This is a genomic window from Sediminibacterium ginsengisoli, assembly GCF_900167075.1.
Taxonomy (GTDB): domain Bacteria; phylum Bacteroidota; class Bacteroidia; order Chitinophagales; family Chitinophagaceae; genus Sediminibacterium; species Sediminibacterium ginsengisoli.
Window position 1 is genome coordinate 70126 of sequence record NZ_FUWH01000011.1, and the last position, 85707, is coordinate 155832.

An 85707-nucleotide genomic window follows, 5' to 3' on the forward strand; every position below is an offset into this window, starting at 1 on the left:
ACGATGATAGCTGAACCCGATATTGGCTTTGTTCAGCTCGTTGATATGTACAGGTATGGCAGGAACAAAATGGCCCATGATTCCTTCTACTGCATGCATCGGGATGCTCCAGATACGGAAAAAGCCAAGGATGTGATCGATGCGGAATGCGTCGAAATAATGCCGCATCTGCCCGAAACGTTTTTTCCACCAGGCAAATCCATCGTTACGCATGGCAGCCCAGTTGTAGGTCGGGAATCCCCAGTTCTGCCCTTTCACGGCAAAATCATCGGGCGGCGCACCGGCCTGCATATCCATATTGAAAAGCGCCGGGTACTGCCAGGTATCTGCACCATAACGATAAACGCCGATAGCAATATCTCCCTTCAATACAACCTGCTTCGAGCGCACATGAGCAACCGTATCGCTGAGCTGCAGGTGAAGATGATATTGAACAAAACAATAAAATCCGAGTTCTTTTTCATGTGTCTTTAACAATGCCTCAACCGCTTTTTCATCATAAGCTGCATATTCGGGCCAGCTGGTATGATCCGGTGTTCCATACAGATCACGCAGATAACAGAATGCAGCGTAAGGATATAACCAGTGCGCGTGTTCTGCGGTGAATGCCCTGTATGCTTTTTGTTTGATGAATGCCTGGCCGTCTGCTTCATAGATCTGCCTCATAAGCCTGATCTTGAGCGCTATCACTTTCTCATAATCCACAGCTGCATATCCGTTCAGTTCTTTTCGTTCAGGTTCTGCAGCTCCCAGCAATGCCTTATGTTTCGGTCCGGCAAGCTTTGCAAGGTTCATATAAGCAGGATGCAATGCAAACGCCGAAATGGCTGCATAAGGATAAGAATCGCGCCTGTCGGAAAATGCTGTGGTGTCATTGACAGGAAGGATCTGGATGAGATTGAGTCCTGCTGTTGCAGCCCAGTCTGCAAGCAGTTTGAGGTCGGTAAATTCCCCGATACCGAATCCCTGTTCGCTTCTAAGACTGAATACAGGAAGGGAAACGCCCGCGCCGCGCCAGCCTGTTGCCGGGAAACGGGCAAAACAATCATTTACGATCACCTGTCTTCCCTTCGCTGCGGCATCGGACAGCAGTCTGTTATCGCCATCTTCAAAACGGATAAAATGATGGGTATCTATCGTACAAACTCCGTATTTATACGCAACAGGAAATTCCGCTTCCGACAGATCCAGTGCTGCTTCATACACACTCGACCGGGGATTGATATGCATGGGCACACATTGCGCTGTATCCCATGCACCGAGTTCGGGTGTACTGCCCAGCAGGCAGAGGGTTTCATTCTCTCCTGTCAGCGGTGCTTTTACATGAAACCGGTGTGTGGTGCGGCGCGGATCTTTCGGGGCTGTAACAGTATGTCTCTGTGAAAACAGCACATCGGTAAATGCCGCACTGTAAAACACGTTCTCCGTGAAGCCGGCATGATTCCAGGCATCCATGAAAACTGTTTCACGGGCTGTAAGTGCAGCCGCACTGAAGCGCCGGTCTGTGCCCCAGTCGAAGCTGGTGAGCCCGGCTGTATTTTTTAATACATAATTATATACGATCTCTTCGTGAGGTTGCACCAACTCGTCCAGTAAAAGCGTAGCACGCCAGAATTCATTGTTCACATATTCCAGGGGCAATGCCTTTGCAATGTTATTATTGCCCAGCTGCGGATGATTGCCTGTTACAAACAACTCCTCTCCGAATACGGTACTGAAACGCAGCTGGAAAATGATCTTTTTCCTTACCCGGCTTTTTTTCCCCTGTTCCTTTTTAACGGCTTCTTTTTTTTTCACTACTACCTGGCTGTTTAATATAGATGGTTTCGGTAAAGTTAACCGGAACAGGGGAATATTCCTGCCATCTCTTCTGTTTGAAAAACTTGCCGAACTTCACCCAAGTACCTTATCTTTGAAAACTAACAATCGTTCGTATATGAATCAGCAAGTACAAAGTTCAGCGGCATGGATGAAAGAAGCAGTAGACGAAATGAACCGCCATGCGGACAAGATCGCGGAAGGCGGCGGAGCAAAATCGGTGGCTAAACAAAAAGAACGCAATAAGCTCACTGCCCGGGAAAGGATCAGCTATCTCTGTGATGCGGATATGCCTTTTACGGAGATCGGCCGTTTTGCGGGTATGAACATGTATGAGGCTGAAGGTGGTTGTCCTGCCGGCGGCACTATAGCGGGCGTTGGTTATGTAAGCGGCAGGCAATGTGTGATCGTAGCGAACGACCAGACGGTAAAAGCCGGCGCCTGGTTCCCGATAACGGGTAAGAAAAACTTAAGGATGCAGGAGATCGCCATGGAGAATAACCTGCCGGTGATCTACCTGGTAGACAGTGCCGGTGTTTACCTGCCCATGCAGGATGAGATCTTTCCCGATAAAGAACACTTCGGCAGGATCTTCCGCAACAATGCACGCATGAGTGCCATGGGCATCACCCAGATCGCTGCGGTAATGGGTGCCTGCGTGGCGGGCGGTGCTTACCTGCCGATCATGAGCGATGAAACCCTGATGGTGGAAGGCAACGGCAGTATCTTTCTCGCCGGCTCTTACCTGGTGAAAGCCGCTATCGGAGAAAACATAGATAATGAAACCCTGGGTGGCGCTGTAACACATACCGAGATCAGCGGCATTGCAGATTATAAATTCAAAACGGAAGAAGAATGCCTGGACCAGATCAGAAAGATCATGGCAAAAACGGGCGCACAGCCCAGAGCCGGATTCGACCGTTCAACACCCGTCCTTCCCGCAAAAGATGCCAAAGAACTTTATGGCATCATCCCGGAAGGCAACCTCAAGCCCTACGATATGCTGGAGCTGATCGAGCGTATCGTTGACAACAGTGAGTTCGAGCAGTTTAAACAGGATTATGGTAAAACGATCCTCTGCGGTTATGCCCGCATCGACGGCTGGGCTGTAGGCATCGTAGCCAACCAGCGCCTGATCTGCAAAAACCGTAAGGGAGAAATGCAGCTGGGCGGAGTGATCTATAACGACAGTGCCGACAAAGCCGCGCGCTTCATCCTGAACTGCAACCAGAAAAAAATACCGCTGGTTTTCCTGCAGGATGTAACCGGTTTTATGGTAGGCAGCCGCAGCGAACACAGCGGCATCATCAAAGACGGCGCCAAGCTGGTGAATGCCGTAGCGAATTCGGTTGTACCTAAATTCACCATTATTGTGGGCAACAGTTATGGTGCGGGCAATTATGCCATGTGCGGCAAAGCCTATGATCCACGCTTCATCTACGCATGGCCTTCTGCAAAGATTGCGGTGATGGGTGGCGAACAGGCTGCGAAAACACTGCTGCAGATCCAGGTTGCCGGCATGAAAAGCCAGGGTAAACCTGTTACCGAAGCCGAAGAAAAAGCATTGCTGGATGAGATCAAGGGCCGTTATGAGAAACAAACTTCGCCTTATTATGCCGCTGCAAGGTTATGGGTGGATGATATCATCGACCCGCTTGAAACAAGACAGGTGATCTCCGAAGGTATCGCTGCAGCCAATCATAATACAGCACTTCCCGAACTGAAGACGGGTGTATTCCAGGTTTAATGGCCGCTGATTACTTCGAAACCACCGTAAACGAGGTTTCCGCATGCGTTACGCCGTTGGTGGTAACTCCCTGGGCAACGATGCGGAAACGGCCTGTGATATCACTTGTATAAAATGAGAGTTCCGTTTCCCCGGAGCTGTTTACAACCGTGGCATAATCCCAGAATAAGGTTGATAAGAACATAGGTTCCGACTTGCTGATCTTTGTATAATCCGGAACATAAAATTCTTTCCCTGTGTAAATACCTTTTACGAAAAGTGCGAATTTATTCTCAGGGAGGTCTTCGATACAACCGCTATACATCACATAAGTTACACCCTGCGTACCCATTTGCTTGGGATATCTTTTCCCGGCTTTGGGCGGAGTACCCCAGGTATGATTCATACAATTGAGCACACCATAAGGACAAACATAGTCTCCGCAATTATTACGGGCTGCTACAGTGTAAGGGTTGCCATCACTTAAGTTTGCAGAAACCGTAACAGTAGCAAGTGTAGGAGGTTTATCACCGGCTTTGAGCGCCATTGAATCGCTGTTGGGCGAAGTAAAATAACGCAGACCTGCCTCTTCATCAGGCAACCAGGAAAAGAACCGGCGGTTCATTGCAGCATAAGGATCTTCGACTTTGAGATTATAACCCACTTTATTTTTCTCACGCACAACAAAAACTACTTTTCTGTCCGGGGTGATCACCACATCCTGCTGGCGAATTTCAAAACTGCCATCGGCTGCGGCCCTGAGTTCCTTCATGTAAGTGTCGGCTGCCAATAATATAAATACAGGCTTTGATGGCCGGTCTTCAAATTTCGTAACAGTTCCTTTCAGTTTCAGGCTGGCAATACCTGTGTGAACTGTATCTGCAGCCGTTGCCTTCTGCAGGCCCGCCCAGTTATACTTTCTCCAGCCTTTAACAAGTAATATTTTGTTGAGGAAATCTTTATTCTCCTGCCCAGCTCCCATCGGATCTTTCCTGAGCGGCAGATCTGCAAGCTGGTGAGCGAGATAGGTATAACTCTCAATATCTGTATTGTTGCGTGTGTCGAGCCTGCTTTCCTGTACACAGGCAACGGAAAGCGTTCCGCCCGATGTATCGGTGCCCGAAGGATTCAGTTTCAGTTTCACCGTCACTTTCTGACGGGTATGATAAACAGCACTATCCGTAGTAACTGAGACTTTGTCTTTCTGATCATAATGCGCGAATACCATTCTTTCTGAAACAGGCGCACCGGCCGCATCCAGCAACGTAACCGTAAGCAAGCCGCGCGGAACATCTGCCAGCGGAATCTTAAAACCGCGCGCCGGTGCATTATCCAGCTCTACATCGAAGCCCGCATACAATTCTGTATAATCATGGATCATACAATACCATTTGCCGGATTGTTTTGATGAAACAGTAATGCGTAACGTATCTTCTGCAACAGCATCTGCTACATGCAGCAATGGTATGCCGGCTACCGGTTTCGGCAAAGCATACGATGTATCTTTTCCAGGCAGCCGGATCGTATAATCGTTTCCGGTTTCTGCGAAAAGCGAGAATCTGCCTATTCCTTCCACATTGGTCCGGAGCGTATCAATAACAATGCCATTCCTGTATAACAATGCCTGTGTATTCAACGGGGTTCCTTCCGGTGTTTTTACCTCCCAGCCTACCTGGTTGCTGAAGCCCGCTACCAGGTGCCCACTTTCAGGGTAAATGCCGATGCGGGCATTATCTGTCAGCGGCAGCCGGATCTGTAATTGTTTTTTCTCATTCTTATAGTTTACCTGTACTTTCAGCAGGTTTGATGCAGCTGTAAGATGTTTCACAGGCACAGTGATCGATGCCGAACCATAAGCATCCGTTTTGGTCTTACCGTTTATTTTCTGCCTGCCGGATCCGATGCTGTAAGTCACTACGGCATTGGCGATCAGGTTGAAGATATCTTTTGAATCCGCTTTCAGTAATACCGTTACAGAATCGGCGCTCTTCTTCGGTGCCAGTTTCAGCGAAGCAAGGAATGAAGGTGATACCATGGTTTTGATGGTAACCGGCTGCACAAACATGGCCCGCGGCTTACCGTCCTCCACCAGGTTGGTGTAAGCGACGAAGCTGTAAAAACCGGGCGGCAGCGAGTCAGGAAGGAACATATTGCCGAATGAAAATCCATCCGTCATTAAATATTTTTCTTCGGCAACCACAGCACTGTCTTCATTCCTGATAAGGGCAACGGCCATGGTATGGTTGGAATCTACGTGTACAGGCGGATGAAGGAGATAACCGGTAAACCAGGCCTGCTCGCTGTTGGTGTATATGTTCTTATCGAAATGAACGAACAGCAGGCCTTTATCGGCAGCAGCACCATACCAGCGCATTTTCTGTTCGAGCAAGGATGACCGGGCACTATTGTTTTGTGCCCATAGTCTGGTTAAGATCAACAGGAAGCAGAAAGTTATAAGCAGTTTTCGCATGGCCATGTCTGAAAGTTAGTAAGTAACATTGAAACGGATATTGGCAGCTGATTCCAAGGTACGTTATTATCATCACAAATCGTTCCTGACTTAAAAGACACCGCGATCCTTACCTCTGCTTTACAGTAAACGAAGCCTCGGCATGCGTTACGCCGTTTGAAGTAATACCCTGTGCCACTATCCGGAAACGGCCTGTAATATCACTCGTATAAAAAGAAAGTTCCGTTTCGCCGGCACTGTTCACAACCGTGGCATAATTCCAGTATAAGGTAGACAGGAACATCTGTTCCGACGGATCGATCTTTGTATAATCAGCCACATAAAATTCTTTGGCAGTATAAACGCCTTTTACAAACAACATGAATTTGTTTTCTTCCTTGGTTTCGATACAACCTTTATAAACGGTAGTATTGTTCATCCCCATACCATTAGGAGTCCGGTACGTTTTTCCTTCTACAGGCAAGGTTCCATAGGAATGATTCATACAATTGAGAATACCATAAGAACACACATAATCGCCGCAGGCATTACGTCCCTGTAGCGCTGATGTAGCGTAAAGCGATCCGTCGTTTTTATTGGCCGAGACCGTAACTGTGGCAAGTGTTGCAGCTTTCTCACCGGCTTTGAGTGTCATGGAATCAGTATGCGATGCTAAAAGATAACGCTGATCATTCTGTTCATCCGGCAACCACGCGAGGAGATTCCTGTTGATTCGGGCATAGGGATCTGTTACCTGTATGGCATAATTGTTTTTATTTTTCTCGTTCACAAAGAACATCAGTTTTTTACCCGGCGTGATCACAAGATCTTCTTTGCGGATATGGAAACTGCCGTCTGCCGCGGTAATGATCAGCTGCATGGCTGAATCTGTGATAAAGGAAAGGGATAAGGGCTTTCCCGCTTCTTTTTCAAACCTGGTTACATTTCCTTTCAGTTGGAGGCTTGCGATATTTGCCAGGAGCGTGTCTGCCGCACTAACTTTTTCAAGGCCCTGCCAGTTGTACCTTCTCCAGCCCTTTACAAGCAGAATATTGTTGAGGTAATCCTTATTATCCTCTCCCGGCCCTATCGGGTCTTTACGGAATGGCAGATCGGCCAGCTGGTGATTGAGATAGCTATAGCTTTCAATATCTGTGGTATTTCTCACATCCAGCCTGTTGTCCTGCACGCAGGCAACTGACAGCATTCCGCCGGATCTTCCGGTATCTGCTGCGTTCAGCTTCAGCTTCACTGTTACTTTTTGTCGTGTGTGGTAGGCTGCACTATCGGTAACAATCGATATTTTGTCTTTCTGATCATAATGCGCAAAAGCCATCCGTTCCGATACGGGTTTTCCGGATGCATCGAGTAATGTTACGGTAAGCAGCCCGCGCGGGATATCGGTCAGCGGCATTCTGAATCCACGTGCCGAGGCATTATCGAGCGTTACGTCAAAACCGGCATACAGTTCTGAATAATTATGGATCATACAATGCCATGTACCTGGTTGCTTTGCAGAGATTGAAATACGCAGGGTATCACCGGCAACAGCATCCGCGATATGCAGTAAAGGTACCCCGGTTACAGGATTGGGTAATGGGTATAAGGTGTCCGGCTGGTCTTTCCTGAGCACACGGATCGAATAGCTGTTGCCTGCTTCTGCAAAAAGAGAAAAAGTTCCCAGTCCTTCGCCATTGGTTTGTACCGTATCAACCGCCACCGCGTTCCTGTACAGTAATGCCAGTGTACTGAGCGGTGTTCCTTCCGCTGTTTTCACTTCCCATGCAACGCGGTTACTCAGACCGGCTACCAGGTGACCGCTTTCGGGATAGATCCCCACACGTAATTTATTATCGGGCAACGGCAGCCTGATCTGCAATTGCTTTTTTTCGTTCTTATGATTTACCTGCACTTTCAGCAGGCTGGCGGAGGATGTAAGATGCTTCACAGGAACCGTGATCGAAGCCGCGCCATACGGATCCGTTCTGGTTTTACCACTGATTTTCTGTTTACCGGTCCCAACGCTGTAGGTCACTTCCGCATTCGAGATCAGGTTAAAGATATCTTTGGAATCTGCTTTCAGTAATACGGTGGCAGAATCGGCACTTGTTTCCGGCGCCAGTTTCAGCGAAGCGAGGAATGAAGGCGTGACCACGCTCTTGATCGTTACCGGCTGCACAAACATGGCCCTGGGCTGGCCTGCTTCCACCAGGTTGGTATAAGCTACAAAACTGTAAAAACCGGGCTGCAGCGAATCCGGCAGGAACATATTACCGAACGATAATCCATCGGCCATTAAATATTTTTCTTCGGCAACAACGACGCTGTCTTCATTCCTGATGAGTGCAACGGCCATAATATAATTGGAATCTACATGTACCGGCGGATGAAGCAGGTAACCGGTAAACCATGCCTGTTCATTATTGGTGTATACATTCTTATCGAAATGAACGAACAGCAAGCCTTTATCGGCAGCGCCGTACCAGCGCATCTTCTGTTCAAACCGTGCAGAGCGGGTATTATTAGTATCCTGTGCCTGCAGCCCGAGCAAAGGCAACAGGAGGCAAAGTATGATAAGCAGTTTTCGCATAGCCATTTCAAAAGATCATGAATCAAACATCGGGCCCTTTATTTAACAAAGCGCTTCTAAAATACGGCTTATCAGTTAAATCAGCCTTCCGGAAATGTTTTTATGCTTTTATCACATATCACTGGCGCCGGCAGCATGAGGGTTGTATTTTGCACGCCGTTGCTGCCACATATATGCCTGGGAAACGCCGATCTATTCAGCATTCAATTCTTTTATTATGGCTACAGCAGGCAAGATCATTACCAACAGCAAAACCGGGCAAAGCATACGTTTTGTACAGACTTCATTAAGCACCGGCGGGCGTTTGCTCGAAATGGAATCCATTTACAAGCCAGGATCAGCCGAACCACCCATGCATTATCATCCGGCCCAGGAAGAAACTTTCATGGTCTTATCGGGGGAGATCAGCGTCCGTATCAACAAGAGCACAACTGTTTATTCTGCCGGGGAGTCTTTTCATATCCCTGCCGGCGTATCTCATTCCATGTGGAATCATTCAGACCGCAATGTGCTGCTCAACTGGAAAGTTCAGCCGGCCCTTCAGCTTGAATACCTGTTTGAAACCATTTCAGGTCTTTCCAACGATAATAAAACCAACAATTCAGGCAAACCGCCGCTGTTGCAGCTGGCGCTCACCGCCAGTCATTTTTCAAAGGAATTCCGGACAGCAAGGCCTCCTTACCGCGTTCAGCAATTTCTGTTCTGCATACTGAAACCTTTTGCTTTATTGCTGGGTTACAGGCCGGTGTATAAAAAATACCTCGACTGATCATCCCTGCAACTTGCACATGCGGTATATTCGCCGCCGGAGTTCTTAAATCCCTGAACCATGAACCGATCATTTCCGATATATATTGCGGATGCATTCACTAACCGCGTTTTCGGCGGCAATCCTGCTGCAGTATGTCCGCTGGAAAGCTGGCTGCCCGCAGAAACCATGCAGCAGCTGGCTGCAGAGAATAATCTTTCTGAGACCGCTTTTTTTGTGGCAAGGACCGATGGTGCTTTCGATATCAGGTGGTTTACGCCCGAGCTTGAGATCGACCTGGCTGGTCATCCTACATTAGCTACCGCGTTCATACTTTTTACAGAACTGGGCTATGCGTCCGATACCATCGTGTTTCATTCCAAAAGCGGCGAACTGCGTGTAACGCGCAAGGGTGAGCTGCTGGAAATGAACTTCCCGGCAAGAATGCCCGTAGTCTGCGATGTTCCCGCAGAACTGCTTAACGCATTCAGCATCGCTCCTTCCAGGGTTTTGCGCTCACGTGATTATTTCCTGATTTACGACACACAGGAACAGGTGGAAAATGCAAAAGTAGATTTTCAGCAGCTCAACCAGGTGGAAACACTCGGTGTGATCATTACCGCCAGGGGAAACGATGCAGATTTTGTGTCGCGCTTCTTTGTACCCAATTCTGTGATCGGCGAAGACCCGGTAACCGGTTCTGCTCACGCAACACTGATCCCTTACTGGGGTGAAGAACTGAAACTGGAGACCATGAAAGCCCTGCAGCTTTCGAAAAGAAAAGGCGAATTGTGGTGCGGCTATCACGGAGATCGTGTTACCATAGCCGGACAGGCAGCATTATATATGAAAGGAACTTATTATCTCCCATGAGCGAACAATCATCACACCAGCTGATCATTTATACAGACGGGGCTGCGAGAGGTAACCCCGGGCCGGGCGGCTACGGCGTTGTATTGTTATGGGGGCCGAAAAGAAAAGAATTATCTGGCGGTTACCGCCTTACTACCAACAACCGCATGGAATTGCTGGCAGTGATCAGGGCATTGGAATCGCTCACCAAAAAAAACATTCCGCTTACCATTTATACAGACAGCCAGTATGTAGTGAACAGCGTGGAAAAAAAATGGCTCGACAACTGGATCCGTACCGATTTCAAAGGCGGCAAAAAAAACAAGGATCTCTGGATGCAATACCACGCGCTTTCACGCCATTTCAAAATCCGTTTTGTATGGGTGAAGGGCCATGCTGACAATGCACTGAACAACCGCTGTGATGAACTGGCCACCGCTGCTGCGGATGGCAATCATTTGCTGATCGATGAAGGTTATGAAAACAGTCTCTGATAAAAAAATGCTCTGCAGCTGGAGTGGCGGCAAAGACAGTTGCTTTGCGCTGATGCAGGCTGTAAAAGAAGGTTATCAACCGGAAGTATTACTGAATGTACTGAATGAAACCGGCCTGCGTTCACGGAGCCATGGCATCCCACCTGGCTTACTGGAACAACAGGCAATGGCTGCAGACTTACCCATTCATACCATCAGCAGCAGCTGGCAGGCCTACGAGGCACAATTCATCACTGCATTGCAATCGCTGAAAAAACAATACGATCTTTCCTATGCTGTGTTCGGCGACATCGACCTGCAACCGCACCGCGACTGGGAAGAGAAAGTATGCGCACAAGCCGAACTCCGTGCGCTATTGCCACTCTGGCAGCAAAACCGGCGCAAACTGGTACTTGAAATGATCGGCAGTGGTATCGAAGCCATGATCGTGAGCTGCAATGAAGAAATGGGTGAATCCTATTTGGGCAGAATGCTTGGGCCTTCATTACTTACAGAACTGGAAACAATGGGAATAGATGCCTGCGGCGAAAACGGAGAGTTCCATACGTTTGTGATCAACTGCCCGCTTTTCAGTTATGCTGTTCCAGTTAAAGTAACAGGTAAACAACAGCATAACGGTTACTGGTTTGCGGATCTTGCTTTGTGAATGCTATTCATTCACTTCCTTTTCTTTCAGTTCTGCTTCCAGCTTTTCCTTTTTCAGATCTGTTCTTATTAACGCATATAAACTCATGTAAATATTCGCAACCCAGACCAACGCGAAACCGCTCACGAGGTAACCCCGCCAGTCAGAATACAACATCTGGAATTTTGTAATGACCAGCATCCCCATCGTTACATAATGACTGAAACAATACTCGCAGGTAAAGAGGTAAAAGAACTTGCGGCCGAACAATGTTTTCCGTGTTTTACTGTTGCGGATGCAATAATTACGGGGTTCTTCAAATACTTTTTCGTGTGTAACGGTCCATGCAATACAGGCAATAGGTAAAGCCAGCAGAAAAAGCCATGCAGTCTGGATAGCGATCGGCATAAACATATTTTATCTGTTTACAGGGCAGCCTGTTGTTCTTTTCTTGTCCATCTGGATACAGGCGTGGTATTAATCAGGAGCACCAGTATACCATCCTGGAATTTATAACCATTCACACGCAGCAGGTTCATCACAAATTCCTTTTCATTATATCCTTCGCAAATCTTTTTGGATAACCTGATCTCTTTTGCAAAAGACAGATCGCCGTCTTTTGTTTTGAAATTTCCGCTCATGTCATTGCAACCCGTAAAACCTGTAAAGCTGCTGTTACCGGTGTTGAAGCTGATGGATGGCCTTGCACCTGCAGCTGTATCGGAAGGCAGTACGGGTTGCAATACCCATGTACCTGAAAGTGTAGGCTGTTGTGCGAATGAGTGCATCCCTGAAAATAACATCATCAGCAGGCCTGTAAGGTATTTTATGTATCGGTTACTGCATTTCATAATCAATGCTTTATCTGACATAATTGCCCTTTGCAAAAACCGTGCGAACCAGGTGTAGCAGCCTTTCCCCAGCACGGCATAAGAACGGGATTAGAATTTTTATTTTACCGGTTTATAGCGCCCGTTCACCCCATCCATCCCACCCTTCCGGCAAAAAGTATACCCTGCTGGCATATATATTGAGTGAGGACGCAGGAACAATAGCTATGACTATGCAAAAACGATGTATTGTTATTTTGATGATCATTTTATCCGCTTTTTCGGCAGGACTTCATGCACAGGGTGTAACACTTTCCGGAATAGCTGCTAATCTCGATACAAAATCGCCGATGCAGGGTGCTTCGGTAAGATTATTGAATAAGAAAGACAGTGCGTCTTTGTTAACGCTTACCGATTCAACCGGCAGGTTCAGATTCGGGCAACTGCAGGCGGGCACTTACGATCTCATGATCACTTCTGTTGGTTTCGATACACTTCAGCGCACACTTCCGATCGATTCGATGGATGTAAACCTTGATACGATCTATATCGGCACTTCAGCCGGAGAACTGGCAACGGTAACAGTACGGTCGTCAACAGCACCGGTTGTACAAAAAGGAGATACAGTGCAGTTCAGCGCCAGTCAGTATAAAGTGAACCCCGATGCTACCGGCGAAGACCTCGTAAAAAAGATGGCCGGCATTACCGTAGAGAACGGACAGGTAAAAGCCAACGGGGAAAACGTACAGAAAGTAACCATCGATGGCAGGGAATTATTCGGCGATGATGCAACAGCTGCATTGAGGAACCTGCCTGCAGAGATCATCGACAAAATACAGGTATTTGACAGGCTGAGCGACCAGGCGCAGTTCACAGGCTTTGATGACGGAAGCAGTACCAAAGGCATCAACATTGTTACCAAAGCGAATATGCGCAACGGACAATTCGGAAGAATCTTTGCAGGTTATGGTACCGACGACAGATACCAGGCAGGCGGCAATGCCACTTTCCTGCACGAGAACCGCAAAATATCCGTTGTAGGAAATTTCAATAATGTGAACCAGCAGAACTTCGCTTCACAGGATCTGCTTGGCGTTACCAGCAGCGGTTCTCAGCGCGGTGGCGGCGGCGGACAACCTCGTGGTGGTGGCGGAGGGGGTGGCCGTGGCGGCGGCGGACAACCTCGTGGTGGTGGCGGAGGCGGCTTCGGTAATGCCGGCAATTTCCAGGTTGGTCAGCAGAACGGCATCAGCAAGACCAACGCGATCGGTATCAACTATGCGGATAACTGGGGCAAAAAGATCATAGTGTCCGGAAGTTATTTCTTCAACAACGCAGAAAACACAACCGAAGAAACAGTGAAGAGGCAGTATTTCCTGACCGATATCCCGAATTATAACCAGTCTACCCTTTCCACCAGCAGGAACAATAACCACCGGGTTTCCATGCGCTTCGAATACAATATCGATTCATCCAATCAGCTGATCATATCGCCCAGCCTGAGCTTCCAGGACAACCATTCTTCAAGAGAAGTGAGCACGGCATTCTTCGATCAGAAAACCGGCTTTGTAAGCAACAGAACAACCAATAACAACAACAGTTCCCGGTCAGGCAATAACCTCAGCAACAATATCCTGTGGCGGCACTCATTTGCGAAGCGTGGCAGAACCTTCTCTGTAAATCTCAACACTTCTGCCAATACCAATAAGGGCGAAACATTTACAGATCTGTATGATACCACATTTACTTCAACGGGTTTTTCCGATACTTTATCACGCCGTTATACTGATCAGTCAACAAGCGGCAGCCAGGTATCGGCCAACATCGCCTATACGGAGCCATTGGGTCAGCGCGGTCAATTACAGTTGAACTACAACCCTACTTTTTCCAAGAATAAGGCTGACCAGGAAGCCTATCAGTACGATCCTGCATCGGGTAAATACGGCCTGTTCGATCCTACGCTGTCGAGTAAATTCGATAATAAATACACCGCGCATTCAACAGGTCTTTCCTATCGTTACGGCGACAGGGATAACCAGGTTTCATTCGGTTTCAACTACCAGGTGTCCAGGCTGGAAAGCGACCAGGCTTTTCCGAGGATACTGCGGGTTGATAAATCTTTTACCAACCTGCTGCCCAATGCCATGTTACGGTTAAAGCTCTCGCAGATGAGTAATGTAAGGGTGATGTACAGGGCCAGCACCAGTCAGCCGTCCGTAACGCAATTACAGGATGTTTATGATGTAACAAATATTCCATTCGTAACGGCAGGTAATCCGTCGCTGGAACAGCAGAACACACATTTTGTAAGTACCCGTTATACTTATACAAACCCCGGAAAAGGCCTGTTGTTCGTAGGAAATATTTTTGTTCAGACCGCAAACAACTATATCACCAACGCCACATTTGTTCCACTGCAGGATTCAGCGCTCACACCGGATATAACATTGAAGGCAGGCCAGCAACTGACCAAACCTGTAAATGTGAATGGCTATCTTAACCTGCGTTCATTTGTCAACTTTGCATTTCCGCTGAAGTTCATCAAATCGAATGTAAATTTCAATGGCGGTGTAACGTACAGTAAGCTGCCGGGCATTATTAATAATGTAAGTAACATATCAAAGAATATCACTTATTCAGGAGGTGCGGTGATTGCGAGCAATGTAAGTCAGTATGTAGATTTCACGGTATCCTATTCAGCCAATTTCAGCAAAGTAATGAATGAACTGCAGCCAGAGTTGAATACGCATTACTTTTCGCATGTGGCAGGCGTACAGCTGAACCTGCTTTCAAAATCGGGCTGGTTTTTCCAGAACGATCTTACCAACCAGCTTTATTCCGGTCTTGCAGCAGGTTATAACCAGAATTATTTTTTATGGAATATGAGTGTCGGAAAAAAATTCCTGAAAGACCAAAAAGGAGAATTGAAGGTTGGCGTATTTGACCTGCTCAAACAGAACAGAAGTATTACCAGGAATGTAACGGAAACCTATTTTGAAGACGTGCAGAACCGCGTGTTACAACAATATTTCATGGCAACATTCACCTACAACCTGCGCAACTTCGGGGCATCAGCCAGTGCAGGAAGTAATGCAGGACAAAGAGGCGGCAGAAGGCCGGCCATGAATATGCCATAATAACAAACGGCTCAGAATGAAAGTTTAAGATATTGTTACTGATTCTATTTTGTGATTTTTAAAACATTTGTTGACGCACCTTTGACCGGTAAATGATTTTACCGGTTGTTGGTTCGTTAAATCAGAAAACATTTCTAAGGGTCATTGCTGTTTTGTACCGGGTAAGCCGGCGGGATTTTTTGGCAGTGAACCCACCAACCAGGCATTTGAGCATGCAACAGCATTTTATGTAGTAATAGTCCTACACCCCTATATGCACAACGGCATTTTTCAGTGATGGCCGGTACCCGCTCAAAATAATTTCCCTGTTATTTTACAACCTGTAAGCGAAAGACAACTCCTGACAACAGACTATTGCCTGTCTGAATATGACGAGGCTTCAAAAATTGTTCATTACAGGGTAAATAAACAGAAGACTAATGAGAAAAAAAATATTGCTGGGCATCGTCCTTGCGTTCCTTTTTCAACTGGCCCAGGCGCAGAATACTGCGGTAACAACCGTATCCGGGAAGATCACCGATGAACAGCAGAAACCGCTGGAAGGTGCAACTATTGCATTGTTATCTGCAGCGGATTCAACTGTATCCAAAACCACCATCAGTGCAGCTGACGGCAGTTTTATACTCGAACAACTCAGATTCGGCACTTATAAGATCAGGATCAGCCTTACGGGATATGCTACTTATACAGGAAGCGCATTCTCCGTTTCCCAGTCAGCACCCACGCATTCTTTAGCTGTAATTGCATTGACCCCGCAGGTAAATGCCTTGCAGAACGTAACAGTCAGCAGCCAGAAACCGATGATAGAACGCAAAGCAGACCGCACGGTGGTGAATGTAGATGCCATGACCAGCAGTACGGGATCAACGGCATTGGATGTGCTGGAAAAATCACCGGGTGTATCGGTTGATCAGAATGGGAATATCAGCTTTAAAGGGAAAAACGGTGTTGTGATCTTTATCGATGACAAGCCAACCTATCTTTCCGGAACCGACCTGGAAAACTACCTGCGCTCGCTCCCCTCTTCCACCATAGACCAGATAGAACTTATGAGCAATCCGCCGGCTAAATACGATGCGGCCGGTGGCGCAGGTGTGATCAATATCCGTACCAAAAGAACAAAGATCAAAGGCTTCAACGGCTCGCTTAATCTTGCATACGGGCAAGGCCGTTACGGCAGAACGAATAACAGTTTCAACTTCAATTACCGTAATAATAAATTCAACAGTTTCGGAACGGTAACCTTCGGCACGATCAATAACTTCAATGATCTGGACATCAACCGTTACTTTAAAAATCCGGATGGCAGCCGTAAATATGATTTCCTGCAGAATACTTATATCAGGCCTTCAGGAGCTGCAGTTACCGGCAAAGCAGGAATTGATTATTACGCAACGGACAAAACCACATTCGGTATCGTTCTCACCGGTGTAACAAGGAATGTAAGCCGCAAGAATGACAATGCGAGCAGGATCATCAATGCTGCATATCAGCTGGACTCAACGATCGTAGCCAACAACAACCAGGAAAATACGTTCAGGAACGCAGGTATTAACCTGAACTACCGCCACCAGTATTCTAAAGGGGGCCCTGAACTGATTGCCGACCTGGACTATATCAATTACAAAACCGCCAACGACCAGGTATTCAATAATGCCACACACCTGCCCAATGGTACGGTTACGAACAGGGACAGGCTGGATGGCCGGCTTCCGGCAGGCATCAATATTTATTCGGGCAAGATCGATTACAGCCATCCGTTCGCCGGCGGCACAAGACTGGAAGGCGGAGCCAAAACAAGTTATACAGAAACAGACAACCTAGCAGATTACCTGTATACGGCTAATAATGTAACAAGCCCCGATTACGATAAAAGCAATCATTTTATTTATAAGGAAACGATCACTGCGGCATATCTGAACTTCAATAAGGAAATGAAACGCTTCTCCGTACAACTCGGATTACGTTTTGAACATACTATTTCAGACGGAAACCAGCTGGGTAATGTAATGAAGCCGGATTCATCTTTCAAACGAACTTATTCAAGCCTTTTCCCGACTGCATACCTGAGCTACAAGCTGGACAGCGCCGGCAACAACGTACTGGTGCTGGATTACGGCAAAAGGATCAACAGGCCTTATTACCAGGATCTGAACCCGTTCATTTCACCGTTGGATAAATTCACGTATTATGTAGGAAATCCTTTCCTTCAGCCTGCATACACGCATAACCTGCAATTGTCTTATAGCTTCAAAAGCCTGTTTACCCTTTCTGCAAGCTACAGTGAGACCAAAGACGATACCAATGAAACCATCGAGATCGTGAACGGCACCTATTACAGCAGGCCTGGCAATATAGGTAAAACCATCACCAAGAGCATTTCACTGAGCGGTGGTACCGATATTGCAAAATGGCTGTCGTTCAACCTTTACACGGAAGTGACCAATATCCATACGGTCAGTAATTTTTACACAGGCACCCTCAATACCAAAGGAACCTTTGTGTATGTTCAGCCTAACCTGCAGTTCAAACTTCCGAAAGACTGGAGCCTGCAGCTGGATGGCGTTTACCAGTCGGACGTGGTATCTGCGCAATTCATTTCAAAGGCAAGGGGTCGTGTAAACATGGGTGTTTCCAAAAAAATATCACCTGCTATTACTGTGAAGGCAGCCTATAACGATATGTTCTACACGCAGGTCAACAATGGCATCATCAACAACCTGGCCAATACCGAAGCCAATTTCCGTAACCTGAGCGATTCAAGACATTTTGTGTTCTCTTTCGCCTATCGTTTCGGCAAAGCCATTTCCAACCAGCGCAGGCATAACGGAAGCAGTTCTGAAAGCGAGCAGAACAGGGTGAAAAATTAAAAGGGCCGTGTTGAAACACAGCCCTGACATGAGAAAATTGCTTGCCTTAAAATCTACTAAGTTGTTACCGGTGCAAATATACCGGTCGTTGTTTGCCATGCAGTCATGGTCAGGTTATGAAAAGATGAAGTTCTGCATGTACAATAACAACCCGTCATCATGTGTAACAACTGTTGAATAACCTGTTTACTGGTACGCGGTTTTCAACAAAAGCGCAAGGCAGCATGTGCATAGTAACATAACGGAAACATTCCCGTAACATTAACCTAACACTGCGTTTTTCTCATACAGATTTAACGCCCGCATCACAATGGCTTCATACAGTGGTGGTTATTTTATGTACAAATAATCACTATGCCAGTAAACAAACTACCCAAAGTATCTGTGATCATACCGGCATTGAATGAAGAACGTTATATCCTGCGTGCGTTGCAGGCGCTGGTTGCACAGGACTATCCCGACTTTGAGATCATCGTTACCGATAATGCGTCAACAGATCATACATCTGCTGTTGTACGCCGTTTCATCTGTTCGGAAGCAGCAGGTCATATTCCCATACAACTTTTATACGAACAGCAGCGCGGCACCAATTTCGCCCGCGAATGCGCAAGAAAGGCGGCAACCGGTTCAGTCATTGTACAGATGGATGCCGATTGCATACCGCATAAACACTGGCTGCGTAAAGGCATTTCGTTGCTGCTGCGCGGTAAACATGCTGCAGTGACCGGCCCTTATTATTATTTCGACGCAGCCTGGATCCTGCGTGAATCCACAGTGCTTGTTCAGAAGTGGTTCTATCCTGTTGTGAATCGCCTGGTACAACTCAACCGCCGGTCTGCCATCCTCATCGGCGGCAATGCTTTTATCCGGGCGGGTCTGCTTGAAGCCGCAGGCGGCTATAATACTGCGCTTACCTTTTACGGAGACGATATCGATCTGGGCGGCAGGTTATGCAGGTTCGGCTCCGTGGCTTATTCCCCGGCCATTACGCTACCGTCGTCCGCACGGCGTTATCACACCAGCGGTTTCTGGAAAGTGAACCGTAAATACCAGTCCTGTTTCTGGAAAACGATCCGCAGCCGACATCCGCTTTTCGACACGATAGAGACAGAACATCCGCGCTGACGGGTTAAGTAAGGCCGGCCTTTCAGGCCGGCCCGGGTTAAACAAACACCAACAACTGTATCCTAATAATGAATGATCCTGATCTCTGTTCTCCTGTTCAGTGCACGTCCGTCAGGATTGTCTTTTCCATTGATCTCGTTAGGGGCAACAGGACAACATTCTCCAAAGCCTTTGCTGATCAGTCGTGATGGTTCGATACCCATCTGTATCAGGTAATTGACACAGGACTTCGCCCGCTCTTCAGAAAGTACGTGGTTGTAATCATCCGTGCCTTTACTGTCTGTGTGTGCGCCCAGTTCAATCTGCATGGCCGGGTATTCTTTCATTACGGCGGCCAGTTTATCCAGTACGGGGAATGATTCGGGCCTCAGTGTTGCCTTATCGAAATCATAATAAATATCTTTCAGTATCACCGGCTGGTTCACAGGATAAGGCTTGTTCTTCTCAAGACAGATTGTTTCAATATCTATCGTATCCCTGTTAGACAGCCGCCTGAACAGAACAGGTTTGGAACGTGTTTCATAACCCTGCCATTCGGCGATCACTTTGTAAGGCCCGGCCTGCTCCAGTTCAAACGTATACACCCCGGCAGCATTTGTTTTGCCGGTAAATAACACTTTATTGTACTGGGTATCAACAAGACTGATCGTTGCGCCATTGATGGGTTCGTTGTTACGGCAATCCATCACTTTACCGCTCAGGTTCAGCAATAATTTTTTGATCTCGAACACATCCAGGCAACAGACGGAATTCCGGTCTGAACTGATATAAGCTTTTGCAAGCGGGTTAAGCGTTGATGAGGAGAAAAAGTAAATATCATCCTTTACCGAATTGATGGGATACCCGAGATTAACAGGCTCGGTCCAGGATGCGAGTGCCCCCCTGGACTGGAAGAGATCAAAGCCCCCCATACCGGTTCTGCCTTTGGTAGCAAAGATCAGTAGTTGCGAGGCAGTGTGGTAATAAGGGGCTTCTTCGTCCTCGGGAGTGTTGATCGTAAGTCCCAGGTTAACGGCATCACCTGTATTACCATCTTTATCCACCGTAGTATACCACAGGTCGTATTTGCCTGCACCGCCCGGCCGGTCTGATGAAAAGAACAGGTAATCACCGGCCAGGAACGGTTGTTTGGAAGAATACCCTTCCATGTTCACACCAGTACTGAGCTTACGCGGATCGCTCCATTTATCACCGCTGCGGTTGCTCATGAATATCTCAGCCATATTCTTTGCGTTCTTCAGCTGCCATCTTGTGAAATACATGCGCTGTCCGTCGGCACTGAAAGAAGCAACACCCTGGTGTGTGGCAGTGGCTTCAGTCAATGGAAGTTTTTTAACCTGGTCATGGGCATAGAGATAAAGGGTGTTCATATACGGATCGCCCGAAACATGTTTCTGCAAAGAGTCGGGCCTGGTAGACGTGAATACGAGTCCTTCGTTTTCCAGCCACACAGCGGCATAATTGGCACCGCCCTGGTTCACCGGCACACCCATGATCTGGGTGCTTACACCGCTAACCGGAGCATTCAGCTGCTGCTGTATAAAACGAACGCCATCCAGTTCTTTTTCGGCCTGGTTACGGTATTCATCTTTAACGGAATGCCTGGAAAGAAAATCGCTGAACTGCTGTTCTGCTTCCATGTATTTTTTGTTGGCACGGAGGCTCACGCCATACCACAATGCAGCGAGCGGGTATTGCTGTGCATTGAAGGATATGGTTTTGGCATACCATTTTTCTGCACCGGTATAATCATGAAAAAGCCGGTAGGATTCGGCGAGACGGTATACCACCGATTCGTAGGTAATAGCGTCTTTATCCTGCTTTTCCGTTTTCATGGCAACTGTGTACGGCTTATACCTGCTCTCGACATTCTTACCCTGCTTGCTGTTCAGGTATTTCTCATAATACTGGCTGGCGGAATAATAGTTGCCGCGTGCAAAATGCATATCCGCCGTGCGTTTATAATCGGTAACATACTGGGCGTCTGCAAACGATGCCAGCAACAGCAGGCAACTGCACAGACAGGAATGGATTAGTTTCATGGTTTGCAGATTTAACGGGTCGTTTGTTATAAGCGCGGACAGATGAAATATTCAACAGGATAAGGCCGGTTCTTTCTGCCGATAAAACTCAGCGAAAGCTCGAATGCATTTGGCGACCGGCTCACATTTTTCAGGTTAGATGCATTCACGTCGTAGCTGATACCCAATACCATATTTCTGAAGTTCAGTCCGGCAAAAGGCACTACCGCATCATCAAAGCGATAGTAACCACCCAGCAGTACATTGGTGTTTACATCGGCGGTGAGCTGAATATGCGCACCCAGCATTTTTTCTGTCTGGTTTCCCTGGGCCGAGTACAGGAAATTAGGTGTAAGGAACAACGACTCTCCCAGCCCGATCCTTGCGCCGCCGTGAATATTCAGCCGCATGGGAATCTTCTCAGGACTGTTGGTATAAAACTTATCATCGGGCCTGGTAAGGTGGTATACAGATACACCCCCGAAAATATTCACTTTCTTATCGGGTTCACCGTCGAAGTACAATGCACCGGCACCGGCATCGAAAGCGGTGCTGGCATACCTGTTCATAACATCACCACTTACGGTGGGATCGTACCCTGTTACAGGATTCCACTGATCGCCGAATGAAAGCTTACCCGGATCGAAGCGTCTGTCAAGCATCCCGGCCTGCAGGGCTAATACCAGGCGTTTATATCCTTCCGCACCAAAACGTACGCCGGTATAGGCAAATGTTACATAACCGCTGGTATACCTGTAACCTCCATCACCGGCAGTCTGGTTCAGAAGATTGATGCCGATATTATAGCTTTGGGATGTGGCAAGATCTGCCGATACGCCAACAGTTGAGAATGCTTTGGTGAGCTGGCTCCATTGCGAACGGTAATTGGCCGAGATACGGTAATCGCCGTCAATAGCACCGGTCAGCGCCGGGTTCAGCCACATCGGGTAAGCATAATACTGCGAAAAATGCGGGTCCGTCTGGGCGGGAGCCTGCATGGTGTGCAGGGTCCCTATCAATAACATGCATACAAGTATTCGTTTCATAATGCTTTTTTTTAACGTATTAAATTGAGTGATCCTGTTCTGGTGACCTTTGTGCCGTTTTGCAGCACGATATTGATGATATAGATATACACACCTGTAGGCTGACGTTTACCGTCTGAGATACCATCCCAGCCCTGCAGATCATTTTTCTGATTATACAGGAGGCTGCCCCATTGTGAATAGATCATGATATCCATAGATGCGATCGTATTGCCGTATGCCTTGAACCGATCGTTCCTGCCATCACCATTCGGAGAGAATGCATTCGGTATATAGATGCCATCACCCAGCGGATTATCACTTGTACCATTCAGCGTTACAGAGAGCATTGAATTCTGGCAGGTAGTTACACCAAGAGCACGAACCTGGAAAGTGACAACATTGCCCGGTTGCAGATTTCCGACGGTATGTTTCAATCCTGCTGCACCTGTGGATGGCGTGGTGAAGCTGGTGCCGCCATTGGTAGTTACTTCATATCCGGCCGCACCTCCGATCGCATTCCAGGAGAATGTAACCGATGTTGCCGTGCGTGAATCAACTACCGGTACGGGTGCAGGCAGTGGCTGCAGAATGGTAACCGGCAATGCCGTACGGCCGGTGCTGGTACAATTGAAACTGTTGGTGGCATCTACATAGTACACGCCGGATGCAGGTGCATTCACTGTATAGACTGTTCCGGAGAATACGCTGGTACCGCCTGTTGCTGCATTGTACCAGTTATATGTATTGCCGGTTACTGGCAGATCCACACGCAAAACCAGTGGCGCATTGGCACAGGCTTCTACAGTTGCAGGTACCAGTACAGGAGCTGCCGGACGGGGGTTCACCGTTACTGTCACTGCAGTACGTGTGCTGGTCTGGCCTTCAAATACAGCTTCCACATAATAGGTAATATTTACAGACAGCGGATTGGTCGTAAAACTTGAGCCGGAGAATACGAGTGTGCCGCCTGTTGCTGCATCATACCACCTGTATGTATATACCGGGTTCGGGTTAACAACCACCAGTGTAGCGGTATTGCCGGCACATACAGGTGCTGCATTTCCTGATACTACCGGTGCTGCAGGAGGCGGTGCCACGGTAACGACTACTTGTTTTCTTGCAGGCGAAGTGCAGCCGGCACCACTTACCGCTTCCACATAATAGCTGGTGGTAGCCGATACATTACCGGTGTTGAAACTCGTTCCAGTGTACAGCAACATACCTCCCGATGCCGCACTATACCACCTGTAAGTAATGCCTGCCTGCGGATTATTGATATTGAATGTGGCCTGGCCGTTTGCAGATACCGTAAAGGATGCCGGCACTACATCCGGTGTAGCCGGAGCAGGCAGAATATTCACGGTAGCAGTTGTTCTCGTACTGCCGCAGCCGTTTGTGCCGTTCGCTTCCGCATAGTAATTGGCCACTGTTCCGCTGAGCGGGTTGGTAGTAAACGTATTGCCCGTGAACAGCAGGTTACCTCCTGCCGGCGCATCATACCATCTGTACGTGAATGAAGGATCGGGCGACTGGATCGCAAGCACAGCCTGTGTTCCGCTGCATGCCGGCTGAGGAGCTACCGATACGGCAGGAGCAGCAGGAACCGGAGCTGCAACCAGTGCAACAGCCGTACGTGAAGTACTGCTGCAACCCGTACTCACGGCTTCCGCGTAAAGTGTAACATTGGCATTAACAGCACCCGTAGTAATGGTAGCGCCGCTGTACAACAGGTTGCCACCACCTGGCGCATCGTACCAGTTATATACAAAACCACTCTGAGGATTGAGGATATTCAGCGTAGCAGGACTGCCTGTACATACGTTGGTAGTAGCAGTACCAGTGATCTGCGGAGCGGCCGGTGTTGTTCCTGCAGTAATATTCACGGCAGTACGGTTGCTTGTACAACCAGCCGCCGTCATTGTTTCGGCATAATAAGAACTGCTGCCGGCAACAGCTGTGGTATTGAATACGGTACCGCTGTTGAGCGACGAACCTCCTACAGGCACATTGTACCAGTTATAGGTAGCAGCAGGATCAGGACTCTGAACCTGCAATGACACAGGCGCACCCGAACAGGTATTCACACTTGCAGGAGCAATCACAGGAGCCGAAGGTTTAGGGCTCACATTTACTGTTACGGTAGTACGCGCGCTCGACTGACCGTCTTTCACCGCAGCCACATAATAGCTGGTAGTATTGCTCAGCAACGGTGTGGTGATGCTGGTGGAAGTAAAGAGCAGGTTACCGCCCGTTGAAGCATCGTACCAGTTATAGCTGACACCTGCTTCCGGATTAACAATGGCAAGCGTTGCCGAAGTACCTGCACATACAGGAGAACCATTGCCGGTTACTGTAGGAGCAGACGGCATATTTCCAACTGTTACCGTAACAACCTGGCGGCCGTTGCTGGTACATCCCGCACCGTTTACAGCTTCAACAAAATAAGAAGCATTTGCGTTTACAGGACTTGCAGAGAAATGTGTACCGGAGTATAGTAAAGTGCCTGCGGATGCCGCATTATACCAGTTATACGTTACACCAGCCTGCGGGCTTACTACATCAAACACAGCAGTACCGCCTGCAGTTACATTAAGTGTGGCCGGAGCAATTTCAGGAAGATCCGGTTTCTGATTCACAGTAACAGCAACTGTGGTACGAGTACTGGTACAACCTGCAGAACTCATCGCTTCCACGAAATAACTGGTGTTATTATCCAGTGCAGGTGTGCTGAACGATGTTCCGGTGTAAAGGAGATTTCCTGCAGCAGCCGCATCATACCAGCGGTATGTTATACCTGGTGCGGGACTTTGTACTACCAGTATTGCGCTGCTGTTTGCACAAACAGAACCACCGGTAACACTGGCAGCAGGAGCAGCCGGGATCGTTGTTTCCTGCAGCACCACAGCAGTTCTGCTGCTGCTGAGGCAGCCCGCTGCGGTAGATGCTTCCACATATACGGTAACAGTGCCGCTAACAGGGTTGGCAGAAACAGAAGCACCGGTATAGAGCAGATTGCCGTTGACTGGCGCATCATACCACCTGTATACATAACCAGGCTGAGGATTGAGAACGGAAAGTGTAGCCTGTGCACCTGTACACACCTGAATATTATTGCTGGCGGTCTGAGGCGCAGCCGGAGCAGGAGAAACAGTAAGGTTCACAGCAGTACGTCCGCTGCTTCCGCATCCGCCGCCGCTTACTGCCTCAACATAGTATGCGGTATTTTCTGTTACCGGCGGTGTTGTAAATGAAGCACCGGTATATACGATACTTCCGCCGGCACTTGTTTTATACCAGTTATAAGTGACACCAACAACCGCATTGCTCACACTGAGCACCGCTCCCGTATTAATGCACACATTGGTATTACCTGCAATCACAGGCAGATCCGGCGCAGCCGTTACCGTTACCGCAACTGCTGTACGCGTACTGCTCGGGCAATTGGTGCTGTTTACAGCTTCAACGGAATAATTGGTTGAGTTCGATAAGACCGGCGTGGTATAGGCTATGCCGGTATGTGCGAGTACATTACTGCCGTCGTACCACCTGTAGGTTAAAGTATTATCCGGATTGGTTACTTGTAAAGTAGCAGCAGTACCTGCACAGATAACAGGATTGGCAGATGCAACTGCCGGTGCTGCCGGTGCCGGATTCACAACCACCATCACCGGTACCCTTGTCGGATTCACACAGTTATTGGAAGTTCTTGCTGCTTCTGCATAATAAGTAACGGAAGATGTGATATTGGGAACTGAAATATTGTTTCCTGTTGCAAAGGCGACACCTCCGGATGGTGTTGTATACCATGATACAGTTACATTGCTTCTTGGTGTAACAGCCAGGTTCGCCGTACCTCCGTTACATAATGTAACGGTATTGGCGGTTGGCACAGGAGGTGATACCTGTATGGTTGCATAGTAAATGCGCACATTATTCAACGCGCCTACCAATCCGCCATCGAGTGTTACCTGTACCCTGTCGAATGCTGCTGCAGGTGTAAAGCGAACGGCGAATTTAGTACCACCGAGCAGGGTGATGTTCACTAACGCATCATTAATCGCCCGTACATCGCCATTGGAAACACCGCCATTGAATGTCTCGATACGAATTGCACCGGCAATGGTTGCAGTTGCCAGACCCACAGGTCCTTCCATGATCAGTTGCAGCGCATCACCTGTTTCGCTCACATGCGGAAAGATCAGTGTCTGCTGGATATAAGCACCCAGTGCCGCAACGGTCATATTCAGCTGGCTGAATGTTGTGGTGTCCGTATCCGTTGCACCGCCCGGTGTAGATACGTTACAACCGATGCACACAATAGCGTTGGTATTGGAGGTTTCGCTGGTAGCTGCATCGCAGGTAAGGTTATTTACAGCATTAACGGTAATGGTAACAGGAGTCCGGGTAGTACTGCGGCAACCTGCGGCCGATGCAGCTTCTGCATAGAATGTAGTGGTAGCTGCAAGTGCAGGTGTGGTATAGGTTGTACCTGTGGCTGCAGATACACCACCTGTAGATTGTGTATACCAGTAATATGTATTTCCACCAACAGGTCCGCTGATGGCAAGTGCTGCTGTTTCACCGGATGAGATGGTGGCTGATGGCGGTGTTACCGTTACCGTTGGTGCTGCCGGGGCAGGATTTACAGTAACAGGAACGGCTGTACGCGGACCAGGGCAACCTGCACCGGATACAGCCTCCACATAATAGGTTTTGTCTGACGTTAACGAAGCGGTAGTATAAGATGCGCCTGTACCAAGCACAGCACCTGCGGCCGGAACATCGTACCAGCGGTAAGTATAACCAGATACAGGATTCTGGACCGATAATGTAGCTGAACTTCCCGCGCAAACGGTAGTGCCTGCTGCAGATGTAACCGGTGCAGCCGGAATGGTATTGGCCGTAACGGTCACCTTGATCCTGTTGGCACTGCTGCAGCCACCTGCATTCACAGCTTCAACATAAAATGCGGTATCCGTGGTAATATTGCCTGTTGTAAAGTTTGTACCTGTATGCACTGCTGTTCCGCCCGTAGCAGCTGTATACCAGTTGTACGTAAGCGCCGGATCGGGCGATTGTATACTCATGGACGCGGTACTGCCCGAACAGATGTTTACCTGCGTTGCCGTTACCACCGGATCTGCAGGTACTGCGCTCACGGTAATTGCTACCGGCAGCCTGGCGGCCTGCTCACAACCGGTACTGCTTACTACTGCGAGATAATAAGTTGTTGTTGCATTGATCACCGGTGTGGTGAAGCTGCCTCCCGTAAACAGAAGCGTGCCGCCTGTTGCCGCATCATACCAGCGGTAAGAATTACCCGCAATGGCTGCCGCATTCAATGTTACGGAAGACGCGGCACAGATCGCAGGTGCTGAAGGTGTTACTGCCGGGAATGGTTTAATACGTACCGCATAACGGATACCGGCATTGTAAATAAGACCGGCCAGCCCCGACGACACCCTGATCTGTACCCTGTCGAACGCAGCCTGCGGCACAAAACTGATCACCGCATCCTGGCCGCCGTTCAATAACTGTACATTCACCAGCGCATTATTGAATGCAGTTCTGTCGTTGTTATAAGTAACTCCGTTATAGCTGGCCACCTGCAGCGAAGACAACAGGTTCACATCCGCAACGCCTGTATTGAAATGCAGACCGATCCTGACCGTATCAGCCGCCGCTGCCGCAAACGGGAATACAAGTGTCTGCTCTGCATAAGCACCTGCCAGTCCGGCTACTACAGATAAAGTTGAATAACTCGTCGTATCCGTATCCGTAGCCCTTGCTGCATTTGAAACACTGCAGGCAACGCATAAGCCGCTGATATCTGTTGTTTGTGAAGTAGCCCGGTCGCAGGGTGTATTGTTGGCAATGGATCCTGATACTGTAACAGGAACAGCCAGCCTTGCTGCCGAAACGCAGCCCGCTGTTGATCGAGCTTCTACATAATAAGTTGTGGATGCATTCAGTACCGGTGTGGTAAAGGATGCGCCCGTATATATTGCGCTGCCGGCCGTATTCACCAGGTACCAGTTGTAAGTGGCCGATGCATCTGACGAAGAGGCGGTGAAGCTCGCAGTTTCACCCGCAGCTATGGTAGCAGATGGCGGCGTCACCGCAAGGTTTGCCGGGAGCGCATTCACCGTTACACCGAGCGGTGTACGCGTTGCTGAAGCACAGCCCTGGTTTACTGCCTCTGCATAATAAACGGTTGAATTGGCCGGGCCGGCGATGGCAAGCGAATCTCCGCTAAAGAATGACGTACCTCCTGCCGGAACGGTGTACCACTTAAAGTCGACCCCGGCTGGCGCAGTAGCAACTGCTTTAACCGAATCGCCAACACAGATCGATAACGTTGACGGGGAAATAGCCGGCGCTGCCGGAATCGCTACAGGGTTAATCACAACCGCAACACGATTCGGATTAACACAGCCGTTCCTTGCAGCCTGCGCATAATAGGTAACGGAGCTGTTCACCGGCGGTGTGGTAAAGAAAGCACCGGTAGCAACAGCAGATCCTCCGGATGCTGTTGTGAACCAGCTGATATCTGCACCTGCCGGGAGAGCTGCATTGATAGTAGCAGAGGATCCCGCACAGACAGTTTGTATATTTTGTGAGAAGGATATGACTGCTGCATCATAGATCCGAAGGGTTGATAACGCAGCAACAAGCCCGTTGATGCTCACACTCACCCCGTCGAAAGCATGGTTGGCAGCGAAAGTGACACTGTATTTACCCTCCTGGTTCAGCAACTCCACCCGCGCGAGTCCGCCGCCGAGTGTAACCGGGTTGCCGTTGGCAGTATTACCCGTATACGTTTCTACCCTTATACCACCCAGCACCTGCGCATCTATCACCTGCGAGGGCACCTGCAGCATCAGCCGTATACTATCGCCGGCAGCAAAACCGGAAGGGAATTTCAGCAATTCGCCTACATAACCCAGTGCGCCTACGGTAGATCTTACAGCTGAATAAGTGCTCGTATCCCTGTCGACCGCTCTGCCCGGATTGTCCACGCTGCAAAGCACACATACGCCCGAGAATACGGTACCGCCCTGTGCATTAGCCTGGATACCTGATCTGTTCACGATCACCGGAGGTGTAACATAAGCCTGTGCTGCATAAACACGCAGCGACGACAACAGGCTCACCGCACCGTTCAGTGAAACGCTCACACCATCGAACGGCATGGTGGCGGCAAACGAAAGCCTGAATTTATTGGTATTGCCGCCTAAGAGCTGCACACGGGCAAGTGAGCCCGTTATTGCATCCCCGTTGGGCGTAGTACCCATATAGGTCTCAAGCCTGATACCACCCAGCAGCTGGGCGGAAATAAGGGTTGACGGCACTTCCAGCATTACACTTACCGTATCTCCTGTCAGATAAGTACTGCCGAAACGCAGCAGCTGACCGAAATAGCCTGTAGCACCAACTGTAGTGTTAATGACAGAAAAAGTGGTGGTGTCGCCATCTGTGGCCCGGCCGGGATTTTGAACGGCACAGAGCACACATACGCCGCTGGCAACCTGTTGCTGTGAAGTGGCATAGCCGCATGGCACCTGCAATTGTGCCCGGGAAAACCGTGAGAAAAGGCAAAAGAGTAACGTTAGCGCAATAAATGCACTTTTAGAAGAGTGGAGTTTCTTCATGACATTAATTTTTCGGGTCAGAACAAAATCAAAAAATAAACAGGCACATTTTGGTACTGGCAGTAATCAGGTCACTAGTCAAAACAGTGAACAGGATAGTGGATGTGAGATGTAGGGGTAAGTATCGACAAGGTTGATTGAATTGCTTTAACAAATTTATAAATGCTATATATAGCAGAAAAGAGGCTATCTACTGAATTTTAGAAGCACCCGCTTTTGCGGTTTTTACGCATCGCCTGGATTTTATTTTTAAATCATGCAGCATATTGATTTGCAACATATTCAGAACAATTCCATACCATGTTTATTTGATTCTTCTGCGATTATCTGCGGTATAAAAACCGTAGAACTACGTATCAAATGAAAAACTTAATATGTTAATTTTATTAACGTTACCGGTTTAATCACCCGTGATCGGCATAACATCATTTTTGTTCGATGGTACTCTGGCCTGATCCTCATTTAATGATTGGTTATGACAAAAAATATACATATTGTAATAGCTGATGATCATCAGGTATTCAGGGAAGGGGTTAAAAGTGTTGTGAAGAAAGCTGGTTATATTGTCATAACCGGGGAAGCTGGCACCGGCAAAGATGCTGTTGACCTTGTCAGGGATAAAAAACCCGATGTGATCCTTCTCGATATCATCATGCCGAGCATGAACGGCATAGAAGCCGCCCGCATCATCAGGCAGAAATACCCGCATACGGCCATCATCGCACTTTCCTGGTTCACAGACCGTCAATATGTGCTCGATATGATACATGCAGGCGCTATCGGTTATGTTACCAAGAACTGCGCAAAGAACGATATCGTCAATGCCATCAATTCCGTTATACAGAACGTTCCTTATTATACTTCCGAGATCGCCAATATTCTTACACAGGTTGTGAAACACGGAAACTTTCCGGGCAGCGCACATGAAGACAACTGTGTTTTCAGTGAAACGGAACTGAGCATCATCGACCTGATCTGCCAGCAGAGTACTACCAAAGAGATCGCTGATAAATTATTCCTGAGCACGCGCACTATTGAGGGATACCGCAAAAAAATCGAAGACAAGATGCAGGTGAAAAATACGGCCGGGATTGTTATTTATGCCATTAAAAAAGGGATCTATCGTATTGATTAGATCCCTTTTAAAATATCGGTGCCGTTATTTTACTCAATGATCTTCATATACCGGATCATCCGGCCGGCTTCATTAATGCCTTCTACCACCACCTTGAATTTTTTAGTGATATCGTTATTGTAGAATTCAAGCTTTACCCTCGGGTTCTTTTTATTGGTAAGGATATAAGGGTTCCAGTAAATCGTAGAGCGTACATCGGGTTCGAAATTGGCGGGCGGTGTTTCATAAGAAGGACTATAGAACTCCCTGAACTTAGAATAGCCGCCCAGCACTGTACTTTCCATGCCTTTGCTGCCGGGATCTGCTTTTCTTCCATCCGCTCCTCTTTTCAGGTAAATGGCGATGGCACCACCTGCACCGCTCCCGGCCGAGCCAAAGAACGGCGGCCTGAATACTTTGATCAGCGCAATATCCGACACGGGTACGCCCTGCAGCATTTCCACATCGGAACGCATTTCATTGAGGTAAAGATCCGGCGAAGAACCACGCCAGCTTAATGTACGCTGACTGCCCGAACCATTAATGGTAAGCCCTGCTACTTTACCCTGCAGGTATGAAAAGATATCCTGCGCCCCTACCGCAAATTTATCTTCCGTGAGATCGAACGAATAACCATCGCCGCCTGCAAAAAGCCCGCTGGTATATCGTTCATCCATTTCCTGCGCTTTGGTTTTGGTCTTTGCTTTTACAGTTACTTCACTGAGCGTAGCAGCTGCCTGCAGCTTCCGCAGTTTTTCCTGCTCTGCAAAATATGCGTCGAGTTTTAACCGTTGCAGACTGTCTGCGGCTTCAATATTCGGATCCTTCGCTTCAATCTGTGTATTCTTCATCACCTGGCGTAAAAGACCGTTCTCCACCTGCACCTGTGTTACTTCCGACAGTTTGTTGTTACCGTTGAATGTGTAATACACTTTGGCCGTATCGTAAAAGAACACGCCTTTCTGATCGAAATTCCCGTTTTTATCTACCGGTGCAAATACAATATTTCGGCTGCTGTCCTTCCCTACCAGTATAAAGTTCAGCTGCGGTGGCACGGCACTGGTACCGGGTTTGAGGCCGTATACTTTCCCCGTTAAACGCATGTAATCGGTTTCGGGCGGATATTGCAACTGCGGGATACGCGGTGCATTACGCAGTTTCTCCCAGTTGAAATTGCGCCAGCCGTTGGTCATCATCACCAGGTCCAGGTTGGCGGTAACAGAATCCGCATCACTCGTAAAATAATAAGCCGGGTTATGCACTTTACCGCGGATGTCATCGCTTAATAAAAAATCCGAGAAGATGGTATGTTCATCCGGTGTTGAAATAGCTGCGTCCGTAACGGAGATCGACATATTCGTTGCCAGCGTATCCGAAACAAATACTTCTATCACATTCCTGCTCCGCTTATCCAGCCCGATTATCTGGGGCGTGATGCGGGCGTTGAATTCGTGCAGGTGATTATTGATAAAAGCGATCCTTTCTGCCACCGGCAGCCAGTCTGAAGTGAACAGGGTAAACTGTAATATCCCCGTTGAAAGTTCTTCAATAGGCAGCTGTACGATCTGTTCCGTCTTATTCGTCATGTTGATCGCTACGGTATAATACACCAGCTGGTTCATATGTGCCAGCAGGTGGAACTGCTTCATGTTTTCGGGGATATTCGCTGTACGCTGCAGGTTCACTATGGCTTTATCATTGGTTGTGGAAATGCTGAGTACCGCGCCTTCTTTTTTTGCAACAGGTACCGGCGATGTTCCTTTGGCACCGGAAGGATCCGTCCAGCTGATCGTATACGATTCTCCGGCTTTAGGCTGCAGGTTAAAGCTGCCCATTCCATCGTGCTTTACTTTCAGTGTATCCAGTACCTTGTTCTTATCGTTCAGGAGCACCGCTTTTACAAATACAGGTGTGCCGTACTGGTTCGTTGCCTTGAATGCGATGCGCGAACGAAGTCCTTCCACAAGCGCTCCGCCTTCCGGGAACGCTTCTACTTTTGTTTTGAAAACAGGTGCTGCGGCCGATGTTGTTTTACGGGTATTATTGATGGCGATGTCGCGCTGATAAATAAAGGCAGAATCATCATTCAGCATCCATCTTGTATAGGCTTTTACACGCAGCATATTGCCTTTGTAATCTGCAGGCACATCGAAAGAGCCTTTGGCTGTTGACTGGAAAAGCGGCGCTACGGTCTGGCGGATCATTTTTCCCGAAGCATCGTACCATTCCAGGTACATGTTGGTACTGAGGCCGCTCATCAGGAGGTCGGAACCGGCCAGCAGGTATACTTTGTACCAGATGGTTTCCTCCCTGTTGTAGACCGACCGGTCGAAATGAATGTGGATCTTTTCTTTCGGGAACATGTCCTGGTAAACAGCAAGCATTGAATCAGGCTGCTGCTGTGCCATCGTTCTGCCTGCTGCGAAAACCAGCAGTATAACGATCAGCAGCATTTTACAACTTCTTTTCATTCACTTTCAATTAACAGTTCACAATTAAGATATACGCACACGCGGATCCACTACACCGTATAGCAGGTCTGCGAGAAGGTTCACGACAATAAAAAAAGTAGCAGTAACGAGTACACTGCCCATCACCACCGGGAAGTCCAGTTTTTCGAGTGCATCTACCGTTATTTTACCTATTCCTTTCCAGCCAAAAATATACTCAACGAAAAAAGCGCCTGCCAGCAATTCGGCAAACCATCCTGTTACCGCGGTGATCACCGGATTCAGTGCATTACGCAGCGCGTGACGAAAGATCACCAGCCTGCCCGGTAATCCTTTGGCATAAGCTGTTCTGATATAATCCTGGTCCATCACATCCAGCATGGCACTCCGGGTCAACTGTGTGATGATCGCCAGCGGCCTGATACCCAATGTAAGTGCAGGCAATACCAGGTTCTTCAGCTGTAGTGATCTTCCTGTAAACGGATCCGTATCAAAAAGACTGCCTGTCATATGCAGCCCGGTATACTGTGTAAGTACGAAACCAAAAATATAAGCCAGTACAATGCCCATGAAAAAGGATGGTGCAGAAATACCTAATACACTGGCGAATATGGAACCCGTATCCATCCAGGTGCCCTGCTTCACGGCGGCCAGTATGCCAAGCAGAATTCCGAATACGGTTGCGATCAGCATAGCGGCCAATGCCAGCGTAAGTGTGCCGGGCAAAGCTTCCAGTAATACTTCACCTACATTTTTCTTGGTCTGGTACGATCTGCGCAGGTATGGCATTTTGATCGCGAATTTGGTATCCCCGCCGATAAAAAATCCTTTCAGCTGTTTGTCTTCGATCTCTTTTTTCGAGTGAATGGCCAATGGTGACACATCGTTCAGGTAAAGCATGAACTGTTTCCATTTGGGCTGATCCAGTGCCAGTTCCCGGCGGATATTTTCAATGGTCTTTTTATCACCGGTCTGCCCCAGCACCAGGCGCGCCGGATCGCCAAAACCCTGAAACAGGAAAAACACGATCACCACTACCCCGGCCAGTACAAGAAATCCGTATAATATTTTTTTAGAAATGAATCGGAGCATGTTGATCAGCTTTGTATTAATCTTTAGCGATGAAGGTTCTATTTCATAAGTGTATCACGTACCTGTCCCGTACTGTCTGTTACTGCAGGTTTTGCAATACTGTCGGCGATCATCTGCAGTGTCTTGCTGTAATCGCTTCCTGCAAATTTGCCGAGTATGGTTGCGCCCTGCATCACAAAATAAGTAGGATTTACACGAGCCGCCGTTTTGATCACCGTTGCGTCGCAGGATAGTATGATATGCGTTGGAAAAAGTGCTGCCGCCTTATCATGCGCCGCAGTAACGATCATCACCGGTATCGATTTTGCAGCTGCACTTGCGGCTACCCGTTCAAAGCCTGTTTTCCACCCGGCAGCATGGTCCATATCTTTTGCAAGCAGGAGTATGTACATTTCCTCCTGTGCAAATACCGCGGCCGTGGTATCGCCGGCAGTTCCCTGCAGGGAAAAATCAATGATAGCGGGCTGCAGGCCGTTTCCTTTGCGCACCACCTTATCATAGCGATCGACGTATTCATAGGTTGAATCAAAATCTTCGGGGAAATGCGCCTGGTTGAATTCGAATATTTTTCCATCCTTTTTATAACGGAAGGTCATATCCACACTATCCGGTATAGCGCCCTCGGGCATTTTCATCTGGTCCTGGATATTGTTACCCATCTTATAAGGAAGACAATCGATAAACGGCAGGTGTTTCAGCACATAGAACTGTGCACCGGCCACCGCTGCAAAACAGAGTCCCAGCAGAAAAACAGACGCAAAAGTGCCTGTTGAGGGGCGGATCAATTTGGCCTTGATCACAAGTAATACGATCAATAATAATAACAGGATATCTTTCAGGAACGACTGCAGCGGTGTTAAAGGCAGGCAATCACCAAAACAGCCGCAGGTTTTTATTTTGCCCGATAAAAGTGCATAGCCCGTCAGGAACGTAAAGAACAGGATCAGCACAAGCAGGAACCAGCTCACCACTTTCATTCTCCAGCCAACGATCACGGCAACCCCCGCTACAACTTCGAGTACATTCATGCCGATGGAGAGTGCCAGTGTGTAATCGTTCAGTGCATGCCAGCCCCAGACTTCGAAGAACTCCTGCATCTTATAGCTCAATCCGAGCGGATCATTGGCTTTGATCAGGCCGGAGAAGATAAAGAGCAGACCTACGAACCAGCGGATAATAGTGAGCAATGTCTTCATAATATCAGTGTTTTCCTTCTGCTATCAGCACCAGTGCAAAAACAGCATAATTGATAATATCTACATAATTGGCGTCGATACCTTCGCTGATGAGCGTTTTGCCATCATTGGCGAGGATCTGCCTGATCCGCATCAGTTTCATCAGGATCAGGTCTGCAAAGCTCTGCTGGCTCATTTCGCGCCAGGCTTCGCCATAATCGTGGTTCTTATCCAGCATAGTGTTTTTGGCAAACTGGATGTATTTGTAATAAAGTGTATCTACCTGCTCAACCGGCAGTTCATCCACACGGGGTGCTCCCAGCTCAAGCTGTATGAGACCGATCACGGCATAATTGATGATGCCTTTGAATTCGGAAGGTATATCATCGCCTATTTTCTGCGTGCCAAGGTCCTGTATGGTCCGGATACGAAGGGCTTTGATAAACAGCTGGTCTACCACGGAGATAGTGCGCAGTACACGCCATGCAGTGCCGTAATCTTTGGTCTTTTTGATAAAGATATCCCTGCACTGGCCTATGGCATCGTCATATTGCTGATTGGTGTTGCTCATTCTTGTCCTTTGATAATATCTTTGAAGCGAATGCAATATAAACGATAAGCGAGTATGTTCACACTTAACTGTAAAGGAAGATTGCTGACAATTAACAGTCCTTTGGTAATGGGCATTATCAATACCACGCCCGATTCCTTTTACAGCGGCAGCCGGTTTACCGCCGATACAGCGCTGCAGCAGGCAGAACAGCTCCTGAACGAAGGCGCAGCCATACTGGATATCGGCGGGCAGAGCACCCGCCCCGGAGCCAGTATCCTCACGGCAGCTGCTGAAGCGGAACGTGTATTGCCTGTTATTTCGGCCATCCGCAACCGTTTCCCGGAATCGGTGATCTCCGTGGATACTTATTATGCGGAAGTGGCTACGGCAGCTGTTGAAACGGGAGCAGACATCGTTAACGATATCAGCGGCGGCAGTTTCGATCCGCAGATGCTGCCGGCCGTAGGCGCATTGAATGTTCCCTATATCTGTATGCACCTGCATGGCGATGCTGCAACGATGCATCATGTACCCGCTTACCAGGATGTACTAACGGATGTATTCGATTTTTTTACGGAACGGATCGCCGCCTGCACCGCTGCGGGCATAAAAGACATCATACTCGATCCGGGGTTGGGTTTCAGTAAAACCATCGCCCATAATTTCAGGATACTGGAACATCTGCAGACTTTCCGTGTATTCGGAAAACCTTTACTGATCGGGCTTTCAAGAAAATCGACCATCTACAAAACCCTGGGCATTACTGCCGCCGAAGCACTGAACGGAACCACCGTATTGAATACAGTGGCTTTACTCAACGGCGCTTCTATCCTGCGTGTGCACGATGCGAAAGAAGCAAAAGAAGCCATCGCTCTGCTGCAACAACTGAAAGAACAGGGAAACTGAAATGCACCTTATCAATTATAATAAACAAAGAAGGCTATCCGATGGGATAGCCTTCTTTTATCAATGAATCTCTGTGTAAATATTAGTGCTTTACAGGCGCTGGCACAGGTTGCGCACTTACAGGCGGCGGCGGTGGCGGAACAGATACATCCACGAGTTCCACATCGAACACCAGGTTGGTATGCGGCGGGATGGCTGGTGCAGAGCCGTTAGGACCATAAGCCAGGAATGCAGGAACGATCAGGCGTCCTTTGCCGCCTTTGCTGAAGAGGCGCAGGCCTTCGTCCCAACCCGGAATTACCGCATTGGTACCAATCACAAAGCGATAAGGTTCTTTATGCGTGCTTGCAGGCTGGTTATTGCTGTCGAACTCTTTTTCCTTACCGTTAGGCAGCTCAAAGAAACCTTTGTACATCACAGCAACCATCATACCTGAATCGGCTTTGGCACCGGTACCCGGATTCTGGATCTCTACCAGTACGCCTGAACGGGTAGTCTGTGTTTTGTACCCTTTTTTCTCTGCATATTTCTTAACAGCAACTTTTTCATTCTCGTTTTCGGCGAGGATCTGCTTGTCATAATCAGCTTTCATTTCTTCCTGGCTTGCGAAAGTCTTCAGGATCTCGATCTTACCCTTGATCAGGTCGTGCTGGTGAAAGATTTCGTTATAATCCAGCATGTTGAGCTTTTTCATGGTATCAACATTCATCACGAACTCTGCTTTATCACCTGCTGCCATTTCATTCAGGAACTCGGTGAATGTGTGTTTTTCCTTGCGGGATGTATCTACGGTGAAATACATAGGGATATGTCCGTAAGTGCTTAACAGCAATGTATCCTTAGGTGAAATACGGTATTCGATATTGGCGCTGACCATCTGGCCGTGCTTCAGTTTTTCTTTTCCTGAACCCTTGGAGATCTTGTACGTAAGGCCTGAAGGTGTTTTTTCATATTGCTTACAGCCTGCAAGCAGCACGATCGCCAGTAACAGCGTGGTGGTAGTTCTCATCATTTTAGTTATTGTAGTTGATTTTGATATAATTTGATTACTTCTTTAAAATGTGCTGCAGTTGTTTCCAGGCTGTCGCTGCTCCTGCCGCCTGATGCATTATGGTGTCCGCCGCCTTCGAAATGGGTACGGGCAAAGGTATTTACATCGAAATGCCCTTTGCTTCTGAAGCTCCATTTGCGTTCTTCGTCGCGGTCTACCACAATAGCACCGAGTTTGATGCCCCGGATGGTAAGGAGATAGTTGACAAGACCTTCCGTATCGCCTGTTTTGATATCGAAGCGCTGCAGATCTGCCTTTGTAATATACATCAGCGCCGTATTATATTCATAGAAAACTTCCATGCGGTTCAGCAGGGCATAGCCGATGAAGCGCAGGCGTGTTTCCAGGAAATTATCATAAATCGCTTCGTGAACAGGTGTATGTTCCAGTCCGAGGTCTTTCAGATGCGCCACCATACGATGTACGGAAGCCGTGGTTGACGGGAACCGGAATGAACCGGTATCTGTCATTACACCTGTATATAAACACTTCGCTATATCAATACTGAGTTTATCTGCATGCCCTGAAGCCACGATAAAATCATATACCATCTCACAGGTAGAACTTTTGGAAGTATCGCTGATGCCATAAGCAAACGCTTCTGCCTGCGGCTGTTCGTGATGATCGATGAGGATTTTGGTGCATTGGGCCTGCGTCAGCGGCTGTTCCATATGTTTGGTACGGTGCAGCACATTGAAATCAAGGCAAAAGATCCAGTCGGCCTCGCTGATAAGGGCTTTACCCCTGTCGCGCCAGCGTTCATAATCAACCACTTTTTCAATGCCGGGCATCCAGTCGAGGAAATTGGCCCAGTTGGTGGGAGATATAACGGTAACGTCGTGTCCGAAAGATTGCAGGAAATGATATAAGCCCAGTGCCGAGCCCATGGCATCGCCGTCAGGTTTCTGGTGCATGGTGATCACCACTTTGGATACGGTGGTGAGCCTGGGAAAAAAAAGGTCTATTGCTTGCATACAGTGGTGGGCAAAATTGCAGTATCCGGTCTATTCTATCAAAACAATTTACAGCCGTTTAACAAAATTGACGATATATTATCTTTAAAAGGCATAGTAATGCTTATTTTCGCGCCGAAATTATATTATACCTATACATATTTATGAGCAACAGAACATTTACCATGATCAAGCCGGATGCAACCTCCAAGGGTTATACCGGTGCAATTTTAGACCAGATCGTAAAAGCAGGATTCAGCATTAAAGCCATGAAATGGATCAGGCTGAGTGAAGAACAGGCCGGACAGTTTTACGACATCCACCGTGAGCGTCCTTTCTACGGAGAACTGGTATCTTTCATGAGCAGCGGCCCGATCGTGGCGGCTATCCTCGAAAAAGAGAACGCAGTAGCAGATTTCCGCAAGCTGATCGGGGCAACCAACCCTGCGCAGGCTGAAGAAGGAACTATCCGCAAGAACTTTGCAGCATCTATCGGAGAGAACGCGGTACACGGAAGCGACAGTGATGAGAATGCTGTTATAGAAGGAGATTTCTTCTTTTCAAAGCTGGAAAGGTTCTAAGTCAGGACCATTCAATTTATTATAATAAAGCCGCTCACAGCGGCTTTATTCATTTCAGGCCCGGCTCGTAATCACTGTTGCATATTTTCCCCTTTCTGCACTGGCCGGAGAATTGCAGTGAATGGATATTTCAATTTAATCCATTCATATATGAAAAAGATAGCATTTATTCTGCTGGCCGGCGGCTTGGTAATGCAGGCCTGTAATAACGGTGATAAAAACAAAGACAGTGTAGACAGTGCCAACCAGGCAAACAAAGAAGCGGCCGCACCCGGCTCCGACACCACTACAGCGCCGGTAATGACCGTAGATAAGGAAAGCGCAGACTTTGCAGTGAAAGCCGCAAATGGCGGTATGATGGAAGTAGATCTCGGCCGCTGGGCAGAATCTCACGCTTCCGCACAGAGCGTGAAAGATTTCGGTTCCATGATGGCATCAGATCACAGCAAAGCCAACGAAGAACTTAAAACCCTGGCCGCATCCAAAAACATTACGTTACCTGCGGCTGTAAGCGACGACACCAAAAAGCACATGGACGATATGATGGCCAAAAAAGGTGCTGACTTCGACAAAGCCTATGTAAACATGATGGTAGACGACCACAAGGAAGATATCTCTCTTTTCGAGAAAGCAGCCGCTAACCTCGCCGACCCTGACCTGAAAGCCTGGGCCGCGAAAACACTCCCTACGCTGCGGAAGCACTATGATGCGATCAAAGCCATTAAAGATAAAATGAAGTAAAAGAAAGGAACAGGCTAAAACCTGTTCCTTTCTTCTTTATTTCCTGGGCCTGGCCCGTTCGTATTGAGCCGGCCAGGCCATATCCGCACCCAGTTCGTGTGCTGCGTGTAACGGGAAATAAGGGTCGTGCAGCATTTCCCTGGCCAGCAGTATTACATCTGCTTTATCCTGCCGGAGTATGTATTCGCACTGGCGGGCGGTGGTGATCAGGCCCACGGCTCCTGTAGCTATCTCTGCTTCTTTGCGTATTTTTTCAGCAAAGGGAACCTGATAACCGGGTTCCGCCTTGATCTGCTGGTGGGCAACGCCTCCACCGGAGGAACAATCCACCAGGTCAACACCATTTGCTTTCATCAGCAGGGCCAGCTGAACAGATTGTTCGGGATCCCAGCCGCCTTCCGCCCAATCGCTCGCGGAAATGCGGACCCAGAGTGGCATCCCCGAAGGGATTACAGCCCTTACAGCACCGATGATCTCCATCAGGAACCGGATACGGTTTGTAAAATCACCGCCATACTGATCGGTACGGGTATTACAAAGCGGAGACAGGAACTGGTGAATGAGGTACCCGTGCGCGGCATGGATCTCAATGAAATCATAACCTGCTTCCACGGCACGAACCGCACTTTTAGCAAAATAGTTAATATACGTTTTAACCAGTTCTGTATCAATCGCGTGTGGTGGTTTTTCGGCGTTGGTAAACGGAATTGCCGAAGGAGCAACGGTTTGCCAGCCGCCCTGTTCTTCCGCAAGCTGGAGATTTCCTTTCCAGGGTGCGCTGTGACTGGCTTTCCGCCCGGCATGGGCCAGCTGGACGCCTGCAAGTGCGCCATGTTGTTTAATGAATGTGGTGATTTCCTGCAGTTTTTCAATATGAAGATCAGTCCAGAGACCAAGGTCTTCAGGGGATATTCTCCCTTCGGGTGAAACAGCGGTCGCTTCCTGTATAATGGCACCTGCACCGCCGACAGCGCGGCTGCCGAGGTGTACTAAATGCCAGTTATTGGCAAATCCGTCCACGGCGCTGTACTGGCACATCGGCGAAACAACGATACGGTTGCGCAATACGCTGTTCCGGGTCTGAAAAGGGGAAAACAGTTTACTCATTCCGGTTCTTTTTCTAAAGATACGACCGAACAAAACGAACAGGCGTTAATATATTCTGACCGCCGTAAATCTCAATAATGATGCAGATTTCATTCAGTAAAACCCAAAACTCCCCTATCTTCGCATGGCTTTGCTTTTCAGGCTGTTCGCAGAAACAGTCTATTACTGCTACCTTGTTACCTTGAACGGATATAACCGATAGAATAATTACAACCTCAAGCTGAGATTACATGAGTCGTTCCTGAAAGGGAAATGACGATATCGTGCTTATCCGTGCTTTATGGCCGGTGAATTATAAAAAACACAAAACAAGAACCGACTGTGATGAAAGGTATTTTGACTATTGATCAGTTCTCCCTGCAAAAAAAGCTGCCATCCCAGGCTGCCTTACTGCGCAAATATGCGTCTTCGGTCCAAACGGTGCTGTATTTTTTTCTATTAAAAGACAGCATAACCCTATCTTTTTTAAGAAAATACGCCTGTTTTAACTAATTTTCGTTCTCCAAATCCTATTATCCTGTTTATGCAGAAAGCCGACCTGTGCCGACATCCGCGACGCCGATCATTTCTCCCTGGCAAAGCTGTTTCATTTATATTATTGTTCCTTGTAAGCATTACGGGGTTATCTGCCCAATACACAACAACCGCCTGCAGTGGCAGCAGCTTTTCATTTACATTACCGGCAGCGCCTCCGGCATTACAATATACCTGGACCGTTGCAAGCATTACACCTGCAGGAACCGTAAATGCCACTCCCCAGGCCGCTCCACAGAATGCCGTATCGCAGACACTTACCAATACAGGTAATGTCAGCAGTACCGTACAGTATAATGTAGCAGCCACCGATGGTACCAATTTCACATTGGATGTAACGGTGTATCCCCGTCCTCAGTTAACGAACACCCCGGCTGCTGCTGTTTGCAGTGGTACACCGTTTAATTTTCTTACCGCATCGAGTGTTGGAGGAACAACAGTAACCTGGGACAGAGATCCATCCGTCGGCATATCGCCCGTGAATAATTCGGGTAACGGTGATATCAGTGAAACAATGACCAATACCGGTAACCCGGCCAATGCGACCTACCGGGTTCATCTTACTGCAAATGGCTGTACTTACACAAACAATATTACAGTAACCGTTAACCCCTTACCTGTTTTGAACAGTCCGCTGAATGCGCCTGATGTGTGCAGCGGTGTTACCTTTAATTATATACCTACTTCGCCGCAGTCGCCGGGTGTAACATTTGCATGGACCAGGGCTTCATTTGCCAATATCAGTAATGCGCCGGCAAGCGGGAATAACAATCCCGCAGAAGCACTGATCAATACCAGCCTGGCAAGCGTACCTGTGAGTTACGTATATACGCTTACCAAAACTGCAACCGGTTGTAGTAATACAGCAACAGTAAATGTAAATGTATTGCCTACACCCGTACTCAACAGCAGCACTACGGCGCAGATCTGCAGCGGTAATACGTTCTCTTATGTTCCTACAACCGCACTAGGGGGAAGTACTTTTATCTGGGCAAGAGCTGCATCTGCCGGTGTCAGTCCCAACTCGAGCAACGGAGCAGGTGCGATCAATGAAGTGCTTACCAATACCACTACAGCGCCAACTACCGCAACCTATGCATTTGTGGTGAGCAACGGCGGTTGTAACAGTACAGCCAATGTAGTGGTGACCATCAATCCGAATCCTGTTTTAAGCAGTTCTATTAATCCTGCCAATGTCTGCAGCGGAACACCGTTTACGTATACACCAACATCAGTACAATCGCCGGATGTGACGTTTACATGGACGAGGAATGCGGTACTTGGAATTGATAATCTTGCAGCAATCAATCAGAATGGCGGTATCAATGAGGTGCTTACCAATTCAACCACCGCTCCTATCGATGTTACGTATGGTTATGTGTTGAATAACATCGTTACCAATTGTACATCTATACAGAATCTTACTGTAACAGTTAACCCGATACCTGTTATTCCTTCACCTGTAACTGAAAATATCTGCAACAACAGTGGTTTCCTTGTGCTGCCAACTGCGGCACCGCAGGGAACAACATTTACCTGGTCGTTACCTACGATACCGGTAACAGGTTCCATCACCGGGCCGATCGCAGCTCAGCCGGTTCAGCAACCTTATATCAGCGGCGGGCCATTCACCAATACGTTGCCTGTATCTTCAGTGATTACCTATACCGTTACACCATACCTGAACGGCTGCCAGGGGAGTGATTTTACATTGAATGTGAATGTAGGCACCGTTGACCCTAATGCGATAAATCTTGTTCTTACCAATGAATTGCCGGTGTGCAGTGGCTCTGCGTTTTATACAGAACTTTCAAGTTCTGCTCCGATGCCTCAGGTGTTTACATGGGAAAGAGTTTATACAGCTGGCATAACCAATGCCGCTACTCCGGTTAATACAAGTAATGTTATTAACGAGGTACTCTACAACTCCACCACTAACCCGGTATCTGCACGTTATATTATAAGGGTAACTTCAGGTAGTCCGGGCTGTACAATAGCCTTTACAAAAAATATAGTGGTAAATCCTGCCATACAGATCACAAGCACGCTTAATCCAACACCTGTTTGCAGCAATACAACATTCACTTATCCACTGGCTACGAATATTCCTTATGTGGAGGCACCGTGGGCCAGGCCTGCAATGGTAAATATCAACGGTAATGCGGCCGGAATCGGGGATGTGGCAATAAGCCCATTAAGTGAAGTCCTTGTAAATTCATCCACTGCGCCAATAACTGTTACTTACAATATCAGTGTAAAGACTGCCGCAGGATGCCAAAGTTCGGCACCTGTATCTCTGGTTGTTAATCCGGCACCGGTCTTAAACAATACAGCCTCTGCGCCTGCTGCTCTCTGCAGCGGAAGCAGCTTTTCTTATATGCCGACCTCTTCTACAGCTAATACGTTCTTTACCTGGAGCAGAGCTTCAGTTGCGGCTATCCTAAACCCACCAAGCAGCGGTGCCAATAACCCTAATGAACTTCTGGTAAATACTACATTGAACCCGGCGACAGTCAGTTATGAGTTCACACTGATCGCGAATGGCTGTCAGAATATACAAACTGTCAATACGGTGGTAAACCCCATCCCTGTGGTTACCGGTCAGACAGCTGTTATATGTGCCAATACGGCTTTCACTGTTACACCGGGAAGTGTACCTGCAGGCACGCAATACACATGGGGAATGCCAACCAGTTCTCCGGGCGCAGCTGTAACCGGATTTTCAGCCAGTGCTTCTCCGCAGAGTAATATTTCGCAGATATTAAATAATACAACGCTCGACCCTGCAAGAGCTTATTATTCGGTAACACCAACAGCCAACAGTTGTTCGGGTCTTCCTTTTACTGTGGAAGTGACCGTGAATCCAAGGCCTAATGTTGCTCCAATCAATACGGCTTTGTGCAGCGGCACGCCGCTGGTTTATGCTCCATCTCCTGTTCAGACAGGAACTACTTATTCATGGTCGGCACCAACACTCGGACCGGGCCTGACGGCAGGGCTTTCCAAATCTGCGCAGACCAATATCAATGACCTGCTTACCAATAGCAGTACTTCGAGTGCATCGGCAGTTTATACGGTAACACCTGTAGCCAACAGTTGTACGGGCAATATTTTTACAGTAACCGTACAGGTGAATCCTTTACCAGTGGTTGGCAATCTTACAACCGCACATTGCAGCGGAACAAGCTTTACACCCACTTTACCCGCAGTACCAGCGGGAACGAGTTATACCTGGCCGTTACCGGTATCTGTTCCTGGCGGAACGATCGTTGGAGCAACAGGACAGTTCGGGGCTGTTACCACTATTTCGCAACAACTGACAAGCAATACTACGGATCCGGTACAGACAACTTATACCATCTCTCCCGTATCAGGAACCTGTGCGGGCAATCCGTTTACGTTAACTGTAACCACCAATCCAAAAACAGAACTGAGCAGCAGTCTGACCGCAACGGTTTGCAGCAACACCGTGTTCAATTATACCGGCAGCAGCAATACACCTTCCACCAACAGTTATACGTGGACGAGGTCTGCCGTTTCCGGTATCTCCAACGCGATCGGTTCCGCAAATTCGAATGTAATCAGCGAAACGCTGATGAATACCACAGCCAATCCGATCAATGTAACTTATGTGTATTCGCTGAATACGACCGGTAACTGCCCTAATACACAGAATGTGGTTGTCACGGTTAATCCGCAGCCTAAGCTGAACAGTTTGTTGTCGCCGGCTGTCTGCAGCGGAACTACGTTCAACTATACGGCAACCACATTAACAACGGGTACTTCAATCACATGGGCGAGAAACCTGGTGGCAGGTATCACCAACGGCGCATCTACCGGTGGCAATGCCATATCGGAACTACTGGTGAGCAGTGAACTCACGGCGGTAACCGTACCATATAATTTTACGCTTTCTGCGAACGGCTGTACCAATAATGAGATCGTTTCCCTTATAGTGAATCCGTTACCTTCCGTAGGTGCATTAACAACAGCAGCCTGTACAAATACAAGCTTCAGCATTACTCCTGCCAATGTACCAACCAACACGGTTTATACCTGGGGACTTCCAACCAGTAACCCGGTATCTGTTGTAACGGGCGGGACAACCGGTACAGATGTAGCCGGCACGATCAGCGGAACATTGCAGAACGCAACACTGACGGATGCAACAGCCACTTACAGCATCATACCCAAATCAGGCACCTGTGCGGGCAATCCTTTCAGTCTTGCGGTAACCGTAAAACCTGTTGCAGTTGTAACATCGCCTGTTCCGTTAAGCGCGGTCTGCAGCGGAGATGTTATCAGCTATACCCCAGCCGGTGTTCCTGCGGGAACAAGGTACAGCTGGGGGAATCCTTCTTTCCCTTCCGGGCAAACACTTACAGGCTTCCAGGCGCAATCGCTCGTGACCAGCTTCAGCCAGACATTAAGCAGCAGCAACAATATTCAGAATAATGCAACCTACACTGTTACGCCTAATTCCAACGGATGTGCGGGTGATCCGTTTACAGTAGTTGTTCCGGTGAACCCAAGACCGGTTGTAAGCAATACAGTAAGCACGATCTGCTCCGGCAATACATTTACTGCAGCCATCGGCACGGTACCAGCGGGAACAACCTATAACTGGGGGATTCCTTCAGATATACCAGTGAGCAGCATTACCGGCGGGTCTGCATCGCCGGCAGGTGCCACCAGTATTTCGCAGCAGCTCTTTAACAACACCTATGCTGCAGCACAGCTCGTTTATACCGTGACCCCAGTAACAGGTGCCTGCTCCGGCGGACAGTTTACGGTAACAGTGAATGTAAATCCAGCCACACAACTGAGCAGTGCTGTTACCGCGGCAACCTGCAGCAACAACCTGTTCAATTATACCCCAGCCAGCAACACATCGGGAACATCCTATACCTGGACAAGGGCTTTTGTTTCGGGTATTACCAATGCAGCCGGCGCCGGATCCAACGGAATCAGTGAAACGCTGATCAACAGCACTTCTGCGCCGATCGCCGTTCAATATACTTATATACTCAATACAGGAGCGAACTGCGGCAGAACGGAAACGGTAACAGTAACTGTAAACCCGACTCCGAAATTATCGAGCCTGACCACACCTGCGGCTATCTGCAGCGGCAATACGTTTAATTATACGCCGGCTTCAGCAACTGCCGGGGCAACATTCCAGTGGGCGAGAAACCCGATCGTAGGCATCAGTAATCCGGCCCAGACCGGCACAGGAAATCCTGCGGAGATACTGGTGAACATTTCAAACAATATCATTCCTGTTAATTACAGTTACCAGGTTTCTGCCAATGGCTGCAGCAATACAGAACTTGTTACCGTGAATGTAAATCCGCTGCCTTCTGTGGCTAACGGTACACTTGCGATCTGCAGTAATACTGCATTTACGTATGCTCCGGGAAGCGTACCGTTAAACACTACTTACAGCTGGACCGTTCCTGCAAGCAATCCTGCCGGTATCGTTACAGGTTCGGCAGGCGGAGGAGCGCAGGTATCGCAGACACTTGCCAATACCAGCAATTCTCCTGCTACTGCTACGTATACGGTGATTCCGGAAGCAAACGGATGTGCGGGTCAGGCGTTCACACTCGCTGTAACAGTAAACCCGATCCCTTCGGCCAACGATGCGATCCTGCCACCGGTATGCAGTGGCACACCGGTGAACTATACACCTGCAGGCATTGTTGCAGGTACTACTTACGCATGGGGCAATCCGCTGATCAATCCTGCCGGAACCCTGACAGGCGGCATTGCACAATCGGGCGTAAGCACATTTTCACAAACCTTAACCGGTAATAATACGAGTATCAATACGGCGGTCTATACCGTTGTTCCAACCGCGAACAACTGTTCGGGTACAGCTTTCAAGATCACTGTTCCTGTAAAACCAGTACCTATCGTATCGGCACAGGTAGCTACGATCTGTTCCAACAATACATTCAGCATCGTACCTGCGGGTGTTCCTGCCAATACAACTTACAGCTGGGCCACACCTGCAAGTTTCCCCTTCGGTGCCATTACCAACGGAACCGCATCTGCACCGGGTGCACAGCTGATCTCACAGCAGCTCATCAACAGTACCTATAATGCTGCAAGAGCAGAATATACAGTTACACCACAGGCAGATGGTTGCGCCGGTACGCCGTTCAATATTACGGTGAACGTAAACCCAGGCACACAACTGAATCTCAGCGTAACGCCACCGGCAATCTGCAGCAAAACCGTCTTCAGCTATGCTGCTGCAAGTAATACAGCAGGTACCAGCTTCAACTGGACAAGAGCCCAGGTAAACGGCATCAGCAATGCGCCTTCTGCGGGAACAAACAGTCCGGATGAAACACTGATCAATATTACCAACCAGCCGATCGCTGTTACCTATGTTTATTCATTACGAACGGCCAGCAATTGCACCAATACACAGACTGTTACCGTAATGGTGAACCCTACCCCCGAGCTGGTAAGTGCGACCGTTGCTCCTGCCGTTTGCAGCGGAACAACGTTCTCTTATACACCTTTATCGAATGTGAGCGGAACCAGCTTTACCTGGACAAGAGGCTTCACTACTTTCATCAGTAATAATCCATCCAGCGGCATGGGCGATCCTGCCGAGCAATTGTTCAATACAACAACGGGGACGGTTTCGGTTAATTACCAGTACACTCTTACCGCCAACAACTGTTCCAATGTACAAACCGTAACAGTGCCGGTGAGTCCTACCCCAACTGTAACCAACCGCAACGTAACAACCTGCAGTAATACGCCATTCAGCATTACGCCGGGCAACGTGCCGGGTAATACGCAGTATACCTGGAACATGCCGGTATACAATCCGGGCGGATCACTGAGCGGAGGTTTTGCGCAAAACAGCGGGCAGCAGTCTATCGGTCAGACGCTGGTGAACCAGACCCTTAATCCTGCACAGGCCCGTTATACGGTTGTCCCTTCTGCGGGAGCCTGTACCGGTGCTGCGTTTACCGTAGATGTACTGGTGAACCCGGTAGCTACCGTATCGCCGCAGGTATTGCCGGCAGCATGCAGCGGCAGCACGTTTACTTATGCACCGGCTAATGTTCCGGCGGGCACAACCTATACCTGGAGCTATCCGCAGATCATGCCTGTGAACAGTCTTACCGGTGCAACAGCCGAATCGGTGAACCAGTCGCTGATCAGCCAGACTCTGAGCAGCAGTAATAATATTACCAATACGGCGGTGTACACCGTTGTTCCTTCATCGTTCGGATGTGCCGGCAACAGTTTCACACTTGCAGTTACCGTTAACCCTGCACCGGTTATTGCCAATATCAGGGATACCATTTGTACAGGTTCTTCTTTTGCCATAGCGCCGTCGCCAGTACCGGCCAATACAACGTATACATGGGGCACTCCGGTTCATTTTCCTTTCGGGTCCATTATCGGGGCCAATGCACAGGGCGCGCCGGTTACCAATATTTCGCAGACGCTGATCAATACCACAACCGCATCTGCACAGGCCATTTATACGGTTACACCGGTTGCAGGAACCTGTGCGGGTAATCCGTTCACCATTTCAGTTACCGTAGGCGCTAACCTTCCTGCTATCGCCAACCAGGCTGTAACGATCTGCAGCGGATCAACCTTTAATGCAACGCCGGTTAACGCACCACCCGGAACCACTTTCAGCTGGAATGCGCCTAGTCCGGCGCCTGCCGGTTCGGCCACGGGTATGAGTGCCGCCATATTACAAACCGCCGTTTCGCAGACACTCAATAACCTGACTGCCAACAACAGTATTGTAGCTTATACCGTTCAGGCCAGGAATACAGGCTGTGTCAGCAACAGCTTTACAGCAACCGTAACGGTATTGCCTGTTCCGAAAGTTACAGTTACGGGTAATGCAGTGATCTGCCGTTATCCTACCGATACCGTTTCGCTCCAGTTTGTTGGTCAGGGGCCTTACAGCTTTACTTATATCGACAATAATGTGCCGCATACCATCTCGGGTATTACAACGTCCCCTTACCGGCTGGTAATCCCTGCGGGTGCTGTTGGCCAGCGAACCATCGCATTTACAGATGCCACGCATTACGCATGCAGCAATACCAAAGACACCAGTTATTTCACGCAGGTGATCAATCCATTGCCTGTGGGTACCATCAACTCACTGCACGGAACTTATATCTGTAACAATATCGCAGACACCCTGTTCATCACTTCGCCGGACAGTCTCGGCTACCAGTGGCGGAGGAACGGAACTGCATTGGCAGGCGCTACGGATGATACACTGGTAACAGCAGATGCCGGAAGATACAATGCGCTGCTCACCAACCGCTATGGATGTATGGATACCGTAGCTGTTCCGATGACACTGATCAAAGTATCGCAACCTATCCTGAAATTATCTTACGATACTTATTGTATCAACACACAAATGAATTTCAGAAACCTGACCGATACGAATACAACCGGAACGATCACCTGGACCTGGAATTTCGGTGATGGTAATGTGCGTAACGGTTATAACAGCTTCAATACCTATACAACAGGAGGAGACCATCATATCAGGTTAACGGCGCTGCAGCAGTTCTGTCCTGCAACACCTACCTCTATGGACACAACTGTAAATATCCAGTTCCCGATACCAGGCCTCACCATGCAATCGGTAAGCGCTTACAAAGGGATACCAACACCTGTTGCGGTAAGGAGCATTCCTGATTACCGCTACCGCTGGACGCCATCGTGGGGAATTCATCAGCCAGACAGTGCCAGTACCACATTCAATTACCAGCAGACGCAGCAGTATGTGATCAACCTGATCTCTCCTGCGGGCTGTATTACAAGGGATTCATTACTGGTGCGGGTATTCGATAACCCGATGATCGATATCCTGGTACCGAAATCCTTTACACCTAATGGTGATGGTGTTAATGACATACTCTATCCTTATGTGGCCGGGATCCGTGAGTTCCATTACTTCAAGGTCTACAACAGGCTGAACCAGCTCATGTTTGAAACGAAGAATTACGACCAGGGCTGGAACGGAACCGCAAACGGAAGTCCTCAACCAATGGGTATCTATATCTGGGTAGCGGCAGGTGTAGACAGAGACGGCAAACCGATACAGAAATCAGGACAAACACTTTTATTACGATGATGTGATCACAATATGAAAAAAAGCTTTGCATACCCGCTTATATTACTGACCAGCATTCTGTGCACCTGCAGCAATACATCTGCACAGGATCCTGTTTTCTCACAGTTTTATGCTTCCCCGATGAGTGTTAACCCGGCGCTTGCGGGTAACGGGGATGCCGACTGGCGGCTGGTTGGCATCCGGAGGAACCAGTGGATCGCATCCGGCGTGGAGCCGCTGAACACCACCTCATTGTCATTCGATGGCAAACTGATCAGGCAGAAGAGCAATGATAAAAATTACATCGGTGGCGGGTTGCTTTTCCTGCAGGATTATGGTCTCGGCGGTGCATACAAAAGCAATTCCTTCAATTTGGTGCTGAGTTCGCATGTAAGCCTCGACTATGAAGATGTGAACGGGCTTTCGATTGGCCTGGGTGGCACTTATTCCAATACGCTGATCGATTTCAACCAACTTACTTTTGCATCGCAGTTATCATCAGCCGGCTTTAACAGAACGCTCCCTACCAACGAACCATACCTGTCTTCCATCAAACCTTATTACTCCGTTTTTGCAGGTATCACCTACACTTATACAACAGAAACTGCCAGTTTTGATATCGGCATTGCAGGCTACCGTTTCATGCGCACCAACCGCAGTGCGCTCAAAGATCCCAACCAGTTGGATCCGCCGCGGTATAATTTCCATGCAGATTACCAGACCTATCTCGGCGAACGGACTGCATTTAATGCGAATGCCATGTACGTGATTGAAAGTAATATACAATCCTACACAGTGGGAATGAACCTCGGGCATATACTCGAAGCAACAGACGACCAGCCAACCGTGCTGAACACAGGCCTATGGTACCGCAGCAAGGAAGCTGTGATTCCTTATCTCGGGCTGATGTACCGCAACCTGCAGGGTGGTTTAACGTACGATATCAATCTCTCTGCCAACAGGAGCACATTAGGCAATCTCAAGACCTTTGAATTCTCGCTGATCCTGAGATCGCCTCAGAAAAGAAATAACCCGATCCCCTGCCCGTGGAAATAAAGGCGCTGATCAGCGGTTCAGTTCTTTTACCAGTGCAGCAGTCCTGGCAGCTACATCCTGTTTTGCCTGTTCAATAGCTGCGGATATTTTGCCGGAATTACCGCCAGGCTGCAGATTGCTCATTTTAGACAATGCATCCTGGTAGAACTTACCCCAGGTTTCGATGATATGAACTTCCGATGTTTTTTTACCGGCATCTTTTGTTACCACGTCCATGCTCAATGCATGTTCTGTGGCGAGTCTTTTAAATGCTGATTCCCTGTATTCGTTCACCAGGTACAATGCTGTCTGCTCATTGTTACCGGTAAGCGCCATGGCTGATACAAGTGCCGATATGCCCACATTCTTCATTTCCTGCGGCGATACATTTTCCAGGCGGTCTGCATCGGTATGATAAAATACATCTGTGAAATGCCACATGAGCAACCCTGGTATGGAAGCTTCCAGGAATGGTGTATGGTCAGAACCGCCTTCAAAAGGATTTGTCTTTACAACCCAGCCATTTGTCTTTGCCTGATCGAGGCAACGGCTCAGCATGTAATCATTGAAATAATGCGGAACGATGGCTGATTCAGGCAAAGGCCTTCCGCCCCATTCTGAATGTTTCTCCTCGCCTCTGGTCCATACTGCAGAAGGATCAGGCATCTTTTCTATCAGGAAAGTACCGCCTGTTTTTGAAACGTCTTCGCCCACCATATCCAGGCTCATTCCCCACTGAATATTTTTTGCACGTGCTGCATCTTCCGTTACATAACGTTTGGTAGATACGATCTCATCGCCCCATAAAAATGTTATGCTGCGTTGTGGTGTAAACTGTTTTTTTGCGATCATCGCGGCTGTAACGCGTGCCATTTCTGCGAGGGTACCCACGCCTGTTGCATTATCGTTGGCACCAGGTTCCTGTACGTGTGCTGAGAATACAAAACGTTCTTCCGGCTTGTTCTCTCCTTTCACATCGGCCACCAGGGTCAGTTCTTCTGCTGCATACATTTTGGTTACCGTTTTAATACGCAGCTTTACAGGGCCTTTTGCCAGTGCTTCCTTCAGCCTGTTCCGCGCATAAGTGGAAAGCAGGATCCCAAATGTGCCGGCAGTACTGTCGGTATAAGCAATACTTGAAAACTGTATGGAATGAATATGTTTCTGCGGTTGTGTATATCCGGCTACCGAATAACCAAGCGCGCCAGCTGCACCTCGGCCAACTGCCGCACGATGTACCTGTCCTATTCCCTGTTCTGCAAAAAGTACTTTGTTCTTAAGATCAACTTTATCCAGCTCATCTTTTGTTGCTTTAGGTACATATACAACTTCAACTTCCAGTCCGCCAGGTGCAGTACTACCGGAATTGATCGCAAGCATGTTGCGGTTTGTTTTGAAGCTGAGCAGCGGTTCCTTTTCGCCTGCAATTTCCACCACTGCATCTACCGGTTCCCAGGCCAGGCGTTTCATTGGTCTTTTCTCAATCCGGTAAGTAAGCCTGTCGTTTGCTGTCGCTTTTGATTCATTTACATAGCCTGCTTTTTTCAGGATATCTTCCACATAAAAGATGCTTTCATCAAATCCTTTATTACCCGCAATACGCCAGCGTTGTTCAACAAAAGCCACAGTTTTGTACGCATTGTTTTCATCAAACTGTTTGCGTACCTGCTCATAATAGTTCTTAAGCAGCGGATCAGACTGAGCCTGACTTACAAATGGCATTAGCACTACCAGTAATACAGCAATGGAAAGTTTCATATAAGCGTATTTTAAATTATCAGAACGAAAGATAAGCATAAGCTGCAACTTGCCGGCTGGTCAGGAACGCGCCGTTTTACGTTCCCACCATAATACCGTCATGGCAAGCAGGAAGAGTAATACAAACCAGATGCGCGGAACCTGCTTTGCGACCGGGTTTACAATAACTTCACGGTTAGCAGATTTTGTTATATCCCGGATATAAGTCACTGTCTGGCGTTTCAGTACTTCCTTTTTTACAACCGGCCAGTCCTGCTGATCATAAACATATACACTATCCACCCAGCCACTTTGCATGGGCCACCAGGTTGCCGTCCAGTTAAACGACAGGTAAGCATCCTGGGCAGGCGATAATTGTATCCCTTCCATCTGCACCTGCGGCATTCCTCCGGTGCTTTGCATGCGAACCATGGCAGGTTGATTAACCCGTGGCATAGGTGTTTCGATTACAGGTGTATGGTGATCGGTATTGCTGGTAATGGCCTGGATCAGTGCAGTCCAGTAGGTATTGTAAGCATTACCATTGCCGCCAAGTACCCATTGTGAAGCATTATGGAAAGATGTCAGTGCGATATGACCTTTACCCGCCATGGCAAGAGCGGCCAGGTAACGGCCGGCAGTATCTGTAACAAGCGGACGAAGTACAGAAGTCTGCTGTATGAATAGCGGGTCTTGTTCCAAAGCATACAAGAGGCTGTCGGATCCTGTGATATGTAAACCCAGTCTTTGCGTTTTTGCAGCAGATGCCGTTAAGCGGAAAGGTGCAGTATAAAAACGCCCGGGTACTCCACTGGTATCGGCCCTGGTAAGCAGGCCCATTCCTTTCTCCGTCACCTGGCGATAAATAGCAGCCAGTTCTTCAGGTTTCAGCGCATCGAGCATAGCGGCATCTGCGATCAGGAGATCAAACTCATCCAGTAACCGGGGTGTTACAGACCCGGTGGCAATAGGCTTCATGTTGATGAAATCATTGCTGAACTTATTTTTGCTGATCATGGTACGAACCGCAGCCGAATGCCTTTGCTGCGATAACCATTCCTTTAAAAACCTGTATTCGAAATCTGGTGCGGCTGCCAGTAATAACACTTTAAAAGGTTCCGGATCTGTAACGATCACCGGAACCGGATTGTTCTCCAGCGTATCTCTCCCATTCAGCAGCAGCAAACGGAATAATGATTTCTGCCGGTGGAGTGGTATTGTATGGAAACGGAAATGATTCCTGCCCGGAGATATGACTGCTGTATCCAGCACCTTTCCGTAACCATACAACTGCAAGGTGACGGCTTTCCCGGAATGATTTGCGCAGATGCCTTCTATCAAAAGCTGCTGCCCCCTGTTTAACCTGTTATTCCAGTGAACAGTTGTAATGCCTGTGCTGCCTGTATCAGGATGGAATACAATATTAGCAGGCGACAATTTTTTCAGTTCATCTATGGTCAGTCCCGCACCTAAAAGATGAATAGTGTCCGCTTTTGGCAAAACGTTAGCCTGCAGTGCTTCCAGCGGATATACAGGCATATGCCTGCTAAATTGTTCTGCTGTTTTTGGATCTGCGTCTTCACTCAAAAGAATTATGCTTTGCGCCTGCGTTTCAGAAACGGTATATACAGGTTCCAGCCCGATGCAGGCCAGCATTGCGGCAGCAAGCAGGGTGCTGGCGATACGAACAGCGCGATATCGTCCGGGTATGCGATGCCATTCTTTGTATAACAGCCAGACAGTAAAAATTACTGTCAGCACAATAACGATATGATCCCGGTATTGCATCATCCGTTATTTCTTTTTTGCAGGTTCCTGTAATACTCATCCGACAGTTCATTGGATCGGCCTGGTAATTTAACGGGTGCCTGCTGCGGAGTTTTTAACATCCGGATCACAGTCCGTTCAACCATTGTTATATCCTGATTATTTAACGGCGCCTTGTTCTTCATTGCCGTTAACAAAGCCTGTGAGGCCTGCATTCCATCCAGAAACAAAGCCGGTTCATGCGCGGCTCTTTCACTGATCCGGCGCGATACCTGCTGAATTTTTGCGTAATCAGCTGCTGAGTAATCTGTACCTGTTGTCTGCAACTTGTCCAGTATTGACAAAGCTTCTGCCAGCGGCATGTTTACATCTTCTTCGGCATAAATCTCTCTGTTACGCAAAGGTTCCTGAATGGCAGACAGATCGCCCGTGAGTCTTTTTTCTGGTTTGAGCGGCGTTGTTTTAACACTGGTCTTGGCTACATATACCCGTGATTTCTGTTGCAATTCCTTCAGCAGACGTAATGCTTTGTATTCATATACCAATGCCTGTTGGGGCAGCCAGGTACGAAGTTTCAGTTCGGCATTCCACATTTCAGCCAGTGTTGCTTTGAGTTGTGCTTTGATATCGGGTGAAAAGAACGTGGCATCTTCTGCTATATCATGCCTGTGGGTGTAAGGTTCCATCAGTTTCGCGAGGTCGTTGAATTGTGCGGCCTGCTGGTCTCCGGTTGGAGGTGGCTGGTGAGTTTCATGATCATCTTCATCATCATGAAACTCATTTTCTTCACCGAGGAATTTGCCATATCGAAGACGGAGTAATTTCTGATCGATGCCAAGCGCAGCACTTTTTGTCTGGTAAACCTGCAATGAAAGCGAGTCTTTATCGCGCAGCAACTGTTCTGTTTCTATGATGATCTGGCGCTGGCTTCTGAAAAATTCCGGCTTTACCTGGCTACCGCTCAGCGAAAGGTCGAGTTCCATAAGCCGGGCTGTATCCGCTATCGTTACAATAAATACATCCGATTTTTTTTCCTGTCTGTAATGATCTGTAGCCGACACATAAAAATACAGTTCATCGCCCGGCTTCATTTTCATGACAGCAAGATCAAGCTCCTTTTTCAATATATAGCTTGTCTGCTTTTGTGCAAGACCGGTTATATTGATCGTATCCTGCCTGAAATTCACGTTTTCACCACTGCCGCTTGCTATCGTGGTCATGATACGGATGCCTGCGATTCCGTAATCGTCGGAAACGGATGCATTCAATTGTATCCGTTTGGGATAGCCGTAATCGATCACTGTTGCCGGCCGGGGACTGTGTACAATGATCTCAGGCAACTGATCGCGTCGTATCTCCATTTTATAAAAGGACGACCAGGCATTATCCAATCCCAGCTGGTAGAACCCGGGCGTTGTGATCTTTTTCGTGAACAACCAGCGGGTATGCTGTTCATCAACCGGTTTCAATATTTCAGTAAGAGAATCATTGAAACGCAGTGTTACCTGTTTAACCGGTTTGTCTGTCCGGATCTCCCATGTCACCATTGCATTTTCAGGCGCTTCAAAATCAGGCGAGGCTGAAACATGGGGTGCCTGTTGCTGATATGCAGGTGATATTATAGTCAGTTTTATGCTGCTGATACCTGCGGGCAATATTTTTTCAATGTTTTGCTGTGCAGTACTGTTGATTCTTTTCCGGCCGGCCATATCACGGATCAGCAATGTTACCAGAATGGAAAGAAGCAATGCAGCTGTTGCATACAGAATCCGCCGCAGATAAGGGTTTGCCGGCTTCAGGTTTTCCAATGCAAGGGAAGTACGCTGTATCTGTAATTGCTGAAGAATACCTGGCTCAGCTACGGACTGCAGCAAAAGGGAACTGCTTTCTTCAAGAGAAGGATAATTAATATCGAGGTGACTGGTCACATACGACACGGTGATACGTCTGAAGGGATAAACGATCAAGGTGAGTATTACCAATACAATAATGCCGGTGATATAGATCCATAATTCGCCACCTGCCAGGAATTGCAGCAATACCGTCAGCGGCAGCAGGATTGCCAGTCCTGTTAACATACGAACCAGGAACTGGCTTCGCTGCCATTTACGTTTAAGTTGTTGTATTGTTATTGCACCACTCAAGCAGATCCTCCTTTTTTTGCCGGTCGTAAACTCAGGAATCTTTCAGCAGCAAATACTCCGGACAGGATCAGCCAGATGAAGTTTGCCAGCCTGTAATCGTCTTGCTTTACCTGCCTGATACCGGCAGTTGCGGTGAATTGCAGTTGTTGTTCATCGATTGCCCGGTGGTCTGCCAGATCCGGGTTAACACGATATTCCGGCCTGATCAGGTTCCATATTTTTTCAGGAAAACCGGAATCCCAGACGAGGTTATTCCATGCGGGATTAAAGTGCGTATAAATACGGTATTCATTCTGATCAGCAGTGAGTAACGGCTTGCCTGAATTGTCATGCCAGCCTAACAATTCGTCACCTGCCAGTTCGCCGGTTGTAACAATCTTATAAACCATAACCGGCTGGTCAAACCCCGGGCCATGTATCATTGAAACAGCATTTACCGATTTTCCCTTTGCATATGACAATATATGTTCTGCATATCCTGCTGGTCTTGTTTCATCAGACAACCAGAATAACCAGTCCGGTTTCACTGGTAATGCCTGCATCGTATTGGCAACAGTAACCTGCAAGCGTAACCCTGTATATCTGCTGATGGCCTCGATTGCGGATTCCAGGTAGCCCCCATCCTGCGGATAGTCTTTTGCATAGATCGCGATACGTAAAGCCTGTGTATCTACAGGAAAAGAGCGATCACCATAAATCACCTGCGTTCCTTCGTTATTAACTGAGATTCCTGCTTCAGATCCGCCTGGTGACAATTCATAATACCTTTGTATCGTTGCGGCCGGCGCAGCTATTGCCTGCACAACCCGCACACGTCCGTTGTTTAAACGCCAGGCTGCTGAAACTCCCGAAACAGTTGTGTCCGGAATCGTGTACCAGTGCACAGTGCGGTTGATAGCTGGTCGCTGACCTGAGAAATGCTGCATATCATTACCGGTAAAAAGATAAAGATCAACCGCAGACGAAGCTTTATAATGGGCCTGTATCAGTAACTGCCAGTAATTGCTGTCGGGGTTTGCCGCAGCAGTTGTATCATTCAGCATTGCTGTAACAGAAGAGCTTGTAAACGCCGGTTCAAAAGAACGAAGTTCATATCCATTTTGCAGTAATGAATCTATCCTGTTTTTATACAGATGATATAATGCCGGGAATTTTCTTTTATCTGCAAGTATCCAGCCCTTTGCCGTTGGCGGTGTATTACGGATGTATACCGGATCGGTCAGTAAAAAGGAAAGCAGCAGGATCAGCAGGCATCGCAGCAGTAACAGCCACCATTCCGTAATTCTTCTGCTCCAGGCTTTTTGTCTCGCGCCGGGCCGTACCAGCAGCAGGCTTCCCACTTTCAGCACACGCCCCTGCCTTACCTGCCAGAGATGAATGATCACAGGAATGATCACGGCAAATGCAGTCCAGCTCCATATGGGTTCCAGCAGCTTCAGCATAGGTGCATTTCCTTCTTATTCATGACACATTTCTTTTTCGCTGTTTCAGGAAATCACGCAATGCTTTCTGTAAAGGTTCATCTGTCGCGAGCAGTCTGTATGTAATATTACGTTTGAGCATTGCCGTACGCATGGTATCCATGTGTGCCTGTAATCTTTCGATATATGCGTTTCTGTCGTTCGTGTTGCTGATACTGATCATCTCACCGGTTTCCAGGTCCTGCAGGCTTCCGTAGCCTTCGTAATCAAATTCAAGTTCATTACGCGCCGCAAGATGAAACAGGATGATCTCATGCCGTTGCGCGTTTAATGTATCCAGTAATGCCAGTATTTCAGATTCCTGCTGGTACAGGTCGGTGATGAAGATGAGCAGGTCTCTTTTTCCCACGCCTGCCAACAGTTCCATGCCCGCATCCCGGGCAAATACTCCTGATGGTTTTACCTGCTCCAGCTGAAAATAAAACCGGTTGAGGTGCTGGTGGTCATTACGCGCCGGTAATGAAAAAACGCTTCCGTCCTGCATGATATGTAATCCTACCGCGTCTCCCTGCGATCTTGCGAGATAGCCCAAAGAGGCCGCCAGGTAGCGGGCGTAGGCAATTTTACTGATCCCATTATTATCCGTATGTTCCATCGATGCGCTCGCATCGAGCAGGAAACGTATGGAAATGCTTGTCTCGATCTCCGATTCGCGGATATAATACCTGTCCGAGCGTGCATACATTTTCCAGTCGAGCCAGCGCAGGTCATCGCCCGGCTGGTAACTCCTGTACTGGCTGAATTCAAGCCCCGGTCCTTTGATCCTGCTGCTGTTGATGCCCGCCATAAAACCATCTACCGTGGTTTTTGCCGCCAGCGGAAGGTTACGGATTGAAAGCAATATTTCTGGTTCGAGTAAGCTTGACATGGATCTGTCTGGTATTAGGTGTAGACTTCATTCAGTTCACACGGCCGATCTCGCGGATCAGTGTTCTCGTTACTTCATCTGCAGTTACCTGTTCTGCTTCTGCGCGGAAATTCATCAGCACCCTATGACGCAGTACCGGGTAAGCCATGGCATGCAGATCTTCCATCAGAACCGCATACCGGCCGCGGCTCAGCGCCCTGGCTTTTGCCGTAAGGATCAGACTTTGACCGGCCCTGGGACCAGCGCCCCATCTTACCCATTCCTTTACATATGCAATAGCCGTTGTTGCAGGTCTTGTTGCCCTTACCAGTTCGCCGGCGTAAGCAATCAGGTCGTCACTGATATTCACTTCCCGGACCAGCTGTTGCAGCGAAATGATCTCTTCTGCCGTAACAACAGGGTTGATTACCGCTTTCTTACTACCTGTTGTTCCGGACAAAATCTGCAGTTCTTCTTCCCGCGAAGGATACCCGATCTTTATATACAACAGGAAACGATCGAGCTGCGCTTCCGGCAACGGATAGGTGCCGGCCTGTTCTATGGGGTTCTGCGTGGCGAGAATAAAAAAGGGCCTGTCGAGCGGGTAAGTCTGCCCGCCATACGTCACTTCAAATTCCTGCATGGCTTCCAGCAGGGCCGATTGTGTTTTGGGCGGTGTACGGTTGATCTCATCCGCAAGAATGATATTCGCAAAAACGGGGCCTTTGTTGAATTTGAAAAAACGCTTTCCGGTAGAATGATCTTCTTCCAGGATTTCAGTACCTACAATATCGGTCGGCATCAGGTCCGGCGTAAACTGGATACGCCTGAACGACAGCTGTAATGCCTGCGCCAGCGTTTTCACCATCAGTGTTTTTGCCAGCCCCGGCACACCTTCCAGCAGGCAATGGCCGCCGGCCAGAAGCGCTACAATGATCTCATCCAGCACTTCCTCCTGCCCTACGATCAGTTTCCTGATCTCGTTCTTTAACAGTGGTATTTTCTGCAACAATTCTCTGATCTCAGTTTCGCGGGTATCCAAAGCCGTTGATTTTTAGGTACACAATACAGATGTCGGTTGTTGGAAATTAAAAAAAAATCGCCATACACGGCAGTCTGCAGGCAGAACAATCGGATAAACGGTTGAAGCAGGGAACTTGTCTGCCATTATTTATGAGCGACATGGCTTACATTTACGTTGATGCAACGATCGAAATTCACATTTACACGGCTCAGGTACAGTTCCGGAGACTGGGATACCGATCAGCGCATGCCTTCCAACGTACTCAACTCACTGATCGAATACACCACTATTCCTGTTTCTCTGCAGGAAAAGATCGCAGACCTCTCCGGCAATGATATTTTTCAGTCGCCCTTCTGTTACCTGAGCGGACATAAGCTGGTACAGTTCAATGCACAGGAGGCCGCGCATTTTAAAAAGTATGTGGAGAATGGTGGTTTCGTATTTGTAGATGATTGCAATCACGATATAGACGGGCTCTTTGCGAGATCTTTCGAGCAGCAGATGCAGCAAAGCTTTGGTGCCGGCGCTTTGAAAAAGATCCCTAATACGCATGAGCTCTACCGTTCCTTCTTCCATTTTGAAAAAGGTCCGCCCAACACATCTTTTGAACTGAACGGCTGGGGTGATGACCTTGTGCACGATTATCTCAAAGCCATCGAGATCAACGGGCGTATCGCAGTACTTTACAGCAACAAGGATTACGGCTGTGAATGGGATTATGATTTCCGCAACAAACGTTTCCTTGCTGAAGACAATACAAAATTCAGCGTTAACATCATTGTTTATGCCATGGGCTCTTGAGCCTGATCAGCGTACTTCAAAAGTGAGGATTTTACTGCCGGTCCTGCCATCACTGCTGATCCCCTGCAGTATTACTGCGTATTTACCTTTTACATCTGAAGTATAGAATTCCACTTTCGTATTGCCTTTATCGCCGGTATGTACAGAAGGCGACCAGTAAAGCACATTCCTGAAATCGGGAATATGGGTATCGATGCGATCAGGATTGTCGTATACAGGTGAATAGAATTCACGCTGCATCTGCATGCCTTCATAATCGAGCACTACTGCTTTCGGATCGAGTTCAAAGCCGTTGAGGTCTCCTTTATAGGTGATCATGTTGATGATACCGTTGAAAGAAACCAGTCCCATAAAATACTTCCTGTTAACGGTTTCCAGCTTGCGGATCTTCATCGGGTCGTAAGCGATCATCTTATCAGCATCGAATACGGGTACACCATCCAGCAAAACAAGCGGACCATCTTTAAAGAAAGCATTGCCGGGCACATCGAAGGAAACGAAATGAAATTTCCCTTCGCGCTTCCGCAGGTTCACCATCAATACATATTCGCGTATCACTTCTTCCAGGTTAGTAAAACGGGTGTAGTTATCGAGCAGGTAACTGCCGTCTGCCTTACCGTAGAAAGGCAGTGAATCGTTAACAGGATCTGTAAAACGTGCGAGTTGAGAGCCATGATAAATATGCTGCGACTGCATGCCGATGCTTTGTTCCAGCAGGCTGCCTGCAATAGAAGGAGGCAGGTTGAAAGAGGCGGCGTTATAAGCGCTGTACTGTACAGCGAACGGACTTGCAACATCCAGCCTTACTGTACTGTCGGTAGCCGGATGTGTCTGGAATATCAGTTCACCCGAACCATAGAACTGGTTCAGTTCAAATTTGATCCTGCCTGTTGAATCGCTGAATGCAGGTGCGAATAAGGTTCTTTTACCGGGTGCTGAAACATATGCTTCTACAAAGGGAACCGGTGCCCCGGTTTTTGTATTGATGGTTCTGGCTGTTACAACATGTCCTTTAAATTCAGGCTCGAAGCTGAAGGCTGGTGTTCGTTGTTGTAATACATCTTCCCATTTAAACCTTCTCCAGCCCTGTGTAAGCATCAGTTCATCAGCTGCAGCAGCGGCATCGGCCTGGTCGGAAAAATAATAAGCCGGCGATTCGACGGAACCTTTGAGATCGGAAGCGAGCAATAAATAATGACTGATATCAGTTTCAGGCATTTGCTGCAGGGAGTCCAGGCGATAAACTGCCATCGACATATCAGCAGCTTTATTACTGTTTGCAGAAGTAGTATTTATGTCGATGGTTACTTTCTTTCTTTCAGTATAGGCAGCCTGATCAGCATTCATACTGATAGCCAGAGAAGCTGAGGCATCAGGTTTTCTGAAATAAAGGCGTTCGCATACCGGTTGTCTTGAAGCATTGAACACTGTGAATCCTGAAATACCGGCATCCAGTTTGTTCTTTTCAGTTGTAAATACAGCCTGTCCGTTCTGAACTTTGGCAGCAGCCGTATATTTCACAGACCCACGTGTATGTACCAGCAGGTAAAGTTGTTCTTCATCCTGCTTATTGCTTTTTACATGTACAGTGATAATGCCGGCGTTTTCTGACAGGTGCATCACATATCCCTGCGCATATGCATCGGGCAGGGCTTTTACCAGTGGTTGTGCGTTGCCGGTATATATAACAGCTTTATAACGGTTGCCGGCAGCGGGCGTAAAATTAAAACTGCTCATACCAAAACGGGAAGATGCAAATCTTACTACGGTATCATTCTGTTCATTGATCACTGCACCGCTGTAAGCAATGCCTTTGTTGCCTGGCCCTGTTACTTTACATGCTATCCGCGAAGAGATACCTGCAACCAGGTTGCCGCCCTCGGGGAAGAAGCCGGCTTCGTACACAGGCTTGGGTGCTTTAACAACACCGCCGCCGGATTTCTGGGTATTAACAACCGTCACTTGCTTTTCGAAGAAGAAATCTGCACCGGCATTTTTCATCCAGTTCGTATAAGCCCTGAAACGATACCTGCCTGAATTGATATTCACAGGAAGCTGCAGACTGCCTTTACCATCGCCTTTATCCAAACCTGCTTTTGCCTGTATCACCGGCACATTTGCAGCATCGATCAGTTCAACATAAGCAATTTTGCTCAGATCGATCACAGTATGCGAAGCAGCATCCACACAATAAAGTTTGAACCACATTAACTCCCCTGCCAGGTAAAAATCCTTATCGGTATGTGCATAGATCTTTTCCTGTACCACTTTGTGGTTATAGGCGGCCAGTACCGTTTCGGCAGGGATGTTATCTTTCTGCTGTGCAACCGCAGTATCAGAACCCAGCAGGCTTACCATTATCAGCAAAGCTGGAACAACGCCGGACCGGTATACATATCTTTTCATAAAGTAGTTCAGGTTAGTCATATTAAGGCCAGAAAGAAGGTTTAACATTTGTGCCCCGCAAAGTGCAATCGATACAGGAAGGTGTTCCGAAGCCCAGTGTCACAATAGCACCGCTGGGTGCGTAGTCAACAGGGTCGGTAGGCAAATAACCGGCCATACTCCGGATCGTATCTATATTATTGGGCTTTACCTGTATTGCTTCACAGGGTTGCACATAAGCCCAGTCAGCCGGCAATTGTGCTGCACTGATGAAGAGCCTTTTTTCCTTCTCTTCACTTACTTCCACAAACCCGATCACTACTTCATCCGGTTTGGTAACACAACGGAGATTCCCGGTATTGGCTGAAGGCTGGGCATCGAAAATGGAGCCCAGCTGTTCTGTATTCCTTTTCATTTCTTCGAAGAATTTGTATGCTTCACGGCTGAGTGCATATTGCTTCACCAATACAGAATACAACACACTCACTTTCCAGCTGTTCTTTGGTATCTGGATGAGCGGTGCATGTATTACATCTTTGGATAACTTTTCAGATGAGCCGATAGAAATGCTTTGGAGCTTTTCGCTCTGCCAGCAGCGATACACGCTCATATCCGCCGAACGTGAAGGAAGCCTGTAAGTAACACCCGTAATATTATTCTGGTTATCATAGGAATATTTCAGGCTGGTGGTGTAAGATGAATGAAATTCCCAGGTCTGCTCATGTTTCCATTGATAATAACGGGTGCTGTCTTTCGGATCGTGCGTGTTTACGTATAACTGCAGCCCATTGTTCTCGAGCTGCCAGCTCACACTGTCGATAGCAGGCGTATTACGCATTTTGGAATAATCAGACAGATACTCCTTCCCTCCTGCCTGTATACTTAAACGGTAGCGGTCGTTTTTATCCAGTGTCAGTGCGGCAGAGGTGTAAGTTCCCGGACTTGTTTCCGTTAACGGGTATACCTTCCCAAGCTCACTCGTGATCTTCACCATTGCCCCGCGTTCATATACGATCTTGCCCGGATCTGTAAGACGAGTGGTACGGGTAAGCACAAACGTAGAAGCGCCGCCGCTGCTGTTGATGAATCCTTCCACTACCAGGTAGGCTGTGGTTGCATTATTCAGCTTAGGCGTGTATTTTTCCTTACAGCCGGCAAGCAATATCACTGCCAGTATACCTATTATAATTCTCATATATTTCAAATTAAAACCTGATATTAAAATTCACATAAGGAATTGCATTTCCGAATATGGATAATTTATAGCCATTCACAACCCCGTTCTCGGATACATAATAGACAGAGTAAGGATTCTTACGGCCTGTCAGATTGTATACGCCGATGGTCCAGGAGTTATGGGTGAGCTGATGCACTTTATGGTTGCCCTCGATATTCATAGAGAAATCCGTTCTGAAATAATCCGGGATCCGGTACATGTTCCGGTCTGAATACAGGGTCCGCTCCGATCCTGCATAATAGAAACGTGCGATCGGTAATGTGATCGGCCTGCCGGTACTGTAACTCGTATTCAGTGAAATACTGAACCGGTGCGAGATGCGGTAGTTGCCCACAAACGTTAGATCATGCGGTTTATCATAATTGGCAGGATACCATTTCCCGTTATTGATCGGCGTACCAACAGCCGGATCGTTCATCTGCAGTAAAGTACGTGACCAGGTATAGCTGAACCAGCCGTTGAATTTACCTGCCGTTTTCTTAATCATCAGCTCAACGCCATACGCTTTACCTTCCGTATTCATCACGTCCGTTTCAATATGCGGGTTCAGCACCAGCTGTGCGCCGCTCTTGTAATCGAGATAATCTTTGATGCGTTTGTAGTAAACTTCAACTGAGGTTTCGATCGTGTTCGATTTGAAGTTGCGGTATAAACCTACAGAGAACTGGTCGCCGTATTGCGGCCTGATATTCGGATCGCTGAGTTTCCAGATATCGGTAGGTGCCATCGCTGCCGTATTCGATAACATGTGTACATATTGGCGCTGGCTGTTATAACCTGCTTTTATTGACATTACATTATTGAATGCATAACGTGCAGAAAGTCTTACTTCACCGCCATGGTAAGTTTTGATTCCTTTTCCTTTATCGTACAACGTTGTTCCCGTTAATGTGCTTTCTGTTTTCGGAACTCCCGGCAGGTAATTGTTTACCGACTGCGGGCCCAGGAAAGTATATACTGAATAACGAAGTCCGGCTTCCACCGAAAATTCAGGTGAGAATGCATATTTATCGGATAAATAAACGGCGCTTTCCAGGGCTTGCTCCGAAGGCATGATCACCGGCGCCACCAGCGATTGTGCGCCATCCGGCTTGAATGAACCGGGATGCAGTTCGTAGCGTACGGCATTCACACCAAATTCAATCGTCTGTTTGGCATTGGCGAAATAATTAACATGGGCTTTAAAATAGCTCTGGCTCAGATCAAATCCCATTTTATAAGCATTGATCTTATTACGGGTGCTTCCGATGCCATATTCATAAAAATCATAACCACCCGCCAGGATCATAAACCACTTGTTGTTGAACGTATGCTTCCATTTCAGTGAAACGTTCCTGTTGCTGTAGTTATAGCTGGTGTCATTGTTCAGGTTAAACCTGTCGCGGCTCATGTAAGTGGTCAGGTAAAGGCTGTTCTTTTTATTGATCTCATGGGTGATGTTGAGGTTGAGGTCGTAGAAAGACGCTTTGCTGTGTTTATACTCCTCAGGCAGGAGATTCAGCAGCCAGTTGGCATAAGTGGTGCGGCCACCAAAAATGAAGGAGGTCTTGTCCTTTACGATCGGGCCTTCAATATTCACGCGGCTGGTGAGCAGACCGATACCTGCAGAACCCGTAAAATTCTTTTTATTCCCCTCCCTGCTGTTGATCTCCAGCACGGAAGAAAGCCTGCCGCCATATTTCGCGGGAATACCGCTTTTGTAGAGCTGCACATCTTTCACCACTTCAGGGTTGAAAGCGGAGAACATACCGAAGAAATGCGCTGGATTAAAAATGGTTGCATCGTTAAAGAGGATCAGGTTCTGGTCTGCAGATCCACCGCGTACATTCAGTCCCGTGCTTGCCTCGCCAACGGATTTAACACCGGGCAGGGTCAGCACCACACGCAGCACATCTGCCTCACCAAATACAACCGGCACCTGCTTGATCGCTTTGATATCGATTTTCTGTACGCCCATCTGCATGTTCCGTACGGCGTTGGTCTTTTCTGAAGACACCACTACATGTTTGAGCGCCGTAACCTGGCTGTACAGGTCGATGTTCAGCTTGCCATCCTGGTAAATCATCACCTGGCGGCGTGTGTCTTTCATATTCAGGCTCTGGATATTCAATGTATGACGGCCTTTAGGCACAATCAGCGAATAATAACCGAACTGGTCTGTAATCGCATTTATCCTGGGCTTATCGATATAAATAGATGCGCCGATCACCGGCTCTCCCGTTTTGATATCGTGCAGGTAACCGGCAATGGTAACATTACCTCCGCTTCCTGCAGCCAGCTTGTCGCCTATTACATATAGTTTGTTTTCAAGCGTAGCCGCCGGTGTTTTCTGGTTGCCATCCACGTAATCTGTCAGTGTCTGCTCTGTAGCAGCCACATCTTTCGGAGCCTGTCCCTGTACACCGAAGAAGTCGTCCGGCAACGATGTTTTTACCTGCAGCCCTTTGCTGATGAAGACCCGTTTGCTCCCGATGCTGATCGCATGGCCAATACCTGTTCCTTCAAAGACCTGGTCGAGTACCGCATTCAGCGGCTGGTCGCGGAATGAACCGTTCACACGCAGGCTATCCAGATGAGTTGTATCGAAATAAAAACGGTATCCTGTCTGCTTCTGCAGATCCAGCAGGAACTGCTCTGCCGGCAGCAGTATATAATTACCGCTGATCAGCGGTAATTTCCCTGTTTCCTGTCCTTTCAATGCATTGAAAGAAATCAACAGGCAGCAGGCAAACAATAAAACCTTTGAAATCTGTTTCATGTGGGTTAGTAGGCTCAAGGCTGAACTGCGCCGCTTACAAGTCCATCATAATAGGCTGCAACAGCAGCAAATGCATGGTCCTTGTCGTTACGCAGATCAAGTTTTTGTTTACGTATATATTGGCTGATCTCACTTTTTTTATCCTTCAGTACTTTCAGTAAAGTTGCCTTGGAATTAACGGCATAATACTGTTCGTCCTTTTTTATATAGTATGACCTGCTGTCGTCTATATAACGTTGCACGCCATCCAGCTGGTCAATCTTTTCCTGTACGGTCTTGGTATGACGCTTCAGCATGGTCAGCTTTCCTTTATACAGTTCCTGGTAGAAACCTGTACGCATAATAGAGTTGCCGGAAAGGCTGTCCGCCACAATTTTCACGAAACTGTTTTCACCAATAGTGAACCAGCTTACTTTTTCATTGATGAGCTGGATCCAGAAGATAGCCGCGGGGTCTTTGATGATCACGCTGCCGATCACCAGGTCCAGCAGCATGGGTACTTTTTCGTACAAAACACCATCGTACATGATAGCACCTTCTGTAAATGTGGCTGACCTGAAAAAAGGAATGCCTTCTTTCAATTTAAAAGTATAATCGAGGTATTGGCTGCCATTATACAGGCCTGTTTCCGGGTTCAGGGCTTTGTGATATAGCTGAACAGCATTGTAGACCGCGGCCGGGTCGGCAGCTGGTTGTTGCGCGTAGCTCCGCAGGCAACCGGATATCATGACTATGATAAGCGTTGCCCCTGGCAAAGTCAGTTTTGGGGACATAACAAAATTTGGAATGGGAAGTTAATATTTTATGAAATAACAAGCATTAGTATACTTGCTTTTCATACACGTAAAAAGACAGTTCAGTATTTTTGTGGTATGAAAATAAAAAATGAAGACGTGCAAAGGCTGGCAGAAATCCGGCGCGACTTCGCGGAACCTCCGCACCTGCTACGTCTTGAAAGCTATGCCACACAAAGGATAGAAGAGGTTTTACAGACGCTCAGATCTTATACATTTGCACACAAACTTGCAACAGAACTGGAAATTTTTATTCCGCTGATCCGTGAAGATGCAAGCAACCAACGCGCCATCCGGCAACACATGATCGATTTCTCTAAAGCGTTGTCGGTGATCTGGCAGTATAAAGACAGGTATTAAATACGGTTACGGTATACTGATCTGTTCGGGCCGGTTAACCACGATCTGAGGTTTACCTTTATATTCAACTATCTTACCGGTTACGCAAATATCTTTTGCATTATAGATCTCTTCAGGCTTGCCGCTGAACTTTTCACGGTTTGGGCCATAGATCACCACGGTGAGCAGTTCATTGGGATAAGTGCCACCGATATTGATCAGTGTGGGCTTACCGTTCGAATTCTCCAGGAAACGGGTTCCGAATACTTTTCCGCAGACATTCACCGAATCGCCGATATGCTGCTTTACTTCTTCCAGTTTTATTTTGGTCTGGGCAGAAACGCCGATCGCCGATACAACTAAAATACCTGCCAGTAAGATGATCTTTTTCATGCACACGAAGATAGTTGAATATACTCCATACCAGCAAAACCAGCTTATCCGGACTCTATGTTCAACCATCAACTTCAGATTAAAATATTTGTCTATAATATCACGGGGAAATATTGTAAATACCGGATGAAAGCAGTACCTTGAATATACCCGCTGCATACTGCCCTGTGCAAATGTTTAAAGACTAAACATATTGCTATGAAAACCATTAACCAGTTCGTCATCGTTGATGACGACGCGGATGACCGGTATACAATGATACAGGCATTCATGCAGCATGGTGTCAGCGGGAGCCGCTTCTTTGAAGATGGCCGTCTCTTCCTGAAATGGCTGAACCTGATCCGGACAGACAGATCTTCGTATCCCGATTTTATACTGCTCGATTATTATATGCCATCCATGAGCGGTGAATGTATCCTGAAAGCCTTGAAAAATGACCCGGCATTTGCATCCATACCTGTACTGGTCTATTCTTCCCAGATGACAAGCGATAAGAAAACCAGGTTGCTGGAGATCGGTGCATCAGGTTGTTTGCTCAAACCGTTCAGAGACAGCGAGGCCATTACTATTGCGGGCGATATCCTTTATTGTATTGACCGGAAAAGATTACCTGATCCTGTCAGTGCTATACGCTGAGATAATTATAATTTTCTCAGCTGCAGTGCATTCAGCACAGGTTCTCCTGTTACAGCCCTGAAACTGATCGTTAAGCCTTTGCTTCCTCTCACCTGCCCCTTCCATTTTTTAGCAACTGCTTTTGCTATTCCATACTGCCCCGCAAGATCAAAATGCTCAAGAAACAGCTTGCCATTTACATAAACATCGAAGACACGCGCCATTCTTTCCTGCTTTCCTGTTGTTTCTGAAAGATTATAAGCAAGGTTACCGGCTACACTACCCTGTAATTCTGCAAAATGGAGTGTAAGTTCATAATTGCCGTCCGCAACATCCAGCTTATATTCTTTAATACCGGTAAGTTGTGTCTGGTAAACAGGATCATCGTCTGTTCCGGTAATATTTTTATCCGTTCCGTAAGGCAGCCTGGTATTACCTTCTATCCTGAAAGGTTTGCCACCGACGGAACCCCAGCTTCCCGGACGGTAAAGCTGATCAGGGAGCCAGGCCTGTTTACGTTTTTCGTCAATATAATAACGGTTGGCGCCGAGAAGAATATTGATTTCCCTGAAAGGAATACGTTTATCTTTCAGAAGATAAGGCTGTAGACGGAAATGAACAGTAAGCCTGTCTTCATATTGCCTTCCGTTCCTGTAACCGGTTGCGGTAATATGATTGTCGCCATTGATAAAAGGTACATTCCATGAAACGATAATGCTGTCATTTTTCTGCAGAAGGAAGGGTTGCCCGTTTACAGTCAGCCTTACCGAATCGAGGTTGGAAGCTACCTGCACGGGTTGTATGCATGTGGCTGTTGCACTGTCTGCAATGCCGCTTCTCGTAAGCCAGGAATCTGACATGATCCGGATGAATGGTGTCTTTAACAGGCTCGCCTGGTAATAATAATAAGGATCCTTCGCTTTACGGTTCCAGGTAAGTAAGCCTTTATTATTGATATGCGGCATTGTTTCTTCCCTTGTTTCAGAATTGAAATCGGCCAGGTTCCATACCACAGCAGCGGCCACGAACGGACGCTTCATCATTTCAGTAAGGTAATGCTGGTGGAAGGCCGTGGTATATTCAACACTTTTATCGAACCGTACAGGTTTCATGCTCCTGATACGCGGATCCGCATCTGCACCGTATTCCGTTACCAGCAGCGGCTTATCCGTCAGTTCTTTGCGATGTCTGTCCAGAAAGGAACCAAAATCTTTTAAAGTACCGCCATACCAGCCGGAATAAAGGTTCCAGCCTACCAGCATGGGGATGCGTGTTAAACCGGTAACATTATACTTATTGAAATCTCCATGATTGGCAATCATTGTATAGCGGTATGGATCTTCCGCTCTTGTAATACTGTCGAGCCTTTGCGCCAGCCTTGTGATATTGGCAAAATAAATATCCTGTTTCGGCTTGTCGCCGTTATAGTGCGGACGCAGCAGGATCTCATTCATATAACACCAGATGATCACACTCGGATGATTGTAATGCTGCCGGATCATTTCTGTCTGCATCATCATACAATTCTCATAAAAAGCTTCGGATTCAGTGATCTCATTTACTACAGGAATTTCTACTGACGCCAGCAGCCCCAGTTCATCACAGGCTTTCAATACCGCCGGATCCTGCGGATAATGCGCCACACGCAGGAAATTACCGCCCATCGCTTTCAGCAGTTTCATATCTTCCCGTGCCAGTTTTTTGCTGACCGCATTGCCCATGCCTTCCCTGTCCTGGTGGCGACTGGCCCCTACAAGTTTATACGGTTTCCCATTCAGGAAAAATCCTTTCTCTGCATCGAAACGGAACCACCGGAAACCGGTTTGCTCCTGCAACTCGTCTAACAATTTCCCTGAAGCGGCATCTTTTAAGGTAGTGGTTACGGTATAGAGGTAAGGATCTTCGGGTGTCCACAAGTGTGGCTGACGGATACTGTCGAGTTGTTTGCTGAATGCTGTAATGCCGTCTTTTACTTTCAGCAAAGTATCTGCAGTAACAATAACCTTGCCTTCCCTGTTGCGTAGTTTTACGGATAATAAGATATTACGATCCGTATTTTCCCTGCTGATCAGGTTTCCGTGAATGCGTAAAACAGCGTTGGATGTGTTTACATAAGGAGTGGTTATAAAAACGCCGGCAGAACCATGATCCTCATTATTGAAATGAATTCGGTTCATCGCCACCAGCGTTAATTCCCTGTAGATGCCGCCAAAAAAGGTAAAGTCGGCAGAAAGCGGCGGGATGGAAGGATCGTGGCTGTTATTTACTTTTACCAGTATTTCGTTGCGGTTGTCTTTATCATTGAACTGCAGCAGGTTATTAACAGCTATTGCGAAAGCGGAATAGCCACCGGTATGATTGCCGGCTTTCTTCCCGTTCACAAACACTTCCGTTTCCTGGTTGGCACCTTCGAAAAAAAGGTATACGTCTTTATTACGGTACGACGAAGGTATGCTGATGCTTTTTTTATACCAGCCGATGCCGCGGTAATAACCGGGCGTATCATCCATTACATCTGCAATATTCCAGGTATGCGGCAGGTTTACCTGTTTCCATTGACCGGGTTTACCATTCAACGGATCTGTATCAGCTCCGGCCATAAAATGCCAGGCATTGTTCAACGGTGTTATTATCCTTGCCTGCTCCTGGGCTGCCAGTTGTAGCAGGCAGCAAAGCAAAAGCAGGCTGAGCATTGCTTTAATCAGCTTCATTGATCTATCTGTTTTACCATTCCCCTACCCGCGCAGGAACACTGCAAATGTAATGGTCACCTGTTATCATTTCCATTTTACCGCACAACAAGCGTAACGATGGAATGTGGCAGGCTCTCTGTCAGGGCAGCTTTGCCATCCAGCCATAACCTGTAGGCTATTTTTTTATCCGTTGTATTCATTACTACTACCGCAATACTGCCATCCGTATTCTGGAAAGCCGTTGTCTGCAGTTGCGCGCGGCTCGACGAAGCAGCGATCCGTTTAGCGCCCGGGCGGATGAATTTTGAAAAATGGCCCATGTAATAATAAGCATTGGTATAGATCAGTTCACCGGTTCTTGTATCTGCATGTACAGGAGCGAAACAGAAATTGCCCACATGATTCGGGCCGCCTTTTTCATCGAGTAATATGTTCCAGTCGGTCCATGCAACGGTTCCGTTATTGAAATCGTTGATCATGGAATTACCATAACGTTCGCCGAGCGACCAGTTATAAACACTGTCCATGCTGAATTTCTCCTTACAGCCTTCCGTAAAGATCAGGTTCTTATCGGGAAAAGCCTGGTTCACAAGCCTCAGGTTATCGAACTGCATCGGGCCGCCCGTCCAGGTCTCGTACCAGTGAAAGCCGATTCCCCATACATATTTCGCAGCATCTTTATCGTTCAGGATCACACTTGCCCGCTGGTAAAGCAGGTCGCGGTTATGATCCCATGCGATGAGTTTTTTATTGGCCATGCCTGCTTTATGCAACGTTGGCCCGAGGTATTGTTTGATGAAATCGCGCTCTTCTTCCGCAGAAAAAATGCAGGACTCCCATCTCTGCTTCGCCATCGGTTCGTTCTGTACAGACAAGCCCCATACAGGTATCCCAGCGGCCTCGTATGCCCGTATGAACTTAATATAATAATCAGCCCAGCTCTGCCTGTATTCAGCTTTGAGTTTACCGCCCTGCAGCATGCTGTTATTGTCTTTCATCCAGGCCGGCGGACTCCATGGGCTCGCATACAGCGGCAGTTTGCCTCCTGCCGCAGCAATAGCCTGTTTGATAAAGGGGATCCGGTACTGCTGATCATGTGCAATGCTGAACGATTTCAGCTCTTTATCATTATCCGCAACATAAGTATAACTGCCGCTCGAGAAATCGCAGCTATGGATATTGGTACGTGCAATGGTAAAACCAATGCCTTTGTCTGCATCGAAATAAGCCGTGAGAAATTCTTTCTGCTTATTCGCAGGCAGTTTTGCGAACGTTTCCGCTGCCGCATCGGTCAGTGCTCCGCCAATGCCGGTAAAAGACTGGAATTTATTAGCGGGATCAATAAATACACAAGGTTCCGTTTCCAGCGGTTGCCTGAACTCGGTAAAATTCAGCTCGGCAGTTTTAGCGATATGCCGGGATGATTCCTGCGCAGTGGTATACACCTGCACTTTTTTATTCTGAGCTGTAACAGCAAGCCCGCAGGCTGCGGCAAGAATGGTTACGAATGTTCTTTTCATCATACAGGATTTTAATTGATCAGTTCAAAAGATTTTTCAAGTCTGATATCATTGGAAGCGCTTCCGATCATCAGTTTAAATGTGCCGGCTTCGGTTATTTTTTTCAGGTCGTTATTGTAAAAGGAAAGATCAGCTTCGGTTAGTCTGAATGAGATCGTTTTTGATTCACCCGGCCGGAGCATTATTTTCTGAAATCCTTTCAGTTCCTTCACCGGTCTCACTACACTGGCCACCATATCGCGTATATAAAGCTGAACCACTTCCTCGCCTGCATATTTGCCAGTATTGGTCAGCGTAAAACTTACCTGCAAAGGATCTTTTCTCTGCAGTTTTTCCGTGCTCAGGTTCAGGGCATCATACTTGAAACCGGTATAGCTCAATCCGTAGCCGAACGCATAACGCGGACTGTTCGGCATATCGATATAGGCAGAACGATAGTTGATGTCCTTATCGTTTGAAGAGGGTCTGCCGGTATTGTTATAATTGTAATAAACCGGGATCTGGCCTTCCGAGCGGGGAAAACTCATCGGGAGTTTGCCGGAAGGATTATAGTTCCCGAAGAGCACATCAGCCATGGCATGGCCGGCTTCTGTACCCAGCCACCAGGTGTATACAATAGCAGGTGCATGATCGGCGGTCCAGTTGAAGATCAACGGCCGGCCGGCCATTACCAGTACAACCACTGGCTTACCGGTTGCATGCAAAGCCTTCACCAGTTCTTCCTGGATGCCGGGCAGGTGAATATTTGCACGGCTTTTTGCTTCACCGCTCATATCAAAAGTTTCACCAACGGCTAACACTACTATATCTGCCTTGGCGGCTGTAGCAACTGCTTCATCAAAACCTGCGCGTGAGGAATCTTTGATACCGCAGCCTTTCGCATACAGTAAAGCATCTTTACCAACACGGGCTTCAAGTCCTTCATAAAGTGATACGAGTTCGTCTTCATCGTTCCATTTCACAGACCAGAAACCTTTCATATCCGTTTTCGATTTGGCCAGCGGCCCGATCACTGCTATTTTCTTATCCGTAGAGAGCGGCAATAAACCGTTCTCATTTTTTAGCAGCACGATACTTTTTCTTGCCATATCCCGTGCCGCAGCCTTGTGTTCCGGAGCGTTCACTATTTTCTTTTCGCGTGCTTCATTGCTGAAACGGAAAGGATCGTCGAATAATCCCAGTTCGAATTTTTTCCTGAGGATCCGGCTAACGGCATCATCGATCAGTGCGATACTTACTTTTTTATCGGTTACGAGCTTTTGCAGGTGATCGATATAGCTATGGCTTTCCATATCCATATCACTTCCCGCTGTAATAGCAAGCCTGGCAGCATCGGCCCTGTCCGCGGCAAAACCATGCGGCACCATTTCACCGATGGAATTCCAGTCGCTCACCACAAAGCCCTTAAAATTCCATTTACCTTTCAGGATATCGCGCTGCAGGTAACTGCTGGCAGTGGCCGGCACGCCGTTCAGTTCGTTGAACGAATTCATAAAAGTTGCGGCTCCGGCATCCAGTGCAGCTTTGAATGGAGGCAGGTATACTTCCCAGAGCAGCCTGGGGCTCATATCTACCGTATTATAATCACGTCCTGCAATAGCGGCACCATATGCAGCGAAATGTTTTACGCAGGCCATCACGGCTGCCGTGTCGCCCAGCCCGGCGCCCTGGAATCCTTTAACACGTGCTTTTGCAATCAGCGACCCGAGATAAGGGTCTTCGCCGGCACCTTCCATAACACGGCCCCAGCGCGGATCGCGACTGATATCTACCATCGGCGCAAAAGTCCAGTGTAAACCGGCAGCAGCAGCTTCCTTACCGGCAATCCGTGCTGCATTTTCAATGGCAGCGAGATCCCAGCTGGCAGCTTCAGCCAGCGGAATGGGAAACGTTACTTTATAACCATGGATCACATCAAGGCCGAACAGCAGCGGGATCTTCAACCGGGATTCCATAGCAGCTTCCTGCATTTTGCGGGTTTCGGCAACTCCTTTTACATTTAAGAGGGAGCCGATTTTACCTTCGCGGACCTGCTGCACTTTATCAATAGGTTTACCGAGCGGCCCGGTTGCCGTAATACGGTCGCCAGTGTACTGGTTCAGCTGGCCTATTTTTTCTTCCAGCGTCATCTTTGCAAGCAATGCCGCTACTTTTTTATCTGTTGCATCCGGGGTTTTGCTCGATGTCACTTGTGCAGTAACAACCTGGCATAGCAGGGTGCAGCTAACTAACCATACAGAATATCGGGTCATACATTTTCAATTGGCAGGTTGGATATAATCGGATTGATGATTTTTCAGTTTTGATTTTCAGACAGCTTGTCGCTTTGAAACCATATGGAAATAATGAAGGAATATGATTGCAATCTTTTGTAAAGTGGTGAGTAAGAATAATCGGCACAGACTTTTCATCATAACGTGATTCATTTTGATTCAATGCAACAAATTGACAAATCAAACTGCGTGAAACCAAATTTTCAGATACATCAAAACCACTACAAGAAAAAAATTATAAATTGATAATCAATTAATTATGACGATCATAACTACTACATTTTAGAAAACCGGTCATTTATTGATCTTAATTGTGCTATTCATTATACACTTCACAGCAGTGCTGTTTTTCTACCAATAAAGCAGCACTGAATACTAACAATTGTTATGCAAAAGGCATTATGCGGAAGTGGAATAGTAGACGCTGCAAATTAATTAAGACTAAATGACAGTATATTACAGCATATGAGAACCTTACTTTTTTATTCATTGCTGCTGTTATGCATCCAGGCACAGGCGGGTATCCTGTCAGCAAAACCCAAACCTGTTGTGATCGGTTATGTTGCCGGATACAGTGGCCTGGTAAAAACAGAGAATATCGATGCCGGAAAACTTACGCATATCAATTATGCATTTGTTGACGTTAAGGATAACCGTGCATGGCTGCGTAACGAACGCACGGATACGGTTAATTTCCGTAAACTGAACCTGCTGAAACAGATCAACCCCGATCTCAGGATCATGATCTCCATTGGTGGCTGGTCGTGGAGCAGGAATTTTTCAGACGCGGCGCTGACCGATAGTTCAAGGCAGGCTTTTGCAGCAAGTGCTGTTCATATTATAGCAACTAATGGCTTAGACGGTATCGATATTGATTGGGAGTACCCGGGAATGCGGGGTGATGCGGGGCATATATTCCGGCCGGAAGACAAGGGAAATTTTACATTGCTGATGGCCGCACTCAGGCAGGAACTGGATAAACTGCAATCAGAAACAAAACGATATTACCAGTTGACTGCAGCGGTAGGTGGTTTTAATTCCTTTATAGATCATACGGAAATGGGAAAAGTGCAGCAATACCTGGATTATATCAACCTTATGACTTACGATTATGGTGGCGGCAGACTTTCTGCGCATCATACCAATCTGTATGCACCTGCTTACAGCAATACTGCCAATTCTGCTGAAAAAGCGATAGAAGCGTACAAAGCCGCAGGAGTACCGGCAGGAAAACTGGTGATGGGAATTGCCTTTTACGGCCGTGGCTGGCAACTGGAAACAACGGACCAGAAAGGATTACAACAAAAAGTGACCGGTTCTTTTCGTGCAGGCGGTTTTTCTCTGATCAAAGACAGTCTTGAAAACAGGAAAGGTTATAAAACCTATTGGGACAAGAAAGCCAAAGCACCTTATCTGCTGAATACCGCCGAAAAGAAATTCATCTCATACGACAATGAACGGTCGGTTAAATTAAAATGCAGTTATGTGAAAAAGCAAGCTATGGGCGGTGTGATGTTCTGGGAATACAGCTCAGACCCTAAGGGCTATCTGCTCAATACCATTTATCGTTCTTTTCGCTGATATGCTCTAGACCTTTGAAAGGTTATTCAAAAACGAATTTCCTTTCCACTGTATGGCAACTCTCATTTCCTCTATGGCAACTTTCCTTCCCCTGTATGACGGCTTTTCTTCCCACTGTATGACGACTTTCCTTCCCTTGTATGACAACAATTATAAGTTGTGATCTGTTATGGGGGTATAGTTTTGTTGTCCTGCTGAATACACTCACCGCAATCCTCCAATCAGCAACCTGCTATTGGTTGGCATCCACCCTCTTCATTCTTGAGAAAGGAAACCCGTTACAGCCTTTGCGGGGATTTTGCCGGTCTGCAGGTGTTGCTTTTGCTGCTTCTTCGGCACTTGCCGCTTTATATACGGTTAAGCAAAAGCCCCAGTGAAAAGGCTCCATTCCGGAGAATTGCATGTAATCGATCCGGGTATACAGGCCTGCATCGGTTTTATTACCGGAGCCATTCCTTGTGATCAGGTATTGCTCTTTGCTGTTATGTTCGAGGATATAATATTTTGAGGAAGGTAATTGTGTAAACACCGTGTCGGAAATAACATACCGGATCTTATAATCATCCATAAAACTTCCCCTGATCAGTTCCGGCATACTATCTTTTACCGCTGGCTGTTGTGCGAATATTGCCGCTGACAGCAACAGGCAGATACCCGTCAATATTTTTTTCATACAATCTGGTATATTTATTCCATTATTTTTTCAACGGCAGTATTGAACAATCTTGTTTTTTTCGGCCCGCCGATACCAACACCTACCGTGATACCCGCTGCTCCGGGTACATAGTAGGGCGCCAGGGATACCTGGTCATATTTCTTTTTGATGCGATGAAGTTCCGGCACCAGTATGCCGGAAGCAGCACCTGAGATAAAGCCTACAAGCACATCGGTTTTAAAATGCCTGGCGGCCTGCATCCTGAAATAACCAACCAGCGCCGGCGGTACAGCTGCGGCTGCATAAAAGGCCATACGTTTCCAGCCTTTGATCTGGTGATAATCCGTGTACACTTTTGCTGCAAAAAAAGTAGCCGCCGAACTAAACCCCACATGACCGCTGTAAAAAGAATTGCTCTTCCCTTCACCATATCTTTCTTTAATATCCAGCGAAGTATTATAAGTAAGCGGACGAGGCCTTCTTACCGAGTACGTTCCTACAAAATACAATGCATTGTCTACCGCATGTGTAACCAGGTACATCCCCAGCAGATCCAGCCAGTCTTTCCTGATCTTTTTATCCAATGCGAATAAAGCTGGCGCTGCTATGGAAATGTTCAGGAACAGGTTCGATGTTTTTTCCGCACTTTTAAAACCGGCCGGGTCCTTGAAAATAACCGGCCTGTCGAATGCGTTCACATCATCAGGATTCAGATTCAGCACTTCATCCATCGTCATGGCTGAAACTTTCTGAAGCTTTGCGAATCCCAGGCTCGACAATATAATACAGGCTCCACCCGCTGGCAGCTCGTATTTGGTTTTTACATTATAAACCCTGTTGATCGTATCCCTTTGCGCCTGCGCTGTAACAAGCAACAGGAATGAACACAGGATCAGCACCAGTTTCCTCATACACATTTATAATTTCAGAATGCTAATGTACGAACATCAGCAGCACTATTGCGTTAGGAATATATACCCGATTTTTAAACCTGCCAGGGATTCTTCTGCTGAAAGCAGTAATTTGCTCCTGTTATTCACAATCAATCCTGTCAGTTATGTCTAACATCAACCTTATTATAGAAGAAAGGCCGCGTGATATCGGCAATTTCATGGTGGGCAGGCTGCTGCCTTTCAAAGGAAAAAGAATGGTTGGGCCGTTCATTTTCATCGATCATATGGGCCCCGCAAAAATGAACGACAGACAGCATGTTGATATTCCGCCGCATCCGCATATCGGCCTTTCTACACTCACTTACCTGTTTGAAGGAAATATCATGCACCGCGACAGTCTCGGAACAGCCATCGAGATCAAACCCGGCCAGGTAAACTGGATGACTGCCGGAAAAGGCATTGTACATTCCGAACGTACACCTGATCACCTGCGCCATTCTGATAAAGTAATGCATGGTCTGCAGATCTGGGTAGCCTTACCCAAAGAACTGGAAGACATGAACCCTTCTTTTGCGCATGCAGATGAAAACGAACTGCCTGCATGGACAGAAGGTCCACTCCATTTTAAACTGATCGCAGGAAAGCTCTTTGATAAGGAATCGCCGGTTCCTGTTTTCAGTCCTTTATATATGCTTGAGATCAAAAGCCGCGAAGCCGGCGATGTTGCGATCGGAACGGATCTGTACGGAGAAGCCGGGTTATATATACTGGAAGGTGCTATTGAAGAGGATGGACATACTTACGGCCCAAAAGAATTGCTTGTTGCCAAAGACAGTAAACTATGTAAGTTCAGGATGCAGGCCGGTACTACGGTTTACCTGTTTGGCGGAGAACCTTTTCCGGAAGAAAGACTGATCTACTGGAATTTCGTAGCTACGGATCATCAGCATATTGAAAATGCGAAACAACGCTGGCGCGACCAGGCTTTCGATCCGGTGCCTGGTGAAACAACTTTTATTCCTTTGCCACCCGAACCTTCCAATCTTAAGATGAAATAAGTTGTATCACGAGATGGGCCAGGCATGGTCCGGCTGAACGGAAACAGCAAAACGATCTCCGCGTTGTACAAGTCCTGCAGCAGCACGTGCGAGCAGACTGATACCTTGCCAGGAGAGCGTTAACTCACAATCGCTTCCGTAAAAAGCAACATCAGTGACAATTGCAGCGGACTCTTGATCTGTGGCAGCAGGCGACAATTGTATATGCTCAGGGCGGATCATAATGCTATCGTCCGCTTTTATTCCTGTAAGTAGCTGCGCGAGTTCTGGTGTAAGAAGATTATAATGACCGAACAATCCTGCGACATAAGTATCCGCAGGCCGGTAATAAATACCCTTTGGTGTATCCTGCTGTACGATCAGCCCGTTCCTGATCACAACAATGGACGCAGCCCAGGCCAGCATGTCGGAGGCAGTATGCGATACCATGATGCAGGTAATATTTAAACGGCTGCCGATATCGTGGATCACGGCTTTCAGTATATCCTGGTGAATGAGATCCAGATTGGAATAAGGCTCATCCAGCAAAAGCAGTTTCGGAGAACCGATCAGCAACCGCGCAATGGCGATGCGTTGTTTTTCACCACCGGATAGCTGATCTGTGCGCCTCCTGAATAAATGTGTGATCCGGCAGATATTGTAAATTTCTCCGGCTTCTTCTTCCGCAAGATGATTGGCATATTCCAGCACCTGTTCTACTCTTAAAAAATTAGGCAGTTCAAAATGCTGCGATAAATAGGCAATACCCGGATGTCCCGGAATCAACTGTTCATCCGGTCCTTTCACTTTTACACCTTCGAACATTACGCTTCCTGCAGCAGGCTGCACAAGACCGGCAATGACCTTCAGCAAAGTACTTTTACCCGAACCGGTTTCTCCTGCTATGGCCATATGCCTGCCCCGTTCCTGTACAAGATCTACAGGACCGAGAGAAAAGCCATTGGTGTCTTTTTTATATATGCCGGATAGCTGTAAGAAGTCCATTAGCGTTTATTCTGCAGGCTGGTCTTTCTCCTGCATCAGGTAAGCTTTGATAAATCCATCCAGTTCACCATCCATTACCGGGCCAACGTTTCCAACTTCATAATCGGTACGGTGATCTTTGATCATTTTATAAGGATGGAATACGTAGCTGCGGATCTGGCTGCCCCACTCTATTTTTTTCTTGTTGGCATTCGTGGCGTTCATAGCTTCCTGGCGTTTGCGCAGTTCTTCCTCGTATAAACGGCTTTTCAGCATTTTCAGCGCCAGTTCACGGTTTTCGCCCTGGGTACGTGCCTGCTGGCATTCTACGATAAAGCCGCTTGGAATGTGTTTCAGTCGCACGGCTGTTTCTACTTTGTTCACGTTCTGGCCGCCACTGCCACCACTGCGGTAAAAAGCCCATTCCAGGTCGCCAGGGTTAACGTTGATCTCGATACTGTCATCGATCAGCGGGTAAACGAATACCGATGCAAAGGAAGTATGCCTTCTCGCATTACTGTCGAACGGAGAGATCCGTACGAGCCTGTGTACGCCGCTTTCTGCTTTCAGGAATCCGTAGGCGAAATCACCATCGAATTGGAGGGTTGCGCTTTTGATACCGGCGCCGTCACCTTCCTGCAGATCGAGTTCGGTTACTTTCCAGCCCTGTTTTTCGCCGTACATAAGGTACATGCGCATCAGTATCTGCGCCCAGTCCTGGCTTTCGGTACCACCGGCACCAGGGTTGATCTGGAGGATCGCAGGTAATTCGTCTTCCGGTTTATTGAGCGTGCTTTTGAATTCGGCTTCTTCGATCTTTTCTATGGCAAGCTGGTACGCGGCACGGGTTTCTTCTTCCGTGGCGTCACCGCCTTTCCAGAAATCAAACAGTACTGCAAAATCTTCCACAGCAGTTTCTACCTGCTTATAGAGTTTCAGCCAGTATTCGTTTACTTTGATTTCTTTCATGATGGCCGTGGCCCTGGTATTATCATCCCAGAAACCAGGCGAGAGGGAAAGCTGCCGGTCTGTTTCTACTTTGTATGTGCGGTTCGCAACGTCAAAGAAACCTCCTCAGGACAACTAAACGGTCCCTCATATCTTTAATCTGCTCTTGTGTCATGGTGCAAATATAAGGAAACGGGAATTGCGGTGCGGCGTTGTTTACAGGGCTTTATGCACTCTCAGAAAAAGTTGGTGCAAAGAAGAGGTTGCCTGAGCGATAGAGCAACGGTGTGCCCATCGCAGAGTCCCCTTCGGGAGACGTCTGCGAAAGATGATGTGATGAATAAGGGGCTGATGTTTGGGTTTTAAATCATGCCTGCAAATAGTAACAACATGTTGCGCAGAGTCCCCTTCGGGAGACGTCTGCGGAAAAGACTACAAACCTCGTAAGCCGGATTCTGTTTCTAAACTATCATTTATCTGGCCGCAACATTACTGTTACGATCTTGCTGCCTACCCTGGAACTCAGACGGGCCGCCTTCAAACGTTCCTATACATGGCATTACAGCACCCAAGGTTTACCCTTCCACCCTGTTACCAGGGCAGAACGTGAGCTCTTACCTCACATTTTCACCTTTTCCCGTTGCCGGGTAGTTATTTTCTGTGGCACTTTCTCTTTCCCGCTGTTACACGGGAAGCCGGCTGTTCACCGGTGGGTTGCCCTGTGCTGTCCGGACTTTCCTTAACGTAATAACGTCACGATAGCTCGGGTTTGTAGTATTGCAAAGGTAAGGAATTGAAAACTGACGGGACAACCTGCCGGAAATACAGGCACAACAAAAGAGTTTCAGTTATTTTTGCCCCGCATGAACCGTTTAACCGAATTGAGGAAAGCTGCAGGACTAACGCAGGAAGAAGTTGCAGAGAAAAGCGGCCTCACCGTACGAACCATTCAGCGGCTGGAGAGCGGTTCCAGTGTTCCCCGCGCATATACACTCCGGAAACTGGGGGAAGCCCTTGGCATGGCGCCAGAAATGCTGACAGTTCCATCGGCCCCTGCTTCTGTTACGCCCAACACGGCAGCTGCTGAAAACACAGATGATTCACTTGAGTGGCTGAACCTCTCCTGCTTCAGTTACCTGGTACTGCCCTTTTTTCATATACTCATTCCCTTGCACCTCTTGAAAAAACATAAAACAGCAGCAGGCAAAAAGATCGTGCGGGGGCAGATCTACTGGATGATCTTACTGCATAGCTCCATGCTCCTGACTCTCGCTTATAATCTTTTCAGGAAACATTTCTTTCATCATTCAGACGGACAGATCTCCTATTTACTTGTAGCGGGGGTTATGTACTTACTCAATGGAATCAGGCTTGTCAGGGATCATGTCAGGATAATGTCGGGTAAAAGTCGGGCGCATTCCCCGGTTTTGTAACCGGCGCATGAGTATGTTGCAATCAAAAAAATGAAGCGATTAATTCTCCTGCTGATCATCTCCTGCATAAACATTTTCAGCCTTGTTGCACAGGATACGCTCTCTTTTTCCTGGAGCGGCAACTACGAGGCAATCCTGGTTCCGGTAACGGTTAAAAACTCCGGCAAAGCTTATTATATGCAGTTCGATCTCGGCTCACCGGTAAGCATGATTTATACAAATGCGGCATTGGGAATTACCGGCGACAGTATGCACAACTACCCGCTGCAGTTCCATGGTTACCTCTTTCAGCCAAAAGCCATTCCTGTGAAAAAAATGGCCGAAAGTAATATCATCGGAACTATCGGAACCGACCTTTTCAAAGACAAAATCCTTGTGATCGATTATCCGAACCGGAAACTGGTGTTTACAAATACGCTGCCGGCAACATTTAACATCAGCATGCACCCAATGTATTTCCAGCAGGGCCGCATCTTATTTCCTGCTAAATTGTTCGGTAAACAAGGGGTGCTGATCTTCGATACCGGCTCAAGCGCTTATTCACTGATCACAGACTCAGCAACAGCAGTACAGAAAAGCGTTGCAAACAGTTCTGCAATCAGCAGCCGGGCTCAATCCTGGAATCAGGTTCTCACTTCCTATACTTACCCCAGCAACGACAGTGTTACCCTCGCCGGCAAAACGATCCCCCTGAAAAAGATCAGCTGGTTTTCCGGTGTAAGCCAGGCACAACAGGAACCTATGCGTAAACTCGGCATCATGGGCATGCTGGGCAATTATATTTTCCTGGAACGTGTGGTGGTGATGGATTTGAAGAAGGGGTTGTGGGGGATGGTGAAGGCGGGGTGAGGGCGAAGTGAGGATGGAGTGAGGGCGAAGTGAGGATGGAGTGAGGGCGAAGTGAGGATGGGGTGAGGGCGAAGTGAGGATGGGGTGAGGGCGAAGTGAGGATGGGGTGAGGGCGAAGTGAGGATGGGGTGAGGG

The 85707-nt window shown here is 47.8% G+C and carries 54 protein-coding genes and 1 other RNA gene (1 of these 55 only partly in view); 21 read left to right on the plus strand and 34 right to left on the minus strand.

The window, feature by feature from the left end:
- A protein-coding gene (locus tag B5D42_RS15580) for a 4-alpha-glucanotransferase (RefSeq protein ID WP_245825730.1) crosses the window boundary here: on the minus strand, positions 1–1797 show its 5' portion. Its footprint begins 954 nt before the window's first position; only the first 1797 of its 2751 coding nucleotides appear in the window; its start codon is at positions 1795–1797; the stop codon falls past the left edge of the window.
- 139 nt (positions 1798–1936) lie between these two features.
- Between B5D42_RS15580 and B5D42_RS15585 the strand changes: the two genes are divergently transcribed.
- A complete protein-coding gene (locus tag B5D42_RS15585; RefSeq protein WP_078832458.1) occupies positions 1937–3565 on the plus strand; it encodes an acyl-CoA carboxylase subunit beta in 1629 nt (542 codons plus the stop codon).
- Positions 3566–3575: 10 nt separating this feature from the next.
- Here the strand turns inward: B5D42_RS15585 and B5D42_RS15590 are convergent, their stop codons facing one another.
- Together B5D42_RS15590 and B5D42_RS15595 are read right to left on the minus strand one after the other, a co-directional pair.
- Positions 3576–6020 carry a hypothetical protein gene (locus B5D42_RS15590; protein WP_139367197.1) on the minus strand — a complete coding sequence of 815 codons (2445 nt, stop codon included), beginning with the start codon at positions 6018–6020 and terminating at the stop codon, positions 3576–3578.
- 103 nt (positions 6021–6123) lie between these two features.
- Positions 6124–8583: a hypothetical protein gene (locus tag B5D42_RS15595; RefSeq protein WP_078832460.1), complete on the minus strand. Its 2460-nt coding sequence runs from the start codon at positions 8581–8583 to the stop codon at positions 6124–6126.
- 217 nt (positions 8584–8800) lie between these two features.
- Here B5D42_RS15595 and B5D42_RS15600 point away from each other — a divergent pair, with 217 nt between their 5' ends.
- Genes B5D42_RS15600 through B5D42_RS15615 form a run of 4 tightly spaced genes read left to right on the plus strand, consistent with a single transcriptional unit; the run spans position 8801 to position 11323 of the window.
- A complete protein-coding gene (locus B5D42_RS15600) occupies positions 8801–9352 on the plus strand; it encodes a cupin domain-containing protein (protein WP_078832461.1) in 552 nt (183 codons plus the stop codon).
- Between the two features lie 60 nt (positions 9353–9412).
- Entirely contained in the window at positions 9413–10204 is a 792-nt protein-coding gene (locus B5D42_RS15605) for a PhzF family phenazine biosynthesis protein (RefSeq protein WP_078832462.1), read from the plus strand.
- On the plus strand, positions 10201–10677 hold the full coding sequence (gene rnhA / locus B5D42_RS15610) for a ribonuclease HI (RefSeq protein ID WP_078832463.1): 477 nt from the start codon (positions 10201–10203) through the stop codon (positions 10675–10677). Before B5D42_RS15605 ends, rnhA begins: the two co-directional genes overlap by 4 nt.
- A complete protein-coding gene (locus B5D42_RS15615; RefSeq protein ID WP_078832464.1) occupies positions 10661–11323 on the plus strand; it encodes a Dph6-related ATP pyrophosphatase in 663 nt (220 codons plus the stop codon). The genes rnhA and B5D42_RS15615 overlap by 17 nt, the downstream gene beginning before the upstream one ends.
- A gap of 3 nt (positions 11324–11326) precedes the next feature.
- Here B5D42_RS15615 and B5D42_RS15620 read toward each other — a convergent pair whose 3' ends face one another.
- Both B5D42_RS15620 and B5D42_RS15625 read right to left on the minus strand, forming a co-directional pair.
- Entirely contained in the window at positions 11327–11710 is a 384-nt protein-coding gene (locus B5D42_RS15620) for a hypothetical protein (RefSeq protein ID WP_078832513.1), read from the minus strand.
- A 17-nt stretch (positions 11711–11727) separates the two neighbouring features.
- Complete coding sequence (locus B5D42_RS15625) at positions 11728–12153, minus strand: META domain-containing protein (protein ID WP_176113039.1); 426 nt, start codon at positions 12151–12153, stop codon at positions 11728–11730.
- A gap of 239 nt (positions 12154–12392) precedes the next feature.
- On the opposite strand from B5D42_RS15625, the gene B5D42_RS15630 reads away from it, so the two are divergent.
- The 3 genes from B5D42_RS15630 (at position 12393) to B5D42_RS15640 (ending at position 19264) form a co-directional block, all read left to right on the plus strand.
- Complete coding sequence (locus B5D42_RS15630) at positions 12393–15269, plus strand: TonB-dependent receptor (RefSeq protein WP_176113040.1); 2877 nt, start codon at positions 12393–12395, stop codon at positions 15267–15269.
- A gap of 419 nt (positions 15270–15688) precedes the next feature.
- On the plus strand, positions 15689–18139 hold the full coding sequence (locus B5D42_RS15635; protein ID WP_078832467.1) for an outer membrane beta-barrel protein: 2451 nt from the start codon (positions 15689–15691) through the stop codon (positions 18137–18139).
- A 354-nt stretch (positions 18140–18493) separates the two neighbouring features.
- Entirely contained in the window at positions 18494–19264 is a 771-nt protein-coding gene (locus B5D42_RS15640; protein ID WP_078832468.1) for a glycosyltransferase family A protein, read from the plus strand.
- Positions 19265–19326: 62 nt separating this feature from the next.
- On the opposite strand, the gene B5D42_RS18200 is transcribed toward B5D42_RS15640, so the two are convergent.
- From B5D42_RS18200 to B5D42_RS15655, 3 genes are read right to left on the minus strand one after another with little or no spacing between them, the layout of a single operon-like run.
- On the minus strand, positions 19327–21306 hold the full coding sequence (locus tag B5D42_RS18200) for an OmpA family protein (protein WP_078832469.1): 1980 nt from the start codon (positions 21304–21306) through the stop codon (positions 19327–19329).
- Between the two features lie 26 nt (positions 21307–21332).
- Positions 21333–22331 carry a PorP/SprF family type IX secretion system membrane protein gene (locus B5D42_RS15650; RefSeq protein WP_078832470.1) on the minus strand — a complete coding sequence of 333 codons (999 nt, stop codon included), beginning with the start codon at positions 22329–22331 and terminating at the stop codon, positions 21333–21335.
- A gap of 11 nt (positions 22332–22342) precedes the next feature.
- Entirely contained in the window at positions 22343–29965 is a 7623-nt protein-coding gene (locus B5D42_RS15655) for an Ig-like domain-containing protein (RefSeq protein WP_078832471.1), read from the minus strand.
- A gap of 475 nt (positions 29966–30440) precedes the next feature.
- On the opposite strand from B5D42_RS15655, the gene B5D42_RS15660 reads away from it, so the two are divergent.
- A complete protein-coding gene (locus B5D42_RS15660) occupies positions 30441–31100 on the plus strand; it encodes a response regulator transcription factor (protein ID WP_078832472.1) in 660 nt (219 codons plus the stop codon).
- A gap of 29 nt (positions 31101–31129) precedes the next feature.
- Here the strand turns inward: B5D42_RS15660 and B5D42_RS15665 are convergent, their stop codons facing one another.
- The 4 genes from B5D42_RS15665 to B5D42_RS15680 are packed head-to-tail and all read right to left on the minus strand — an operon-like array spanning position 31130 to position 36367.
- A complete protein-coding gene (locus B5D42_RS15665; RefSeq protein ID WP_139367199.1) occupies positions 31130–33550 on the minus strand; it encodes a hypothetical protein in 2421 nt (806 codons plus the stop codon).
- A gap of 24 nt (positions 33551–33574) precedes the next feature.
- Complete coding sequence (locus tag B5D42_RS15670) at positions 33575–34621, minus strand: ABC transporter permease (RefSeq protein WP_078832474.1); 1047 nt, start codon at positions 34619–34621, stop codon at positions 33575–33577.
- Positions 34622–34659: 38 nt separating this feature from the next.
- Entirely contained in the window at positions 34660–35817 is a 1158-nt protein-coding gene (locus B5D42_RS15675) for a BT_3928 family protein (protein ID WP_078832475.1), read from the minus strand.
- A gap of 4 nt (positions 35818–35821) precedes the next feature.
- Complete coding sequence (locus tag B5D42_RS15680; RefSeq protein ID WP_078832476.1) at positions 35822–36367, minus strand: DUF1599 domain-containing protein; 546 nt, start codon at positions 36365–36367, stop codon at positions 35822–35824.
- A gap of 54 nt (positions 36368–36421) precedes the next feature.
- On the opposite strand from B5D42_RS15680, the gene folP reads away from it, so the two are divergent.
- Entirely contained in the window at positions 36422–37255 is an 834-nt protein-coding gene (folP, locus tag B5D42_RS15685; protein ID WP_078832477.1) for a dihydropteroate synthase, read from the plus strand.
- An 82-nt stretch (positions 37256–37337) separates the two neighbouring features.
- Here folP and B5D42_RS15690 read toward each other — a convergent pair whose 3' ends face one another.
- Both B5D42_RS15690 and B5D42_RS15695 read right to left on the minus strand, forming a co-directional pair.
- Positions 37338–38267 (minus strand): FKBP-type peptidyl-prolyl cis-trans isomerase, encoded by a 930-nt coding sequence (locus tag B5D42_RS15690; RefSeq protein WP_078832478.1) that lies wholly within the window; start codon positions 38265–38267, stop codon positions 37338–37340.
- Between the two features lie 5 nt (positions 38268–38272).
- Positions 38273–39280, minus strand: coding sequence for a DHH family phosphoesterase (locus B5D42_RS15695; protein ID WP_078832479.1), 1008 nt, complete (start codon positions 39278–39280; stop codon positions 38273–38275).
- A gap of 143 nt (positions 39281–39423) precedes the next feature.
- On the opposite strand from B5D42_RS15695, the gene B5D42_RS15700 reads away from it, so the two are divergent.
- Together B5D42_RS15700 and B5D42_RS15705 are read left to right on the plus strand one after the other, a co-directional pair.
- On the plus strand, positions 39424–39840 hold the full coding sequence (locus B5D42_RS15700; RefSeq protein ID WP_078832480.1) for a nucleoside-diphosphate kinase: 417 nt from the start codon (positions 39424–39426) through the stop codon (positions 39838–39840).
- A 150-nt stretch (positions 39841–39990) separates the two neighbouring features.
- Entirely contained in the window at positions 39991–40581 is a 591-nt protein-coding gene (locus tag B5D42_RS15705) for a DUF4142 domain-containing protein (RefSeq protein WP_078832481.1), read from the plus strand.
- Positions 40582–40617: 36 nt separating this feature from the next.
- Here B5D42_RS15705 and B5D42_RS15710 read toward each other — a convergent pair whose 3' ends face one another.
- Positions 40618–41688: an NADH:flavin oxidoreductase/NADH oxidase gene (locus B5D42_RS15710; RefSeq protein ID WP_078832482.1), complete on the minus strand. Its 1071-nt coding sequence runs from the start codon at positions 41686–41688 to the stop codon at positions 40618–40620.
- A gap of 523 nt (positions 41689–42211) precedes the next feature.
- On the opposite strand from B5D42_RS15710, the gene B5D42_RS15715 reads away from it, so the two are divergent.
- Together B5D42_RS15715 and B5D42_RS15720 are read left to right on the plus strand one after the other, a co-directional pair.
- On the plus strand, positions 42212–51370 hold the full coding sequence (locus B5D42_RS15715) for a PKD-like domain-containing protein (RefSeq protein ID WP_139367200.1): 9159 nt from the start codon (positions 42212–42214) through the stop codon (positions 51368–51370).
- Positions 51371–51382: 12 nt separating this feature from the next.
- Positions 51383–52405, plus strand: a complete 1023-nt coding sequence (locus B5D42_RS15720; RefSeq protein WP_078832484.1) for a PorP/SprF family type IX secretion system membrane protein — start codon at positions 51383–51385, stop codon at positions 52403–52405.
- Positions 52406–52414: 9 nt separating this feature from the next.
- Here B5D42_RS15720 and B5D42_RS15725 read toward each other — a convergent pair whose 3' ends face one another.
- The 6 genes from B5D42_RS15725 to B5D42_RS15750 are packed head-to-tail and all read right to left on the minus strand — an operon-like array spanning position 52415 to position 61402.
- The gene (locus B5D42_RS15725) at positions 52415–54142 is read right to left on the minus strand and encodes a M28 family peptidase (RefSeq protein WP_078832514.1); all 1728 of its coding nucleotides are present in this window, start codon (positions 54140–54142) and stop codon (positions 52415–52417) included.
- Between the two features lie 60 nt (positions 54143–54202).
- The gene (locus B5D42_RS15730) at positions 54203–55912 is read right to left on the minus strand and encodes a hypothetical protein (RefSeq protein ID WP_078832485.1); all 1710 of its coding nucleotides are present in this window, start codon (positions 55910–55912) and stop codon (positions 54203–54205) included.
- Positions 55909–58032 carry a hypothetical protein gene (locus B5D42_RS15735; protein ID WP_139367201.1) on the minus strand — a complete coding sequence of 708 codons (2124 nt, stop codon included), beginning with the start codon at positions 58030–58032 and terminating at the stop codon, positions 55909–55911. The genes B5D42_RS15730 and B5D42_RS15735 overlap by 4 nt, the downstream gene beginning before the upstream one ends.
- Entirely contained in the window at positions 58029–59474 is a 1446-nt protein-coding gene (locus B5D42_RS15740; RefSeq protein ID WP_078832487.1) for a BatA domain-containing protein, read from the minus strand. Before B5D42_RS15740 ends, B5D42_RS15735 begins: the two co-directional genes overlap by 4 nt.
- Before the next feature lie 19 nt (positions 59475–59493).
- Entirely contained in the window at positions 59494–60381 is an 888-nt protein-coding gene (locus B5D42_RS15745) for a DUF58 domain-containing protein (RefSeq protein ID WP_078832488.1), read from the minus strand.
- A 31-nt stretch (positions 60382–60412) separates the two neighbouring features.
- Positions 60413–61402 (minus strand): AAA family ATPase, encoded by a 990-nt coding sequence (locus B5D42_RS15750; RefSeq protein WP_078832489.1) that lies wholly within the window; start codon positions 61400–61402, stop codon positions 60413–60415.
- A 159-nt stretch (positions 61403–61561) separates the two neighbouring features.
- On the opposite strand from B5D42_RS15750, the gene B5D42_RS15755 reads away from it, so the two are divergent.
- A complete protein-coding gene (locus B5D42_RS15755) occupies positions 61562–62185 on the plus strand; it encodes a DUF4159 domain-containing protein (protein WP_078832490.1) in 624 nt (207 codons plus the stop codon).
- Positions 62186–62191: 6 nt separating this feature from the next.
- Here B5D42_RS15755 and B5D42_RS15760 read toward each other — a convergent pair whose 3' ends face one another.
- From B5D42_RS15760 to B5D42_RS15775, 4 genes are read right to left on the minus strand one after another with little or no spacing between them, the layout of a single operon-like run.
- The gene (locus B5D42_RS15760) at positions 62192–64591 is read right to left on the minus strand and encodes a hypothetical protein (RefSeq protein WP_139367202.1); all 2400 of its coding nucleotides are present in this window, start codon (positions 64589–64591) and stop codon (positions 62192–62194) included.
- A 22-nt stretch (positions 64592–64613) separates the two neighbouring features.
- Entirely contained in the window at positions 64614–65765 is a 1152-nt protein-coding gene (locus B5D42_RS15765; RefSeq protein ID WP_078832492.1) for a DUF4249 domain-containing protein, read from the minus strand.
- A 10-nt stretch (positions 65766–65775) separates the two neighbouring features.
- On the minus strand, positions 65776–68565 hold the full coding sequence (locus tag B5D42_RS15770) for a TonB-dependent receptor (protein ID WP_078832493.1): 2790 nt from the start codon (positions 68563–68565) through the stop codon (positions 65776–65778).
- A 14-nt stretch (positions 68566–68579) separates the two neighbouring features.
- A complete protein-coding gene (locus B5D42_RS15775) occupies positions 68580–69338 on the minus strand; it encodes a hypothetical protein (protein ID WP_139367203.1) in 759 nt (252 codons plus the stop codon).
- Positions 69339–69437: 99 nt separating this feature from the next.
- On the opposite strand from B5D42_RS15775, the gene B5D42_RS15780 reads away from it, so the two are divergent.
- Positions 69438–69719, plus strand: a complete 282-nt coding sequence (locus tag B5D42_RS15780; protein ID WP_078832495.1) for a hypothetical protein — start codon at positions 69438–69440, stop codon at positions 69717–69719.
- 6 nt (positions 69720–69725) lie between these two features.
- Here the strand turns inward: B5D42_RS15780 and B5D42_RS15785 are convergent, their stop codons facing one another.
- Positions 69726–70091 carry a hypothetical protein gene (locus B5D42_RS15785; RefSeq protein WP_078832496.1) on the minus strand — a complete coding sequence of 122 codons (366 nt, stop codon included), beginning with the start codon at positions 70089–70091 and terminating at the stop codon, positions 69726–69728.
- A 198-nt stretch (positions 70092–70289) separates the two neighbouring features.
- On the opposite strand from B5D42_RS15785, the gene B5D42_RS15790 reads away from it, so the two are divergent.
- The gene (locus tag B5D42_RS15790; RefSeq protein ID WP_078832497.1) at positions 70290–70727 is read left to right on the plus strand and encodes a response regulator; all 438 of its coding nucleotides are present in this window, start codon (positions 70290–70292) and stop codon (positions 70725–70727) included.
- A gap of 5 nt (positions 70728–70732) precedes the next feature.
- On the opposite strand, the gene B5D42_RS15795 is transcribed toward B5D42_RS15790, so the two are convergent.
- The 3 genes from B5D42_RS15795 to bglX all read right to left on the minus strand — a co-directional run bounded on the left by B5D42_RS15795 (position 70733) and on the right by bglX (position 77171).
- Positions 70733–73417, minus strand: coding sequence for a glycoside hydrolase family 2 TIM barrel-domain containing protein (locus B5D42_RS15795; protein WP_078832498.1), 2685 nt, complete (start codon positions 73415–73417; stop codon positions 70733–70735).
- A 77-nt stretch (positions 73418–73494) separates the two neighbouring features.
- On the minus strand, positions 73495–74919 hold the full coding sequence (locus tag B5D42_RS15800; RefSeq protein WP_078832515.1) for a glycoside hydrolase family 30 protein: 1425 nt from the start codon (positions 74917–74919) through the stop codon (positions 73495–73497).
- A gap of 11 nt (positions 74920–74930) precedes the next feature.
- The gene (gene bglX / locus B5D42_RS15805) at positions 74931–77171 is read right to left on the minus strand and encodes a beta-glucosidase BglX (RefSeq protein ID WP_078832499.1); all 2241 of its coding nucleotides are present in this window, start codon (positions 77169–77171) and stop codon (positions 74931–74933) included.
- Between the two features lie 486 nt (positions 77172–77657).
- Between bglX and B5D42_RS15810 the strand changes: the two genes are divergently transcribed.
- Positions 77658–78773, plus strand: coding sequence for a glycoside hydrolase family 18 protein (locus tag B5D42_RS15810; RefSeq protein WP_078832500.1), 1116 nt, complete (start codon positions 77658–77660; stop codon positions 78771–78773).
- A 232-nt stretch (positions 78774–79005) separates the two neighbouring features.
- Here the strand turns inward: B5D42_RS15810 and B5D42_RS15815 are convergent, their stop codons facing one another.
- On the minus strand, positions 79006–79446 hold the full coding sequence (locus B5D42_RS15815) for a hypothetical protein (protein WP_078832501.1): 441 nt from the start codon (positions 79444–79446) through the stop codon (positions 79006–79008).
- A 14-nt stretch (positions 79447–79460) separates the two neighbouring features.
- Positions 79461–80339 carry a phosphatase PAP2 family protein gene (locus B5D42_RS15820; protein ID WP_176113041.1) on the minus strand — a complete coding sequence of 293 codons (879 nt, stop codon included), beginning with the start codon at positions 80337–80339 and terminating at the stop codon, positions 79461–79463.
- A gap of 146 nt (positions 80340–80485) precedes the next feature.
- Here B5D42_RS15820 and B5D42_RS15825 point away from each other — a divergent pair, with 146 nt between their 5' ends.
- Positions 80486–81379 carry a pirin family protein gene (locus B5D42_RS15825; protein ID WP_078832503.1) on the plus strand — a complete coding sequence of 298 codons (894 nt, stop codon included), beginning with the start codon at positions 80486–80488 and terminating at the stop codon, positions 81377–81379.
- Between the two features lie 6 nt (positions 81380–81385).
- Here the strand turns inward: B5D42_RS15825 and B5D42_RS15830 are convergent, their stop codons facing one another.
- The 3 genes from B5D42_RS15830 to rnpB form a co-directional block, all read right to left on the minus strand.
- The gene (locus B5D42_RS15830; protein WP_078832504.1) at positions 81386–82363 is read right to left on the minus strand and encodes an ABC transporter ATP-binding protein; all 978 of its coding nucleotides are present in this window, start codon (positions 82361–82363) and stop codon (positions 81386–81388) included.
- A gap of 6 nt (positions 82364–82369) precedes the next feature.
- Positions 82370–83465 (minus strand): peptide chain release factor 2 gene (gene prfB / locus B5D42_RS15835; RefSeq protein ID WP_139367205.1). Its coding sequence is split into 2 segments (ribosomal slippage): positions 82370–83404 and positions 83406–83465, totalling 1095 coding nucleotides; the frame shifts between segments, so codons are not numbered across the junction.
- 253 nt (positions 83466–83718) lie between these two features.
- Positions 83719–84065, minus strand: an RNA gene (rnpB, locus tag B5D42_RS15840) — RNase P RNA component class A.
- Between the two features lie 88 nt (positions 84066–84153).
- On the opposite strand from rnpB, the gene B5D42_RS15845 reads away from it, so the two are divergent.
- Positions 84154–84723, plus strand: a complete 570-nt coding sequence (locus B5D42_RS15845) for a helix-turn-helix domain-containing protein (RefSeq protein ID WP_078832505.1) — start codon at positions 84154–84156, stop codon at positions 84721–84723.
- Between the two features lie 30 nt (positions 84724–84753).
- A complete protein-coding gene (locus B5D42_RS15850; RefSeq protein WP_078832506.1) occupies positions 84754–85572 on the plus strand; it encodes a hypothetical protein in 819 nt (272 codons plus the stop codon).
- The last annotated feature ends 135 nt before the right edge of the window (positions 85573–85707 follow it).

Coding starts and splice junctions, on each gene's coding strand:
- B5D42_RS15670 (WP_078832474.1), bottom strand. CDS start 34,621: ATGCTCCGATTCATTTCTAAAAAAATATTATACGGATTTCTTGTACTG.
- B5D42_RS15850 (WP_078832506.1), top strand. CDS start 84,754: ATGAAGCGATTAATTCTCCTGCTGATCATCTCCTGCATAAACATTTTC.
- B5D42_RS15590 (WP_139367197.1), bottom strand. CDS start 6,020: ATGGCCATGCGAAAACTGCTTATAACTTTCTGCTTCCTGTTGATCTTA.
- B5D42_RS15815 (WP_078832501.1), bottom strand. CDS start 79,446: ATGAAAAAAATATTGACGGGTATCTGCCTGTTGCTGTCAGCGGCAATA.
- B5D42_RS15660 (WP_078832472.1), top strand. CDS start 30,441: ATGACAAAAAATATACATATTGTAATAGCTGATGATCATCAGGTATTC.
- B5D42_RS15705 (WP_078832481.1), top strand. CDS start 39,991: ATGAAAAAGATAGCATTTATTCTGCTGGCCGGCGGCTTGGTAATGCAG.
- B5D42_RS18200 (WP_078832469.1), bottom strand. CDS start 21,306: ATGAAACTAATCCATTCCTGTCTGTGCAGTTGCCTGCTGTTGCTGGCA.
- B5D42_RS15725 (WP_078832514.1), bottom strand. CDS start 54,142: ATGAAACTTTCCATTGCTGTATTACTGGTAGTGCTAATGCCATTTGTA.
- B5D42_RS15635 (WP_078832467.1), top strand. CDS start 15,689: ATGAGAAAAAAAATATTGCTGGGCATCGTCCTTGCGTTCCTTTTTCAA.
- B5D42_RS15770 (WP_078832493.1), bottom strand. CDS start 68,565: ATGAAACAGATTTCAAAGGTTTTATTGTTTGCCTGCTGCCTGTTGATT.
- B5D42_RS15790 (WP_078832497.1), top strand. CDS start 70,290: ATGAAAACCATTAACCAGTTCGTCATCGTTGATGACGACGCGGATGAC.
- B5D42_RS15625 (WP_176113039.1), bottom strand. CDS start 12,153: ATGAAATGCAGTAACCGATACATAAAATACCTTACAGGCCTGCTGATG.
- B5D42_RS15845 (WP_078832505.1), top strand. CDS start 84,154: ATGAACCGTTTAACCGAATTGAGGAAAGCTGCAGGACTAACGCAGGAA.
- bglX (WP_078832499.1), bottom strand. CDS start 77,171: ATGACCCGATATTCTGTATGGTTAGTTAGCTGCACCCTGCTATGCCAG.
- B5D42_RS15785 (WP_078832496.1), bottom strand. CDS start 70,091: ATGAAAAAGATCATCTTACTGGCAGGTATTTTAGTTGTATCGGCGATC.
- B5D42_RS15795 (WP_078832498.1), bottom strand. CDS start 73,417: ATGAAGCTGATTAAAGCAATGCTCAGCCTGCTTTTGCTTTGCTGCCTG.
- B5D42_RS15665 (WP_139367199.1), bottom strand. CDS start 33,550: ATGAAAAGAAGTTGTAAAATGCTGCTGATCGTTATACTGCTGGTTTTC.
- B5D42_RS15720 (WP_078832484.1), top strand. CDS start 51,383: ATGAAAAAAAGCTTTGCATACCCGCTTATATTACTGACCAGCATTCTG.
- B5D42_RS15600 (WP_078832461.1), top strand. CDS start 8,801: ATGGCTACAGCAGGCAAGATCATTACCAACAGCAAAACCGGGCAAAGC.
- B5D42_RS15755 (WP_078832490.1), top strand. CDS start 61,562: ATGCAACGATCGAAATTCACATTTACACGGCTCAGGTACAGTTCCGGA.
- B5D42_RS15655 (WP_078832471.1), bottom strand. CDS start 29,965: ATGAAGAAACTCCACTCTTCTAAAAGTGCATTTATTGCGCTAACGTTA.
- folP (WP_078832477.1), top strand. CDS start 36,422: ATGTTCACACTTAACTGTAAAGGAAGATTGCTGACAATTAACAGTCCT.
- B5D42_RS15740 (WP_078832487.1), bottom strand. CDS start 59,474: ATGCTGAAGCTGCTGGAACCCATATGGAGCTGGACTGCATTTGCCGTG.
- B5D42_RS15775 (WP_139367203.1), bottom strand. CDS start 69,338: ATGTCCCCAAAACTGACTTTGCCAGGGGCAACGCTTATCATAGTCATG.
- B5D42_RS15820 (WP_176113041.1), bottom strand. CDS start 80,339: ATGAGGAAACTGGTGCTGATCCTGTGTTCATTCCTGTTGCTTGTTACA.
- B5D42_RS15710 (WP_078832482.1), bottom strand. CDS start 41,688: ATGAGTAAACTGTTTTCCCCTTTTCAGACCCGGAACAGCGTATTGCGC.
- B5D42_RS15585 (WP_078832458.1), top strand. CDS start 1,937: ATGAATCAGCAAGTACAAAGTTCAGCGGCATGGATGAAAGAAGCAGTA.
- B5D42_RS15810 (WP_078832500.1), top strand. CDS start 77,658: ATGAGAACCTTACTTTTTTATTCATTGCTGCTGTTATGCATCCAGGCA.
- B5D42_RS15675 (WP_078832475.1), bottom strand. CDS start 35,817: ATGAAGACATTGCTCACTATTATCCGCTGGTTCGTAGGTCTGCTCTTT.
- B5D42_RS15745 (WP_078832488.1), bottom strand. CDS start 60,381: ATGTCAAGCTTACTCGAACCAGAAATATTGCTTTCAATCCGTAACCTT.
- B5D42_RS15630 (WP_176113040.1), top strand. CDS start 12,393: ATGATCATTTTATCCGCTTTTTCGGCAGGACTTCATGCACAGGGTGTA.
- B5D42_RS15695 (WP_078832479.1), bottom strand. CDS start 39,280: ATGCAAGCAATAGACCTTTTTTTTCCCAGGCTCACCACCGTATCCAAA.
- B5D42_RS15690 (WP_078832478.1), bottom strand. CDS start 38,267: ATGATGAGAACTACCACCACGCTGTTACTGGCGATCGTGCTGCTTGCA.
- B5D42_RS15595 (WP_078832460.1), bottom strand. CDS start 8,583: ATGCGAAAACTGCTTATCATACTTTGCCTCCTGTTGCCTTTGCTCGGG.
- B5D42_RS15620 (WP_078832513.1), bottom strand. CDS start 11,710: ATGCCGATCGCTATCCAGACTGCATGGCTTTTTCTGCTGGCTTTACCT.
- B5D42_RS15830 (WP_078832504.1), bottom strand. CDS start 82,363: ATGGACTTCTTACAGCTATCCGGCATATATAAAAAAGACACCAATGGC.
- B5D42_RS15780 (WP_078832495.1), top strand. CDS start 69,438: ATGAAAATAAAAAATGAAGACGTGCAAAGGCTGGCAGAAATCCGGCGC.
- B5D42_RS15715 (WP_139367200.1), top strand. CDS start 42,212: ATGCAGAAAGCCGACCTGTGCCGACATCCGCGACGCCGATCATTTCTC.
- B5D42_RS15650 (WP_078832470.1), bottom strand. CDS start 22,331: ATGAAACGAATACTTGTATGCATGTTATTGATAGGGACCCTGCACACC.
- B5D42_RS15680 (WP_078832476.1), bottom strand. CDS start 36,367: ATGAGCAACACCAATCAGCAATATGACGATGCCATAGGCCAGTGCAGG.
- B5D42_RS15765 (WP_078832492.1), bottom strand. CDS start 65,765: ATGAGAATTATAATAGGTATACTGGCAGTGATATTGCTTGCCGGCTGT.
- B5D42_RS15640 (WP_078832468.1), top strand. CDS start 18,494: ATGCCAGTAAACAAACTACCCAAAGTATCTGTGATCATACCGGCATTG.
- B5D42_RS15760 (WP_139367202.1), bottom strand. CDS start 64,591: ATGAAAAGATATGTATACCGGTCCGGCGTTGTTCCAGCTTTGCTGATA.
- B5D42_RS15700 (WP_078832480.1), top strand. CDS start 39,424: ATGAGCAACAGAACATTTACCATGATCAAGCCGGATGCAACCTCCAAG.
- B5D42_RS15800 (WP_078832515.1), bottom strand. CDS start 74,919: ATGAAAAGAACATTCGTAACCATTCTTGCCGCAGCCTGCGGGCTTGCT.
- B5D42_RS15615 (WP_078832464.1), top strand. CDS start 10,661: ATGAAAACAGTCTCTGATAAAAAAATGCTCTGCAGCTGGAGTGGCGGC.
- B5D42_RS15825 (WP_078832503.1), top strand. CDS start 80,486: ATGTCTAACATCAACCTTATTATAGAAGAAAGGCCGCGTGATATCGGC.
- rnhA (WP_078832463.1), top strand. CDS start 10,201: ATGAGCGAACAATCATCACACCAGCTGATCATTTATACAGACGGGGCT.
- B5D42_RS15605 (WP_078832462.1), top strand. CDS start 9,413: ATGAACCGATCATTTCCGATATATATTGCGGATGCATTCACTAACCGC.
- B5D42_RS15730 (WP_078832485.1), bottom strand. CDS start 55,912: ATGATGCAATACCGGGATCATATCGTTATTGTGCTGACAGTAATTTTT.